General features: G+C 59.7%; 106 protein-coding genes, 7 tRNA genes and 1 riboswitch (2 of these 114 only partly in view). Of the genes, 28 read left to right on the top strand and 85 right to left on the bottom strand.

Features of this window, described 5'->3' with window-relative positions; translation table 11 throughout:
• The 7 genes from DW029_RS02130 to DW029_RS02160 form a co-directional block, all read left to right on the top strand.
• Nucleotides 1–779: the 3' portion of an ABC transporter substrate-binding protein gene (locus tag DW029_RS02130; RefSeq protein ID WP_118345149.1), read on the top strand. The gene continues 202 nt to the left of window position 1, outside the view; the window shows 779 of its 981 coding nt (coding positions 203–981); its start codon lies beyond the left edge, outside the window; its stop codon occupies nt 777–779.
• A gap of 204 nt (nt 780–983) precedes the next feature.
• Entirely contained in the window at nt 984–1,907 is a 924-nt protein-coding gene (locus tag DW029_RS02135; protein ID WP_118345150.1) for an ABC transporter permease, read from the top strand.
• On the top strand, nt 1,900–2,694 hold the full coding sequence (locus DW029_RS02140) for an ABC transporter ATP-binding protein (RefSeq protein ID WP_117743088.1): 795 nt from the start codon (nt 1,900–1,902) through the stop codon (nt 2,692–2,694). Before DW029_RS02135 ends, DW029_RS02140 begins: the two co-directional genes overlap by 8 nt.
• A 72-nt stretch (nt 2,695–2,766) precedes the next feature.
• A complete protein-coding gene (locus tag DW029_RS02145) occupies nt 2,767–4,797 on the top strand; it encodes a bifunctional UDP-sugar hydrolase/5'-nucleotidase (protein WP_118345151.1) in 2,031 nt (676 codons plus the stop codon).
• A gap of 128 nt (nt 4,798–4,925) precedes the next feature.
• Complete coding sequence (locus tag DW029_RS02150) at nt 4,926–5,693, top strand: mechanosensitive ion channel family protein (protein WP_117734305.1); 768 nt, start codon at nt 4,926–4,928, stop codon at nt 5,691–5,693.
• Nucleotides 5,694–5,786: 93 nt separating this feature from the next.
• A complete protein-coding gene (locus tag DW029_RS02155) occupies nt 5,787–7,703 on the top strand; it encodes a BMP family ABC transporter substrate-binding protein (RefSeq protein WP_118345152.1) in 1,917 nt (638 codons plus the stop codon).
• Complete coding sequence (locus DW029_RS02160) at nt 7,700–8,410, top strand: metallophosphoesterase family protein (RefSeq protein WP_118345153.1); 711 nt, start codon at nt 7,700–7,702, stop codon at nt 8,408–8,410. Before DW029_RS02155 ends, DW029_RS02160 begins: the two co-directional genes overlap by 4 nt.
• Nucleotides 8,411–8,459: 49 nt before the next feature.
• Here DW029_RS02160 and DW029_RS02165 read toward each other — a convergent pair whose 3' ends face one another.
• The 13 genes from DW029_RS02165 to DW029_RS02225 form a co-directional block, all read right to left on the bottom strand.
• Nucleotides 8,460–9,221 carry an isocitrate/isopropylmalate family dehydrogenase gene (locus tag DW029_RS02165; RefSeq protein ID WP_118345154.1) on the bottom strand — a complete coding sequence of 254 codons (762 nt, stop codon included), beginning with the start codon at nt 9,219–9,221 and terminating at the stop codon, nt 8,460–8,462.
• A gap of 106 nt (nt 9,222–9,327) precedes the next feature.
• Nucleotides 9,328–9,567, bottom strand: coding sequence for a hypothetical protein (locus DW029_RS02170; RefSeq protein ID WP_233543772.1), 240 nt, complete (start codon nt 9,565–9,567; stop codon nt 9,328–9,330).
• 435 nt (nt 9,568–10,002) lie between these two features.
• On the bottom strand, nt 10,003–10,710 hold the full coding sequence (rplA, locus tag DW029_RS02175) for a 50S ribosomal protein L1 (protein ID WP_022093892.1): 708 nt from the start codon (nt 10,708–10,710) through the stop codon (nt 10,003–10,005).
• Between the two features lie 117 nt (nt 10,711–10,827).
• Nucleotides 10,828–11,256 (bottom strand): 50S ribosomal protein L11, encoded by a 429-nt coding sequence (gene rplK, locus DW029_RS02180; protein ID WP_022093893.1) that lies wholly within the window; start codon nt 11,254–11,256, stop codon nt 10,828–10,830.
• Nucleotides 11,257–11,376: 120 nt separating this feature from the next.
• Entirely contained in the window at nt 11,377–11,913 is a 537-nt protein-coding gene (gene nusG, locus DW029_RS02185) for a transcription termination/antitermination protein NusG (protein ID WP_099432095.1), read from the bottom strand.
• A 3-nt stretch (nt 11,914–11,916) separates the two neighbouring features.
• Entirely contained in the window at nt 11,917–12,255 is a 339-nt protein-coding gene (gene secE, locus DW029_RS02190; protein ID WP_118345155.1) for a preprotein translocase subunit SecE, read from the bottom strand.
• A gap of 75 nt (nt 12,256–12,330) precedes the next feature.
• Nucleotides 12,331–12,406: transfer RNA gene (locus DW029_RS02195), tRNA-Trp, on the bottom strand.
• A 13-nt stretch (nt 12,407–12,419) separates the two neighbouring features.
• Nucleotides 12,420–12,569, bottom strand: coding sequence for a 50S ribosomal protein L33 (gene rpmG / locus DW029_RS02200; protein WP_102372646.1), 150 nt, complete (start codon nt 12,567–12,569; stop codon nt 12,420–12,422).
• A 279-nt stretch (nt 12,570–12,848) separates the two neighbouring features.
• Nucleotides 12,849–14,039, bottom strand: coding sequence for an elongation factor Tu (gene tuf / locus DW029_RS02205; RefSeq protein ID WP_117563790.1), 1,191 nt, complete (start codon nt 14,037–14,039; stop codon nt 12,849–12,851).
• A 96-nt stretch (nt 14,040–14,135) separates the two neighbouring features.
• A tRNA-Met gene (locus DW029_RS02210) sits at nt 14,136–14,212 on the bottom strand.
• Between the two features lie 3 nt (nt 14,213–14,215).
• Nucleotides 14,216–14,291: transfer RNA gene (locus DW029_RS02215), tRNA-Thr, on the bottom strand.
• Nucleotides 14,292–14,301: 10 nt separating this feature from the next.
• Nucleotides 14,302–14,383: transfer RNA gene (locus DW029_RS02220), tRNA-Tyr, on the bottom strand.
• A 568-nt stretch (nt 14,384–14,951) separates the two neighbouring features.
• A tRNA-Thr gene (locus tag DW029_RS02225) sits at nt 14,952–15,026 on the bottom strand.
• A 223-nt stretch (nt 15,027–15,249) separates the two neighbouring features.
• On the opposite strand from DW029_RS02225, the gene DW029_RS02230 reads away from it, so the two are divergent.
• Nucleotides 15,250–16,590 (top strand): DNA-binding protein, encoded by a 1,341-nt coding sequence (locus DW029_RS02230; RefSeq protein ID WP_117798539.1) that lies wholly within the window; start codon nt 15,250–15,252, stop codon nt 16,588–16,590.
• A 27-nt stretch (nt 16,591–16,617) separates the two neighbouring features.
• Here the strand turns inward: DW029_RS02230 and DW029_RS02235 are convergent, their stop codons facing one another.
• The 6 genes from DW029_RS02235 to disA all read right to left on the bottom strand — a co-directional run bounded on the left by DW029_RS02235 (nt 16,618) and on the right by disA (nt 22,085).
• Nucleotides 16,618–17,295: an NYN domain-containing protein gene (locus DW029_RS02235; RefSeq protein WP_055285223.1), complete on the bottom strand. Its 678-nt coding sequence runs from the start codon at nt 17,293–17,295 to the stop codon at nt 16,618–16,620.
• 3 nt (nt 17,296–17,298) lie between these two features.
• The gene (gene rlmB, locus DW029_RS02240) at nt 17,299–18,219 is read right to left on the bottom strand and encodes a 23S rRNA (guanosine(2251)-2'-O)-methyltransferase RlmB (RefSeq protein WP_118345156.1); all 921 of its coding nucleotides are present in this window, start codon (nt 18,217–18,219) and stop codon (nt 17,299–17,301) included.
• Between the two features lie 143 nt (nt 18,220–18,362).
• A complete protein-coding gene (gene cysS / locus DW029_RS02245) occupies nt 18,363–19,829 on the bottom strand; it encodes a cysteine--tRNA ligase (RefSeq protein WP_118345157.1) in 1,467 nt (488 codons plus the stop codon).
• 3 nt (nt 19,830–19,832) lie between these two features.
• Nucleotides 19,833–20,327 carry a 2-C-methyl-D-erythritol 2,4-cyclodiphosphate synthase gene (gene ispF, locus DW029_RS02250; RefSeq protein ID WP_006234975.1) on the bottom strand — a complete coding sequence of 165 codons (495 nt, stop codon included), beginning with the start codon at nt 20,325–20,327 and terminating at the stop codon, nt 19,833–19,835.
• The gene (ispD, locus tag DW029_RS02255; RefSeq protein WP_118345158.1) at nt 20,317–21,045 is read right to left on the bottom strand and encodes a 2-C-methyl-D-erythritol 4-phosphate cytidylyltransferase; all 729 of its coding nucleotides are present in this window, start codon (nt 21,043–21,045) and stop codon (nt 20,317–20,319) included. The genes ispF and ispD overlap by 11 nt, the downstream gene beginning before the upstream one ends.
• Nucleotides 21,045–22,085, bottom strand: coding sequence for a DNA integrity scanning diadenylate cyclase DisA (disA, locus tag DW029_RS02260; RefSeq protein WP_369796797.1), 1,041 nt, complete (start codon nt 22,083–22,085; stop codon nt 21,045–21,047). The genes ispD and disA overlap by 1 nt, the downstream gene beginning before the upstream one ends.
• A gap of 248 nt (nt 22,086–22,333) precedes the next feature.
• Between disA and DW029_RS02265 the strand changes: the two genes are divergently transcribed.
• From DW029_RS02265 to DW029_RS02275, 3 genes are all read left to right on the top strand, one after another.
• Nucleotides 22,334–22,912 (top strand): manganese efflux pump MntP family protein, encoded by a 579-nt coding sequence (locus DW029_RS02265; protein ID WP_118345159.1) that lies wholly within the window; start codon nt 22,334–22,336, stop codon nt 22,910–22,912.
• Between the two features lie 128 nt (nt 22,913–23,040).
• The gene (locus tag DW029_RS02270) at nt 23,041–23,472 is read left to right on the top strand and encodes a helix-turn-helix domain-containing protein (protein ID WP_158553132.1); all 432 of its coding nucleotides are present in this window, start codon (nt 23,041–23,043) and stop codon (nt 23,470–23,472) included.
• Nucleotides 23,473–24,777: a type II toxin-antitoxin system HipA family toxin gene (locus DW029_RS02275; protein WP_118345160.1), complete on the top strand. Its 1,305-nt coding sequence runs from the start codon at nt 23,473–23,475 to the stop codon at nt 24,775–24,777.
• A gap of 127 nt (nt 24,778–24,904) precedes the next feature.
• On the opposite strand, the gene DW029_RS02280 is transcribed toward DW029_RS02275, so the two are convergent.
• From DW029_RS02280 to asnB, 18 genes are all read right to left on the bottom strand, one after another.
• The gene (locus tag DW029_RS02280; protein ID WP_118345161.1) at nt 24,905–26,362 is read right to left on the bottom strand and encodes an aminoacyl-histidine dipeptidase; all 1,458 of its coding nucleotides are present in this window, start codon (nt 26,360–26,362) and stop codon (nt 24,905–24,907) included.
• A gap of 148 nt (nt 26,363–26,510) precedes the next feature.
• Nucleotides 26,511–27,032 carry a PIN domain-containing protein gene (locus DW029_RS02285; RefSeq protein ID WP_117794201.1) on the bottom strand — a complete coding sequence of 174 codons (522 nt, stop codon included), beginning with the start codon at nt 27,030–27,032 and terminating at the stop codon, nt 26,511–26,513.
• Entirely contained in the window at nt 27,029–27,388 is a 360-nt protein-coding gene (locus DW029_RS02290; protein ID WP_118345162.1) for a type II toxin-antitoxin system RelB/DinJ family antitoxin, read from the bottom strand. Before DW029_RS02290 ends, DW029_RS02285 begins: the two co-directional genes overlap by 4 nt.
• Nucleotides 27,389–27,494: 106 nt before the next feature.
• Nucleotides 27,495–30,137, bottom strand: a complete 2,643-nt coding sequence (locus tag DW029_RS02295; protein ID WP_117794203.1) for an ATP-dependent Clp protease ATP-binding subunit — start codon at nt 30,135–30,137, stop codon at nt 27,495–27,497.
• 185 nt (nt 30,138–30,322) lie between these two features.
• Complete coding sequence (locus tag DW029_RS02300; RefSeq protein WP_117743101.1) at nt 30,323–30,916, bottom strand: DUF2798 domain-containing protein; 594 nt, start codon at nt 30,914–30,916, stop codon at nt 30,323–30,325.
• 566 nt (nt 30,917–31,482) lie between these two features.
• Nucleotides 31,483–33,447, bottom strand: a complete 1,965-nt coding sequence (gene lysS, locus DW029_RS02305) for a lysine--tRNA ligase (protein ID WP_117743102.1) — start codon at nt 33,445–33,447, stop codon at nt 31,483–31,485.
• 79 nt (nt 33,448–33,526) lie between these two features.
• Complete coding sequence (gene greA / locus DW029_RS02310) at nt 33,527–33,997, bottom strand: transcription elongation factor GreA (RefSeq protein ID WP_006234960.1); 471 nt, start codon at nt 33,995–33,997, stop codon at nt 33,527–33,529.
• Between the two features lie 106 nt (nt 33,998–34,103).
• The gene (tatA, locus tag DW029_RS02315) at nt 34,104–34,379 is read right to left on the bottom strand and encodes a twin-arginine translocase TatA/TatE family subunit (RefSeq protein WP_022094895.1); all 276 of its coding nucleotides are present in this window, start codon (nt 34,377–34,379) and stop codon (nt 34,104–34,106) included.
• A 112-nt stretch (nt 34,380–34,491) separates the two neighbouring features.
• Nucleotides 34,492–34,568, bottom strand: a tRNA-Pro gene (locus tag DW029_RS02320).
• 49 nt (nt 34,569–34,617) lie between these two features.
• On the bottom strand, nt 34,618–35,514 hold the full coding sequence (gene ispE / locus DW029_RS02325) for a 4-(cytidine 5'-diphospho)-2-C-methyl-D-erythritol kinase (protein WP_233539367.1): 897 nt from the start codon (nt 35,512–35,514) through the stop codon (nt 34,618–34,620).
• A 2-nt stretch (nt 35,515–35,516) separates the two neighbouring features.
• Entirely contained in the window at nt 35,517–35,813 is a 297-nt protein-coding gene (locus tag DW029_RS02330; RefSeq protein WP_006234957.1) for a Veg family protein, read from the bottom strand.
• Between the two features lie 183 nt (nt 35,814–35,996).
• On the bottom strand, nt 35,997–36,443 hold the full coding sequence (gene dtd / locus DW029_RS02335) for a D-aminoacyl-tRNA deacylase (RefSeq protein ID WP_117734288.1): 447 nt from the start codon (nt 36,441–36,443) through the stop codon (nt 35,997–35,999).
• A 3-nt stretch (nt 36,444–36,446) separates the two neighbouring features.
• Nucleotides 36,447–37,088: an RdgB/HAM1 family non-canonical purine NTP pyrophosphatase gene (gene rdgB, locus DW029_RS02340; protein ID WP_117743103.1), complete on the bottom strand. Its 642-nt coding sequence runs from the start codon at nt 37,086–37,088 to the stop codon at nt 36,447–36,449.
• Nucleotides 37,089–37,231: 143 nt separating this feature from the next.
• Nucleotides 37,232–37,957, bottom strand: a complete 726-nt coding sequence (rph, locus tag DW029_RS02345) for a ribonuclease PH (protein WP_117743104.1) — start codon at nt 37,955–37,957, stop codon at nt 37,232–37,234.
• A 55-nt stretch (nt 37,958–38,012) separates the two neighbouring features.
• On the bottom strand, nt 38,013–38,897 hold the full coding sequence (gene murI / locus DW029_RS02350; protein WP_117743105.1) for a glutamate racemase: 885 nt from the start codon (nt 38,895–38,897) through the stop codon (nt 38,013–38,015).
• Nucleotides 38,898–38,948: 51 nt separating this feature from the next.
• Entirely contained in the window at nt 38,949–39,860 is a 912-nt protein-coding gene (locus tag DW029_RS02355) for an HAD family hydrolase (protein WP_117763501.1), read from the bottom strand.
• Nucleotides 39,861–39,967: 107 nt separating this feature from the next.
• Complete coding sequence (locus tag DW029_RS02360) at nt 39,968–41,530, bottom strand: Mur ligase family protein (RefSeq protein WP_118345163.1); 1,563 nt, start codon at nt 41,528–41,530, stop codon at nt 39,968–39,970.
• A gap of 112 nt (nt 41,531–41,642) precedes the next feature.
• On the bottom strand, nt 41,643–43,523 hold the full coding sequence (gene asnB / locus DW029_RS02365) for an asparagine synthase (glutamine-hydrolyzing) (protein ID WP_117563808.1): 1,881 nt from the start codon (nt 43,521–43,523) through the stop codon (nt 41,643–41,645).
• 189 nt (nt 43,524–43,712) lie between these two features.
• Between asnB and DW029_RS02370 the strand changes: the two genes are divergently transcribed.
• Nucleotides 43,713–43,788, top strand: a tRNA-Val gene (locus DW029_RS02370).
• Nucleotides 43,789–44,399: 611 nt separating this feature from the next.
• Here the strand turns inward: DW029_RS02370 and DW029_RS02375 are convergent.
• From DW029_RS02375 to DW029_RS02430, 12 genes are all read right to left on the bottom strand, one after another.
• Nucleotides 44,400–45,683, bottom strand: a complete 1,284-nt coding sequence (locus DW029_RS02375) for an aminotransferase class III-fold pyridoxal phosphate-dependent enzyme (RefSeq protein ID WP_118345164.1) — start codon at nt 45,681–45,683, stop codon at nt 44,400–44,402.
• Between the two features lie 69 nt (nt 45,684–45,752).
• Nucleotides 45,753–46,733: an acetylglutamate kinase gene (gene argB / locus DW029_RS02380; RefSeq protein ID WP_118345165.1), complete on the bottom strand. Its 981-nt coding sequence runs from the start codon at nt 46,731–46,733 to the stop codon at nt 45,753–45,755.
• Between the two features lie 81 nt (nt 46,734–46,814).
• Nucleotides 46,815–48,080, bottom strand: a complete 1,266-nt coding sequence (argJ, locus tag DW029_RS02385; RefSeq protein WP_199582454.1) for a bifunctional glutamate N-acetyltransferase/amino-acid acetyltransferase ArgJ — start codon at nt 48,078–48,080, stop codon at nt 46,815–46,817.
• 134 nt (nt 48,081–48,214) lie between these two features.
• Nucleotides 48,215–49,285, bottom strand: coding sequence for an N-acetyl-gamma-glutamyl-phosphate reductase (gene argC / locus DW029_RS02390; protein ID WP_118345167.1), 1,071 nt, complete (start codon nt 49,283–49,285; stop codon nt 48,215–48,217).
• A gap of 259 nt (nt 49,286–49,544) precedes the next feature.
• Nucleotides 49,545–49,955, bottom strand: a complete 411-nt coding sequence (locus tag DW029_RS02395; protein ID WP_117734277.1) for a pyridoxamine 5'-phosphate oxidase family protein — start codon at nt 49,953–49,955, stop codon at nt 49,545–49,547.
• A 176-nt stretch (nt 49,956–50,131) separates the two neighbouring features.
• Nucleotides 50,132–50,578, bottom strand: a complete 447-nt coding sequence (locus DW029_RS02400) for a pyridoxamine 5'-phosphate oxidase family protein (protein ID WP_117734276.1) — start codon at nt 50,576–50,578, stop codon at nt 50,132–50,134.
• A 30-nt stretch (nt 50,579–50,608) separates the two neighbouring features.
• Nucleotides 50,609–51,409: an energy-coupling factor transporter transmembrane protein EcfT gene (locus tag DW029_RS02405; RefSeq protein ID WP_118345168.1), complete on the bottom strand. Its 801-nt coding sequence runs from the start codon at nt 51,407–51,409 to the stop codon at nt 50,609–50,611.
• Nucleotides 51,409–53,313, bottom strand: coding sequence for an energy-coupling factor transporter ATPase (locus DW029_RS02410; protein ID WP_118345169.1), 1,905 nt, complete (start codon nt 53,311–53,313; stop codon nt 51,409–51,411). The genes DW029_RS02405 and DW029_RS02410 overlap by 1 nt, the downstream gene beginning before the upstream one ends.
• Complete coding sequence (locus tag DW029_RS02415) at nt 53,310–53,900, bottom strand: ECF transporter S component (RefSeq protein WP_117763492.1); 591 nt, start codon at nt 53,898–53,900, stop codon at nt 53,310–53,312. The genes DW029_RS02410 and DW029_RS02415 overlap by 4 nt, the downstream gene beginning before the upstream one ends.
• A gap of 5 nt (nt 53,901–53,905) precedes the next feature.
• Nucleotides 53,906–54,098: riboswitch (FMN riboswitch) on the bottom strand.
• 371 nt (nt 54,099–54,469) lie between these two features.
• A complete protein-coding gene (groL, locus tag DW029_RS02420) occupies nt 54,470–56,107 on the bottom strand; it encodes a chaperonin GroEL (RefSeq protein ID WP_117734272.1) in 1,638 nt (545 codons plus the stop codon).
• A 96-nt stretch (nt 56,108–56,203) separates the two neighbouring features.
• Complete coding sequence (gene groES / locus DW029_RS02425) at nt 56,204–56,497, bottom strand: co-chaperone GroES (protein WP_022094351.1); 294 nt, start codon at nt 56,495–56,497, stop codon at nt 56,204–56,206.
• Between the two features lie 368 nt (nt 56,498–56,865).
• Nucleotides 56,866–58,503 (bottom strand): amidohydrolase, encoded by a 1,638-nt coding sequence (locus DW029_RS02430; protein WP_233543773.1) that lies wholly within the window; start codon nt 58,501–58,503, stop codon nt 56,866–56,868.
• Between the two features lie 168 nt (nt 58,504–58,671).
• On the opposite strand from DW029_RS02430, the gene DW029_RS02435 reads away from it, so the two are divergent.
• Nucleotides 58,672–60,135, top strand: a complete 1,464-nt coding sequence (locus DW029_RS02435; protein ID WP_118345170.1) for a M20 family metallopeptidase — start codon at nt 58,672–58,674, stop codon at nt 60,133–60,135.
• Between the two features lie 140 nt (nt 60,136–60,275).
• Here DW029_RS02435 and DW029_RS02440 read toward each other — a convergent pair whose 3' ends face one another.
• From DW029_RS02440 to DW029_RS02490, 11 genes are all read right to left on the bottom strand, one after another.
• Nucleotides 60,276–61,526, bottom strand: coding sequence for a zinc-ribbon domain-containing protein (locus tag DW029_RS02440; RefSeq protein WP_158572594.1), 1,251 nt, complete (start codon nt 61,524–61,526; stop codon nt 60,276–60,278).
• 149 nt (nt 61,527–61,675) lie between these two features.
• Nucleotides 61,676–62,698, bottom strand: coding sequence for a YitT family protein (locus DW029_RS02445; RefSeq protein ID WP_118345172.1), 1,023 nt, complete (start codon nt 62,696–62,698; stop codon nt 61,676–61,678).
• A 207-nt stretch (nt 62,699–62,905) separates the two neighbouring features.
• Nucleotides 62,906–63,427: an Asp23/Gls24 family envelope stress response protein gene (locus DW029_RS02450; RefSeq protein WP_118345173.1), complete on the bottom strand. Its 522-nt coding sequence runs from the start codon at nt 63,425–63,427 to the stop codon at nt 62,906–62,908.
• Nucleotides 63,428–63,471: 44 nt separating this feature from the next.
• Nucleotides 63,472–63,849 carry a DUF2273 domain-containing protein gene (locus tag DW029_RS11650; protein WP_233505175.1) on the bottom strand — a complete coding sequence of 126 codons (378 nt, stop codon included), beginning with the start codon at nt 63,847–63,849 and terminating at the stop codon, nt 63,472–63,474.
• A complete protein-coding gene (locus DW029_RS02460; protein WP_147351859.1) occupies nt 63,842–64,387 on the bottom strand; it encodes a hypothetical protein in 546 nt (181 codons plus the stop codon). Before DW029_RS02460 ends, DW029_RS11650 begins: the two co-directional genes overlap by 8 nt.
• Nucleotides 64,388–64,553: 166 nt before the next feature.
• Nucleotides 64,554–65,360, bottom strand: a complete 807-nt coding sequence (locus tag DW029_RS02465) for a YebC/PmpR family DNA-binding transcriptional regulator (RefSeq protein WP_117734266.1) — start codon at nt 65,358–65,360, stop codon at nt 64,554–64,556.
• A gap of 165 nt (nt 65,361–65,525) precedes the next feature.
• Nucleotides 65,526–67,709 carry a DUF6020 family protein gene (locus DW029_RS02470; RefSeq protein ID WP_233543774.1) on the bottom strand — a complete coding sequence of 728 codons (2,184 nt, stop codon included), beginning with the start codon at nt 67,707–67,709 and terminating at the stop codon, nt 65,526–65,528.
• 85 nt (nt 67,710–67,794) lie between these two features.
• A complete protein-coding gene (gene lgt / locus DW029_RS02475) occupies nt 67,795–68,616 on the bottom strand; it encodes a prolipoprotein diacylglyceryl transferase (RefSeq protein WP_118272938.1) in 822 nt (273 codons plus the stop codon).
• Nucleotides 68,617–68,725: 109 nt separating this feature from the next.
• On the bottom strand, nt 68,726–69,004 hold the full coding sequence (locus DW029_RS02480) for a NifU family protein (protein ID WP_035137589.1): 279 nt from the start codon (nt 69,002–69,004) through the stop codon (nt 68,726–68,728).
• A 172-nt stretch (nt 69,005–69,176) separates the two neighbouring features.
• On the bottom strand, nt 69,177–69,701 hold the full coding sequence (locus tag DW029_RS02485) for a dCMP deaminase family protein (RefSeq protein WP_117798505.1): 525 nt from the start codon (nt 69,699–69,701) through the stop codon (nt 69,177–69,179).
• 84 nt (nt 69,702–69,785) lie between these two features.
• Nucleotides 69,786–70,640 (bottom strand): type III pantothenate kinase, encoded by an 855-nt coding sequence (locus DW029_RS02490; RefSeq protein WP_233543775.1) that lies wholly within the window; start codon nt 70,638–70,640, stop codon nt 69,786–69,788.
• A 303-nt stretch (nt 70,641–70,943) separates the two neighbouring features.
• Here DW029_RS02490 and DW029_RS02495 point away from each other — a divergent pair, with 303 nt between their 5' ends.
• Together DW029_RS02495 and DW029_RS02500 are read left to right on the top strand one after the other, a co-directional pair.
• Nucleotides 70,944–72,647 carry an OPT/YSL family transporter gene (locus DW029_RS02495; protein WP_118345175.1) on the top strand — a complete coding sequence of 568 codons (1,704 nt, stop codon included), beginning with the start codon at nt 70,944–70,946 and terminating at the stop codon, nt 72,645–72,647.
• A 214-nt stretch (nt 72,648–72,861) separates the two neighbouring features.
• Nucleotides 72,862–74,001 carry a DUF389 domain-containing protein gene (locus DW029_RS02500; RefSeq protein ID WP_118345176.1) on the top strand — a complete coding sequence of 380 codons (1,140 nt, stop codon included), beginning with the start codon at nt 72,862–72,864 and terminating at the stop codon, nt 73,999–74,001.
• A gap of 123 nt (nt 74,002–74,124) precedes the next feature.
• On the opposite strand, the gene DW029_RS02505 is transcribed toward DW029_RS02500, so the two are convergent.
• The 13 genes from DW029_RS02505 to DW029_RS02560 form a co-directional block, all read right to left on the bottom strand.
• The gene (locus DW029_RS02505) at nt 74,125–74,574 is read right to left on the bottom strand and encodes a hypothetical protein (protein WP_118345177.1); all 450 of its coding nucleotides are present in this window, start codon (nt 74,572–74,574) and stop codon (nt 74,125–74,127) included.
• A gap of 262 nt (nt 74,575–74,836) precedes the next feature.
• The gene (locus DW029_RS02510) at nt 74,837–75,634 is read right to left on the bottom strand and encodes an aminoglycoside N(3)-acetyltransferase (RefSeq protein ID WP_118345178.1); all 798 of its coding nucleotides are present in this window, start codon (nt 75,632–75,634) and stop codon (nt 74,837–74,839) included.
• 124 nt (nt 75,635–75,758) lie between these two features.
• Nucleotides 75,759–76,718: a 3-hydroxyacyl-CoA dehydrogenase gene (locus tag DW029_RS02515; RefSeq protein ID WP_118345179.1), complete on the bottom strand. Its 960-nt coding sequence runs from the start codon at nt 76,716–76,718 to the stop codon at nt 75,759–75,761.
• A gap of 415 nt (nt 76,719–77,133) precedes the next feature.
• Entirely contained in the window at nt 77,134–81,921 is a 4,788-nt protein-coding gene (locus DW029_RS02520) for a 2-hydroxyacyl-CoA dehydratase (RefSeq protein ID WP_118345180.1), read from the bottom strand.
• A gap of 12 nt (nt 81,922–81,933) precedes the next feature.
• Complete coding sequence (locus DW029_RS02525; protein WP_118345181.1) at nt 81,934–82,644, bottom strand: TetR/AcrR family transcriptional regulator; 711 nt, start codon at nt 82,642–82,644, stop codon at nt 81,934–81,936.
• A 238-nt stretch (nt 82,645–82,882) separates the two neighbouring features.
• A complete protein-coding gene (locus DW029_RS11795; protein ID WP_255413356.1) occupies nt 82,883–83,008 on the bottom strand; it encodes a hypothetical protein in 126 nt (41 codons plus the stop codon).
• A gap of 470 nt (nt 83,009–83,478) precedes the next feature.
• On the bottom strand, nt 83,479–84,336 hold the full coding sequence (locus tag DW029_RS02530; RefSeq protein WP_118345213.1) for an HAD-IIB family hydrolase: 858 nt from the start codon (nt 84,334–84,336) through the stop codon (nt 83,479–83,481).
• Nucleotides 84,337–84,450: 114 nt separating this feature from the next.
• On the bottom strand, nt 84,451–85,773 hold the full coding sequence (locus DW029_RS02535; RefSeq protein WP_118345182.1) for an MFS transporter: 1,323 nt from the start codon (nt 85,771–85,773) through the stop codon (nt 84,451–84,453).
• A 41-nt stretch (nt 85,774–85,814) separates the two neighbouring features.
• On the bottom strand, nt 85,815–86,477 hold the full coding sequence (locus tag DW029_RS02540) for a TetR/AcrR family transcriptional regulator (protein WP_158564843.1): 663 nt from the start codon (nt 86,475–86,477) through the stop codon (nt 85,815–85,817).
• A 74-nt stretch (nt 86,478–86,551) separates the two neighbouring features.
• Nucleotides 86,552–86,890 (bottom strand): P-II family nitrogen regulator, encoded by a 339-nt coding sequence (locus DW029_RS02545; protein ID WP_117734256.1) that lies wholly within the window; start codon nt 86,888–86,890, stop codon nt 86,552–86,554.
• Between the two features lie 191 nt (nt 86,891–87,081).
• On the bottom strand, nt 87,082–88,359 hold the full coding sequence (locus tag DW029_RS02550) for an ammonium transporter (RefSeq protein WP_118345214.1): 1,278 nt from the start codon (nt 88,357–88,359) through the stop codon (nt 87,082–87,084).
• A gap of 198 nt (nt 88,360–88,557) precedes the next feature.
• Complete coding sequence (locus DW029_RS02555) at nt 88,558–89,577, bottom strand: putative ABC transporter permease (protein WP_233539417.1); 1,020 nt, start codon at nt 89,575–89,577, stop codon at nt 88,558–88,560.
• Between the two features lie 3 nt (nt 89,578–89,580).
• Complete coding sequence (locus DW029_RS02560; protein WP_118345183.1) at nt 89,581–90,138, bottom strand: HD domain-containing protein; 558 nt, start codon at nt 90,136–90,138, stop codon at nt 89,581–89,583.
• Between the two features lie 228 nt (nt 90,139–90,366).
• Between DW029_RS02560 and DW029_RS02565 the strand changes: the two genes are divergently transcribed.
• The 6 genes from DW029_RS02565 (at nt 90,367) to DW029_RS02590 (ending at nt 97,020) form a co-directional block, all read left to right on the top strand.
• On the top strand, nt 90,367–92,148 hold the full coding sequence (locus tag DW029_RS02565; RefSeq protein ID WP_118345184.1) for a 1-deoxy-D-xylulose-5-phosphate synthase: 1,782 nt from the start codon (nt 90,367–90,369) through the stop codon (nt 92,146–92,148).
• Between the two features lie 549 nt (nt 92,149–92,697).
• Nucleotides 92,698–93,693 carry a glutamate ABC transporter substrate-binding protein gene (locus DW029_RS02570; protein ID WP_117734253.1) on the top strand — a complete coding sequence of 332 codons (996 nt, stop codon included), beginning with the start codon at nt 92,698–92,700 and terminating at the stop codon, nt 93,691–93,693.
• A 138-nt stretch (nt 93,694–93,831) separates the two neighbouring features.
• Nucleotides 93,832–94,491: an amino acid ABC transporter permease gene (locus DW029_RS02575; RefSeq protein WP_006234894.1), complete on the top strand. Its 660-nt coding sequence runs from the start codon at nt 93,832–93,834 to the stop codon at nt 94,489–94,491.
• Entirely contained in the window at nt 94,488–95,321 is an 834-nt protein-coding gene (locus DW029_RS02580) for an amino acid ABC transporter permease (RefSeq protein ID WP_117794073.1), read from the top strand. Before DW029_RS02575 ends, DW029_RS02580 begins: the two co-directional genes overlap by 4 nt.
• 36 nt (nt 95,322–95,357) lie before the next feature.
• On the top strand, nt 95,358–96,122 hold the full coding sequence (locus tag DW029_RS02585; RefSeq protein ID WP_118345185.1) for an amino acid ABC transporter ATP-binding protein: 765 nt from the start codon (nt 95,358–95,360) through the stop codon (nt 96,120–96,122).
• 88 nt (nt 96,123–96,210) lie between these two features.
• The gene (locus DW029_RS02590; protein WP_118345186.1) at nt 96,211–97,020 is read left to right on the top strand and encodes a gamma-glutamyl-gamma-aminobutyrate hydrolase family protein; all 810 of its coding nucleotides are present in this window, start codon (nt 96,211–96,213) and stop codon (nt 97,018–97,020) included.
• A gap of 98 nt (nt 97,021–97,118) precedes the next feature.
• On the opposite strand, the gene DW029_RS02595 is transcribed toward DW029_RS02590, so the two are convergent.
• The 11 genes from DW029_RS02595 to DW029_RS02645 all read right to left on the bottom strand — a co-directional run bounded on the left by DW029_RS02595 (nt 97,119) and on the right by DW029_RS02645 (nt 106,410).
• Nucleotides 97,119–98,738: an ABC transporter ATP-binding protein gene (locus tag DW029_RS02595; RefSeq protein WP_118345187.1), complete on the bottom strand. Its 1,620-nt coding sequence runs from the start codon at nt 98,736–98,738 to the stop codon at nt 97,119–97,121.
• Nucleotides 98,731–100,023: a radical SAM/SPASM domain-containing protein gene (locus tag DW029_RS02600; RefSeq protein ID WP_118345188.1), complete on the bottom strand. Its 1,293-nt coding sequence runs from the start codon at nt 100,021–100,023 to the stop codon at nt 98,731–98,733. The genes DW029_RS02595 and DW029_RS02600 overlap by 8 nt, the downstream gene beginning before the upstream one ends.
• A gap of 21 nt (nt 100,024–100,044) precedes the next feature.
• Nucleotides 100,045–100,863 (bottom strand): hypothetical protein, encoded by an 819-nt coding sequence (locus DW029_RS02605; RefSeq protein WP_117794077.1) that lies wholly within the window; start codon nt 100,861–100,863, stop codon nt 100,045–100,047.
• Entirely contained in the window at nt 100,847–101,671 is an 825-nt protein-coding gene (locus DW029_RS02610; protein ID WP_118345189.1) for a hypothetical protein, read from the bottom strand. The genes DW029_RS02605 and DW029_RS02610 overlap by 17 nt, the downstream gene beginning before the upstream one ends.
• Nucleotides 101,668–102,393 (bottom strand): ABC transporter ATP-binding protein, encoded by a 726-nt coding sequence (locus tag DW029_RS02615; RefSeq protein WP_118345190.1) that lies wholly within the window; start codon nt 102,391–102,393, stop codon nt 101,668–101,670. Before DW029_RS02615 ends, DW029_RS02610 begins: the two co-directional genes overlap by 4 nt.
• A 342-nt stretch (nt 102,394–102,735) precedes the next feature.
• The gene (locus DW029_RS02620) at nt 102,736–103,065 is read right to left on the bottom strand and encodes a helix-turn-helix transcriptional regulator (RefSeq protein ID WP_118345191.1); all 330 of its coding nucleotides are present in this window, start codon (nt 103,063–103,065) and stop codon (nt 102,736–102,738) included.
• An 8-nt stretch (nt 103,066–103,073) separates the two neighbouring features.
• Complete coding sequence (locus DW029_RS02625; RefSeq protein ID WP_117794081.1) at nt 103,074–103,634, bottom strand: hypothetical protein; 561 nt, start codon at nt 103,632–103,634, stop codon at nt 103,074–103,076.
• Nucleotides 103,635–103,864: 230 nt separating this feature from the next.
• Nucleotides 103,865–104,221 (bottom strand): Hpt domain-containing protein, encoded by a 357-nt coding sequence (locus tag DW029_RS02630; protein WP_118345192.1) that lies wholly within the window; start codon nt 104,219–104,221, stop codon nt 103,865–103,867.
• Between the two features lie 23 nt (nt 104,222–104,244).
• The gene (locus DW029_RS02635; RefSeq protein ID WP_199582457.1) at nt 104,245–105,168 is read right to left on the bottom strand and encodes an HD-GYP domain-containing protein; all 924 of its coding nucleotides are present in this window, start codon (nt 105,166–105,168) and stop codon (nt 104,245–104,247) included.
• Nucleotides 105,138–105,557: a hypothetical protein gene (locus DW029_RS02640; protein WP_233543776.1), complete on the bottom strand. Its 420-nt coding sequence runs from the start codon at nt 105,555–105,557 to the stop codon at nt 105,138–105,140. Before DW029_RS02640 ends, DW029_RS02635 begins: the two co-directional genes overlap by 31 nt.
• 55 nt (nt 105,558–105,612) lie before the next feature.
• Entirely contained in the window at nt 105,613–106,410 is a 798-nt protein-coding gene (locus DW029_RS02645; RefSeq protein ID WP_158572596.1) for an alpha/beta fold hydrolase, read from the bottom strand.
• 175 nt (nt 106,411–106,585) lie between these two features.
• Between DW029_RS02645 and DW029_RS02650 the strand changes: the two genes are divergently transcribed.
• The 3 genes from DW029_RS02650 to DW029_RS02660 all read left to right on the top strand — a co-directional run bounded on the left by DW029_RS02650 (nt 106,586) and on the right by DW029_RS02660 (nt 109,431).
• Entirely contained in the window at nt 106,586–107,362 is a 777-nt protein-coding gene (locus DW029_RS02650; protein ID WP_118345196.1) for a radical SAM protein, read from the top strand.
• Between the two features lie 115 nt (nt 107,363–107,477).
• Entirely contained in the window at nt 107,478–108,365 is an 888-nt protein-coding gene (gene map, locus DW029_RS02655) for a type I methionyl aminopeptidase (RefSeq protein WP_117798460.1), read from the top strand.
• Nucleotides 108,366–108,495: 130 nt separating this feature from the next.
• On the top strand, nt 108,496–109,431 hold the full coding sequence (locus DW029_RS02660) for a D-2-hydroxyacid dehydrogenase (RefSeq protein WP_118345197.1): 936 nt from the start codon (nt 108,496–108,498) through the stop codon (nt 109,429–109,431).
• Nucleotides 109,432–109,682: 251 nt separating this feature from the next.
• On the opposite strand, the gene DW029_RS02665 is transcribed toward DW029_RS02660, so the two are convergent.
• Complete coding sequence (locus tag DW029_RS02665) at nt 109,683–111,068, bottom strand: M18 family aminopeptidase (protein ID WP_233505130.1); 1,386 nt, start codon at nt 111,066–111,068, stop codon at nt 109,683–109,685.
• A 161-nt stretch (nt 111,069–111,229) separates the two neighbouring features.
• Between DW029_RS02665 and DW029_RS02670 the strand changes: the two genes are divergently transcribed.
• From DW029_RS02670 to DW029_RS02685, 4 genes are all read left to right on the top strand, one after another.
• The gene (locus DW029_RS02670) at nt 111,230–112,315 is read left to right on the top strand and encodes a carcinine hydrolase/isopenicillin-N N-acyltransferase family protein (RefSeq protein WP_118345198.1); all 1,086 of its coding nucleotides are present in this window, start codon (nt 111,230–111,232) and stop codon (nt 112,313–112,315) included.
• 140 nt (nt 112,316–112,455) lie between these two features.
• Nucleotides 112,456–113,535 carry a 6-phosphofructokinase gene (locus tag DW029_RS02675; RefSeq protein WP_117743718.1) on the top strand — a complete coding sequence of 360 codons (1,080 nt, stop codon included), beginning with the start codon at nt 112,456–112,458 and terminating at the stop codon, nt 113,533–113,535.
• A gap of 368 nt (nt 113,536–113,903) precedes the next feature.
• Nucleotides 113,904–114,842, top strand: coding sequence for a helix-turn-helix domain-containing protein (locus tag DW029_RS02680; protein WP_117734239.1), 939 nt, complete (start codon nt 113,904–113,906; stop codon nt 114,840–114,842).
• A 443-nt stretch (nt 114,843–115,285) separates the two neighbouring features.
• A protein-coding gene (locus DW029_RS02685) for a multidrug transporter (RefSeq protein WP_117734238.1) crosses the window boundary here: on the top strand, nt 115,286–115,343 show its start. The gene runs 263 nt beyond the window's last position; 58 of the gene's 321 nt are visible here — the first part of the coding sequence; its start codon is at nt 115,286–115,288; its stop codon lies beyond the right edge, outside the window.

Consider the following 115,343-nt stretch of genomic DNA (forward strand, 5'->3'; position numbering starts at 1 on the left):
GCGGCCTTAAGGTCAAGATCGACCAGAAGAACGCCCAGAACGACCAGTCCACGTGTAAGTCCATCGCCGACAAGTTCGTGGGCGATGGCGTCGACCTGATCTACGCCATCGCCACGCCCGCCGCACAGGCTGCTGCCGGTGCCACGGCGGATATCCCCATCGTGGGCTGCGCCATCACCGACTACGCCGCCTCCGGCCTGGTCCAGGACAACGACAGGCCCGGCACCAACGTCACCGGCGCCTCCGACCTTACCCCGGTCGCCGAGCAACTCGAGATGATGCAGAAGGTCCTGCCCGACGTAAAGAAGGTCGGCCTGCTCTACTGCACCGCCGAGTCCAACTCCGACGTCCAAATCAAGGCCGCCAAGAAGGAACTCGACAAGCTTGGCCTGGAGTACGCCGACTTCACCGTCTCGAGCTCCAACGAGATCCAGTCCGTCGTCGAGTCCGCCGTGGGCAAGGTCGACGCGCTCTACTCCCCCACCGACAACACCATCGCCGCGGGCGCTTCGCAGGTCGGTCAGATCTGCAAGGAGAACAAGCTCCCCTTCGTTACCGGCGAGGAGGGCATGTGCAAGGCCGGCGGTCTGTTCACCCTCTCCATCAACTATGAGGACCTGGGCTATGCCGCGGGCGAGATGGCCGTTAAGATCCTGAAGGGCGAGGCCAAGCCCGAGGATATGGCTGTCGAGCACCTCTCGAGCAAGGACTTGGTCGTCGTCAAGAACGACGAGATGGCCGAGGCGCTGGGCATCGACCTTTCCGCCCTGGACGAGTAGCACCATGCGCCGTAACACATCTAGGGTTCGTTCTCGCGCCATAGCTGCGTTATTCAATATCTGAGTCCTTGGGGCGAACGTCATAGACCGACGTTCGCCCTGCTTGTTTCAGATAAAACAAAACGTTTGCCTGCCGCTCTTATATTCATTGTTACCGCTATTATGGAACATCACGTGTCCACCCTATCCTAGGAGGTATGAAGCATGCTCATTGCATTGCAGGGCGCCGTTTCGCAGGGCGTCCTCTGGGGCATTATGGTGCTTGGCGTGTTTATCACGTTCCGCCTGCTCGACATCCCCGATATGACCTGCGACGGCAGCTTTGCCCTCGGCGGCTGCGTCTGCGCCGTACTCATCGTCAACAATAACGTCGACCCGCTGCTCGCCGTGCTGGCCGGCATGTGCGCCGGCGCCATCGCGGGCGCGGTCACGGGCATTCTGACCACCGTCTTCGAGATTCCCGCGATCCTCGCCGGAATCCTCACCCAGATCAGCCTGTGGTCCGTCAACCTGCGCATCATGGGCAAATCCAACACGCCCATCCTTGCCAAGGGCACCATCTTCTCGTCTGTTAGCAACATGACGGGCCTGCCGCAGTCCACCGTTGCCATCATCTTGGGCATCCTGCTCGCCGTGGCCATCGTTGCCATCCTGTACTGGTTCTTTGGTACCGAGATCGGCTCCGCGCTGCGCGCCACCGGCAACAACGAGTACATGATCCGCGCCTTGGGCGTTAACACCAACTCCACCAAGATGATCGCTCTCGTGCTCTCCAACGCCCTCATCGGCCTTTCGGGTGCGCTTATCTGCCAGAGCCAAAAGTATGCCGACATTGGCATGGGCACAGGCGCCATCGTTATCGGCCTTGCCGCCATCGTCATCGGCGAAGTGCTCGGTCGCCTGCTGCCCGGCGGACTCACGCAGTTTAGCGTCCGTCTTGCCTCCGCCGTCTTTGGCTCCGTGGTGTACTTCCTTATCCGCGCCATCGTGCTGCAGCTGGGCATGGACGCCAACGACATGAAGCTGCTCTCCGCCGTGATCGTGGCCGTGGCCCTGTGCGTGCCCGTGGTTTGGGAGCGCTATAAGCTCCGCAGCTCCTACACGAAGGGAGATGAGGCAGATGCTTAAGCTCTCACACGTCAAGAAGACCTTTAACAAGGGCACCGTCACCGAGAAGCGCGCGCTCACCGGTGTCGACCTCACCCTTAACGACGGCGACTTTGTAACCGTGATTGGCGGCAACGGCGCCGGCAAGTCCACGCTGCTCAACATGATCGCCGGCGTGTATCCGCTCGATTCGGGCGTTATCGAGCTCGACGGCACCGATATCTCGCGCCTGAGCGAGTCGCAGCGCGCCAAGTACCTGGGCCGCGTGTTCCAGGACCCCATGCGCGGCACCGCAGCCGACATGCAGATCGCCGAGAACCTGGCCCTCGCCAAGCGCCGCGGCCAGCATCGCGGTCTTTCGTGGGGCGTCACCAAGGCCGAGAAGGACGAGTACGTTGAGCTGCTCAAGCGTCTGGACCTTGGTCTGGATACGCGCCTCAACGCTAAGGTCGGCCTGCTCTCGGGTGGCCAGCGCCAGGCACTCACCCTGCTGATGGCCACGCTCACCAAGCCGCGCCTGCTGCTGCTCGACGAGCACACGGCGGCCCTCGACCCCAAGACGGCATCGAAGGTGCTCAACCTGACCGAGGAAATCGTCGACGAGAACCACCTGACCACGCTCATGGTCACACACAACATGAACGACGCCATCCGTCTGGGCAACCGTCTGATAATGATGCACGAGGGCCACGTGATCTACGATGTGGCAGGCAACGAGAAAAAGTCGCTCACCGTCGCCGACCTGCTGCAGAAGTTCGAGGAGGTCTCGGGCGGCGAGCTCGCCAACGACCGCATGCTGCTAAGCTAACGACTTAGAAAACCACCACAAAGGGGACAGGCACCTTTGTGGTGGTTTTTGTTAAGGACTAAGGAGACTGCCATGAAAAGATTCGTCCCCTGCCTTGCGTTAACCGCCGCGCTGCTTGCCGGCGTGTTCACTGGCGCACCCAGCCTCGCCCTTGCGAGCGATCTGCCCCAGGCGATCAACGACTCCGTGACCGTCATGCACACCAACGATATCCACGGCAGCTACAAGTACAGCTACAACGCAAGCAAGGGCACCGGCACTGTGGGCTTTGACGGACTGGCAGTCCTCTATAGCGCCCAGGGCAACGCCCCCGATCTTCTGCTCGATGCGGGTGACACCTTCCATGGACAGTCCTTCGCCACCATGAGCGAGGGCAAAAGCATCGCCGAGCTCATGGACACCTTCTATGCCGACGGCTACGACGCGACCACGCCGGGCAACCACGACTGGAGCTACGGCGCGGACAAGCTCCGCGCCATGACCGGCCACAGCACCACCGGCACGCCCTTCGCCATGCTTTGCGCGAATGCAACGTCCTCGAACGGCGTATGGAGCTCGAGCATCACCAAAACGCTCAACCGCACTTGGAAGGACGGCGAGGACAGTTCCACGTTTAACTACAAGATTAAGGTCGGCGTCGTCGGAGCCATGGATGAGTCGCTAGGTTCCTCGCTGCGCGCGGACCTGGTCGCGGGCACCAGCTTCTCGAGTGCCGCGAACGCCATCAATGCCGAGGCGGAGCAGCTGCGCAAGGAGGGCTGCGATGTTGTTGTGTGTATCGCGCACACGCTCGACGCCAAGACCTTTGCCACGCGGCTCCGTGGCGTCGATGCCCTTATCGCAGGCCACGAGCACATCAACCTTAACGAGAAGGTGACGGGAGCCGACGGCAAGACAATCCACGTTGTCGAGGCGGGCAGTGCCTTTGCCGAGGTGGGACTGCTTTCCGTCCCCTACGAGTACGACACCAAGGGCACCGAAAGCACCGACGATGACACGGTGGCGGTATACGCAGGCAAAAGCGACGAGAAGCTCTATACCGCCAAGGACGTAAACGTTCTTTTAACCGACCCCAACAAGGGCTCCACCTATCAGAGCATCCTTGATGAGGTCAGCAACAACAAGATCAAGCCGCTCGACGATGCCTTTAGCGCCGCATCGAGCGAGGTGCTCGGCACGAGCTCTACCAATTATTTCTACGGCGAGGACGCCGCAGGCACGCATGGTTGGGAAATGGTGCGCACCGCCGATTTCCGTCCCAGCAAGAAGGGCGACACCACCAAGGCCCAGACCATCGGACATGTGATCTGCGGCTCCTATCTTGACCTGACGGGCGCAGACCTTGCCATCGAGAACGCGGGCGGCATCCGCGGCGGCATCGCGGCGGGCGATGTGACCGCCGGCAACGTCATCGCTATCTCGCCCTACGGCAACACCGTGGAGACCTGGACCATGACCGGTGCGGACTTCCTGGCAGCGCTCGAGCACTCGCTGCAGATCAGTGACGAGTGCAATCACAGCTACGAGCTTCAGCAAGCCTACGTGGCGGCCGGCCACACCGAGCAGGAGGCGCAAGACATGTACAAGTGGCGCGACGACTCCGGCAGTGTCCTTTCCTTCGGCGGCATCAACGTGACAATCGATTGGACGCAGTCCGAAGGCAAGCGCATCGTGAGCGCCACACTCACCAAGGATGGCAGCATGCTCGACCCCGCCAAGACCTATACCGTCGCCACCAACAACTACATCATCACCAACACGACCGACTTCCCCACCTTCGCAAACGCCACCAAGCACACCGAGTGGGGTACCTGCGAGTCAGCACTAAGGGCGCTGATCGGGCAGAACAGCTGGGAGAGCAAGATGGCCTCGCTCGCGGGCACCATCAGCTTTGGCTCCGCCGCCGTGGACCCCACGCCCACACCGGCCCCGACGCCTCAGCCCTCGCCTCAGACGGATACGACGACCACGAAGGTCATCACCAAGAAGACGACCGGTAAGCTCGCCGCAACGGGAGACCGCACGCTGGCTATGGTCGGCGCATGCCTCATCGGCGGCATCGTCATCATCATTCTCGGCATTATCTGGAAGCGTCGACGCTAAGCTACACCGCCGGGCCTTGCAGCCCCGCCGTGCAAACCTTATATCGAGCACAGAAGCCCGTCAGAATTTGATCGGACGGGCTTCTTGGTGGGTATCATGGTTGGACGATCATGAGGAGGTTTCCCTACATGGAATTGTTTGAGCCAATTCTTCATTTCTTTGCACAACGATGGGTCCACAACATCATCTGGGCCGGCATCTTGGCCATCGGCACCGCCGTTGCCGCCAAAGTCGCGTCCAAGACCCTGCACCACCTGCTTAACCGCGACGATAACCCACTCCCTTCATCGAGCATCTTCATCAACATCGCGCGCGCCGTCATCTGGATGATCGGCGGCAGCTTTATCCTCGACAACTGTTTTGGCATCAACGCAAACGCACTCGTCGCCGCTCTTGGCGTCGGCGGCATCGCCATCTCGCTCGGCTTTCAGGACACTCTCTCAAACCTTATCGGCGGCATGCAAGTGACGTTTATGGGCATCATCAAGCCCGGCGACAATATCGAGGTCGGCGGCGTATCCGGCGTGGTCCAAGACATCACCTGGCGCCACACGACCATCGAAGATGCCTGTGGACAGACCATCATTGTGCCCAACTCCAACATCTCCAAGAACACACTCGTGCATCTGATGCCCTTTGGGCGCGTGGCCGTGCCCGTTGCCGTAAAGGACACGTCTAAATGGGCTTCCCTTGACGCGCTGGCAGACGAGCTCACGAGCGCAACCAAAACGGCTGTCTCGCCCATCTCGGGCTTTGACAAGGAGCCCTACGTGCTCTTTAGCGAGATCGGCGACTTTGGCATCAAAGGAAAGATTATCTTTATCGTCAGCGACGACAGCACCACTTTCACCGCTGCCGACGCCTGCATTCGTGCCATCGCTCCCCTCATTGCCTAAACCACCACAAAGGAGACAGGCACCTTTGTGGTGGTTTTCATTCGTGGTACCATGATATATATAGTTGTTTAAACGACTAAGGGAGTAGACACCATGGAAGAGGCCTATCGTCAAGCACGCAAGCGCGGCGAGCAGGGACGCCGTCGCGCCATCAGCCAAAGCGAGCACCCGTACCTTACGGACCTCGATAGCCTGGTTGCTCAGCTCCCCTTAGGTCAGCGAGAGAACGTCGGCCTGCGGGATATTCCGCTCGAAATGGTCGCCGGTACGGTTACCAAGGGCCGCCAGTCCGCCTTTTCGTGCAACTTTATGCCCCTGCTGCCGTTTAGCACCGAGTTCGCCCGCAAGTGGTCCAACCTCTACGACATCCAGGTGACCGAGGGCTATCGCGATCCCGTCATCGTAACCGAGTTCATGCATCGGTTTTACGTCCAAGAGGGCAACAAGCGCGTCAGTGTCCTCAAATTCCTGGACGCCCCAACGGTTTCCGCCAAGATCACCCGTCTCTACCCCGGCAAATGGGATTCCGTCGAAAGCCGCCTGTACGGTGAGTTCTGTGCGTTTTGGCACGTCTGTCCCCTATACGAGATCGAGTTCTCGCGCGAGGGAAGCTACGAGACGCTCGCCAAGATGCTCGGTCAGAACCTTATCGAAAAATGGCCGCAGAAAAAGGTCGACTACCTGCGCCACACCTTCCTGCTCTTTAAGCGCGCTTACCTTCGCGCAGGTGGCGACCATCTGGACATTGCGCCCGCCGACGCCATGCTCGTCTACCTCAATGTGTACAACCAGGACCGCCTGCTGGATACGCCGACGGATATCGTCGTTAACCGCCTGTGCAAGATTTGGCGCGAGCTGGTCATTGCCGGCAAAAGTGACGAGGACAAGGTCGATCTTGTCGAAGCCCCTCAACCCAACGAGGAAGAGTCGCCCGCCAAGTCCACCTCCGGCGTGCTCAACTTCTTTATGGGCAAGACCGTCTACTCGGCGACCAATCCCCTGCGCATCGCCTTTATCCACGAATTCCCCTGTGCGACATCGAGCTGGGACAGCCTGCACGATCAAGGGCGCCAATATCTTGACGAGCACTTTGGCGGCATCGTGCGCACCGAGGCGTTCGAAAACTGCCACGATCCGGACGTGTTCTACGCCGCCGTGGAAACGGCTGTCATACATGGAGCAAACGTCATTTTCTCGACCTCGCACCGCCTGATGGAATACACGCTCAGGGCTGCCGTCGAGTATCCTCAGGTGCGATTCCTCAACTGCTCTATCGGCCTTCCCCACCAAAGCGTCCGTTCGTACTTTGGCAAGATGTACGAGGCCAAATTTCTCTTGGGCGCCCTTGCCGCCAGCATGGCGGACAACCACCGCATCGGTTACCACGCGTCGGTCTTCGCCTCGGGCGCGCTCAGCGAGATCAACGCCTTTGCGATTGGCGCCTCGCTGCTCGACCCCCGTGCGCAAATTATCCTGACCTGGGGCGATGTGCCCGCCGGAGGCCTTGCCGAGGCCATGTGCCGCGAAGGTGTGAGCGTCATGACCGGCGCCGACATGTCAAAGTCACTCGAAGACCCCACGGCCTACGGACTCCACCGTCTGGTCGATGGCAAGGCTGTCGGCATTGCCATGCCGGTATGGAACTGGGGCCGATACTACGAGCTTATCGTGCGAAGCCTGCTGCATGGCACCTGGGATGAGACCAGTGACGACAGCCAGGTTCGCGCCGTCAACTACTGGTACGGCATGAGCTCAGGTGTTATCGACATCCGTTATGCTCCGGGCCTACCCTACCAGACGCGCAAGCTTGTTCAGCTACTCCGCAATGGCATCGTCGAGGGCTCCATCAATCCATTTGGCGGCGAGCTCCATAGCCAAGACGGCGTGGTGCAGATTGAGGGCTTTCCCCCACTGCCGAGCACGCAGATTGTCGAGATGAATTGGCTGGCGGACAACGTGGTGGGCACCATTCCGCAGCTCGACGATGAGCCGGGGGTTACCGCCCTATGAAGATCCTTGCCATAGCAGATACCGAAGAACGATGCCTTTGGGAGTGCTTTCGCAAGGAGCGCCTTGAGGGTGTCGACCTGATTCTGTCTGCCGGCGACCTGGACCCGGACTATCTTGAGTTTTTGGTCACGGTCATCAACAAACCGCTCATCTACGTCCGCGGCAACCACGATGACCGCTACGCACGTCATGCACCGGGCGGCTGCATCTGTGTCGAAGACACCGTGTACGTGTATCGCGGCGTTCGCATTGCGGGGCTTGGCGGCTCCATGCGCTACCGAGATGGCGCCAACATGTACACCGAGCGCGAGATGGCCAAGCGCGTGCGCAAGCTGTCCCACAAAGTGAGGATGGTCGGCGGCTGCGACATCTTGCTCACCCATGCGCCCGCCGCCGGCGTGGGCGATCTGGATGATCTGCCGCATCGAGGATTCGAATGCTTTAACACGGCACTCGAATCCTGGAATCCCGACTACATGGTGCACGGGCATGTGCACCAAAGCTACGGTTGCAATTTTCAGCGCGAGCGTCAGCACGCATGCGGGACAACGATCATCAACGCCTGCGGCTATACGCAGTTTGAACTCGACGAGACGCGCTACCCCATCCGTGGCTGGCAAGCAGCCTGGCTCAATTCGCAAACCATGCGCCGCGAGCTCAAGCGCCATGAGGCCATCGAGTCCTCGACCGCCAGAACCCCCTGGTAACCACCACAAAGGGGACAGGCACCTTTGTGGTGGTTCCGGACTCTCGACGCTACAGGGCAGCGATGACCTTATCGCCCATCTGAGCGGTGCGGAGGATCTTATCAGCAGGGGTGTTGGCGTCGGCGATGTCGCGGGTACGCCAACCTTCGTCGAGCACATGGGCCACAGCATTTTCGACTAAGACGGCCTGCTCGCCCATGTCGAGCGCGTACGTGAGCAGCATTGCCGCCGACAGGATCTGTGCGAGCGGATTAGCAATACTGAGCCCTGCGATATCGGGCGCGCTGCCAGCGCTCGGCTCGAACAGCGAAACGCCGTCGCCCAGCGAAGCAGAGGCGAGCATGCCGAGCGAGCCCGTAATCTGTGCAGCATCGTCGGAGAGAATGTCGCCGAATATGTTCTCCGTAACTACGACGTCAAAGTCGCCCGGTCGGTTGATGAGCTGCATAGCGGCGTTATCGACAAGCAGGTCTTCGAGCTGCACATCGGGGCACTCTTCATCATGCACGCGATGCACGACCTCGCGCCACATGCGGCTCGTCTCCAGCACGTTGCGCTTATCCACGCTCGTCACTTTACCGCGACACTTGCGGGCCGCTTCGAACGCTTGACGGGCAATGCGCTCCACCTCGAACTCGCGGTACTCCATCACATCGACCGCACGCTGGCCCGCAGCGCCATTAGCGCCCGCGCCGTCCTCGTCGTAGAAACGATCGTGCTTGCCAAAGTAAATGCCGCCGGTAAGCTCGCGGCGTGGGGCAGCCGGATCGGTCGAATCCCACTTAGGGCCACCGACTGATGCTAGCCTCATCCTCGGTCATATGGAGCTTATCGCGCAGATGGCTGGCTTACCCCAGGCCGGTATGGATACGGGGCCTCTGAGCCGTCTTGAGGGCTTCTGCGGCCACTTCGATATCCTAGTCGACCGCACGGGTGAGACTCCATACCGTGCACCGGTCGCCCGCGATCTTGCCAATCTCCTGCACCGAGCGAAAATCGCCGGGGCTCGAGATGGGAAAGCCCGCCTCGATCACATCCCCGTTCATGCGCACCAGCTGACGTGCGATGACGATATTTCCCTCAGTATTCATGCTGACGCCGGGAGGCTGCTCCCCGTCGCGCAGCGTAGTGTCAAAGATTGCGATTTTGCGACTCATGATTTCCACCTGATAGGCCTGAGATACAGATGGCTTTCAGGCGAGATGGAGTGCCCCAAGATAGAAAAATACCCGTGTCGCTCATCACGCCCAAAAGCAGCTGACGATAGCGCACCCGGGTACAACTCATCGTTATAGCGAGATTGCAACCCTAGCGCGCTATCCCATCTAGTAGCGCTAGGCCTAGGAGCTGCTGCGTGTTATAGAACATGTCTGGCTCCTTTCAGCCTCGGGCATTCACTACATCGCGCTAAAGTGCAACACAGTCGAAACGACGCGAAGTGGGGATTTTGAAGCAACCGAGGCAAAAGCACCACGAAGGTGCCTGTCCCCTTTGTGGTGGTTTTGTCCCGAGATAGCAAAGAACCCGGTCCTGCACGAGGCAGAACCGGGTTCCTTTAGCAATGCTTGCTTTGCTGAGGCAGTAACTAGCAGTTACTCAGCCAGGAAGTCACGCTGGACAGCGGGATCGACCTTGACGCCAGGGCCCATGGTGGAAGACACGGAGATGGACTTGACGTACTTGCCCTTAGCAGAAGAGGGCTTGACGCGCAGGATCTCGGTGTACAGGGCAGCGTAGTTCTCGACGAGCTGCTGCTCAGAGAAGGACTTCTTGCCCAGGGGCACGTGGCAGATGCCGTAGCGGTCGGCGCGGTACTCAACGCGGCCAGCCTTGAGCTCGGAGACCATCTTGGCGACGTCCATGGTCACGGTGCCGAGTTTGGGGTTCGGCATGAGGCCACGGGGACCAAGGATCTTACCGATGCGGCCAACCTTGGCCATCATGTTCGGCGTAGCAATAGCGGCGTCGAAGTTGATCTCGCCCTTCTGGATCTGGGCGACGAGCTCGTCGGAACCGATGATGTCGGCACCGGCGGCCTCGGCCTCGCGGGCCTTCTCGCCCTCGGCGAAGACGGCAACACGAACGGTCTTGCCGGTGCCGTGGGGCAGGGAGATGGAACCACGGATGTTCTGGTCAGCCTTACGAGTATCGATGCCCAGACGGAAGTGGGCCTCGACGGTCTCGTCGAACTTGGCGGTGTCGAGCTCCTTGATGAGCTTGGCAGCCTGAAGGGGGGTGTAGAGCGTGGCGCGGTCGATCTTCTCGGCAGCGGCGTTATAGCTCTTACCATGCTTAGCCATGTGCATTACCTCCTGTGGTTAAACGGGCGTGAGCCCTCCCACATCGTATCGTGTGCCCTATTGCACACATATAACGGGCGCCCCGGTCGGAACACCCGTCATTACCTAAAGAAATCGCTACTCAGCGATGGTGACGCCCATGGAGCGGGCGGTACCGGCGATGATCTTCTTGGCGGCGTCAATGTCGTTGGCATTGAGGTCCGGCATCTTGATCTCGGCGATCTTGGTGAGCTGCTCCTGGGAGAGCTGACCAACCTTGTCGGCCTGGGGCTTAGCGGAACCAGACTTGAGGTTCAGCTCCTTCTTGATGAGGTGAGCCGCCGGCGGGGTCTTGGTGATGAAGGAGAAGGACTTATCCTCGTAGACAGAGATCTCAACGGGGATGATGTCGCCCTTCTTGTCCTGCGTCTCGGCGTTAAAGGCCTGGCAGAACTGCATGATGTTCACGCCAGCAGCGCCCAGGGCGGGGCCGACGGGAGGAGCGGGGTTAGCGGCACCAGCAGGAATCTGGAGCTTAATGACGTTGGCAACTTTCTTCTCAGCCATGGTCATTCCTTTCGAATCACGAGTGTGAAGTACTTGCTATATCGTAAGCACGCACGTGTTAGAAGCACTCCTGAGATGAGCAGTCACAGAAGAAGCACGCTCGCGCGAACGGACGAAAACTTAAGCGATGACAGCGACCTGGTTAAAGTCGAGCTCGACCGGCGTCTCGCGGCCAAAGATCATCAGCGTGACCTTGAGCTTGCCAGCCTCGGTGTTAACCTCGGAGACTTTGCCATCAAAGTCGGTAAGCGGGCCATCGGTGACGCGGACGGACGTGCCGACCTCAATATCAACCGAGGTACGCTTGGGCGAATCACCCTTACCGGGACGACGAGTCATCTTATTGTACTCGTCGCGGGAAAGCGGAGCGGGCTTGCCGTTGCCGCCCAGGAAACCGGTGACGCCGGGCGTGTTGCGAACGCACGTCCATGCATCGTCATCCATCTCCATGCGGACCAGAACATAACCCGGGAAAATCTTGGAATCCTTGGTCTCGCGCTTGCCACCCTCTTTAATCTCAGTGACGCGCTCCATAGGAATCTCGATATCAAAGATACGGTCCTGCATGCCCATAGTCTCGATACGATGCTCGAGATCAGACTTAACGCGGTTCTCGTATCCAGAGTAAGTGTGAACGACGTACCAACGCTTAGACATGGTTTAGCCCCTCAATCCAGAGAACAGAGCAAGAGCCTCGCCAAAGCCAGCATCGAGCAGAGCGATGACGACGCCGACGACGATCAGAGACGCGCAAACGACGACCGAGTAGTTCACGAGCTCCTTCTTATCGGGCCACGTGACACGCTTCATCTCGGACTTGACCGAAGCGAAATACTTCTTGGTGCGGGCGAAGAAACCAGGCTTCTCGTTCTTCTTGGACTTCGCAGCCTTCTCGTTCTTCTTGGCAACGGCCTTCTTGGCCTCAACCTTGGAGTTGGCGGCAGCGTTTTTGGCGGGTGCCGGCTGCTGAGCCTTCTTCTTGTTCTTCTTGTTGGCCATTTGGGTTACCTCCGCGCAATGCGCTTATACATGAGTAAACCGTAAGCCCCCAATGGGAGCTTACGGAATAATGACTGGCACGCCAGGAAGGACTCGAACCCTCAACACTCGGTTTTGGAGACCGATGCTCTACCAATTGAACTACTGGCGTATGTGACTAGAGACTAGCGGGTCTCTTTGTGCAGCGTGTGGTGACGGCACCAGGGGCAATACTTCTTGATCTCCATACGATCAGGCATGTTCGCCTTGTTCTTGGTTGTCGTATAGTTGCGGCGCTTGCACTCAGTGCACGCAAGAGTAACTAGAGTACGCATGTATCCTGAACCTTTCATTTCCGCCCCGTACGGGCACGAGTTGGTACTTTATCAGCTCTACGTAAGTGCTGTCAACGAAAACCTCGAGTCAATTGGTTCTCGGTGGATCCATTCATATTTGGAACACATCAATGAAGCCAGCGAGAGCTAATCGACGGTGCACCCAGGACCATTATCGATCCTCTCGACACCAGCAACGGCTCAATGTCCATTGCAGAAAAGAACCCGGCACCCATATAAGTGCCGGGTTCTCTAAGTCAGCTATATCAGAGAGCTAATTTACTCAATGATCGTGGAGACGATGCCCGAACCGACGGTGTGGCCACCCTCGCGGATAGCGAAGCGCAGGCCCTCCTCCATGGCGATCGGGTGGATGAGGTCGCCCTCGATGGTGATGTGGTCACCAGGCATAGCCATCTCGGTGCCCTCGGGAAGCTTGACCGTACCGGTAACGTCGGTGGTACGGAAGTAGAACTGAGGACGATAACCATCGAAGAACGGGGTGTGACGGCCGCCCTCCTCCTTGGTCAGAACGTAGATCTCGCCGGTGAACTTGGTATGCGGGGTAACCGAACCGGGCTTGCAGAGAACCTGGCCGCGCTCGATGTCCTCGCGCTTGATGCCACGGAGCAGCAGACCGACGTTGTCGCCAGCCTCGCAGAAGTCCATGGACTTACGGAACATCTCGATACCGGTAACGACGGTGTTCTGGGTGTCCTTGATGCCGACGATCTCGACGGGCTCGTTGAGCTTGAGCTCACCGCGCTCGACACGGCCGGTAGCAACGGTACCACGGCCGGAGATGGTCATAACGTCCTCAACGGCCATCAGGAAGGGGAGGTCGTTGTTACGAGCAGGCGTCGGGATGTACTCGTCGACGGCGTTCATGAGCTCGCGGATAGCGTCCATCCACTTGGCGTCGCCCTCGAGAGCGCCCAGAGCGGAACCACGGATGACGGGGATGTCGTCGCCGGGGAAATCGTACTCGGAGAGGAGCTCACGGGTCTCCATCTCGACGAGGTCGATGAGCTCGTCATCGTCAACCATGTCGCACTTGTTCAGGAAGACGACGATGTAGGGAACGCCGACCTGACGGGCGAGCAGGATGTGCTCGCGGGTCTGAGCCATGGGGCCGTCGGTAGCGGCGATGACCAGGATAGCGCCGTCCATCTGAGCAGCACCGGAGATCATGTTCTTGACGTAGTCAGCGTGGCCCGGGCAGTCAACGTGAGCGTAGTGACGGGCAGCAGTCTCGTACTCGACGTGGGAGACGGAGATCGTAATGCCGCGCTCGCGCTCCTCGGGAGCCTTGTCGATGTTCTCGAACGCAGTGAAGTCAGCCTTGCAGCCCTCGGTCTCGGAGAGAACCTTGGTGATGGCAGCGGTCAGCGTGGTCTTGCCGTGGTCGACGTGACCAATGGTGCCGATGTTAACATGCGGCTTAGTGCGCTCAAACTTCTCTTTGGCCATAAAGCCCTCCTCTTAACAGGTCGTCCCCGGACGGGACTTTGCCTTTATACCATAGTGGCCTCTCAACATACTATTGAGAAGCCACCGTGTTACCTATGGTAGCGGTGACTGGATTCGAACCAGTGACGCCACGGGTATGAACCGTGTGCTCTAACCAACTGAGCTACACCGCCGGATGGAGCCTGCAACCAGACTTGAACTGGTGACCTCTTCGTTACCAACGAAGTGCTCTACCGACTGAGCTATACAGGCACTTGACGGGTGGGAGCTATAGGATTCGAACCTATGTAGGCAGAGCCAACGGGTTTACAGCCCGTCCCCATTAACCACTCGGGCAAACTCCCAATCGTTCAAGTATCCGCAGGTTCTTTGGTCTTTTGGACCGCCGCCCCCGCGAACGAAGAAGATAATACGATGCCACCTTGGGGGCTGTCAACGAAAACCTCTAGATACACGGTGCCGGGCGTATCTATATACCTGTGACCTGCGATTTTGTTGGGTTTAGATATGAAGGACGGTGAATTTCGCTACGCTGGTGACATTTCCCGAGGCAACACTTTGGTGTAGTGGAGTACACCTTCAGGATCGAACTCCGATACCGGCTTATTTACACCTATATATAGGTCGTGATCGGGCTTCTCTGGCTTGACCGAGCGTGGATGACTGGAGCCGGTCCGGCCTTTGTCTCGATCTGTAACATCTAGAGAACATTTTCTCCCCTATCTGTTACAGATTGAGATATTACGCAGAGACCCCAGCTCACGTCTCATTCTGTAACAGTTAGAAACGATTAAACCGTCTTGGTGTTACAGATTGAGACTAATTGGGGGACGAGACGGACGCTTTGCCCGATACTTATCAACAAAAAAGAAACGGGCCCTGTCCCACAAGGAACAGAGCCCGAAACTCTCATGGAGCCAGTGACAGGAATCGAACCTGCAACCCACTGATTACAAATCAGTTGCGCTACCGTTGCGCCACACTGGCACACTTGGCGCTTTCGCGCGAAGCCTGTTAAGAATAATGGAATTGCGGACGGGGCGCAACAGGCCGCACGGCGATATACAAATATGCAAAATCCAGCAACAGCGCATACCAGGCCCGTTCATTTCTGTCAGTGCGCCCTCAATCTTAAAACCATTCGCCAGAACGAATAGTTTTAATTACAATTGGCTATATAAAACTATTCGTTTTAGCGAAGGGTTTCGCGATGTTGACTACAAAGGAAGCAGCCGAGCTGCTCGGCATCACCCCGCGCAGGGTGCAGGAGCTCATTAAGAACGGCGCGCTGACCGCCCGCAAGGCTTCTGGCGTGTGGCTTATCGACAAAGACAGCGTAGACACGCGACTCCGCTCCGCAACCAAAAGAGGGGGACGGCCTCGTCGCGGGCATGGGAAAAGCGAAATCGCATTTACCCTCATGAACCGCACGCACGAAGTAGCCCAGCTGGTCTACAGCAGATCACGGAAAGACTTCACCCACATCGGCGCCGACGTCGATCGTGCCCACGCCCCTATTGGAGTTTTTGCTCCCAGCAAACCTGTATCGCTCGACTCCTTCCGCATCTGGTGGCGCGGCCGCGGTATCCCGCTCGCACGCATTGGGCTAACCTCCCTGCTTGCAGAAGCCGCAGTCGATGTTCCCGATGAACTCGTACAGCGAAATCTCGGCATCTCCCTATCCGACCAGTATTGGATTAGACCCCAAGATTCCGGTCTCGCCTGGGAGGATATCAACTTCTTCAATAACGCCTTTGATGACGTCTCGCTGTCCATTGCGCCCTTTGCCCCAGAGGGAAAAGCGGCTGCCGCAAAGCCCGATAACACCTCGGACGGCAATCTTCAAAAGTACTGGACGTGCGAGGGCGGGCGTCGAATTCTGCATAAGGCAGGAGCGCACCTGAACCAAGAACCTTATAACGAGCTGGTGGCGACCGCGCTCCACCGGCGCATCCTAAACGCCTGCGATTATGTGCCTTACTCGCTCGAGGGCACGGGCACTTCCGCCATGAGCATATGCGATGTCTTCTTAACTGATGAAGAAGAGTATGTCCCTGCGTTCTATGTAAACCAGCACGCAAACGCAGATGAACGGCTAACCGACTACGAGCGATATGTAGCAAACTGCGAGGAGCTCGGGGTGACAGGCGTTAAGGATGCCCTTGACCGCATGATCGTGTGCGACGACATCATCGCCAACTACGATCGTCATTGGCGCAACTTCGGCCTCGTGCGAAACGTCAACTCACTAGTCTGCAGGCCAGCCCCCATCTTCGATTCGGGCTCATCGCTCTGGTGCAACATTTCTCTTGAGGAGCTTAGGGCGGGAGAGCACAGTTTTACCAGCGCGCAGTTTCATTCAAGCCCCGCCAAACAAATGCTGCTCGTCGAGGACATGGGCTGGTTCGATGGAGACAAACTCAAAGGCTTTGTCGACGAGGCAATCGAGATTCTGTCTAAAAACGATGCCCTAGCAGCGAGACTGCCTTATCTAAAAGAGGCGCTAACGTGGCGCCTCGAAAGAATGATCGACATCGCTGAATGGAGTTAGCAAAGCAGCATTGCCCCGCCAGCTCCCCTACCGTCCGCGCAACGCCTTGAGCTTGGCCAGGGCCTCGGGGCTCAGGCGGCTACCCAGGGTCATCTTGATCTGCGGAGCTTCCTCTGCCTCGTGAACATCGTTATCGATCTGTTTGATCTCGTCCACCAGCATGCGGCTCGAGATGCGCGTAACGCCCTTGCCCATGACAACGGCCTGGATCGTGCCGTCGCTCGACACCACGGAGCACGCGCGGCCTTCCTCGCGCGCCTCGATGCAGAGCTTCTGCACCACGGTATCGGCAGAGACGCCCGTCGGCGAGAACTCGATACGCACGCCGCGGGCCGGCAGGTTGGGGCGCTCGCTGGAGATATTGCCCGCACCGTCGAACACGATCACGGCCTCGTAGCGGCCCTGGGCAAACGCGGCAACGTCGTTGATGAGCGCCGTGCGCGCCATATCGTGGACGTCGCTGGAATACGGATCATCGGAATGGTCGTAGACGAGCTTTTCGTAGCGCGGCGTGCAGTGAATCACGTTGTAGCCGTCGACCACCAGCAGCTCGGGCTTATTGGAGTGCACCGTCGAGACCGGATCGGCGATGGCCTGCGCAAACGCATTGCCGCCCACGCCATAGGTTGCGGCCGAAACAATCGGCTTGGCCGAGCCTTCGCCAAAGCGTTTGGCCTTGGACTTGGCGCGGTTCTTCTTGGACATGCGCTACTCCTCCCCCATGAGCTCACCGGCGTTGCGGCGCAGCCACTCAAAGCACAGCGCGGTGGTCGCCTGGGCCACATTGAGGCTCTCGGTCATACCGCGCTGGGGGAGCTTGGTCAAAAAGTCGCACTTCTCGAGCACCAGGCGCGAGATGCCGTCACCCTCCGAACCCATGACAAGTGCCACGCGGCCCTCGAAGGGAGCGTCCCAGCAGCTGCCCTCGGCGTGCTCGGAGGCACCGCCCACCCAAAAGCCGGCGGCCTTAAGATCGTCGAGCGCACGGGCGATGTTGGGCACTTGCGCGATAGACAGATGCATAACGGCGCCGGCTGAAGTCTTGTAGCTGCCCACGGTCACGCCGGCGGCGCGCTTGTTGGCGATGATGACGCCGGCAGCGCCCACAACCTCGGCGGAACGCACGATGGCACCAAAGTTGCCGTCGTCAGTCACATGGTCGAGCACGACGACGAGCGCCGGTCCGTCACCCGCGCGGTCGAGGATGTCGGCGACATCGGCGTAAGGGAAGTTGCCAACCTCGAGCGCGATGCCCTGGTGAGCGCCGTGGCTCGACAGTGCGTCGAGCTGCGCGCGCGGCACATACTTAATGCGGACGCCCGCAGCGTTGAGGTCGTCGACCAGGCGCGACAAGGCGGCATCGCGCTCCCCGCCCTCGGCAATGAGCGCGCACTTGATGGGAAAACCGGTGCGCAGCGCCTCAGCAGCAGCGCGGCGACCCTCGATGAACTCACCCTTGGGAGCCTGGACAGCATCGCGGCCACGCTCGCGCTGCGGACGCGCAGTCTGGGCTTGGGAGCGCTCGCGCTGACCCTTGGACGCGGCAGTGCGGTCATTGCGGCGAATCGGACGCGAGCCAGAAGCAGCCTGCTTGCCGCCACGAGACGCACGCTTGCGATTGTCGGCCATAAAACGGCCTCCTTAAATAGATAACGAACAAGAATCGACCGTCCGAGCCACGGCACCTTGCCTTTCAATCGTCGGGCATGACCACCAGGTCTATGCCCTCCTCTTTCAAGGCAATCTGCCGCACCTCGAGCGGTCGACAAATACTAGAGACTCTTAATACGAGTGCCCGCGGCCGTATCCTCGATCGTCAGCCCGAGGTCCTTGAGCTGGTCACGGATGGCGTCGGCCAGATCCCAGTTCTTGTCGGCGCGGGCCTCGGCGCGGGCCTCGAGAATCTTGGCAGCGGCCTCGTCCACGTCGTCGCCCGTGTAGGCGACCAAGCCGGCGGCAACGCCTAGCAGACCCAGCGGCAGCTCGACCTTGGGCTCGGGGAGCTCAACGCCAAACGTATCGAGCAGCTCGACCAGCGTATCGGCGGCGGCCAGGGCAGCGGTCTTGTCGGCAGCGTCGCCCGCTTGCTCCAGGTACTGGTTGCACTCGGTCACAAAGCCAAAGACGGCACCCATGGCGCCGGCGGTGTTAAAGTCGTCGTCCATGCACTCCTTAAAGGTGGCGCGGGTCTCGGCGGCCTTGGCGGCAAACGCCTCGGATGCTGCCTCATCGGCATCGGCCGTCGCATGGTTCGCGGCCCAGCGCAGGTTCTCGACCGTACCGGCGATACGCGTGAGCGAGTTTTCGGCACCCTCCAGGCGCTCCCAAGAAAAGTCGAGCGGCGAGCGATAGCTCGTCTGCAACATCAGCAGGCGCAGAGCGGCAGCGGAGTGCTGCTCGAGGACCTCGGCCAGCGTAAAGAAGTTGCCGAGCGACTTGGACATCTTCTCGCCGTCTACCAGCAGCATGCCTGTGTGCATCCAAGTGTTGGAGAAGCCCTGGTGCCAGGCGCAGGTGGCCTGGGCGCACTCGTTCTCGTGATGCGGGAAGGCAAGGTCGGAGCCGCCGCCGTGGATGTCGATCGGAGTGCCCAGGTAGCGATGCACCATGGCGGCGCACTCGGTGTGCCAACCAGGACGGCCCTCGCCCCAAGGGCTCGGCCAGCTGGGCTCGCCGGGCTTGGCGGCCTTCCACAGGGCAAAGTCGAGCGGGTCGTTCTTGTCCTCGTTCTCCTCGATGCGCGCGCCAACCATAAGGTCATCGATGTTGCGGCCCGAGACCTGACCGTAGCTGGGATCGCTGCGCACGGCAAAGTACACATCGCCGTTATCGGCTGCGTAGGCATGGCCCTGCTCGATGAGCGTCTTGATCATGGCGATCATGGGGCCGATCTCCTTGGTGGCGCGGGGGCGCACATCGGGATCGAGCACGTTGGCGGCACGCATGACGCCGATGAACTTGTCGGAGAACTCCGTCGCGACCTCGGCAGCCGTACGGCCCTGCTCGTTGGCGCGCTTGATGATTTTGTCGTCGACATCGGTGAGGTTCTGGGCGAACGTGACCTCGTAGCCGCTCGCGATGAGCCAGCGACGAATCACGTCAAAGCTGATGAACGTGCGGGCATTGCCGATGTGGATGTTGTCGTAGACCGTGGGGCCGCACACATACATGCGGACCCTGCCGGACTCGATGGGCTGGAACTCTTCCTTTTTATGGGTAGCGCTGTTGTAGATACGCATTCGTTACTCCTTAACGGTTTTCTGTAGCAGGCAGACGGCCCAGGCGCCGATTCCCTCGCCTTGGCCTTCCCAACCGAGCTTTTCGGTCGTAGTGGCGGCGACGCCCACGTTTTCGACGTCAACGCCCAGGGCATGGGCAAGGTTGGCGCGCATGGCATCGCGGTGCGGGGTGATCTTAGGTTGTTGACAGGCAATGGTGCAATCGGCATCGACAAACTCAAAGCCCAGCTCGCGCGCATAGTCCATCACGCGAGCGAGCAGCACCATCGAATCGGCACCCTCGTAGGCGGGATCGGTGTCGGGGAATAGCTTGCCGATGTCTCCCCCGCGGCAGGCTCCCAGAATGGCGTCTGCCAGCGCGTGTGCAAGCACATCGGCATCCGAGTGGCCCAGCAGGCCGCGCTCGTAGGGGATGTCGACCCCGCCGATGATACATCGACGCCCCTCCACCAAACGGTGGACGTCGTAGCCGTGGCCAATGCGCAGGTTACTGAACATGGGGAAGGTCCTCTCCCTCGGCCATGCGGCCAAGCAGAATCGCGGTTACGGGACGCAGGTCCTCGGGCACCGTCACCTTAAGGTTATCGCGCGGGCTCTGGACACAGCGGACGCGCCCGCCCATGCGCTCGACCAGCGAAGAATCGTCGGTCCCGATAAAGCCCTCGGCGATAGCTGCGGTGTGGGCGCGCTTCATGGCGTCGACGCTAAAGATCTGCGGTGTCTGCGCGGCCCAGTAGAGCTCACGCGGCGGCGTCTCGACGATATTGTCGCCGTCGACGATCTTGAGCGTGTCGATCGCGGGCTGACCGCATACGACACCGTCGAGCGAGCGGTCGCCCACAAGCACGTCGATCGCATGATCGATGGCCTCGGTCGTGATGAGCGGACGGGCGCCGTCGTGGATGGCGACATATTCGAAACCCGCCGGAACCGCATGCACGCCGGCACGGGTGGAATCCTGACGGGTATCGCCGGCATCGGCGAAGCTGATGGGCGTGTCATAGTCAAACGGATCGATGGCCAGGCGGCGCATCTCGGCGCGGCGCTCGGCAGGGCACACCACCACGATGTGGCGGACCTTGTCGCTACGATCGAACGCGCGGATGGACCAGCTCATGAGCGGACGGCCCGCCACGTTAACGAGCTGCTTGCCGCCGGGATTTCCAAAGCGCTGGCCGCTGCCGCCGGCAACGACCACGGCGCATACGGGCGCCATTATGCGTTCCCCTGTTTGGTGCCCTTCATGCGGTACAGCGAGTCCGCAAGAATGGCAGGGTTGTTGACACCAAAGTCGCCCAGGCGCTCCGGATCCTCGCTGATGTCGTCCATGAGCTCCTGCAACGAGCCGTACTCGTCGACGATCTTCTCGGCCACGCCGTCGCGCACGACGGACACGCGCGAAAGCGTGCGCAGGCCCAGCGGCGTCATGACGGAATCCTCGTCCAGGTCGTCATAGCCCAGAACTGCCGCCACGTGCTGCGGGTCGGACAGGTCCTTAGGCGTCATGCGGCTCAGCTCGGCGCGGATCTTCTCGGCGTTGGCCTCAGAGGAATCGCTTGCGTAGTCGCGGATCATCAAGTCGTATTCGGTATCCATGCTGGAGCCCGCGAGCTGCTCGAGCTGCATCTGCACGAGCTTGCCCTGATTACCCAGCTTGACGATGCAATCCTTAAGCTCGGTCTTTGCCTGCTGCATGATCTCGAAGCTCGAGAAGATGCCGGTGATGTCGGCGAGCGTGACGTAGTCGTCGAGCTCAAGGGCCGTCAGGCGCAGCAAGGAGCGGTCGAGCGACTGACGGGTGGTCTGAAGCGTGGCGACGAGCTGGTTGACCGAGCTCATGATGGTGGTGACGGGCTGGATCTCGTAACTCTTGCCGTGGACGTACACGTTGACGACGGCACGACGGGCCGAGACCGAGATCACGATGGCATCGGTGAGCACCGACATGCGAGCGGCAGTACGGTGACGCATGCCCGTCTCACTCGTGGCGAGCGAGGGATCGGGATTGAGATGGAAGTTGGCGCGCAGAATCTGGGTGAGGTCGCCGTCGATAACGATGGCGCCGTCCATCTTGGAGAGTTCGAACAGACGGTTCGAGGTGAACGAAATGTTGAGCGGGAAGCCGTCGTTACCAGCAGCGAGCACGTTTTCGGTGTCACCGACGCAAATGAGGGCACCAAGGTGACCGGCGATGATCATATCGAGGGCGGTGCGGATCGGCTGGCCAGGTGCCGTCAGGCGAATAGCCTGTTCCATACGCTTTTGCAGCTCGTTCTTATCCAAGGCATCGCTCCCATCGTATACGCTCCATAAACGCTAAATAGTTTCTCACGGTTTGTCCCCGCGGCGCTCGCGAAATCCGATGCTTACAGAATGAGCGAACACAGCTTAGGTAGCTCATTTGGGACGGGGCTCCTTTGACTGCTCATGTGGTAGCATTGGGTCTCATATAAATGAGGGAGTAGTCGCGTAATCGGGCTCGCCCGCAGAGATGGAGCCAGACTATGGGACTCGCAGAGCTCGTGTTGCTCGCCGTTGGCCTTTCGATGGACGCCTTTGCCGTATCCATCTGCAAGGGTCTCGGCATGAAAAAGATCAACCTTAAGGTCGCCGTGGTGCTCGGCCTTTTCTTTGGCGGTTTTCAGGCCGGCATGCCCGTAATCGGATGGGCGCTTGGCAGTCAATTCATGGGCATCATCGGCCCCATCGACCACTGGATCGCCTTTATCCTGCTCGCCTTCATTGGCGGCAAAATGCTGTGGGAGGCATTTACCGAGGACGAGGATGAAGGCGACGGCAAGGATGCCGAAAAGATTGACCTTGGCGAGTACCTGATCCTCGCCATCGCTACCTCAATCGACGCCCTAGCCGTGGGCATCTCATTTGCCGCGCTCTCGGTCGACATCGTGCCCGCCGTGTCGCTCATCGGCATCACGACCTTTATCTTCTCCATCGCCGGCGTGGCGATCGGCCACACCTTTGGCGCGCGTTACGAAAAGCCTGCCACCATCGTGGGTGGCGTCGTGCTCATCCTCATCGGGCTTAAGATCTTGCTTGAGCATCTGGGGATTTTGGCGCTGTAGCGCCAAACACAATCGCTCAAAACTCAACGCCAGCACAAAGCCTCATGCAGAGTTTTGCATGAGGCCTTTTCATGCAGACTTTTGCTTGTCATACTGATATGCAAAAGTCTGCACGTTAGGAGATCGCCGTGGATACCTTTCCCATCACCACACCGCGCCAAGCTGGCATCTACGTGCGCCAGGCACGCGAGGCTCAGGGTCTCACCCGTGCCGCCCTCGCCAAAAAGGCCGGTGTTTCGGAGCGCCTGCTCGCATCGCTCGAGCTGGGCGACGCCACTGGCATTCGACTCGACAAGCTGCTGACCGTCTTTAACGCACTCGGCATAAGTCTCTTTGTGCAAAGCGATAACGACCCAATCGCATCACCCTTTAAACATCCGACGACGATAGCGGACCTCCCTATCGCGAACTCGAATGCCCTGCCCAAGCCAAGTGTAGGCAGACGACCCGCCCGACAAGGAACGCCATCTTCCTATGGTGCCTTGCTGGCCCAAATCGCAGCCGAGCAAGGCCTTTCCGACACTTCAGACCTCTCCTTTGGCTGTAAGGTTGTGAAATAAATGGCAGAGATGGAGCTTGCGACCCTCATTTGTGGCGAAATCGCAGGCACTCTCCGGCAAGACGAGCATGGACTCTGCAGCTTTGTATACGCCCCAACCTATCGCGGAGCACCGCTATCGCTAACAATGCCGCTTTCCAATCGCACGTATGGCCATAACATCGTCCGCCCGTTCCTATTTGGCCTTTTGCCCGACAGTCAAGAGCAGCGTCGCGCTATTGCCGCCGAGCATGACGTTGCATCCAACAACCCCGTCGCCCTCTTGTGCCATATCGGTCTTGACTGCGCGGGGGCCGTTCAGTTTTGTCGAACCGATCAATTAGACGCCGTCCGTGGCAGGGTCTCCGCATACCGCCCGCTTACCAATTCTCAAATCGCTCATAAGCTCAAAGCAATTCGCGATGACGAAAGAGAGACATGGATGGGCTCCAACGAAAGCTGGTCCCTGGGCGGCAATCAAGGCAAATTTGCACTAGCTTGGCATGATGGCCAATGGTGCGAATGTCTAGGGTCATCCCCCACTACCCATATCTTCAAAAATGGTGTCGTTGGGTTCAAACATCAGGCCTTAAACGAATTCGTCTGCATGAAAACGGCTCGGCGTGTTGGCATTCCAACTGCCGACGTCTCCTATTGCACATTTGAAGACGAAGCCGCGCTCGTCGTTGAACGGTACGACAGAATGGTCAATAGCAGCGGAAATATCGAAAGGCTGCATCAGGAGGACTTTTGCCAGGCGCTCGGTGTATTGCCAAGCCAGAAATACACCGCCGACGGAGGACCAACCACACGAGACATCCAAGAACGACTGATTAAAACAGTCCCCCACCACATGAATCTTGTGCTTTTTACCTATATGTTGTTCTATAACGCCATTATCGGAGCGCCTGACGCACACGCTAAAAACTACTCGCTCGTCCTTGGCAAAGGCACAAACGCGGCGCTCGCACCCATGTACGATGTCGCATCGGGCTTGGCGTATGAGAGCATGCGACGTCGGGCACGCCTTGCTATGAGCGTTGGCGGCGAAAATCGTGTGGGGCGCATCGGTCCAGGTGCTATCCGCCGATACCACGGTATGGGCGACCCCGCGCTGGAGACGGCGCTCACCGATGCCGGGCTATCTGAGAAGTTTTGCTTTGCGACCATGATGGACCTCGCCTACGAGGTACCCATTTGCATGGAAGAGGTCATGGACGAATACGCCGACCTGCCCGGCATGGCGGACCTGCGCGAGCATATGCTCGGCCCCGTCCGCGAAAACTGCCAGCGAACCCTCGACCTCATCAGGGCGGATATGGGCTAGACGCCAATCAATTTCCCATTTCTTAAAAGAAGAGAGGGGACACCTGTCGCAAAAGACCGGGTACCCCCTCTCGTAATGTCATTTGCAATCCGCTAGCACGTGGCTCGGACTGCTGCTAGCGCAACCTTTACGCGGCGAGGCGCTTGAGCACGTCGATGAGCAGCTCGTAGAAGCGCTCGGCAGAAGCGAGCTCCATGCTCTCGTCCGGGGTGTGGACATCGGAGAGCGTCGGGCCCACGGCGATGGCGTCCAGGCCGTGCAGGGCCTCGGCAAACAGGCCGCACTCAAGGCCGGCATGAATGGACTCGATGCGCAGCTCGGAGCCAAAGAGCTCGCGATAGCTCTCGACAAAGACGTCGCGGACCGGCGAATGCTCGGCATAGCTCCAGCCGGGATACTCGAACTCGAACTTGGCGTCGAAGCCCAGGATATCGGCGAGCGTCTGCAGACGATCCTTAAACTCGTTTTGCAACGAGGTGATCGAGGAGCGCGGAGACAGCATGATCTTGACCTCGTCGTCAGAAGTGGCAACCACACCGATATTGGAGGAAACCTCGACGGAGCCGTCGGTGGCGACGTTGCGGCGAATCACGCCGTTAGGGGCAAGGCGCAGGGCGCGGATGAGGGCAAGCGCGGACTTCTCGTCCATGGCCTCGACCTCAGCGTCGTCGGCGATCTCGACAGTGCAGGTAAAGCCGGGGTCGAAGACCTCGAGCTCGGCGGTAACGTCGGCGATGATGCCACGGGCGATCTGGGCCGAGGTCTCGGCGGCAGCGTGGTCGGCATAGACCAGAACAGCCTTGCACTCACGGTTGATGGCGTTGTCCTTGGTGCCGCCGTTAAAGCTAACGATGGCAGGCTCGCCGGCAACCATCAGGCGGTCGATGATGCGGGCCATGATGAGGTTGCCGTTGCCGCGCTCCAGGTGGATATCGCTGCCGGAGTGGCCGCCCAGCAGGCCGGAGATGTCGAGCGTGAGGGTGCTACCGGTCTTGTGCTCGCGCACGATCGGGCAGGTGTAGGTAACGACGACACCGCCGGCGCAGCTGACGGTAGCAACGCCCTCTTCCTCGGAGTCAAGGTTAATCATGGTGCGGGCGCTAATCTGGGACTTGTCGAGCGTCTCGGCGCCGACCAGGCCAGTCTCCTCGTCGGTGGTGAATACGCACTCGAGGGCGGGGTGAACGATCGAATCGTCATTGAGAACAGTGAGCATCAGAGCGACGGCAATACCGTTGTCGGCGCCCAGAGTGGTGCCGTTAGCGGTGAGGACGCCGTCCTTGACGACCAGGTCGATACCATCAGTCGTAAAGTCGTGCTCAACGGAGCCCAGCTTGTCGCACACCATATCGATGTGGCCCTGCAGCATCACGGTCGGGGCATTCTCGGCGCCGGCAGATGCGGGCTTGCGAATGATGACGTTGTAGACCTCGTCCTGATACACATCGAGACCGCGCTCCTTGGCAAACGCGACCAGGAAATCGCTGATGCCCTTCTCGTTGCCAGACCCACGGGGGATCGCGCTGACCTCCTCAAAGAAATGGAACAGCTGGGCGGGCTCGTAGCCGGTAATCTTGTAGTCCATGGTGCCTCCTTGGCGCAACTGGTTAGACAGTAAGACATGCGACTTGTATATTCCCAGACTTTGCGTGCATAAACCAGTCGAAAACGCCGAGCGCCCTCGCATCATCGGCTAACGGCGAGGAAACGCCACTTTATCAAGATAAAGCAGGTTAGACGGGCCGTGCCGAAGGGACGTTGGACCCTTCAACCAGCCTCAACGCCTGTTGAACGTTAATGCATACACCATTGGTATGTTTAATAAGATTCTTGTCCTCCGTCACGACGTAATCGGCATCAATGCGATTGGCGACGCCCAGCATCAGGTCGTCCTCGAAGTCGTTGTGATGATACTTGAACACAAAGGAGTCGAAGACCTCGTCTGCACCGACCGGCGCGATGAGGGCGAGCTCGCGCATCTGCCGAACGCATGCCCAGGCCGTTTCGTCCGCCGCCGCAATGGCGTTATCGCTCAGCGAACCATTCTTCCTTCGGCACTCCCTCTTAATCGCCGCCGAGACAAGATACGAGACATCTTTGACCGAAAGAGACGAGGCAAACAGGGCAATCTGCTCCGAGACATCGGCAATCTCGAATAGACGGGCGACATCCGCTGTCCGGTCCGACCTTCCAGAAAAGTAATCCATCCATACGTTGGTGTCGATGAGCAACTTGAGAATGCCGTCTGCACTCATAGCTCCACCCACTCGGGATAGCGCTCCGCCATTGCTTCCTCATAGAGGTCATCGTAGTCACCCGAGAGGTCGGGAACAGGGATGCCGTATTTGAGGCACGCATCGCGCACGATGTGGCTGCCCTGCGTAACCCTTGATTCCACCGACGCAGTCGCTGGCACGTTAGAGCTCGGTGCCACAACCCCCGATCTCGAGGGCATGCATCCGTTGACGACCAGATATTCCCAAAGTGTCCGCACCGCTTGAGACGGCGTCATGCCGATATGCGCCAGCACGGCGTCCCCAGCCTCTTTGAGTTGGCGATCCATGCGCACATTCATCTGGACCGGCCGTGAGTCGAGTACCGATATAGGCATACTAGCTCCTTCTGCTATACATATTTATATTTCGAGTATAGCACCATTTACTCATAAAAAAGGGGCGCCCCGACAGGAGTGCCCCTTCGCAAAGCTATGTTAACCCCTACAGCGCGCCGGAACCGGCTTGCATCATGCCGCCGGGGCCCGAGCTCACGCCACTGCTCACAGGCGCGGCGTTGCCGATGTGCGGTGCCGCCGGGGCGGAATCGCCACCGAGCGTGCCCGCCGGACGCGGTGCCGGGATCTCGCCCGTGCCGTGGCTAAAGACAAACTTGCCATCGGCCACGTCGCACAGGACGGTATCGCCCTCGCCCCACTCGCCGGCCAGAAGCTCCTCGGACAGCGGGTCCTCGATGAGCTTTTGAATAGCACGGCGCAGCGGACGTGCGCCGTTGGTGAGGTCAGTGCCCTCGGCCACGATCTTGTCGTAGGCCGCATCGGTGAGCTTGATGTTCATGCCGTTTGCGATCAGACGCTGGCGCAGATCGTCCACCAGCAGGTGCGCGATCTTGGTGAGATTCTCGCCCGAGAGCTTCTGGAACACCACAATGTCGTCGATACGGTTGAGCAGCTCGGGGCGGAACAGGCGCTTGAGCTCGCCCATCGCGCGGCCCTTGATCTCACTCGACGTGAGACCCTGCTCGCCGGTGGTGCCAAAGCCAACGCTCGCATCCTGTGCGATCTCGCGGGCGCCCACGTTGGACGTCATGATGATCACCGTGTTGCGGAAGTCGACCGTCTTGCCCTGGCTATCGGTCAGACGACCCTCCTCCAGCACCTGCAACAGAATGTTGAAGATGTCGGGGTGCGCCTTCTCGATCTCGTCGAACAGCACAACCGAGTACGGGTGACGGCGCACGGCCTTGGTGAGCTGGCCGCCCTCGTCATGGCCCACGTAACCCGGAGGGCTACCGATGAGCTTGGAGACCTCGAACTCGCTACCGAACTCCGACATGTCAAAGCTGATGAGCGCGTCCTTGCTGCCAAAGAGGTACTCGGCGAGCGTCTTGGCGAGCTCGGTCTTGCCCGTGCCGGTGGGACCCAGGAAGATAAAGCTGCCGCCGGGGCGACGCGGGTCCTTGAGCGGCGAACGGCTGCGGCGCACTGCCTTGGCGACGGCCTCGACTGCCTCATCCTGGCCGATGATGCGAGTCTTGAGCACGCTTTCGGTCTGCAGCAGGCGACGGCTCTCGCTCTCGGTGAGCGAGGAAACCGGTACGCCCGAAGTCACGGACACAATGTCGGCAATCTGACTCACGTCGATGGTGAGCGGGCTGGCGTCGAGCTCGGCGGTCCAGGCAGCCTTGGCCTCGGCGAGTTCAATCTCGGCAGCCTTCTGCTGCTCGGTGATCTCGGCGGCCTTGTTCATGTCGTCGCTCTCCGTGGCCTCCTGTGCGGCAGCCTTGAGCTCCTCGATGCGATGCTCGGCCTCGCGCACCGGCTCGGGCGCGCGATTCGCGGCGATGCGAGCGCGGGCACCGGCCTCGTCGATGAGGTCGATGGCCTTATCGGGCAGGAAGCGATCCTGGATGTAGCGGTTGGAAAGGTTCGCGGCGGCCTCGATAGCACCCTGCGTATAGCGCACATGGTGGTGCTCCTCGTAGCGCGGCTTGAGCGCGGTCAGAATCTTAACCGTGTCCTCAACGCTCGGCTCCTCGACATCGATAGTCTGGAAGCGACGCTCGAAGGCCGGGTCCTTGGTGAGGTACTTGCGGAATTCCTCGGCCGTGGTGGCGCCGATAATCTGGAAGGCACCGCGCGCAAGCACGGGCTTGAGCATGGAGCTCGCGTCGATGGAGCCCTCGGCGGAGCCGGCACCGATGATGGTGTGCATCTCGTCGATAAACAGGATGACGTCGTCGGCTTCGGTCGCCTCCTGGATCACGTTCTTGAGGCGCTCCTCAAACTCACCGCGATATTTAGCACCCGCAACAAGGCCCGGCAGGTCGAGCGTCCAGATGTTCTGGTTCATAAGGTTCTCGGGCACGTTACCGGCGGCGATCTGCTGTGCCAGGCCCTCGACGATGGCCGTCTTGCCCACGCCGGGGTCGCCCAGGATAAGCGGGTTGTTCTTGGTGCGGCGCGAAAGGATCTCCATCATGCGCTGGACTTCTTTTTCGCGACCAATCACCGGATCGAGCTTGCCGTCGCGCGCCTTCTGTGTGAGGTTGGTGGCGAACTGCTTGAGCGTGTCGGTGCCGCTCCCCTTTTGCTGTGAGGCGTCCGAGCCGCTAAAGAACGGCAGACCCGCACCGGGACGCCCGGCACCGGCGCCAGCGAGCGGGCGCTTCTTGTCCTGGTCCTTGGCGGTAAGCTTCTCGATGGCCTTCTTGATGGAAGCAGACGACACGCCCAGGCGCATGAGGATGTCCATGGCCATGCCGTTGCCCTCTTCGACGATGCCGATCAGCAAGTGCTCGGTCGACACGTAGGTCTGGTTGTTCTCACGCGCCACGCGGAATGAACGCTCCATCACGCTGATGACGAGCGGCGTAAAGGCGAGCTTGGCAGCCTCGGTCTCCTCGCTGGGCTCGGGAACCGTGGTCTGGACCTCTTTGAGGGTATCCATGATGTCATCGTAGGAGATATCGAGCGAGCGCAGTGCCTCGGCGGCAATGCCCTCGTCCTCCTTGGCAAGCGCGAGCAGCAGATGCTCGGTACCCACCTTATTTGAATGAAGATCGAGCGCCTCCTGCTTGGCCATGGACATGACCTTGCGCGCGCGATCGGTAAAACGGTCTAACATGCTAGTTCCTCTTAGACGAGCTAGTTTTTCAAACGCAAAGCGCCACTCGTGGCGGCGCTTTGGTCTCTTTACCCATATGGAGTATATGTTAACCGTTGGGACCTTTCCCACCCGTAGCCGCGCGACAACGTCTACAAAAAAGGAATCGCTCTGGTCCGCTTGGCGGTTTGGTTTTGCGCTGCTGTCTAGCAGACGGGCTCAACGTCCATGCTCTCGGCAACGTCATTGACTGCATCGGCAGCGGGAGCGCCCGGCATACGCACGAGCTCCATATGCTGCTCCTCAAAAACCGTGCCCATGGGGAAGGCTCGACGGAAGACATAGCGAGCAACCGGGCCGGCCACCAGCAGATTCCAAGGCAGGGCCATGACAAAGTTGCGCGGGATGTTGATGAGCCACATCATCGGCAGCATCTGCAGGTTGGCGAGCGGGCCGCCGGGCATGTGGAACAGGCCCTCACACGCACCGTAGAGCGACATGATGATGACCATAGGAACGACCATGCAGGAGCTAACGGCGAGCGTCATGGCAAGCGGCGAGCTCTTGCCTGGCGTGACCAGGAATTTAAAGGCGAAACCCTTGGCAAGGGGGCTGGCAACAAACCAGTCGCAGCACATGGTAAAAATGTAGGCAACGGGGAAGCCGAGCCACGCGGCGGCAACAACCTCGCCGTTGATGGCCCCATTCTGCAGGGCAACGTTGTAGATGCTCATCCAGAGCGCCATGCAAAAGCACATGATAAAGGTGAACAGCAAGCTCTCTCGTTTGTTGATAGGCATAAAGGGCAGATTCCTCTCTGTGTTGCGTCGCGGCGCCGCCAACAAAAACGGGCGGGCGAGATGGAGCTGTTGGGACTTCATCTCGCCCGCCCGTGTTACGTGCGTCTGCGACTACTTATGTGGTGGAACCAGCCTAGCACGAAACGCATGCGCTTCGTAAGCGTTGGGTTTATGAAGATGCCGAGTCATTCGCGCAGGACGGCAGATGCGCCCGCATCGGCCCAACGAGCGTGGATTATCGGACACCCATTCCACGAGAGTGGATAATCTCCCGTTTTAAGTCCGCATACGCGCCAAAAGTGGGAGATTATCCACTCTCGTGCGTTGTAGTCGTTGGACGTTCTTAAATAACCAGTCGTTTAAGAACGTCCCCAACGACTACTCAACAACAATGGCAACGCCAATGTAATGGGACCAACAGCGAGCGACGTCCAGGACGAACAAGTTGGCATGAAAAAGGCAAGGCATAGACCTTCTGGTCATGCCTTGCCTTTTGAATGACAAATTGTCGCCCTGGGTGGCGCGTAGCGTCAACTGATTACGCGGTTCGTAGAACCGCGTAACTCTTAATACATCTTTGCGCCGGCGGGGATGGAGGCGTCGAGCTGGATCAGGTTGAGGCGCTCCTCGCCCTCCTCCTCGTGGATGGCACTGATGAGCATGCCGCAGCTGGGGATGCCCATCATCTTGCGCGGAGGCAGATTGGTGATGGCGAGCAGCGTCTTACCGACCAGGTCCTCGGGCTCATAGTAGCCATGAATGCCGGAGAGGATGGTACGGTCGGTGCCGGTGCCGTCGTCGAGCGTAAAGTTCAGCAGCTTCTTGGACTTCTTGACGGCCTCGCATGCCTTGACCTTCACGGCGCGGAAGTCGCTCTTGGAGAAGGTATCAAAGTCGACGAACTCCTCAAACAGCGGCTCAACGGCAATCTTGGAATAATCAACCGTGGGCTTGAGCGGCTTGACAAACGGGCTCGCGGCGTTGCCGGCCTCGGCAGCCTTGGCAGCAGCGGCACCGGACTGGAAACCCTTCTCGGGCTTCATGTGCGGGAACAGCAGCACGTCGCGGATGGAAGCCTGGTTGGTAAGCAGCATGACCACGCGGTCGATACCGATGCCGATGCCGCCCGCGGGAGGCATACCGTACTCGAGGGCGCGCACGTAGTCCTCGTCATACTCCATAGCCTCATCGTCGCCGCCGGCCTTCTCGGCCATCTGGGCAGCAAAGCGCTCAGCCTGGTCGACCGGGTCGTTGAGCTCGGAGAATGCGTTGGCGTACTCGTGGCCGGCGATGACCAGCTCAAAGCGGTGAGTCAAACGCGGGTCGTCCTCAAAACGCTTAGCGAGCGGGCTGACCTCGATGGGGTAATCGCACACGAAGGTCGGGTTGACGATGGTGTCCTCGCCCAGCTCATCGTAGATCTCGGCGATAATCTTGCCGGCAGTCCACTCGGGCTTGATCTCCAGGCCCTTCTCGCGCGCGGCGGCAGCAAGCTCCTCGACCGGCGTGTCGATGGTGACCTGCTTGCCGAGCACGTCGGAGACGATGTCGGTCATGGGACGGCTGGCCCACTCACCAGAAAGGTCGATGGTCTGGCCCTGGTACTCGATGACCTCGGGGTTGCCGATGGCCTTGTTAGCCGCCTTAATGACACCCTGGGCGAGCGCCTTCATGCCCTCGAGGTCTGAGAAGGCACGGTAGGCCTCCATCGTGGTGAACTCGGGGTTGTGGGTAAGGTCCATGCCCTCGTTACGGAAGATGCGGCCGATCTCGAACACGCGCTCAAAACCACCGACGATGCAGCGCTTGAGGTGGAGCTCGGTGGCAATACGCAGGTAGCACTCCTGATCGAGCGCGTTGAAGTGGGTAATGAACGGCTTAGCCGTGGCGCCGCCCTGGATGGTCTGCAGGATCGGGGTCTCGACCTCCATGTAGCCGTCGGCTTCCATAAAGCGGCGGAAGGTGGAGAGAATCTGTGAGCGCTTGCGGAAGGTCTCGCGAACGTCGTCGTTGGCGATCAGGTCAACATAGCGCTGACGATAGCGGGTCTCCTTGTCGGAAAGACCGTGGAACTTCTCGGGCAGCGGGCGAACGGCCTTGGAAAGCAGGGTCGCGCTCTTTGGGGCAACGGAAAGCTGGCCGCGCTGAGTGCGCACGACCACGCCGGTCACGCCCAGGATGTCACCTAGGTCGAGGGCCTTGAGCGTATTCCAGGTAGCCTCGTCCATGTCGTTGATGCGACAGAACAGCTGAATCTCGGCAGTCGCATCGCGCACGACGATGAACATGATCTTGCCCTGACCGCGCTTGGCGACCACGCGGCCGGCGATCTTCACGACGTCCTCGGTGTCCTCGCCATCGGCAAGCCCGGCGTACTTAGCCTCGATATCGGCGACGTAGTCCTCAAGCTCAGAGTGCTCGGGATAAGGGTTCTGGCCCGCCTCGAACAGGGCGGCGCGCTTGGCCAGGCGGGTGGCGCGCTCGTCGTTGAGCGTCGATGCCTGATCGGCGGCGTTCTGGTTCTCTGCCATAAGTTAGCTCCTCAAATTAAAACGCTCCCCAGGATTCGGTCCCAGGGAGCGAAAACATACCTTTACGCGGGACCGTGGTCTAGCGTGCGATCTTGGCGATGGTGTAGACGCGAGTCTTGCCGGAAGGCGTAACGACCTCGACGGAGTCGCCCTCGCCGTGACCGATGATGGCATGGCCAACCGGAGACTCGTTGGAAATCTTGTGCTCGAGCGAGTTGGTCTCGGTGGTACCGACGAGCGTGACTTCCATGACCTCACCGTTGGGATCAATCAGAGAAACGGTGGAACCGATGGAGACGGTCAGATCGCCCGTGGTGGCAGCAACCTGAGCGTTGGCGAGGATGGCCTGGATCTCGGCAATACGAGCGGCGTTCTGGGCCTGCTTGTCCTTGGCGGCATCGTACTCGGAGTTCTCCGAAAGGTCGCCGAACGCGCGGGCTTCTTTGATGTCCTCGACGATCTCCTTGGCGTAATCGCCCTCACGCCAAGCGAGCTCCTCGACGAGCTTCTGGCGACCCTCAGCGGTCAGTACGATCTGGCTTGCGTCCATACGGATATCTCCCCAACTCTGATCAAACAATCAACTGTCAACAAAACGAAAAAGACCGGCTAGCCTGCGGGCAAGCCGGTCAGGTGCTCACCCCAAAGGGATGGGACTACTCTGCGTCCGCGTCGCTGTCCTCTGCCTGCTTCTTCTTGGCAGCAGCGAGCTTGGCCTCGAGCTCAGCGATCTCCTTGTCCTCCTCGGACTGCTCGACCACGACCTCCTCGGCCTGCTTGGTCTCGGCCTTATCGTCGCCCTCCATACCCTCGCGGATATTCTTGACGGTAGAGCCGAGGGACTTGCCGAGCTTCGGCAGGTTCTTAGGCCCGAAGATGATCAGGACAACGACGAGAATAATGATGAGCTCAGGAGCCCTCAGTCCAAACATGTAGACCTCCACAATACAGCGAGACAAGCTCGAATGAGTATACCGCGGGTATCGCGGTATCACAACAATAGCTAAAAAAAGGGACCGCAAGAAGCGGTCCCTCCTCATGCTCTGGTCGGGTTGACTGGATTTGAACCAGCGACCCCTGCGTCCCGAACGCAGTGCTCTACCAAACTGAGCCACAACCCGTTAGCTCGACTATAGTAACAAAGATTTCCGCCACGTGCTAGATAATTTTTTATTTCTTTGGCGCGTCGATCTGAACCGTGTTGGAAATGAGCTCCGTTGCGCAGGCCCACCAGCCATTTTGCTGGGCAGCGCCGGCAAGCCTTTCGGCCGTGGCGGCGGTGTCGCACATGGCAAACGAGCAGGCGCCCGATCCGCACACATCTACAGCAACGGCGCCGTCCTGTTTATGCAGCCAATCGAGAACCGTTTGAATCTGCGGCTCCATCTGTGCGGAAATGACACCCAGGTTGTTATGGATGAGCGCATATGCCGTCTCGGCATCACCAGCACGCAAGGCAGAAGCCATCGCGCCGGGCTTGTCCGCAGGCACCGGGGCCTCGTCAAAACGTCGATAGGCTTCAATTGTCGAAACGCTCGCCTCCCGCGGCTTGACCAGCACGACGGGTGTCGCGGGCAGCACGGGGTACTCGGTTGCCAGCACGTCTCCCCCACCCACGTAGAACGCAGGGCTCGCGTGCAAAAAGAACGGGACGTCAGCACCAATGCCCCGCGCAATATCGTCGAGCGCGGAATCGGTGCGGTCAATTCCCCAGAGCTCCGCCAAGGCGACAATGACCGCGGCCGCATCCGTCGAGGGGCCGCCCAAGCCGGCGCACAATGGAATGTGCTTCTCAATCGTCACGTAGATGTTTGCCTCGCGACCATAATGCTCGGCCATAGCAACCGCAGCCCGATACGCCGTATTCTTTTGCATGGGAAAATCTGATGCCGGAACCGTCTGGACGGTCAGCGCCTGTGCCGGCGTGACCGTCACGGTATCGGAAAGACCGATAGCTGCCATCAGGGAATCGACCCTGTGGTAGCCGCGGTCATCGCGCTCGGTATGAACCCCTAGGTAGAGGTTAATCTTTGCCGGCGCGGAAAGAGTCAGGGACCGATCGGTCACCGTTAATGCTCCTCGAGCTGATTGCCGAGCGGGGTAAAGATATGCTCGCCGCTCTCGGGGTCGAACAGCTCAACCTGACCGGTGAGGACATCGATATACTGATAAGACTGACGCGACTTGCGGCCGCGACGCTCGTCAACCTCGACGATAAAGACGGCGGGGTGGACGCTCTTGATGGTGCCCATGCGCTCGACGACGCGGGTGCGGCCCATGTTGGCCTTAACCTTGACGCGATCGCCCACCATATCGGTCAGCTTCTCGTGGATGTCGTCGACGTGATTGACTTCCATCTCTTCCATGAACAGGGCCTCCAGAAGGTGCAATTCAAAAAGGGGATAATACCCCTAAGATAGACAAAACTCTAATACTATAGCACCCTGCTGCCACCACACGCAAGTAGCTAAATAAGCCCCGTCCCAAATACGTACCAGACGACAACCTCGCATGACCAGTTGTTACGCGGTTTGGTAAAACCGAGTAACCTAAAGGTTGTCCGTGTCCAGGACGATGGTGAACGGGCCATCGTTGACCAGGTCGACCTTCATGTCGGCGCCAAAGATGCCATGTGCCACGTGCTCGACATCTTGGGCAACGAGCGTCAAAAAGTACTCGTAAAGCTCGTTGGCGACATCGGGGGCGCCTGCATCGGTAAACGATGGGCGGCGGCCGTGACGGCAATCGGCGAACAGCGTGAACTGCGACACCACGAGCACCTCGCCGTCGACATCGGCAAGTGCCAGGTTGGTCTTGCCGTTCTCGTCCTCGTTAATGCGCAAGCCCCGGAGCTTGCCCCACAGCTTATCGGCCTCGGCGCGCGTGTCGCCGTGGCCCACGCCCAGCAGCACCAGATAGCCGCGCCCAATTTTGCCCACGCACTCGCCGTCGACCGTCACGCCGGCGTTGAGCACGCGCTGAACCACCGCACGCACAGCCTACTCCTCGCCCGTCAGTTTGGCGGACAGATGCTCAAGCGCGTGGAAACGATGACTGATGGCGTTCTTCTCGTCCGCCGTCAGCTCAGCCATGGTCTTGCCCGGCGTGTCGACCGGCAGGAACAGCGGGTCGTAGCCAAAGCCGTGATCGCCGCGGCCCTCGTGTGCGATAACGCCCTCGCAGGCGCCCTCACCATAGGTGACCAAACCGTCCGTGTCGATAAGCGCAACGACGCTCATAAAGCGCGCGGTGCGGTCCTCGTCAGCCACGCCTTCCAGGTTAACGAGCAGCTTGGCATTGTTGGCGGCATCGTCGCCGTGAACGCCCGCGTAGCGCGCGCTATACACACCGGGCTCACCGTCCAGCGCGTCAACGACCAGGCCCGAATCGTCGGCAATGGCCATGAGCCCCGTCTCTTCGACGGCAGCCTGCGCCTTGATGATGGCGTTCTCCAAAAACGTCATGCCGTTTTCCTCGGGGTCCTCAAAATCGCCCAGCTGGCCGAGCGCCACAAAGCGCACCTCGGGCATGACCTTGCCCAAAATGGCCTCGATCTCGGTGAGCTTATGAGCGTTTCCGGTTGCCACGACGATGGTCGCCGCCGGGTCGAGGGTGTCGATGTCGATCTTCTCAAGTGCCATGAGTGGTCTCCTTGTCTCTATAGCAATGCCGTGTTGAGGACGGCGAGGACCTTAGCCTCTCCCCTCTCAATCAACGGCAGTCTTGTGTCTAGACGTCTCCGCAGATAAAACCTACCAAAATAAACCTGTCCCTTTTTGGCAGGTTAGGCGAGGGCTTGGCGCTGGAGCTCGATGAGCTCGGCGATACCCTTGTCGCCCAGGTCGAGCAGGGCGTTGAGGCGTTTGCGGTCGAAGGGCGCCTGCTCGCCGGTGCCCTGGAGCTCGATCATCTCACCGGTGTCGGTGGCGACGAGGTTCATGTCGACCTCGGCATGGCTGTCCTCGGAATAATCGAGGTCAAGCAGCGTATTGCCGTCGACAACGCCCATGGAGATGGCAGCCACCTGGCCGGTAAGCGGGATGCGCTCGATCTTGCCTGCCTCGACCCACATGGCGAGGGCGTCGTGCAGCGCCACCCAGGCGCCGGTAATGCTTGCCGTACGTGTACCACCATCGGCCTGGATCACGTCGCAGTCGACGGTGACGGTGTACTCGCCGAGCGCCTTCATGTTGACGACGGTACGCAGGCTACGGCCAATGAGGCGCTCGATCTCCATGGAGCGGCCTTTGCGGTTGGCGTGCTCGCGCTTGCAGCGCTTGCCGGTCGATGCCGGTAGCATGGCGTACTCCGCCGTTACCCAACCGGCCTTGGCGCCCTTGCGCCAGCCCGGCACGCCCTCCTCGATAGTAGCGGCGCACAGCACGCGCGTGTCGCCGAACTCGGCCAAACACGAGCCGCGGGCGTGCTTCATGACGCCACGGGTGAGCTTAACGGGGCGCAGCTCATCGGCGGCGCGGCCGTTGGCGCGGTTGACCTGCATGTACTCCATAGAAATATCCTTTCGGCAAAAGGTGAAAGTGAGCCTTTGGTCGGTGGCCTTACATCTATTTCAGCTCATCGATATCGATATGTTCTATGCTCTTGAGCGGCTGTCCAAAGATAAAGCTGCCCGCCACCGCAAACTCAGCAATGTTATCGGCCGTCGTGGCAAAACGATGCTGCGGCTCGGCGGCGTCGCCCGCCAGCTGCTCGCGGCGCGTGAGGATATCGGTCAGCTCGCGGGTGGTTTCCTCGGCAGAACTCACCACGCGCACCCCGGACCCCAGTGCATGGCGAATGGGCCCCACCAGCAGCGGAAAATGCGTGCATCCAAGCACCACGGTATCGATGCCGCGATCGTGCAGCGGCTCGACCGTGGCGCCGACCAGCGCGCGCACGGCAGGCGTATCAAAGATATCCTCGTTCTCGAGCCACTGCTCCTGCAGGTGCGCACCCGACGCGAGCTCGTGCTCGACGACCTCGACAAAACTCGAGGCAGGGCAGCCGTACACGTCCACGCCGGCATCCAGGTCTTGGATGGCGCGCGTGTAGGCACCCGAACGGATGGTGAGGTTAGTGGCAAGCACGCCCACGCGGCGCGTGCGGGTGCTGTTGATGGCCGCACGCGCGCCCGGCGCGATCACGCCGATCACAGGAACGTCGAGCACCTGCTGGGCCAGACGCAACGCCGCGGCCGTTGCCGTGTTGCAGGCGATGACCATAATCTTGACGTCGTGCCTCGAAAGCCAGCGCCCCGCCTGCAGCGCAAACGAGCGCACCTCATCCTCGGTGCGAGTGCCGTAAGGGCAGCGCTTAGTATCGCCAAAGTAGTAAACAGACTCGTGCGGAAGCGCCGTGGCAATTGCCCGTGCGACCGTCAGGCCGCCCAGGCCCGAGTCGAACACGCCGATGGGGCGCGTGTCCCCGGCCAGATTCTCGATATCGGACATTACCTCACCAGATTCTCTCTCGAAAAATGCGGCCACGCGTGATGCGTCGCGCTATGAACGGGCCGCAACAAGCAGCTCAGCCGTTGCCACCCAGCCGTCGACAATCTTGCCGCGGGTGACAAAGGCGTTGTCGCAGGCGTCCAGGAACTCGGGCGCGCCGGCGCTGGTCAGACCGTTCTCGACCAGGCAGAACGTGCCCACGTGGTCGGCCATGTAGAAATCGGACTCGGAATCACCGAGCGCGAGCGTCTCCTCGCGCTCGATCCCTAGGTGCTCGCAGAAGCGCGCGACCGCCACGCCCTTGTCGAGACCCGCCGGGTTGATGTTAAAGGCGCGACCGTCCTCGACGCGATCGAGCTCAAGCGTCGTCGGCTTGGACAGATGCGTCAGGTGGCCATTGCAGGCCCAGACCAGACCGCAGCCGGCCTCGTCGAGAATGGCCTGGGCCTCATCATCGGGAATGTCGCCACGCATGCCGACGGTGACCTCACGGTATTTGTAGCCGGTCGACATGTCGTTGTGGTACTCGATCTTGTGCGGCCAGCGAGCAAGGATCTTCTCGCACACGCCGGTCTGCTCGATCACCTGGTGCGGAGTAAGGCCGCAGGCGGGGTCGTAAGGCATGTCGCCGGTCAGATACTCCCAATCGTTGGCTTTGAGGTCGTACATGACCAGGCCGCCCATCTCACCAATGTAGGAGTTGAGGCCGAGCACGCGCGCGTCCTCGTGGATCATGGTACGGTTGCGGCCCGAGGTGGGAACCACCTGAATACCAGCGCGAGCGAGCGCCACGACGGCCTCGACGAGTTTGGTCGAGGGGTTGCCGTCGTTGTCGCGCAGCACGCACGAGCCGGGCGCGAGCATGGTGGCGTCCAGGTCGGTAAAGACGTACTTAACCTTGGCGAGACGCTCGCGCATCTCGCCCGAAAGCTCAGCGACGGTCGGCAGGGTATTGTGGGACATGGTCACTCCGTTTACGTAGAAGGGTTTGGACTTGGACGGCATGTTTTGATTGAGGGAACACGCTTATGGCGACAGCGTACTCAGGGCGCCGCCGCCATCATGGTTCATTAGTCAAACTGGGTAACATCGATCAGGCGATTGGCCAGCGAAAGGTCGCTCTCGATGGGCACGAATTCGTCGCCCACGTGCATGAGCTCCTCGTCACCCTTTGCCAGCAGCAAGACAATGGTGGGAGCATCGGGGTTGACGTACTCCTCGCGCGCCGCCTTGAACGCCGCATGCACAGCGGCTTCGCGATCGAGGATGATCTTGTTCGGCGTATCGTCGGGAACATGTTCGGCAAGCTCGCGACAGACCTTCATCGGGTCCTCGTGAGCTGGATCCTCGTTCGTAAAGATCATCAGGTCGGAATATGGTGCGGCCTCGCGTGGCAATTGCTCGCGGCGCTCCTGAGCCTTGCCGCCGGCGGCGCCAAACAGCGCAATGACGGGGCTGGCGGGAAACGCGCGCTTGACCGACGAGAAAAGCGAACGGAACGAAAGCTGGTTGTGCGCATAGTCAACGACGCAGATCACGCGGCCGTCCTTCGACTCCACGACCTCCATACGGCCCGGCACACGCAGTTTGGAGAGGCCCTTCTTGATGGCATCGATACCGATGCCGATCTCGCGCGCAGCGGCGATAGCGACCAGCGCGTTCTCCACGTTAAAGTCTCCCGCGATACCCAGCAGGACCTTCTCCCCCGCCTCGGACTCGTCGGCACACAGGCCATGCAGGTTAAACTCGATGTTAAAGCCGAGCATGCGGACATCGCTCGCCCACAGGCTTGCCTCGGGATGCTCAACGCCAACGGTCACCAAGCGCTCGGCCGTCGACGCTGCCCCCAGCACACGGTCAACCTCTTCGGTGCCCAGATTCACCACGGCGGTCTTTGCCTGGTCAAAGATCCTGAGTTTGCTCTCAAAATAATCCTCAAACGTGGGGTGTTCGATCGGCGAGATGTGGTCGCGGCCGATGTTGAGAAAGCACGCCACGTCAAACGGCAGATTCTCGACGCGTTGGTACTTGAGCGCCTGGCTCGAGACCTCCATGACCATGGACTGGCGACCGGACGTGCGGCAGTTGGCGATATGGCGCCAGACCTCGGGGGCCTCGGGCGTAGTATTGGTGCTCTCGTAGCACTCGATACCATCGTCGGTACTCACCGAGCCGATCATGCCGCAGGACTCGCCCGCCGCCTTGATGATGGACTGGAGCATAAAAGCGGCCGTGGTCTTTCCCTTGGTGCCGGTGATGCCCACGATCTTGACGTCGTGGTCGGGACGGTCGTAGACCTCCGGCGGCAGCAGGGCCATGGCCGTGCGGACGCTATCAACAACCAGCATCGCAGCACCGCTCTCCTTCGCCAGCGGCTCCAGAGACTCGACCAGCGACTCCTCGCACACAAATGCGACGGCGCCAGCATCGAGCGCCATGCTCAAAAACGCGGGCTTAAAGGCAGCGCCTTTGCAAAAGAACACGTCACCTGCCGAGACCGCGCGCGAATCAAACGAGCAGCCGGTCACGGCACGCTCGTCAACCTGCTCTGATGCGCGCAGCTCGCCGCACACATCGAGAAGCTTGGCAAGCGTATCGACCGTGGTCACGGTCGCGGAATCCGAATGGTGCATCTTTCACCTTTCTCAGCCATTTGGCAGGGACGGTTTTTATAGTAACTGAAACGCACCCACGCAAAAACGGCTCCCGGAGGAGCCGTTACGCGCAGGCGTTCGTAAGCCGAGGCTAGGCAGCCTGAACAGCGGGCTGGTCCTCGTCGATAAAGAAGCGCTTGTACCACACCAGGAACACGAGCGGCGTATAGATCTTGCGCTGGAAATCGCCCTTGCCCGCAAAGTGCAGATCGAGCAGGTGCATGAGCTCGTCGGTATCGAAGAACTCGCTTGCCCACGGCGCGGTGAAGTACTCCTTGACATAGTCGTACCACTTTTGCTCACGCAGCCAGTAGACAATCGGCACCGGGAAGCCCACCTTGGGACGGGTGGCCCACTCATCGGGCAACGACTTGTTGGCAGCGTGGCGGAGTACCTGTTTGTTGCCGTTCTCGTTGATGCGGTAGCGGTCGGGAATGTGCTCGGCGAACTCCATGACTTTGCGGTCCAAGAAGGGCACGCGCAGCTCCAGCGAGTGCGCCATGCACATCTTGTCGGCCTTGAGCAGAATGTCGCCCGGGAGCCACATGTTCATGTCCAGGTACTGCTTCTTGACCAGCTCGGGCTGACCCTTCACGCGCGCATAGATGGGAGCGGCAAGCTCGAAGGCGCCATCGCCGGTGTTGTACTCGGGCTTGAGCACGCCGTCGACCTCGCGCTCCGGCCATACCAGAGCCTGTCCCAGGAACGACTTCTCGGGGATCTCGGCACCCTTGACCAGGAAGTTATGTCCCTTGAAGTACGGCATATGCAGCGCCAGGTTACCGAGCGCGCGACGGATGGGCAGCGGCACCATCTTTTTGTACTTGCGCACCGGGACCGTGTCCTCGTAGTAGGCGTAGCCGCCAAAGAGTTCGTCGGCGCCTTCGCCCGAAAGCACAACGGTGACGTCCTTGCGGGCCATCTCGGCCAAGAACCACAGCGGCACGGAAGACAGGTTGGACTGCGGCTCGTCCATGTGATACTGGATGTCCTCGAGCGCACCGAAGAACTCGTCGGCGGTAATCATCTTGCGAACGTTTTCGACACCAAGCTTATCGGAAAGTTCCTTGGCGTAGTTGGTCTCGTTGAAGTTCTTGTAGTCAAAGCCCACCGAGAAGGTCTTGTCGGGCATGAGGCAAGCGGCGATGTAGCTGGAGTCGACGCCACCGGAGAGGAACGACGCGACCTTGACGTCGGCGATGCGATGGGCCTCGACGCTCTCGTGCACGACCTCGTCCAGCTCATCGACGTACTCCTCGAACGGCTTCTCGACGGCAGAGTAATCGCAATCCCAGTAGCGCTCGATGTTCATCTTGCCGGTCGGGATATCGACGGTAAAGTAGTGCGCCGGCGGCAGCTTGTAGACACCCTCGAAGAAGGTCTCCTCGGTTGCCGAATACTGCAGCGTCATGTACGGACGCAGGGCCTTTTTGTTGACCGCCTTGTGGAAGTGCGGGTAATCCAGGAAGCTCTTGATCTCGGAACCAAAGAGCACGCCCGGAGCGCCGTCGCCCGCATCGGCCATGGGATAGTAGTAAAGCGGCTTGATGCCAAAGATGTCGCGGGCGCCAAAAAGCTTGTTCTTCTTTTTGTCCCAGATGACGAAGGCGTACATACCGCGCAGGCGATCGAGAACGGCCTCGCCCCACTCCTCGTAGCCGTGCAGGAGGCTCTCGGTGTCGGCGCCGCAGTGGAACTTGTAGCCCTTGGCCTCGAGCTCGGAACGGAGTTCTTGGAAGTTGTAGATCTCGCCGTTGAAGACGATAACGACGCTACCGTCCTCGTTGGCCATGGGTTGGGCGCCAGCCTCGGTCAGGTCGAGGATCGACAGGCGGCGGAAGCCGAGGGCAACGCGGCCGTCGATAAACTGACCGCCCATGTCGGGACCGCGATGGACGATGCGGTCCATCATCTTGGTGAGCACCTCGGATTGGTTATCCGTCCCACCGACAAAACCGACAAAACCGCACATATACTATCCCCTCTGCTGTTGCTGGGCATCAAATCGAATCAGTAGCTTTTGAGTATACCCGAGGGCGTAAAGAGGGGCGGAATGTTCAGGCAATCTCAACTGAATCAGCTCCGCTGTGACACGCGCCAGTTACCTTTAATGGATATGAGGTGAATGAGGCGATTGTTTTGCTATACTCTCTCTCCGCACGGGCGATTGGCGCAACGGTTAGCGCAGGTGCTTTACACGCACAAGGCTGGGGGTTCGAATCCCTCATCGCCCACCACCGATTTGATAGGCTCCCAGCTATGGGGGCCTTTCCTTTTTCAGGCCCATCGCAGAGGGATTCGAACCCGCAAGGGTGCGGAGCTGAGGAAACGCGTAAGCGTTTTCCAGCGCAGCACGCGAGGGCCGCAGGCCCGAAGCGGAAGCGGGCGGCGAAGCCGCACGCGACATCCCTCATCGCCCACCACTGATTTGATAGGCTCCCAGCAATGGGAGCCTTTCTTTTTTGGGCCCAGCGCATGGGATTCGAACCCGCCAGCACGTCTGTCACAAAGGCCGTGGTCAAAAAATGGCAAAAATGAGTACTGCTACTTTGTTTGCAACATATAAAAAGACAGTATTTGCTTAAATTACGCAACATATGTCCATTATAAGGACTAACAGTTAGATCAAAATCGTGCATTCATCGCCATTTCGACTTGATATCTGGCCTTATTAGTCCAAAATTGCTGCTACCAAATCGGTAACAGTACTCATATTTGATGTTTTTTGACCAGCAGGTCTCCCTGCCTTAGCAAATCTAAGGCAAAACGGGCTCCAGACCGCTGAATCATGCCGCATAGGACACGTCCGCAGTCCGGAACCCGGTCAAAATTGAGTTATTGCACCGCGTTAGCCCAAGACACCCGACAGGATCTCAATCAGACTGTCCACGTCGGCTTCCTCGCAGACGAGCGGCGGCAGGAAACGCAGCGTATGGGCACCCGTAGCGTTAATCACGGCACCGGCGGCCAGCGCGCGGGCAACAACATCATGCGCGTCGCCCGCGGCATCATCCAAATCACAGCCGAGCATCAAGCCGCGGCCACGCACCTCGGTCACGTGCGGCAGCTTGGCGAGCTTTGCCTCCATATAGGCGCCTACCTTGGCAGCATGGTCGGCATAATCGCCGCGCACGAGCGCGGAGAGCGTCGCGGCGCACGCCGCGACGGCCAAGCAGCTACCGCCAAAGGTCGAGCCGTGGTCGCCCGGCTTAAACACGTCGGCAATCTCCTTCTTTGCCACGACGGCACCCATGGGCACGCCATCAGCAATGCCCTTGGCAAGGCTCATAATGTCAGGCTCCACGCCATAAGTCTGGAACGCAAACGGCTTACCCGTGCGGAAGATACCGCACTGGACCTCGTCGGCGATAAGCACGGCGCCCACTTCGTGTGCCAGGTCGCGCGCTGCCGCCATAAACTCCTCGGTCATAGGGTGCACGCCACTCTCACCTTGGATCGGCTCGAGCATCACGGCGCAAATTTCACTGCCCAGCTGCTTAAAGATCGCACGCAGTTCATCGACATCGTTGGGCGTGCAGGCCACAAAGCCACCCGGCAGCGGGCGGAAGCTGTCCTGCAGCCAATCCTGCATGGTGGCGGCAATGGTCTCGAGCGTACGGCCGTGGAACCCGCCGCGCATGCACACGATGGTGTTGCCGCCATTACCGGCACGCTTGGCGTACAGGCGCGCGAGCTTCATCGAGCCCTCGTTGGCCTCGGCGCCAGAGTTGGCAAAGAAGGCCTCCCAAACCTGCTCATCCGCAGCCGGGGCACCAAGAGCAGCTGCCGTGGTCTCATCGCCGGCGGCAATGGCATCGGCAAGCACGCGCGCACCATCTACGTCGTCGTTAGCAAGCTTAGACAGCAGCGCCGCGACCTGTCCACGCTGCTCGATGTAGAAGTAATTGGAGACATGCAGAAGCTTTTTGGTCTGAGCCTCGAGCGCCGAGAGCACAGCCGGGTTGCCATGACCTAGGCTGCACACGCCGATGCCAGCGAGAAAGTCAAGATACTCACGACCATCGTCACCGGTGAGCTTCATACCGTGACCTTCGATAAACTCGACCGGCGAGCGACCAAAGGTATGCATAACGTAATGGGATTCGAGCGATTGTTGAGTTGCAAGTGACATGGGATGCCTTTCGTTGGGCGCCGTACGGCGCAGGGCTATGGATGCAGGGACGCGACAACTGCGGGTCAGCTAGACCATCTGAAGCTTCTCGACCTCGTCGAGGTTCTCGGTCAGACGCGCAGCAAACGTCGAAAGCGGATGCGGATGCGTATCGAACTCGTAAGCCGTCTCGGTGGAATGAATCACGGTGCCGACGCCGGCATCGGTCAGCAACTCCAAGAGCAGCGAATGCGGCGTCGTGCCGTTGATGATGTGGGCTCGGAACACGCCAGCGGTAAGCGCGTCGACAGCCGCACGAAGCTTGGGGATCATGCCCTTATCGACCTCGCCGCCGTAGAGCATCTCATTGACCTCGTCGAGCGTCAGGTTGGAGATAAGTGAATCCTTGTCGCTAAAGTCCTTGTACAGGCCGTCGACGTCGGTCAAGAAAATCGCCTTGTGCGCGTGGAGCGCTGCCGCAACGGCACCGGCGGCGGTATCGGCGTTGATGTTGAAGAAGCCACCGTCCTCCCCCGCCGCGACCGTGGCGATAACGGGAATGTACTCGCTGTCGAGCAAACGCTCGATATAGTCGGTGTTGACGTGCGTGACCTTGCCTACGCGGCCGAGCTCTGGGTCGAGTGGCTCGGCGATAAGGGTACCGGCGTCGCTGCCCGACACGCCCACGGCCAGGTTGCCATGGTGGTTGAGCGCCGCGACCAGCTCCTGGTTGACCTTACCGCCCAGCACCTCGCGCACGATATCCATGGTGGCAGGCGTGGTCACACGCTGGCCGTTCTTAAACTCGACGGGGATGTCATAGTGGCTGAGCGCCTCGTTGATGGCCTTGCCGCCACCGTGCACGATAACAGGGCGCATGCCGATGATCTTGAGCAGGACGATGTCGCTCATCACGTCACGGCGCAGCTGCTCGTCGACCATGGCGGCGCCGCCGTACTTGATAACGACCGTCTTACCGGTCAGGTTCTTAATCCACGGCAGCGCCTCGAACAGCAGCTGCGCGGTAACTTCGTTGGATTCGCTCGAGCGACAATCGCGTGCGAACTTCATAGTCTGCCTCGTCTTTCGTGTAGCAATCGCGCCGCACCTCGTTGCCCGCGATTGCAGCGGGACGCGCGGCACATCGGGAGTCTAGGAACGGTAGTCGCCGTTGATGGAGATGTACTCATGCGTGAGGTCGCAGGTCCACACGGTCGTTGCCGCGTCGCCTGCGCCCAGGTCGGCCGAGATTACGATCTCGGGCGCCTCGAAACGTCGCAAGGCCTCGTCCTCGTCAAAGGGAACAGTCAGGCCATCGCGGCAAACGGGCATACCCATCATGTCGATTGAAACGTCTTCCTGGTTAAACCGCACGCCGCACTTGCCGAGCGCCATGGCAACGCGGCCCCAGTTGCAGTCGTGGCCGGCGATGCAGGTTTTAACGAGCGGCGAGTTGGCAACGGCACGAGCGGCGATATCGGCCTCCTCGTCGTTCACGGCGCCGGTAACGTTGACCGTAACAAGCTTGGATGCGCCCTCGCCGTCGGCGGCGATATTGCGCGCCAGGCTCTCGCACACCTCGTGCACGGCAAATGCCAACTCGTCAAAGGCATCGGAGCCCTCGACGATAGGCTCGGCATCTGCGGCGGCGCCGGAGGCAAGCATGATGCAGGTGTCGTTGGTCGAGGTGTCGGAATCGACCGTTACCTTGTTGAAGGTCTGTTTGACGGTCGAGAGCAGCAGGGCATGAAGTGCCGCCGGCTCAACGGGAGCATCGGTAGTGATGACCGCGATCATGGTGGCCATGTTGGGCATGATCATGCCCGAGCCCTTGCACATTCCTCCTACCGTATAGACATTGTCCTCATGACCCGCAGCCTCACTGACGTAGGACACGGCGTACTCCTTAGAGTGCGTGTCGGTCGTCATGATGGCGCGAGCGGCATCGGCGCCACCGTGGGCGGAGAGCGCCTCGTAGGCAGCAGGAATGGCGGCCTCAAACGTGTCGATCGGCAGAATCTGGCCAATCACACCCGTTGAGGCAACTAGAATCTGCTGGGGCTCGCAGCCGATGACCTGCGATGCGATGCTGCACGTCTCGCGCGCGCATGCAAGGCCGGTCTCACCCGTGGCGGCGTTGGCATTGCCAGAGTTGACCGAAACGCCGGCGATGATGCCGTAGCCCTTGTCGGCACCGCCCAGGTTGGCACGGCTCACCTGCACGGGCGCCGCGCAAAAGCGATTGGTGGTAAACACGCCGGCACCGGGACAGGGTTTATCGGGCACGACGAGGGCGTAATCCAGGCGCTCGGGATTATTGCGGAACCCAGCGTGGATGCCTGCGGCTTTAAAACCAGCCGCAGCCGTAACGCCACCCTCGATAGCGCGAATCTTGATATCAAACAGCTCGGTATTCATCGTCTTTATGACTCCTTATGTCAAACAAAAAACGGACATCGGTTGGTGCGCCATGCCAGTCGTGATCATGAAACCAGCTTAAGAGTGGCGCCCCACTCGATGCCCGACTACCAAATCGTTAACAATCGAATGTGCTACACCGGGCACGCCACTGTGGGCAAGCCTCGTCGCTCGTCAAAACCAAAGACGATATTGGCGCACTGGACCGCCTGGCCTGCTGCACCCTTACACAGATTGTCGATGGCGCCCGTCGCCACCAGCACGCCCGCGCGCTTGTTGAGCGCGAGGCCGATCTGGGCGGCGTTGGTGCCGACGACCGAAGCCGTCTTGGGCTGCTGACCGGCATCGAATACACGCACGAAGGTGCGACCGGCGTAGAACTGCTTGTAATGGTCGACAACGTCCTCACGGGTCAAGGTATCGATAGCCTGTGGCGTAAGCGGCATCGTTACCGTAGAGAGTAGACCGCGCTTGAGCGGTGCCAGGTGCGGGGTAAAGACGACGCGATCGGTTAGGCCCAAGATCTGCTCAATTTCGGGCGTGTGACGGTGCTTGCCCACGCCATAGGCCTCCAGGTTTTCGTCCGCGCTGCAAAAATGCGTACGGGCGTTACAGGACTTACCGGCACCCGTCACACCGCTGATAGCGTCAACGATCACGGGGCCACTCTGGGCAACCCAGCCGGCGCGCACGGCGGGCGCGGCGGCAAGGCTCGTTGCGGTGGGATAGCAACCGGCACAGGCGACCAGCACGGGTTTGCCGTCGGCATGGTCGGATGCGGCGGTCTCCAAGTCCTGGCAGAACAGCTCGGGCAGACCAAAGGCACGGGTCTTGAGCAGCTCGGGGCTCGTGTGCTCGGCGGCATACCAGACCTCAAAGGTGACCGGATCGTTCAGGCGGTAGTCGGCCGAGAGGTCAATGCAGGAGACTCCCGCGGCGAGCAGGGCGGGCACCTGTGCCATGGCAGCCGTGTGCGGCACGGCAAGAAAGACCGCATCGCAGCTCTTGAGCTCGGGGGCGTCATGCGTGGTAAAAACCAGATCGCTTATGCCAGCAAAGCTCGGGTACACCGCGGACAGCGGCTGGCCAGCATCGGCGTTGGACGTAATGGCAACAAGCTCAAACTCGGGATGGCCGAGAATGAGGCGAATAAGCTCGGCTCCGGCGTATCCCGCCGCACCGACGATTCCAACCTTCAAAGACATTTCAGACTCCTTGTCTGCGATGTAGGCACCGATGCGCATTCCGCAGTCGTCGTTATGAGGTAGGTTGAAACTTTAGCACCAGAGAATACATATTTACGTAAATAGTTTGCGTCTTCATGCATTGAAACACGCCCGACATATTTGCTTGAAGGAATTGACAAATTGGAGCGGGCCCCGTATTGACCGGCACTCCTTACGGCGCCGGGCAATACGGGGCCCGCCCATGCGGATACTAAGTTGTTAAGATGAGCTAGCCTGACTACAGCTCGACCGGCACCCATTCATCGTGGTTGCAGATATACGCCTCGGGATCCTCGACGCTAAAGAAGACGAGCGTGGGGTCGTTAGGCCCCTCATAGTGCTCGCTCAAGCGCTCAAGATGTTTCCATCCTGCCTCGCGCATATCGGGAGCGGCCTGGTCATCCAGACCCGCACGCCCGCGCAAGATCAACCAACCATGGCCCGGCCACCAACTCGTGGCCTCAAAACGCTGATTATGCAGCAGCTCTTGCCACACATCTTTAGTACGCGCCGTTACAAACCACAGCTTGCCGTCCTGAATCTGCGCAAACGAGAACGGACGCACATGCGGCTGCCCGTCCACACTCGTCGCCAGATACCACGCCGGCACCGACGTCAGATACTCCAGTACCGTATTCAATCCGTCCACGGTTCCTCCTGCCACTAGCTAATTTGAGATGGGTAGTTAATTTGGGACGGGGCTATTTTAGCTACCCCTTAACTGCCAATGAATTATTTGGCCAGGATAATTGTCAACTGGCATATGGGGGTAGCTAAAATAGCCCCGTCCCAAATTAACTACCCCGGAAGACTGGTCTGTGTGAGCTAGAGCTCCAGGCGCTCCTCGCTGCCGTCGATATCGCAGAAGCGCGCGGCAATGTTGCGGACCGAAAAGAAAGCAAGGCGGCCGTCGTTGGCACTCTCGTGTTCCTCGCCGATGCCCACCATGTGCTTAAAACCCGCTTGACGCACCTTGTCGCTCGCAACTGCGTCGTCCTCAAGTGCGGCCTCGCCGGTCAATACGATCCAACATTCCCCCGGCTTCCAGCCCGAGAGCTCGAACTTGGGATTCGCACTCAGCTCCGCCCACACATCCTTGTCGCGCGACGTGCAAAACCACAGTTTGCCGTCATCGACCATGGCAAACGAAAACGGCCTCACGCGGGGCTGATGTCCGTCGGCCACATCGGTCGTGGCCAGATACCACGCCGGAATGCGCCTGAGATACAAACAGGCGCGCTCAAGCTGAGCCGTGCGGTCGTTGTCGGTCATAGGGACCCCTTTCTTGCGCTCAAATCGCGCCTAAACAAGTTGAAGATTGATGACGATGACGCAGATGAGCAGCAACGCCGTCACCACCGCCGCCAACGCATCGCCGCGGCCAAATGCAAGCGCATGCAGACGTGTGCGGCCCTGCTCGCCATGATAGCAACGGGCATCCATGGCGGCAGACAACGTCTCGGCATGACGGAACACGCCGGTGAACAGCGGAATCGCCACACTGCCGAGCATGCGCACACCGCCGAGCGGACCGCCCGTCACGCGCGCGCCGCGGCTGGCCTGCGCATCGGCCGTCTGTTTCATTTCGGTGGCAAATTGCGGCATAAACCGCAGCGCGATGCCCATAATCATGCCAAGCTCGTGTGCCGGAAGCCCCACACGCGCGAACGGTGCGAGCAGACGCTCAAAGCCCGCGGTGAGGTCGAGCGTGGGCGTGGTGAGCGTAATGGCGCTCATGCCGGCCATCATCAGAGTCAGGCGGCACGCCATAAAGGCGGCAGAACGCAGCGAGCCCTCGCTTATCTGCAGAAAGCCGAGCTGCCACAGGATGCGCCCACTCTGATCGGTAAACAAGTTGAGCACCGCGACCACGACGACGATCGCCAGCAGCGGCGCCATCGATGATAGGACCCGGCGCAACGGCACCCGGGGCACGGCATAGATCAGCACGACGAAAATTGCGACAGGGGCCAGTCCGCGGAAGCCACTGACTGTGAGCGTCGTGATCAGAAACACAAAGCCCAAGAGCAACTTGGTTCGCGGGTCCAGGCGGTGGATTGCACTATCGCCGGGATAGTAGCTGCCAAACGAAAACGCCTCCATCAGCAACCCTCCTCTCGCGTGACCGTTTCGGATTTGGCCTTGTCCGAGACGTTAGAAGAACCGTCCGAGCGACCGATCAGCAAATCTGCCAACTCGTCGGCCAACGACTCAACCGTATAGAGCCCGCCGCGACGCAGCGGCACGCCCGCTTCCGCGAGCGCCAACGCCATGCGCTGAGCAGCAGGTACGCCCAAGCCGATCGACTTGAGCTCATCGGCATGCGCAAACACCTGCTCGGGGGTTCCCTCGGCAAACACCGCGCCTTCGTTCATTACGACGATACGGTCGCAGCAATTGGCCAGGTCATCCATGCTGTGCGAAACCATGACAACGGTCAGGCCATCACGGTGAAGTCGATCGATAAGCTCAAGGAAATCCCTGCGCGCAGCCGGATCGAGCCCCGCCATGGGTTCATCGAGCACCAGGACCTCGGGTTCCATGGCAAGCACGCCGGCAAACGCCACGCGGCGCTGCTGGCCGCCCGAAAGCTCAAAGGGACTCTTGTCGCCGACCGTGGAAAGGTCGAGGCCCACGCGCGAGAGCGATGTCTCAACGCGGCGGGCAACCTCGGCCTGCGACAAGCCAAGGTTGTGCGGACCAAACGCCACGTCCTGCGCCACGGTTTCGGCAAACAGCTGACGCTCGGGATATTGAAACACCACGCCGACCTTGGCCTTAACCGCGGCGGCGTCTTTCTTGTTTGACAGATCGAGCCCCAGCGCGCGAACGGATCCCTCCTGAGGGCGAATCAAACCGTTGAGATGCTGGACCAGCGTCGACTTACCCGAACCGGTATGACCTGCCAAGCCCAGGAACTCGCCGCGACGCACCGTCAGCGATACATCGCGCAGCGCCCACGGGCTGCTGGGGTCGTTTCCCCAGAGAGCCTGTTTGCTCGATTTGCCCGCAGTGGCCGAGCGCTTATGCCAGCGGCGGCGCTCGCGCGGACTGAGCGAATAACTGTACGAAACATGGGATAGCTCGATGACGGGCTCCGACGTGTTGCCCTCGTTGTCTACCGGAACAGTGCCGTCAGCGATTTCCAACTGGGATGCGGAAGACTGCCCCGCGATGTCTGCCCCACTTCGCTCGGCATAAGCCTGCGCAATCTCGGCGACCATATCCGCCTCATGCACCTGTGCGCAAACGGGCACGCCCTTCGCACGAAGCGACCTGCCCAGACAGCACGACGCCGGCATATCCAGGTTGAGCTGCGCAAGTTCGTCTGCCCGCGTCAAGATTTCCTCGGGCTTACCGAGCATGGCAACGCGCCCCGCCCGAAACACCGCGACACGATCGGCCTCGGCGGCCTCTTCCATAAAGTGCGTAATCATCACGATGGTCATGCCGCGAGCGTGCAACGCGCGGCAAGCCTTCATGAGGCCCTTGCGTCCACGCGGATCGAGCATCGAAGAAGCCTCGTCCAATATGAGCACGCGCGGTTCCATGGCGAGCACGCCGGCAAGCGCCACGCGCTGCTTTTGGCCACCCGAAAGTGCATGGGTCTCGTGGCGCTCAAAGCCCACCAGGCCCACGGCCTTCAGCGCCTCGCGCACGCGCTGTGCGATCTGGGCGGATTCCACCCCTAAGTTCTCGGGACCAAAGGCAACATCGTCCTCGACAAGCGTCGCCACGAGCTGGTCGTCGGGATTCTGAAACACCATGCCCGCGGTCGAGCGAATGTCGTAGACCAGCTCGGGATCGGACGCGTCCATGCCGTTGACGCACACCGTTCCCGCATCGGGCTGCAGTAGCGCGTTCAAATGCTTGGCAAACGTCGACTTGCCCGATCCGTTTCCGCCGAGGATGCAGAAAAACTCGCCGTCCTCTATGTTCAGATCGACGCCGTCAAGCGCCGGCACGGCACCGTCATAGCTAAAGGAAACGCCCCGACACTCAATCATGCGCGGCCTTTGACCTGGTCCTTTTTAGGCGTGATGAGATTGGAGACCGCCTTGTACACTGCAAGCGTGAGCACCGAGTTAAGCACGGTCTTGATAAGGTTAAACGGCAGTACGGCAGGAAGCATGAGCGGGGCAATCACATCGACCGAGCCATACCAGAACCAAACGCCAATGGTAAGGTTTGCGACCATAGACAGCGCTGTAGCGGCAACAACACCGAGCACCAGGCCAATCACGGCACCCTTATAGGTGTGCATCTTCTGGTAGACGATAGCCGCAGGGAGAATATAGCCCAGCGTAGCAACCAAGTTCATAAGCGCACCGACCCAATCGCCCGTGGTAAGCGCATGGATTACGATCGCCATGGCGGCAACAGCTGTGCCGGCACCAGGGCCATACGCAAACCCACACACCATCGCCGGCACCAGCGACGGGTCATACGTCAAAAACGGCGCCGAGGGAAGGATGGGCAGCTGCACATACATAAACAGGGCGCCCAGGGCGCACATCAGCGCCATGGTAACGAGCTGTTTGGTGCTCCACCTATTCGTGTTCTCAAAATGGATATGCTGCGACTGTTCAGACATAAGATCACCTGCCTCTTTCATCCGGACTCTAACCGTTGGTACTGGGATCTCACCAGTTCAGCCGGCATGCGAACCAACGCACACACGGGTCGCGGACTCATCGGCTCGGTCGCAGGCACTTTACCTGCGCCACGGCGCCCCTTTGACACCGCCCGATTTACCGCCAGTGGGGAATTCCACCCCGCCCTGAAACAGCAATTGCAAGTGTAGCACCAGCAGGCTTTCGCGCAAGTATGCCGAGGGTAATTTGTGGCGGAGATCAGTTGCCGAAACAACCACGTTCCCCACCCACCCCAAAGTGGCGCGCCTTTCGCGCAAAGCGCGAAACAGCGACCGGGACACGCATCCCTATCAACCACGTCCTTCTCCGCGAGCCGACCTCAAGGCCGTAAACGCAGGGAATCCGGGGGCGTGACGGGGGCTTCTCTCCGGAACATTCCGCAGGACGCAAAGAGGCTCCGCAGCGCGAAGCGCGATGCGGAGCCTCTTTGCATGTCCGAGGACGTTCCGGAGAGAAGCCCCCGTCACGCCCTGCGGATTCCCGGTGGGAGTTCTAGACCTTGTCGGCCTTAGTACATACCGCCGCCCTGCTGACCAGCGGTAGCAGCAGCGATAGCGTCCTCAAGCTGAGTGTTCTTGGGCACATCGGAGACGGTGGCCTCGGTGATGAGGATCAGGCTGGCGACAGAAGCAGCGTTCTGCAGGGTGACGCGGCTGACCTTGACGGGGTCGAGGACGCCCATCTCGATCATGTCGCCCCACTCGCCGTTGGCAGAATTTAGACCCTGGCCAGCGGGCAGCTCGGCAACCTTGTCGACCACGACAGCGCCCTCAAAGCCAGCGTTCTTGGCGATGGTGGCGACCGGAGCGGTCAGAGCCTTCTTGACGATGTCGACGCCGATCTTCTCCTCGGGGTCGTCAATCTCGACAGCATCGAGCGCGGGCACAGCGTCCATGAAGGCGACGCCGCCGCCGGCGACGATGCCCTCCTCGACAGCAGCGCGGGTAGCCTGAAGGGCGTCCTCGACGCGATGCTTGATCTCCTTGAGCTCGGACTCGGTAGCAGCGCCGACCTTGATGACGGCAACGCCACCGGAGAGCTTGGCCAGGCGCTCCTGGAGCTTCTCGCGGTCGAAGTCAGAGGTAGTGTTCTCCATCTCACCCTTGATCTGAGCGATACGGGCGTCGATGGCCTCCTTGGAGCCAGCGCCGCCGACGATGACGGTGTTGTCCTTGGAGATGGTGACGGACTTAGCGGTACCGAGCATATCGGCGGTGATATCAGCGACCTTCACGCCCAGCTCGTCCAGAGCGGCCTGGCCACCGGTGAGGACGGCGATGTCCTCGAGGATGCGCTTGCGGCGATCGCCGTAGCCCGGGGCCTTGACGGCGCAGACGTTGAGGGCGCCACGGATCTTGTTGAGGACCAGGGTAGGCAGAGCCTCGCCGTCGATGTCCTCAGCGATGATGAGCAGGCCGCGGCCAGCGCGCTGGACAGCCTCGAGAACGGGCATGATGTCCTGAACGCTGGAGATCTTCTGGTCGGTGATGAGGATGAACGGATCCTTCATCACGGCCTCCATGCGGTCGTTGTCCGTGACGAAGTAAGCGGAGACGTAGCCCTTGTCGAACTGCATGCCCTCGACGGTGTCGATGGTGATGTCGAACGTCTGGGAATCCTCGACGGTGATGACGCCGTCCTTGCCCACGACCTCCATGGCCTCGGCGATCTTCTCGCCGACCTCGGGGTCACCGGCAGAGATGGTACCGACGGAAGCAATCTGCTCCTTGGTCTCGACCGGCTTGGCCTGCTTCTTCATCTCGGCAACGGCGGCGTTGACGGCCTTGTCGATGCCGCGACGGATGGCCAGCGGGTTGGCGCCGGCGGCGACGTTGCGCAGACCGTCGTTGACGATGGCCTGGGCGAGCAGGGTTGCGGTGGTGGTACCGTCACCCACGGTGTCGTTGGTCTTGGTGGCGACCTCCTTCACCAGCTGAGCACCCATGTTCTCGATGTTGTCCTCGAGCTCGATCTCCTTGGCGACGGAAACGCCGTCGTTGGTGATGGTCGGGGCACCGAACGTGCGCTGCAGCGCAACATAGCGACCCTTGGGGCCCATGGTGACGGTAACGGCGTCGGCCAGAGTGTTGACGCCCTTGGCAAGCTTAGCGCGGGCATCGGTGTTAAACGTAATGTTCTTTGCCATGGTAGGTAATCCTCCAAAAGAAATGCGACTCGCGTCGCCGCTTCCGAGTCCTATGCGGCGGGCGCGTTCAAAGACGAATCAGAGATTCTGACGAGACTAGGCCTCGACGACGGCGTAGATGTCGTCGGCGCGCATCAGCAGATACTTCTCGCCGTCGACCTTGACCTCGTTGCCACCGAACTTGCCGTAGATGACAACGTCACCGACCTTGACGTCCATGGGGATGCGCTCACCCTTGTCGTTGACCTTGCCGGCGCCAACGGCAACGATGGTGCCGCGCTGCGGCTTCTCCTGAGCGTTGCTGGCGATATACAGACCAGAAGCGGTCTTCTGCTCGGCCTCGTCGGGCTTGACCAGAACACGATCTGCAAGCGGCTTCAAAGACGACATGCTTGTCTCCTCCTTTTTGGGCCGCGCGGTTATACCACGCGAATTAACCCTTTTTGTTTGCGTACGCGTTGAATGGTACCCACGAATGGCGGGTTATACAACACGGAGTCAAAAAATCTTATTTTTTGGCACTTAGATTTTCTGAATGCCGGGGGATAACTTAACAGTGGCTCCCGGGGCGGACCGGAGGGCATGAAGTTTGCTGCTCTACAGTCCTGCGCAAGACGGAAAGCACATTAAGTGCTTTCCTTTGCGTGCGGAACTCGCGACAAACTTCATGCCCTCCGGTCCGCCCCGGGAGCTGGGGTAACTTATCCGGGCCCGGTGTTCAGAAAAGTCAGTGCAGCAAAATGGCGATGCAGATGGGGTTAGCGCTCGTAAATCAAGTTGCCTGCCAGGTAGGTGGCCTGAACCTTGGTGGCTTGCAGTTCTTGGGGGTCGATGGTGAGCGGATTTTGGTCCAGGACTACCAGGTCGGCATACTTGCCGGGCTCCAAGCTGCCGAGGTTTTGCTCGTCGCCCGCTGCATAGGCGCTGCCCAGGGTGTAGTTGCGCAGGGCTGTTGCTGCATCGATGCGCTCGCTCGGCAGCCAGCCACCCTCGGGCCAGTGGCTTTTGGGGTCCTGGCGTGTGATAGCCGTGTAGAGCACGTTCATGCTGGTAACGGGCGTGATAGGGCTGTCGGTACCGAAGGCTTGGCGAATGCCGCGCTGCTTATAGGTCGCGAACGGCCACATGATGCGGCTGCGTTCCAGGCCCAGGTCGCGCTCCGGACCACCTGGGTCGAGCGTGATGTGGCAGGGTTGGCTCGAGGCAAGGATGTTGAGCTTGCGCAGGCGATCGATGTCCTGAGGCAGCAAATTCTCCAGGTGCTCGAGCGTGTTATGGCCGTGCTGGGGCAGGCCGTACAGTTCGGCCGCTTCCTCGAAGATATCGAGCGCGGCATGGATGGCACCGTCGCCAATGACGTGGATGCGCACGGTGTGGCCGCGCTCCGCGGCAGCCAGAACTAGCTTGCGCATGCGCTCGGCGGGAACCGTCAGACGGCCCTGGTCGCCCGGGAAGCGCGGATTGGTATAGGGCTCGGTGAGATATGCCGTGTGTTCGCTCGACACGCCGTCGAAGAACTGCTTAAAGCCCGGCGCCGAGAGCAGCACATTGTTCGCGTAACGTGCCTGCAGCTCTTCCAAACGCGATTGGTCATCCAGCAGTGTGGGGAACAGATGGGCTCGGATGCCCAACTTGCCGGCTGCCTGTAGTTTGTCGTAGACGTCGTCGCGGATAAAGTCGCAGCCCGGCATGGGCATGAGCGACATATCGCAGATTGAGGTGATGCCTTGCTCTGCCATACGCTTCATCTGGTCGGCGTAAGCGCTCGCGATGCGATCCTCGCCCAGCCACTCAAGGCAGCGCGGCAGCAGCTGCATGGCAGCCGCCTCGTGCGCAATGCCCGTGAGTTCGTCGTTTGCGTCCTTGTCGTAGCTGCCGCCCGCTGGTGGCTCGCTGTCGCGCGTGACGCCGAGCGCCTCGAGTGCGCGGCTGTTGAGCCAAAGCGTGTGCCCGTCGCCCGAATACATAACGCAAGGACGATCGGGGAATGCCGCATCGAGCGACGCCTTGGTTGGATGCTCGGGCGGGTCCCAACGGTAATCGCGCCAGCCCTGCGTCACAACCCAAGCGTCATCGGGCAGGTCCTGGGAAAACTCGAGCGCATGCTGTACCAGTGCTGCCTCGGACGTGCCCATATCCATGAGCATGTACGGCGAGGAGCCGACCGAGGTATGGAAGAAGTGCAAGTGCGCGTCGTGGAAACCGGGGCAAACAAACTGCTCGCCGTAATCGATAACCGGCGTGACGGCGGGAGCCGCGGCGATCACATCGTCAGGCTTGCCGACCGCGACGATACGGTCGCCCGCGATGGCAATCGCCAGCTCACGGGCATCATCGATGCCGTCTTGTGCGGTAAAGACGTTCTTGGAGCGGATTATCCGATCGATATGTTGCATGGGCATCCCCATCTCTGGCAGGAAATTCAACACCCCCGAGTGTACTCCCCCACTCTTGTTACTAAACCCCAAGCGGCAAACGGCTGCTTTGCCACGCCAAGTGGCAGGTGGCATACTGGAGGCAGCCTGTACGATTTTGCGATCAACCCAGCAAGGAGCAAATCGATCATGACGAAGACCAAGGCACAGCAGATTATGGCAGCGACCGGGGTGCGAGCGGCTGACGACATCACCGCAGCCATCCAAGATATCGCTGCCGAGTTTGAGCCCTACATCATCAAGCAGCGCCGCCACTTCCATAAGCACCCGGAGCTGAGCCTCGCCGAGGAGCGCACGACTTCTGACATCGCCAACCAGCTCGACGCCATGAATATCCCCTACGAGCGTCCGCTCAATACGGGCCTTGTGGCGACCCTTCGCGGCACCGCGCCCGACGCCTACCGCGAGGACGGCACGCCACGCCGCCGCATCCTGCTGCGCGCCGACATCGACGCCCTGCCCGTCACCGAGCAGACCGGCGAGGAGTTCGCCAGCGTCAACGAGGGCTGCATGCACGCCTGCGGCCACGACTGCCACATCGCCATGATGCTCGGCACGCTGCAGATTCTGCGCCATATGACCGACGACATCCACGGCGAGGTCCGCATCGTCTTCCAGCCCAGCGAGGAAAACGGCCAGGGCGCCAAGCTCATGATCGGCACAGGTGTGCTCGACGGCGTCGATGGCGCCTACGCCGCGCATATCTGGAGCGAGGTCGATGCCGGCACCGTAAGCTGCGAGCCCGGTCCACGCATGGCCAACACCGACTGGTTCCGCATCGACGTACGCGGCACCTCATGCCACGGCGCCATGCCCCAGCGCGGCCACGACGCCGTTATGGTTGCCGCCGAGATCGTCAACGCCTTGCAGACTATCGTTTCGCGCGAGATTAGCCCCTACGAGCCGGCGGTCATCACCGTCGGCGAGCTGCACGGCGGCACCGCGCGCAACGTTATTGCCGGCACGGCCTACCTCGCCGGCACGGTGCGCACCTACGGCGATTCGACCCACGAGGAAATGCCGGAGCTTATGCGCCGCATCGTGGAGCATACTGCGGCAGCCTTGGGCGCCGAGGCAGAGCTCGCCGACTACACCATCGCCAACTACAAGGTCGAAAATGACGCGGCCTCGAGCGAACGCTGCCGTCAGGCCGTAATTAAGTGTCTGGGCCCCGCCGGCCAAGGCCATTATCGCGGCACGCTCTCGGGCGAGGATTTTTCGGAGTACCTGCGCCGCGTACCGGGTGTGCTCGCCTTTGTAGGTACGCGCAACCCCAAGATTGGCGCCACGTACGCCCAACATTCCTGCTTTTACAAGATTGACGAGACCGTACTGGCCAAGGGTTCCATGGTGGCCGCCCAGTATGCCATCGACTTTTTGGCCGAGCCCACGCAAGAGGAGCTCGACGGCCCCACGATCGCCGCGGTTGCCGAGACCAACCCCGACTTGGCCGCCAAGTTGCGCTCTGCCAAGGCGACGACTGCCGAGGCCCGTGACGCCATCCACGATGCCCGCACGGCTCGTCATGCCGCGATCAAGGGCATCCACGAAGCTCGCGCCGCCGCTCGCCGCGAGGAGAAGCACGACGAGTAGTCGATTCGCGACTATCTCGCAGTCATAGCCGCATCGCGATGTCAAAGCGGGGGCGAACGCTATCTCAACGTTCGCCCCCGCTCATTTGTCAGGCTCTATTTCTACCATTTCTCCCCGTCCCCAAATGGCAGGCGGCAGGGCTACTCGTCCTGCAGGTCCTCGTCGGAACTCGACTCGGGTTCGGGTTCGGGCTCAGGCTCAGGCGTCGGCTCGGGCTCGGGCTCGGGCACCGGCGCAGGCTCAGGCTCGGGTGCAGGCGCCGGCTCGGGCGCGGGCGCAGCATCCGGAGCGCTATAGCCCGAAGGAGCGGCCTTCTTCTCAAACGGCAGCACAAACGTCAGGACGTCGTCCTTGTCTTCGTCGGCCCACTCGCTTGCGTAGCGCGCCACCCAGTAGCCAACGGCACGATGCTTGAGCATGCTGCCAAAGACCGTAAGAAATACGGTGACGAATGCGATCAGCACCAGAAACAGCACGAGCGTGACGCCGCCGCCGGAAACGATTGCCTCAATACCCGTAGGACGATAGTAGTAGCTATACATACCAACAGAGGCAATGGCGCCAAAGACGGCCGTCAAGATCCATGTGATGACGTTGGCGATCAGGCCCGTCAAAAACTCGGGAATAAACGAAGCGCAGAACAGCTTAGTCTTATTGTTCTTAAAGGCCGCCCAGACCTTATCGAGCGAAAACGCGCTCTCAACGCGACCGGTCACCGCAAAGTGCATCACGGCGATGTCGGCGAACATCTTAAAGAAGACGCCCAGGACCGCCGAAGCGATCAGAGCCAGGACAAGCAGGCCCAGCGAGCCAAACAGCGCGGCCTCGAGCGCATAGGAGCCGTAGTAAGAGTACGAACCTGCGGCGCCGAGCGCAACGCCTTCAATTACCGAGAGCACTACACCAATAACGGGAATGGCAGCAATGACCTTGAGCACGCTCGAGATGACGCCCGAAAAGACTCCGAGACCAAACGACGTGGAGCGCATCAACGGACGGTCGATGCCGTCATCGACCTTGAGCGACAGGTCGCGGCCCCATTCGATGCCAAAGCCAGAACCGCACGCGCTTGCCACACAGGCTGCCAAAAAGCCGATAGCAGCCGCGATACCGCCGATAACGGGAATGAACAGCACGAGCACCGACACGACGCAGATAAGCGCCGGCAAAAAGGCGATCTGGCACACGCGCTGTAGTACGCCCGGCATCTTGGTCATATCCTCAAACGCTTGAGCCACACAGCCCTTGGGCACGTTGACCACGGGCGGCTGCGTCATGACCTGCTGAGGCTGCCCCTGAGGAGCCGCACCGGCCGCTGCATTAGGAGCACCACACGCGCCACAGAACTTGTCGTTATCGCCCATGGGAGCGCCACACTGCGAACAGAACATCGAAATCATCCCTTCGTATCTTGAGCGAATCACCTGGATCGCAAACGATGTCTTGTCATCATTATCACCCAGTGTGAGGACAAATTCTCCTAGATGACGTTTTTGCAACGCGCAGGGCGTTATTTGATTGTTAGACGAGCGCGCTCGCGTTAGTTCGTTCCGCGGAAGCCCTTGCCGACGATCTCGGAGCTGTCAACGATCGTGATAAAGGCACCAGGATCGACCTCGCGCGCGTAGCGACGCAGCTGCACGGCCTCGCGGCGGCTTAGCACGCTCATGATCACCGTCACGCACTTGCCCGAGAAGGCTCCGTAGCCACGGCTGATCGTTGCCGTGCGGTTGAGATGCTTGACGATAAACTCCTCGACTTTGCGCGGTTCGGCGCAAATAATCGTACAGACCTTACGAAGGTGAATGCTCTCGATGGCCTTGTCGACCACAAGCGTCTTGGCAAACAGGCCGAGCACGCAATACAGGCCGACGCGCGGGCCATACAAAAAGGCCGCGATAGTTACGATGCCGATATCGACCAGCAGCAACGCGCGGCCAATCTCGAGCGTGGTGCGGCGTTTGAGGATCATGGCCAGAATGTCCGTGCCACCCGTCGAGGCGCCAATATCGAAGACGATGGCGCTGCCGAGGGCCGGCAGAATCACGGCAAAGCACAGGTCGAGCCACATATCGCCCGTCATCGAGACATCAGTCGGGATAAAGAGCTCAAACAGCGAGACGTAGGCCGAAAGCGCAAAGGAGGCAAAGACACTCCAAAGGATTGCCTTACGCTCCAAAAAGATAAAACCCAGGATGACCAGGACCGCGTTGATAATCCACATAAAGACGCCGACGGGCAGAGTCGGGAACAGCGTAGAAAGAATGACCGACACACCCGAGGTGCCGCCGAAGGCAAAGTGATTGGGCGTTTTGAAAGCCACGATGGCAAAGGCCGTGAGGATCAGGCCCAGGTTGAGCTCGGCAAAAAAGCGCGGAAAGCCTGGTTCCTGGCTGCGCTTGCGGCCGGCGCGTTCGCCTTGCTCAATAACATCGCGATCGACAACGCGCTCCATCGGCACCACCGGAGGACGATGCACCTCCTCGGCAGCACGCGATGCCGCCTCTGCCGCAGCGGTCTCAATCGCCCATGCTTTGCTTTCTGTTTCGTGCTCGTCAGCCATTACGGCAACCCCTCGTTAACAATTTGGAAACAATGCGCCCATTAGGGTAACGCGGAACGCAGCAATTGCAACCCTTAGTTAGACGAGCGGTATGCCCGCATCGGGGGCATACAAAGAACGGCCAGCCGCGCATGTGCCTGCGTGACTGGCCGTTTAACGTTTTGGCAGATAAAACCTGCCAAAATAAACCTGTCCCTTTTTGGCAGGTTACTCGTGCTGGTTGGTGCGGCGTTCGTACTCCTCGGGGGTGATGACATCCTCGATGCGTAGGTTGACGCCCGCCACCTCAAGGCCGGTCATCGCGGCGAGGCGCTCGGTCACACGCGCCTTAACGTCGTCGAAAATCGCGGGCGCGTAGGCGCCATACTCGATCATGACGGAAATGTTGACGACCACGCGGTTGTCATCGGTGACCTCGACCGTCACGCCCTTGGTCAGGTTCTCGGCACCAAACTGCTCCTGTACAAAGTGCATGAGGTTGCCCTTCATGCCCAAGACGTGCGGCACCTCGCGGGTGGCCATGGCGACGATTTTCTCGATCACGCCGTTGGAATAGGTCAGCGAGTCCTCGGACTCGTCAGCCTCCTCGTCGTCCTCGTCAACCTCGTCTTCGGATTCGGCCTCGACAAACGCCTCGTCCTCGAGCGTCACGCCTTCGGCCTCGGCGACGACGGTCTCATCCGCATCGAGCTCGGTATCGGTCACATCGACCTTCGTGTTAAAAGCCATGGTTCCTCCTTATGCCCACCGCATACGCGGCGGTCGAATACATGCTAGCGACCGCTAAACAGGCGGCCGAAGAAGTTGACGATCCCGTTTTCGCCATCGCGAATCTGGCCGATCACAGCCCCGATCAGCACGAAGAATGCGATGACCAGCGTGTCCCACAGGCCGAGCGTGAGCACCAGCACCGCGAGCACAAAACCCGCGACGGCGCCGAGCGTGGTGTTGGGATGGCGAACGGCATAGCTCCAGATAGCCGCCCCCGTGCCCTTAATGAGACCCATGGCCTCGTCAAAGTCGTCGACGACCGCGTCACGCGACTCGGTGCCCTCTACCTTGGGATCGACGACCTCGCTTGCCGGCGCGGCGCTCTGATCGATGGTCAGGCGCGGGGTGCGGACGGTCTTATCTTGATTGGTATCACTCACCGGAAACCTCCACGGTCTGGACGGTAGTCTTGGACGGCAAAAAACGGACGCGCGTAGTCGTACCCGGCGTACCGAGCATGGTGTCGCAAGCTTCCTCGATGCGCTGCTGCATCGCGGTAGCCAGAGATGCCACGTCCTTATCGTCAAGCGCGATAGCCTCGACCTTAAAACGGACGTGCGAATCGTCGGAGCCTTGGACGCGGGCCTCGACATGCTCGACCATCACGCGGTCGTCGCGCTCGGCAGCAGCCCTGGCGCACGAAGAAAGCGCCGCGAGGGTAACCTCGATATTGCGCTCCCCCGCCGGATGCACGCAGGACGGTTCGCGACGGGCGAACATCAGGCGGAAGAAGCTTACCAGCACGCCGATCGCCACGACGCCGGCGCACGCCGTGACGACGATGCGCGGCATGGAGTCGCGCATCAGCAACATAAAGCGATACGTATACGGCCCCCAAAACTGGCAGACAAGCGTACCCAGCGCCACGATGGTAGCGGCAAGGTACACGATCGCTAGGGCTCGTTTGAGTACGCGCACGCGGCGCTCCCTTCAAATCTCGGCTCTCGAAATGCAAAACGGTTCGCATCATTATAAAAGAGCCGGGTCCGGTGCTCTACGCACGCGGATCCGGCTCATCTATTCCACGAGGCTTGCATGCTCGCTTCATTATGCCCAGATATGCACGGCTTAACCCGTGCAGGCGCTACTCCTCCTCGAGGGCAGCGATGACCTCGTCGGTCATGTCCATGGTGCTGTAGACGTCCTGGACGTCGTCGAGCTCCTCAAGACGGTCGATGAGGCGCTGAACCTTCTTGGCGTCGGCGCCGGAGACCTCGGTCGGGGTGGTCGGGACCATGGTGGTCTCGGAGCCCTTGACCTGGACGCCCTGCTCCTCGAGCGCCTTGGAGACAGCCATAACGTCGTTGGCAGCAGTCCAGACGATCCACTCCTCGCCGGCGTCCTCGTAGTCCTCGCCACCGGCCTCGGCGATGGCCATCATGAACTCATCCTCGTCACCGGCAGCACCGTTGGCGATCATGGTCTCCTTCTTGGCGTTCTCGTCCAGGATCTCCTTGGCGACGACGATCTGGCCCTTGCGCTCAAACTGGAAGGCGACGGAGCCGGAGGTGCCCAGGTTGCCACCAGCGTGGGAGAAGGCGGAACGGACATCAGCGGCAGTACGGTTGCGGTTGTCGGTCAGGCAGTCGACGTAGACGGCGACACCGGCGGGACCGTAGCCCTCGTACACGATGTTCTCGTAGACGGCAGCATCGGCGCCCGAACCAAAAGCCTTGTCGATAGCGGACTTGATCTTGTCCTTAGGCATGGACTGAGCCTTGGCCTTGGCAACGGCAGCGGCGAGGCTGGCGTTGTTCTCGGGCAGCGGGTCACCGCCGAGACGGGCAGCAACGGTGATGTTGCGGCTGAGCTTGGAGAAAAGGGCGGAACGCTTGGCGTCCTGCGCGCCCTTACGATGCTTGGTTGTGGCCCACTTAGAGTGTCCGGACATACGTGTCTCCTATCGGTTTCGACCTAAAGCCCAGCGCAGATGCTCGGGCAATATAAACAAACGTCGTTATGATATACCTACTGGCCTGCGAGATAAACCCCAAAATGAAGGCGTCGTGATGATGCCACCCTTTGGTGCAAAGTAACCTGACCCCAATGCACCAAGTTAGGACCAGAGGAAGTCGCTGCGGGTGACGGTGGCGCCGATGGCGAAGGGCATGCAGGCGATGACCGGATACAGGTAGCGCATGTAGGTCGAGCCGTTGCACGGGCCAATCAGGCACACAGCGAGCACGCCCAACAGCGGCACCCAGATTGCCAGCGCACGCCATGAATGACGACGCAGCAGGTAGACCACCGCGGCGATCATGATCCACACATAGGTGGCCGAGCTCATGGTGAGCGAGATAAACGGGATGCGCTGCACCGCCACGCGATACAGGTTGATCAGGTGGTCGCACCAGCGCACAACCTTGCTATCGACCGGATGGAAGTCGAAGTACTTGAGATTATCGGGGCGCGCCATAATCTCGGCACTGCGCGCCGTGCTGTAGACCCACGCATCGCGGGCACTCGGATAAAAGTAGCCGTAATAGTTATTGATGAGCGCCGAGATATAGCACTCGGGATCCTTTTTGAACATCTGAGCCCACACCTCAAAATAGGCCTTGATGTCCTCCTGCGAGGCGTATTCGTTAAAGCAATTTTTGACGGCATCCGACTTATCCGGGTTATAGCGGCGGCCCAGATTCTCGTACTTGAGCACACGGTCGATCACGGCACGCTCTTCGTCGGCCACCAAGCCGTCGCAAGGAGCCTCCACGATGGTGCCGTCCTCCTTAACCGTGGGGTTGACGCCCGAGTTGAGGCCGTCGTGCTTTTGGACGAAACGAGCGGTCTGCTGAAACGGAATCGAGAGGATTTCGCGCTTGGAACCAGGAGTGATGTCGTGCGCCGGCATAAAGACCTTGGTGAAGTACATATTAAAGGCAAGGCAGAGTGCAAGCACCGCAAGAACTCCCACCCAGCGGAAGCGCGAGATGGCGCCCGAAGGCGCAGCACCAGCCTGCTTGGCTGCACGACGAGCCACATGCGCGTCCCATGCGCAAAACGCCGACGCGATTACGCATGCCGCCAGGGGAAACACCAGGCCGCCGTTGCGCAAAAACGTGGAACCCATGGCGCCCAGAGCGAGCAGCAGCCAGTCGTGGCGCGCAAAGAGCACGGTGGCTTTCTCGCCCGCTCGCTCGACATTGGCATCACGACGGGGCAAGCCACATGCCACGAGCTTGACGGTCTGTACCAGCAGCACCAAAAACGTGTCGGCAAACAGCACATCTTTGGTAAGCAGGGCCGCGTAGTTAGAGAACATCGGCATAAACGCAAAGAACAGCAAGATCACGCCGCGGACCGGCAGGCTCACGCCCAGTTTGCGCAGCGACGAGATGGAATAGGCCATGCAGGCAGCCGTGATGACAAATTGAGTGCAGGTATAGATGGTGAGGCCCGCGTTAGCGCTGTTGAACAGCGAAAGCCCCAGCTGAACGCACGAGCCGATAATGGCCGTGTGCACCACGGGGTGATGTCCGTTGAGCAGCACGTTGGGGTTGAGTAGGCGCAGGTAGTCGCTCGTGCCGTTGGGATAGTTGAACCACTGGCGAATCTGCGCACCCGTATCTCCCATAAAAAGGCCGGGCAGCGAAGCGATGAGCGTGGGCGCCCAGGCGATCATAAGCACCAGGAAGGGCCCGGCAAAGGGATGGACCGAGAGTACGGCGTGAGCCACACGCCATATGCGGCCAAAGTGCGCTTCGGAAAACGGAATGCGCCGAGAGCTCAGCCAATCTAGACACTCAAAGGCAAGGTAGAAGGCAACGATCGCCAGGAGCATCCAGCCCGCGCCGCCAATCCAGGCGCAGATGATGCGAGCTTTGTCGCCAAGGACGATCTCGGCCGAGTCGGTGAGGTCGTAGCTGCGGCCGAACACCATGCAGATGGCGAAAAACAGCGACGGCAGAATGATTGATGGGCGCCAGGTGTCGCCGCGGCCAAAGAACACGTAGCGAAACGGCAGCGTGAGCAGGCAGGCAAGTGCAAGCAGCATGACCGCGTCGGTATGGCCGGCAAACGAGAGGAGTACCTCGTAGCACACGTACAGCATGCCCGAGGCTTTGGGGTCAATCGCCAAGACTGCGTTGCTCGACACCGGGGCGGGATCGATGGAAAACGCCGTGGTCGCCAACAGCGCGAGCAAAAATGCGATGAGCGTCTGCTTGGCGGGGTAGCGCTTAAACCAGACGATGCGAGCGGCATCGCGCGCAGCCGTTGTGGAGAGGTCGGAATCCTTCACAGTCCAAAGAGCCTTTCTAGAAACCTATCAAACTCGGCAAAACCACCACAAAGGTGCCTGTCCCCTTTGTGGTGGTATGTGGTGGTTAGGCGTCGAGGTAGATGCGCTGGGGGCGATTGCGGTGTCGGGCGAAGATAATGAGCGCCAGGCCGGCGATCACGAGCGGCAAACTCAGCAGCTGACCCATGGTGATAACGCCACCCAGCAGATAGCCCAACTGCGCATCGGGCACGCGCACGAACTCGACGAGGAAGCGGACGATGCCGTAACCCATCACGAACACGCCCATAAACGTGCCTTGGGGCAGTAGCGGCTTTTTGCGGCTGAGCACCTGCAGAATGCAAAAGAGCACGATGCCCTCCAGAAATGCCTCGTAGAGCTGGGAGGGGTGACGAGGCATCTCGCCCGCAGTCCCGCCAAAGACCACGCCCCACGGCAGATCGGTCGGCTTGCCCCACAGCTCTCCGTTGACAAAGTTGGCACAACGGCCCAGGCACAGCGCCAGCGGAGCACCGATAACTGCAAGGTCGGCAATGGTCCAGGCGTCGAGCTTATACATGCGGCACACGATGATGCCGCCGATAATGCCGCCGACCAGGCCACCGTGGAAACTCATGCCGCCCTCGTTGGTGGCAAAGATCTCGAGCGGGTGCGCCCAGTAGTAGCCATCACCGTAAAAGACGACGTAGAACAGGCGCGCACCGATAATGAGGCCAAAGACCGCGCCGACCACGACGCTCGTCAGGTCATCAATCGTAATGTCGAAGCCCCAACGACGCTGCGTGCGGTACATAACGACCGCCGTGAGCAGAGCACCGACCACGTAGGCCAGGCCGTACCAGTAGATGGTGATGGGGCCCGCCGAGATCGCGACGGGATCAAGCATATGGTAGAGGTCGTTGAGCATATCGATCCCCCTGCTCCCTACATACAAATGCGGCCGCGGGCCTTACGCTCGCAGCCGCATATTATGGCGTAACGTCTATGCGAAGCGTACCGTCCGCAGCTTTCGCATCTTAGAACGGCGCGTACTCGTCGTACAGGTCCTCGGCCTCGCCGGAAGCATTGACCTGTTCAACGCGGGTAACGCCGGGCACATGCTCCTTCAGGATACGCTCGATGCCCATAGACAGGGTTAGCGAGCTCATGGGGCAGCCGGCGCAGGCGCCCTGCAGCTCCAGCTTGACAACGCCCTCGTCGTCGACGCCCACATACTCCATATCGCCGCCATCGGCCTGCAGGTTGGGGCGAATCTCTTCAAGAACTTTCTTAAGCAGCTCTTCGTTAACAGCCACAGGGGCTCCTTTCTCACAATAACGCGGGCACGCCCGCGGACAGGGGCTATGTTACTACAGCCATGTACCCGCTTAGGCGCCAGCCATGCGTGCGGACACGACTTTCACGAGCAGTCAATTTGGGACGGGGCCATTTTAGCTGCTTTTTGTTGCCAGCTGGCGTTGCCACGCGCTACTGCCGAGCCTGCCCCTCGGTGCCGATGTGAACATCGACGATAACCTGGCGGTAGCTGATGCCGCAGGAGTCGAGGATGCGGCGGCTGATGCGTCCGTCATCGGTGTCGGCGTACTTGTTGTCCAGGTAGACAACCTCGCCCACGCCCACCTGCGCCAAAATCTTGGCGCAGTCGTGGCACGGGAACAGCGTGACGTAGACCGTGGAACCCTCAAGATCTTTGAGCGAGCCACGGTAGTTGAGCACGGCGTTGGCCTCGGCATGGACCACGTAGTTGTGCTTGTCCTGCAGCGGGTCGTCGCTCGTACCCCACGGGAAAAAGTCATCGTTGAGCGCCGAGGGCGTGCCGTTGTAGCCCACCGAAAGGATGCGGTGGTTGGTGTTGGCGATGCACGCACCCACCTGCGTGTTGGGGTCCTTGCTGCGGCGCTGCGCGGCGATGGCCACGCTCATAAAGAACTCGTCCCAGCTAATGACGTCCAGGCGCTTGCCTGACGAAGTTTGATGAAGATCGTCCGACATGGCAGACACCTCCGTAATCGCAATAGTTTGACCCATTGTAGCAGGTGAAAGGTGGGGGCGTTTGTCCCACCGGCGCCCTCACCTTTACACGCGGCGGGGCTTTTGGTTGATGCGGTACAGCTCGGCCAGTCCTCGCAACGTCAGCGCATCGTCGACTGTCAGACTGTGACCGACCAGCGACGCAAGTGCCTCGGCATCGTCGCCGGTAATGACGATGGGTACATTGCCCTCCCCCGCGGCCTTGGTCGCGCGCATCTCGGCGAGCACCATGTCGAGCATGCCGTCGATGCGGGCCACCTCGCCCAGAACCACGCCCGAACGCATGGCCTCGCGCGTGTTGCGACCGATCACATGCGTCGGCGCCGAGGGCTCAACCTGCGGCAGGCGCGCCGCAGCTGCCGAGAGCGAACGGGCGCCGAGCGCCAGCCCCGGCGCGATAACGCCGCCGACAAAGGTGCCGTGCGCGTCGATGACCTCGATATTGGTCGTGGTGCCCAGGTCGATCACGATGCACGGAGAGCCGTAGACGGCACGGGCCGCCACGGCGTCGGCGATGCGGTCGGGACCGATCTCGGCCGGGTCATCGTAGTGCACAGGCATGCCGGTCTTGAGGCCCGGTCCCACAGTGAGCACGCGCCCCGTACAGGTGCGAGAAAGCGCCGTCTTCCACGGGCGCTCGAGCGCCGGCACCACGCAGCTCAGCACGGCAGCCGTGGGCACAAGTGTGCCCGGCATGCCCGCATCGGCCGCCAGCGCGGCCATGACTTGAGCGAGACGCATACGCGCTTCATCGGCCGTAATACGGGTCGGCGTCGTGATCTCGCACGTCGCAAGCGGGCATTCCTGCGCCGCAGCCGAATCCTCGGCAAACAGACCAAAGCGAATGAACGTGTTGCCCACGTCGACCGTCAATATGTATGCGCACCCATTAAGCATCATCGGCGCTCCTTTCGTCTGCCCAGCAGTATATCGCCTACCCGAACCAGCCATCCCAGGTAGTCATTTTGGGACGGGGCCATTTTAGCTACCCCAATATGTCGGTTGATATTTGCCCCAATCCCAGATAATTCGTCGACTGTCAAAGGGTAGCTAAAATAGCCCCGTCCCAAAATGACTACCTTGCGGCTATACTGATGCGCGGTCGCGCGCGGGCTCACGCGGCGGCCCTTGGTAACCCGACTTCCCGCGCCGTATCCGTAGCGGCGCTCCCGGGGGAAGCGGATATACGCAAAGGAGTTCTATATGAGCAATCCCTCGAACCGCACCTCGATGCGCGGGCAACTCACGCTGCGCGGCGTCGTCATCGGCGTCCTTGGCTGCGTGATCATCACGGCAAGCTCGGCCTATACCGCCCTCAAGATGGGCGCGCTCCCCTGGCCGATCATCTTCGCTGCCGTCATCTCGCTGTTCTTCCTCAAACTCATGGGCAACGCCAGCCTCAACGAGGCCAACGTCACCCACACCATCATGTCCGCGGGCGCCATGGTCGCCGGCGGCCTGGCGTTTACCATCCCGGGCGCTTGGATGCTGGGCTATGCCGACCAGATCAGCTGGCTCGACATGTTTATCGTGGCGCTCGCCGGCACCATCTTGGGCCTTCTGGCAACGGCGCTCATCCATCGCCACTTTATCGTGGACGCCGCGCTGGAGTTTCCCACCGGTAACGCCGCAGCTCAGACACTGCGCGCCACCGAGGCCGGCGGCAAGACCGGCAAGCAGCTCTTTGGCTCCATGGCCATCGCAGGCATCTACAGCGTGCTTCGCGACGCTCTGGGCGTGGTGCCCAGTATGCTGTGCACGCTCAATATCCCCGGCGTGACCTTTGCCATCTATAACTCGCCCATGCTGCTCTCCATCGGCTTTTTGGTGGGCTTCGCCCCCGTCGCGTTCTGGTTTGCCGGTGCGCTGCTAGGTAACTTTGGCATCATCGTGGGCGGCACCGCTGCCGGTCTATTCGACGTTGTGACTGCGCAGGGCATCGTCAAGTCGCTCGGCATGGGCCTCATGATGGGCTTTGGCGTCGCCGTCGTCCTTAAGGACATCCTGCCGCAGGTCACCGGCATCGTCCGCGGTCTTGCCGCCGACAGCTCCACCGACACCGACGAGCAATCGCTCATCTCGGGCTCCCTTAAGCTCGACGCCGGCATCATCGGCCTGGGCGCTGCCGCCATCGCCGTGATCATCGCCATCGTGCTTGACCTTGGTCCCGTTCCGGCCGTCATCGTGACGCTGTTCACCTTTGTCACCACCATCATGAGCGCACAGAGCTGCGGCCAGACGGGCATCGACCCCATGGAGATCTTTGGCCTCATCGTCATGCTCATCGTGGCAGCCTTCGCGCAGCTCGCACAGGTCAAGCTGTTTTTTATCGCCGGCATCGTAGCCGTGGCGTGCGGCCTTGCGGGCGACGTCATGAACGACTTTAAGGCTGGCGCCGTGCTGGGCACCAACCCGCGCGCACAGTGGGTCGGCCAGGCCATCGGCGGCATCGTGGGTGCCCTGGTCGCTGCCGCCGTCATGGTCGCGCTCGTCACCGCTTATGGTCCGGACGCCTTCGGCCCCGACAAGAGCTTTGTGGCCGCGCAGGCAAGCGTGGTCGCCACCATGGTCTCGGGCATCCCAAGCGTGCCGTGGTTTGCGGGCGGCTTTATCGCCGGCATCATCATGTACTGGCTCGGCATTCCGGCCATGATGATCGGTCTGGGCGTGTACCTGCCGTTCTACATGTCGCTCACGGCCTTCTTGGGCTCCTGCGTCAAGCTTGCCTACGACAAGTGGACCGCACACCGCGATGCCACTGCCGGTCTTTCGGACGAGGAGAAGGCCGCCAAGGACGCCGCCTTCCAGGAGCAGGGCTTGGTCGTTGCCAGCGGCCTGCTCGGCGGCGAGTCCATCGTCGGCGTTATCCTGGCGTTTGTCTCCGTGGGCTTAAGCCTGCTGGGCTAAGCCCAACAACAACGCGCCAACACAAAGCGCGGGGTCGGAGCCAATCCGATCCCGCGCTTTTTGTATCTGCCAAAACCCTCGGCCGTATCCGCAGATGATGCGTCCTCATTTGTCTGCTCGCCTAAACTCCATGGCAGGATAACCGACCTGCCCGCCACGGTGTAGAGTAAGGACGAGGGGCAAGGTGTACGGCCCGTGCCAGAACGAGGTGGACATGGAACTCGATAAACAACAGATCAAGCGACTACGCGAACGCCATCACCGGCGCCACGGCATCCGCCCCGCCCATAGCGAGGCCATGGAGAACGCCGCCCGCTTCCTAAAGCGCGCATTCAACATTCGCGAGGGCCGCGCACCCTACCACGTGATCCGCAAGCGTTTTGTAAACGGGGCGCGCCTGACCGGCTCGCACTTGTGCATCCTCATCATCGCCATGCTCATCGCAAGCATCGGCCTCGATATCGACTCGGGCATCGCCATCGTGGGCGCCATGCTCATCTGCCCGCTCATGGGATCGGTCCTTGCCATGGCATACGGTGTTGCCACGCTCGACCGCGAGATTACTGTCGAGGCCATTGCCGGCCTCGCACTGCAGATGGCCTTATGCCTGATCACATCCACGCTGTACTTTAAGCTCTCGCCGCTCGGCACCACCACGGCCGCCATCATCGACAATTCGACACCGACTGTGTGGGACCTTGCCGTCGCGCTCGCGGGCGGCTTTGCGGGTGGCCTGGGCAACTCGCGCGACCAGGAACCCGCCACGCTCATCGCCGGCGTGGCCGTAGCGACCGCGCTGATGCCGCCCCTGTGCGCGGCGGGCTACGGCATCGCCATCGCAAGCGGATCGCTGTTTCTCTCGGCGCTTTACGAGTTTGGCATCAACGTGGTCTTTATCGCACTGGCTGCCGAAACCGTGCTACTTCTATTGCGCGTGCCGCTCAAGCGCGACCTGAACGGCGACGGCGTCGTGACCGCCGAGGAAAACGCCGAGGTCGACGAGCTGTCACACAAAGTGCGCCGCCGCATCGTTGTGGGCACGATGATCTTTGCCATCCCCTGCATCGTCATGACGGCGGGTTCCATTGGCTCGGCGCAGGCCGGCGTGCAAGACGGCTACGGCGTCACCGAGACCACACGCGAGCTTGCCGCGGTGCTGCCAAGCTTTAAGGATTACACCGTCGCCGTCGAGACCTCGGCGACCGAAGGCGACAAGGAGGGCCTTGTCGAGCGTGAGATTGTCGCCCACGTGACGACAAGCGAGGCGCTCGGGGCACACGACCGCCACGTCGCCCGCAAACTCATCGACCTCAACGTGCCCGAACTCGACCGCGTAGAGTTTGACGTGAAGTAATCCGAGCGCAGGATGAATGCGCACGGGTGCAAGTCACGATGAGGCGCAGACGCGACAAGAACACGCGCAAAAAGCGGGGCGCAGTTCACACCCGCGCCCCGCTCGCTGTTTTATTGCCGTGAATCAACTGTCCATATCGACATCGCCAGACTCCACCATAAACGCCGGTTTGGTGCTCACCAGATAAAAACGGGTCACCTTGGTATCTCTAAATAGGTAGAGCCAACCCTGATTGCGTCGGCGCGATATATACGCCACGTGGACCGTACCGATTTTTTCGCCGTATTCCCTCGTTAATACCAAAATATTGGGGTCGTCCGTACACTTAAACTGCCCGTCAACGCAGCTGCCGTCTTTGTCGACCAGTTGCCAACGATGGTTATCCTCTTCATGAAAGGCCAGAGTTTCCAGACTTGTTTTGTCATCCCGATAGTAACCATCAATGGCAAAGCCTTCGGAAACGCATTCCTGCATATAGGATGTTTCTCGATTTATAGCAAACTGCCCTGCAGCGCCCAGGAGCACAGCCAGGCAGACCACTGCAAGGGTTATCGAAATAGCACGGCGGCTCATGTTAACCAGCCCGATACTTGTTTAACGGAGTGCAAAACATACTTGGTACCTCCGATATCAAAGCAAACGTCATCCGCGGCCCGCCGGAAACTATGTGTTTCTAACATCAAACCATATGGCAACCACTCGCGAGAGGAGTATCGGCGAACGGTGCATTTTTTGCGTTCTATTGGGCAAACGTCAACGCGCGCCACAGCTCTTGCTCGACCTATTCAGATCTTGTCGCATACTACCGTAAACCCCCAATGCTTCCGCCCCCGAACTATTCAAGGCAGCCGCGATGTCGCTCAATCCAGTCCACGGCAAAATCGACAAGCTCGCGCTGGCGCATAAAACGGATCGTCCCGTTACCAAGGGCCGCCGTGTGAACCGGGCATTCACGCTCAAAAGCAGCGCCGATCTCGTCGAAGTCCTCGCCGTCGACAAAAAGTGTGCGGTACTCCTTCCACACGCGCTGGCCGTTTTCCATGATCGCGCTGTGTTCCACGCAGTCGTGCTTGCCGGGGTACTGCGCACGGGCGTCTGCCAAATGCAGTGACGTATTCTTGTCATAGCCAACGCCCACCAGCAGAACATAGCCGTCCAAATCGTACAGACGCGCGATGGGCGATCCATCGCCAAAGATGTTGCTCAGGTCGTGGGTCTCCGTCAGGAATTGCGCATGCTGGCCGTTTGCCGCCACTGAACGCGCTGGGTGATCGCTGCGAAACGTGCCCGGCCACGTCCGGAACATCTCAGCCACGGCACCCATCGTGTTGGTGGGCGTAATGCGCTTGTCATAGACAGGCCAGTTATCGCGAATCAGCTGCCACCATTCTTGCGGCTCTTGCCAATGGACACCACTCTCGGGGTCCAAGTTTTTCCATGATTGCGTCGGCATCATGATGGTACCGGCCTCGCCCACCATCTGGAGCAGCGCCTCGATCACCGGCTGCGCGCCGCCGCACACATATCCAAGCGCGCTGAGCGAGCAATGGACCATAACCGTCTGCCCTGCGCACATACCGACGGCGGAAAGCGCGTCGAGGATATCCTGCTTAAGCACGATTTGCCGATTCATTACCGTTTCCCCTCTATCCCCACACATCAGTTTCTTTTGCGTCATGCGCCGAAATAGCACACGGGCCATGCGGCGCATGACGCTGCAAATGATACGTTTCCCAATGTTGCCGAGGGATCATTTTTTAGTACTTGAAGAAGCCCTCGCCCGAGCTTTCGCCCAGCTTGCCTTCGTCGAGCATCTTCTTGAGGACGGACGCCATAGCCTTAAAGTTGTAGGGCATCATCATCTTCTTGAGCAGCGGGCTCACCAGGCTCGGGACCTTCTGATACTGCATAACGATGTTGTACGCCGTCTGGATGCCCACGGTGTCGAATACGCGGAACGGGCCCTTGGGAGCGCCGGTGCCGCGCGTCCATGCGAGGTCGATGCTCTTGGGATCGCTCACGCCCGAGACATACAGGTCGAGGCCCGAAAGCAGCCATGGCACCAGCATGGAATTGAGCAGATAGCCGTTCTTTTCCTTGTTGACGGGCAGGGCAAGCATGCGAATATCGTTGGCAAAGTCGACGAGTTCATCGAAATAGCGCTTGTCGGTTTGGCTTTGGGCCATGACCTCGGTCATGTTGTTCTTCCAGATAGAGTTGGCAAAGTGTAGCGATAGGTACTTCTCGGGGCGGCCGGTGTACTTGGCAAAGGTGCTCGGCAGCAGCGTGGAGGAGTTGGTGACGATGACGGTCTTTTGCGGGAGAACCGGGGCGAGCTTCTTGTAGAAGTCGATCTTTGCCTGGGTGTCCTCGGCCATAGACTCGATGACCAGGTCGGCGTCGGCCACTGCCTTGGCAAGATCGAGCTCCAGCTTGAGTGTGGAGTAGGCGCGCTCAACGGCGGCGAGTGCCACCTCCCTGTCGAAGGTCTGGTCGCTATCGGCGATACCGGCGCACCACTCACCCGTGCCGTCCGCCATGCCCTCGATAGCAGCGATGTACTCCTCGCGCACATGATCGATCTTGGGCTGGGTGCGGCCGATGCTGCCCTCGCTGCGCAGCCAAATCGTTACATCAAAGCCGCAGTAGGCAGCCTGAAAGGCAATCTGGCTTCCCAGCACGCCGCCGCCGGCAACGCAAACGGTCTTGTAGCTCATGAAACGGTCCTCTCTTACGTAATTCCATAGATGTGTTTTTATTCAACCGTATGGAGGCTACGAGCCGGGGGCTGGTTCTACAAACGGACGCTTTTACGCGGTGAACGGCTACACCTGTTCATTAACTCAGGGCTCCGAGGGCGATTTTTTGTGCCACCGAGACGTCGTTTTCGGAAGTGCGGTGAAAAAATGAGTTTCGTCGACCAGACCGACTATTCTAGCAACAAAACCGCAGGTAACGAGAGCCCAAAAGAGGAGTGTGCTCGGGAGGTTCGCGTTTTTCCCCGCACTTCCGAAATCCGAGTCCGCTGAAGGCGTTAACAAGCCCATTTACGCAACATATGTCCAGCAAAAACGGGTGGTGGCCGGTACGGCTACCACCCGTTTGTCTCATATCTAGCCCATAGCAGGCCAGTTACTTCTTAATGCCACGCCCCAGACGCTCGGCGACCGACGCCACGGCCTCCTCGCTGGCCGGTCCGCAGCTCACGCAGCCATCGTGGGCACGCATCTGGCCGGTGACCTCGTCCATCGCGAGCGGCGCCACCTTCTCGAGCTTAAAGCCCTTGCCGGCGCGCATGTTTTCCTTGGCCACGCTGATCATGAGCTTAATGCGGTTGAGCTGGTTGACCTCGGACGCGCCGGGGTCGTAGTCCACCGCGACGATGTTGCTCTCGGGATGCTGGCGGCGCAGCTCCTTAATCACAGACTTGCCCACCACGTGATTGGGCAGGCACGCGAAGGGCTGCGTGCAGATGATATTGGGTGCGCCGTGATCGATCAGGTCGAGCATCTCGGCCGTGAGCAGCCAGCCCTCGCCCATGTTGTTGCACACCGAAAGAACCGTACGGGCCTTGTCCGCCATGGTGCCGATGCGCTCGGGCGCCTCAAAGCGGCGGGACTTTTCGAGCATCTCCTCCACCGGCGTGCGCATCCAGTCCACGAGCTTAATAAGCGCCTGCATACCAGCGCGCGTGGTAGCAGAGCTACCCAGCTCGTCCTTCTGCAGCTCGGCGTTGCTCATGGAGTACAGGAAGAAGTCGAGCAGGCCCGGCACCACGGCCTCGCAACCCTCGCGCTCGATGACATCGACCACGTGGTTGTTGGCCGTGGGGTGGAACTTGACCAGGATCTCGCCGACCACGCCTACGCGCGGCTTGGTGCCCTCGCCCACAAGCGGCATGGTGTCGAACGCGCGGATGGCCTCGCGAGCAAGCTTGGTGTAGTTATGCCTGTTGAACTTGGGCGCGAGCTTGCGGGCGCGCGCCATGTACTCCTCGTAGAGCGCGTTGGCGGCACCGGGCGTGGCCTCGTACGGGCGGCAGCGGTAGAGCATCTGCATCATCACGTCGCCAAAGAGCACCGCGTACACAGCCTGCTTAAGCAGCGCCGGCGTAATCTTGAAGCCGGGGTTGTCCTCGCCGAGCGCCACGGCCGAAAGCGAGATCACGGGGATCTCGGGATGACCACTCTCGCGCAGGGCCTTGCGGATGAGCGCGATGTAGTTGGTGGCACGGCAGCCGCCGCCGGTCTGGCTGATGACTACGGCGGTCTTGGACAGGTCGTATCGGCCGCTCTCGATGGCCTCCATAATCTGACCGGTCACCAAAATGGACGGGTAGCAGATGTCGTTGTTCACGTAGCGCAGGCCGGCCTCGACGGCGTCGTGATCGGTCGAGGGCAGCAGCTCCAGGTTGTAGCCGGCACCACGGAACACCTCTTTGACCAGGTCAAAGTGGATTGGCGCCATCTGCGGGCACAGAATGGTGTAGCCCTCGTCGCGCATCTGCTCGGTAAAGGGCACCTTGGGCCATGCAGTCGAGGCGCTCTCACGCTGCGCTTCGAACGTGTACTTACGGCTCGCGAACGCAGGGGCATCCGTGGAGGGCGCCACCGGCGCGGCATCGCCCTGCTCGTAGGCCTCACCCGCAGCGGTTGCCTCGGCCAGACGCTCGGCCTCCTGGTCCTTGAGCGCCGCCATGAGCGAGCGGATGCGGATGCGCGCGGCGCCCAGGTTGGACACCTCGTCGATCTTGAGCACGGTGTAAATCTTGCCGCTGGCCTCCAGAATCTCCTGCACCTGATCGGTGGTCAGGGCATCGAGGCCGCAGCCAAAGGAATTGAGCTGGATCAGGTCCAGATCGTTGCGCATCGTCACAAAACGGGCCACGGCGTAGAGGCGCGAGTGGTACATCCACTGGTCGACAACGCGGATTGGGCGCTCGGGCTTCACCAGATGCGCGAGCGAATCCTCGGTAAAGACCGCAAAGCCAAAGCTCGAGATAAGCTCGGGCAGGGCGTGGTTGATCTCGGGGTCGTTGTGGTAGGGACGGCCGGCGAGCACAATGCCGTGGCCGCCGTGGTCCTCGACCCACTTAAGAGCCTCCTCGCCCATGGTCTGGATATCCTCGTGGAAACGGGCGTCGGCCTCATAGGCGGCATTGACGGCGGCATCGATCTCGGAGCGGGTGATCTTGGGTCCGCGCACGCGACCGCGACCGGCCTCGGCGTCGGCCACGCGGTCGACGGCGAGCACCTGGTACAAGCGGCGCTTGAGCTCGGTCTTATCGTGATAGGGCACAAACGGGTACAGGAACTCGATGTTCTGCTCGCGGATCTCGTCAATGTTGAGCGCCAGCGCCGTGGGGTAACTCATGACGATGGGGCAGTTGTAGCAGTTGCCAGCCGTCTGATCTTCCTTGCGCTCCCAGCGCACGCACGGCATCCAGATAAAGTCGACATCGCGGTCGATAAGGTTCATCACATGGCCGTGGCTCATCTTGGCCGGATAGCACACGCTCTCGGACGGCATGGACTCGATGCCCGCCTGGTAGGTCTTCTTGCTCGACTGGTCGGACAGCTGCACGCTAAAGCCCAGGCGCGTAAAGAACGCGTGCCAGAAGGGGTAGTTCTCGTACATGTTGAGCGCGCGCGGGATACCGACGGTGCCGCGCGGGGCCTCGTCGGGACTCAGGACCTCGCGGCCAAAGAGCAGCTCGTTTTTCTTTTTGAAGAGGTTGGGAGCCTCGGTCTTCTGCTTTTTGTGGCCGGCGCCCTTTTCGCAGCGGTTGCCGGTGATAAAGCGCCTACCGCCGCCAAAGTCGTTGACGGTAAGCTGGCAGTTGTTGGAGCAGCGGCCGCAGCGGACGTGCTTTTGCGTCACAGTGAGGTGCGCGATGTCCTCGGCCGAAAGGATGGTCGAGGTGCCGTCGGCGCCGGCGCGATCGCGGGCGAGCAGGGCCGCACCATAGGCGCCCATGCAGCCGGCAATGTCGGGACGCACGGCGTGAACACCGGTGAGCTGCTCGAACGCACGCAGCGTGGCATCGGACATGAAGGTGCCGCCCTGGACGATCACCTGACTGCCGATCTCCTTGGGGTCGCGCAGCTTGATGACCTTGAACAGGGCGTTCTTGATGACGGAGTAGGACAGGCCGGCGGCGATGTCGCCCACCGTGGCGCCCTCCTTTTGCGCCTGCTTCACGCGAGAGTTCATGAAGACGGTGCAACGGCTGCCCAGGTCAACCGGGTTTTTGGCCAACATGGCCTCGGCGGCAAAGGCACGCACGTCCATGTCCATGGACACGGCGAAGCTCTCGATGAAGCTGCCGCAACCCGAGGAACACGCCTCGTTGAGCATGATGTGCTCGATAACGCCGTCCTTGACGCGCAGGCACTTCATGTCCTGACCGCCGATGTCCAGAATGAACTCGACGCCGGGCAGGAACGCCTTGGCGCCGCGCAGGTGAGCGACGGTCTCGATCTCGCCGGAGTCGGCCTTGAGGGCCTCGATGAGCAGCGCCTCGCCGTAGCCCGTGGTAGTCACGTGGCCGATGGTGCAGCCGGCGGGGATGTGGTTGTAGAAATCGGCCATGATGACCTTGGCCGTACCCAGGATGTCACCGTTGTTGTTGCCGTACCAGGTGTGCAACAGCTGGCCGTCCTCGCCCACGAGCGCGGCCTTCATGGTGGTTGAGCCGGCGTCGATGCCGATGAACACGCGGCCGATGTAGCCGTCGAGCTTGCCCTTGGGGACGACCTCAGTGTCGTGGCGACCCTTGAACTCGGCAAAATCATCCTCGCTGGCAAAGAGCGGATCCAGGCGCTCGACCTCGGCACCCTGCGTGTCGCCGAGGCTATCGATGGCCTCGATGAGCTGCAGGAACGTGCTGAGCTTGCTGGACTCGTGCGCCATGGCGGCGCCGCTCGCCACAAACAGGTGGGCGTTTTGGGGCACGATACGGTGCTCCTCGTCCAGGTTGAGCGTGAGGTAGAAGCGGTGGCGCAGCTCGGAGAGGTACTGCAGCGGGCCGCCCAGGAAGGCGACGTTGCCGCGGATGGGACGGCCGCACGCCAGACCCGAGATGGTCTGAGTCACGACGGCCTGGAAGATGGAAGCGGCGACGTCCTCGGGACGGGCGCCTTCGTTGAGCAGCGGCTGCACGTCGGTCTTGGCAAAGACGCCGCAGCGGCTGGCGATGGGATAGATGGTGGTGGCGTTGGCCGCGAGCTCGTTGAGGCCGCTCGCGTCGGTGTGCAGCAGGGTTGCCATCTGGTCGATGAAGGCGCCCGTACCGCCGGCGCAGGTGCCGTTCATGCGCTGCTCGATGCCGTTATCGAAGTAGATGATCTTGGCGTCCTCGCCGCCAAGCTCGATGGCGACGTCGGTAGCGGGGATGAGGGTCTCGACGGCACGCTTGCTGGCGATGACCTCTTGGACAAACTCCAGGTCGAGCCATTGGGAGAGCAGCAGACCACCCGAACCGGTAATGGCGCAGGTCATCTGGGCCGTCGGCAGCACGGTCGCAGCGCCCTCGAACAGGTCGCGGGCGCAGGCGCGGACGTCGGTGTGATGGCGCTGGTACTTGGCGTACACGATCTGGTTGTCGTCGTTGAGCACGGCGAGCTTGACGGTGGTAGAGCCTACATCGATGCCCAGGTGCAGGTTGCCGCGGGCGGCCTCGGGGTTGAAGATCGCGCCTTCGGGGGCCTGGGCGGCGGTGGCAGCTGCGGGCTCGGCGGCGATGGCGGGCTCACTAGCGATGGACGTCTCCCCTGCCGTGTTCTTGGCATCGGCAACTGCCTCGGCGACCTTCTCGGCAGCGGCGGTCGCGGCCTTCTGCGCAGCGTCCACCACGGCGGGAGCGGCCTCGCGTGCGGCAGCGACCACACGGTCTTTAATGCCCTCGACGAGTTTGCTCATCTGTTTCTCCTCTTAGTTGTTGGACTCGACGGTTGCGGCGGTGTCGGCCGCGTCCTCGAGCTGCAGATTCAATAGCTTCATGCCGTATTCCGGCACGTTGATATCGATGGGTTGGCCATACAGGTCGCCGGGGCGCACAAAGGCGATAACCGTCATGATGCGCGCCATGGTCTCGGGCGATTCGGAAAGGTCACGCTCAAACCAGCGCTGAATCATGCCGACCTCGGCACTCACGACGTAGGTGACGTAGTAGTCAAAGAACGTGCCCAGCGCTAGGCCCAAAATGCCCGTCTGCGCACGCGGCGCCACGGCCTCACGTGCGGTGTCGATAATCCTTTTAATGAAGGCCTGGTCGCCGCCCGGACCCAGCAGCGCACCGATTAAGTCGCGGTTGGCCGCAAGATAACGCAGCAGCTCAACCGAACCGGGAGCCGGCTCGAGCTCATCGATGTTGTGATAGAGATCGGGCAGCTGAGCTGCAGTGATGAGCTCAATGCGCTCACGAATCTCGGCCAGCAAGCCGTCCTCGATTTGATTGATAAAGTCGGGAATATCGCGGTAGTGCGAATAGAACGTGCGACGCGTAAGGCCAGCGCGCTCGGTGAGCGACGCAACATTAATGCGCGAAAGGTCGCCGCTTTCGGCAAGCTCGCTAGCAAGTGCCTGGCGAAGGGCACGCTGCGAGCGAAGGGACCGGCGATCACATTTCTCGAGCTGGGACAAGCGTCCTCCTTGTTACTCATCCTGTGCGCTATTGCACAGTGCGAGTATTATTGCACACCGTGTGCATCAACACGTAAAGGCAATATTTGGAATGTGGCAGAGGGACTGTCCCTTTATCACATCCCGGGGCGGCATTACCGTTTGTCCAAAATGGCATTCGTGAGTAGAATAGTGTCGACGGCAGCCCAAGTTGTAGCTAGCTGGGCAGCGCCGTTGTTTGCATTAGGGGGTCAACGCCTTAGCGGCGGCGACCCCTTCCGTTGCGCTTCGAACGCTGCTTGAGTGCCTCGGAAAGGCCGACAAGCGCCGTGAAGAACGAGACCAAAGCGGTCAGAAGTCTCACGAAATCAATCAAATCGGTCATGGGCATCACCTCCCATCAGATGGAGGGCGCTGCCCGGCACATGGAACTGCCGCCAACAGCAACAATTCTATCAAAGCGCAGTTAGATATGCGAATGTTTGTTCGCATATCTAAAGATCGGAGCTCGGGTATGGCGAAGGAACAGTTCCTTTGCCATACCCGAGCTTGTCGCCGAACTGCTACCTACATTTTTCAAGTTATTCGGCCACGCTGCTGGTTCTGTATAAATGCACCGCCGGGATTATCTGAGAGTTTTTGTCCTTATTTGAGCGCATACATGCCCATTTGCTCACTTACGTCACCGAATCAAACACCATTAGAGGTGTGAATGTTCCTGAGAGGGCATCTTTAGCCATTTAACGACCTCCGACAGGCCGAATAACTCGAAATTTGTTGGTGGCGAAAGCGTAACAGCCCTATACGCCAAAAGCCGGCATCTCCCATGTAACAGAGGGGCTGTCCCTTTGTCCCTTATTCAATGATAGTGTGGGAGTTTTGTTTGCGCATGGTGGCGAGCATGTGTTTGGGGACGGCGTGGACCATGCAGCCGCCGATGGTCGCGCTAGCGGCGGCCTTAGCTGCATCGCTAGCGTTTTTGGTCGCGTAGCTGTGGCGGAAACGCTTGAGCATAGCGATATCATTGCCGCCGTCGCCGTAAACCGCAACCTCGTCCTCGGCAATACCGTAGTAGTCCGCCAGCCAGGCCACGCTCTCGCCCTTGTTGCACGCCACGTCCGTAATCTCGAACATCACTGGATCGAACGGTGCGTTGACCACGCGGTCCGAGCGCTCGGCAAGATAGGCCTTAAGGTCGCGCTCCAGCTCGGGCGAGGTCACGCGGCAGTTGATCTTGCACACATCGTGGCGCAGGATGTCACCGATCGACTGGTCAAAATACTGTTCCTCGTGATACCCGCCACGCGCACGCATACCGCGCATCACGATGCGCTTGATAGGACTGTCCTTTTTAAAGCCCGCCTGGTGCATCTCGAACGAGCCGCTCGAGAACATGCCATCGGGCGTGGAGCAATCAAAGCAAATGTCCGGAAACTCCTTGAGCAGCTCCTCGGTAATCTGCGGATCGATAGTCCAGGTCTTGAGCACCCCTCCATGGCTGTCGCGCACGATGGAGCCGTTAGAGCAGCAGGCGTCAAGCGCCAGCCCCGTAAAGCCATGCTCGCCGATTGGCAACGTCGAGCGTCCGGTCGCGGGAACCACGTGCAAGCCAGCCTCGATCAGCTCGCGAATGGCACGGCGGATGGTCCCGTCTGCCTCGTGCAGGGCGTTCAGCAGCGTTCCGTCTAAGTCACTCGCAAACATCTTGATCATGGGCATGCCTCTCCTTCGTCTGCAAGATATTGTAGACGAGAACGGGCGTACCCAAACAATGCCGTCCCGGCGCAGCGTACCACCGCCTCCACAAATTCACGGTGCCCCAGCATGTTAAGACAATCGCCACAAGCGACTTTTCAGCCGATAAAACAGCGCCGTCGTCAACGTCAGCACCGCCAACATTCCTGCGAATACAATCGCCGGAGTCCATCGATCATATGCGAGCCCGTAAACCAATTGGCCAATAGGCGTTGCGCAGGAAAGGACCGTGTAAACGACCGAAAGCACTTTTCCGCAGAGCTCAGTCGGCGCTGCCCGCTGAACAAACGCGATGATTTCAACCGACGCAATGGCTGCCCACACCATGACCCATGCCGAACCAACCGTAAACACGGTGAACACGCATACATCTGCGCCGAACAGTAGCGTAACAAAAATCGGTTCGACTCCTAAACAGATCATCGCAACATATCGACATATGCCATTGAAAGAAAACCGATACGGCCAGATGCCGACCAAGCCACTGCCGGCAAGACCACCCAAGCCCATAGCAACCTCAACTATCCCAACGCAGGACGATTGCATGCCGAGATGCTTTGTAACAATAATGGGAGCGCCAATCGTTAGCCCAACCAACGCAAGGTTCAAAACGGCCGCAAGCAAAATCACAGCGACCAATGATGCATTTTGCAACAGATACCGAATCGACTCCCGAAAACCGTTTCGGCATGTCGTACGAGTCGCGCAGTCTCCCATCGTTTCAGATGAGGCATTTTGCTTGAGTGCGCCCCCAAACAGCAGGGCTGAAATCGCAAACGTCACCGACGCGGTCGCGCAAAGAGCATCGATACCAAAACACCCATAGACTGCCGTCCCGACCACAGGGCCCAAGATATTGCTCGCCATGGTCATCTGCGAAACCAATGCAGTGGCCCACTCAACCTTCTCTTCACCCGCCATGCGCACCGTCTCAATTTGGAGCATTGGCTTTAGCAGCGATTGAACGCCATATTGAACACAAAGTATCGCTACTACGACGACCGCAAGAGGCAACGAGCGCTTCATGGGGATAGACAGCAGCGATGCAGTCATCAGAGCAATGCCGAGGGCCACGAGGACCTCGCGATGTCTTCCCCTATCCGCCAAGATTCCGCCAGCCGGAGCTGCGAGTACGCCGGGTATGAACGCTATCGCCACAACGGCGCCATATAACGTTGACGATCCACTGTAATCGAACAAGTAAAGCGGATACGCAAAGCACAGCGCCGACAGCATCGAATACGTGCACAGCTGCGCAACAAGAAGCTCCGTGAGCCTAATTGACCGCACTATTTTTGGTTCCAACAAGACGCTGACGTCTCTCAGTCCAGCCATAAGCCTACCCCCTATACATACCGCTAGTATGTATTTATCGACTTGAAAAAGGGCAGCCATGGCTACCCTCACAAATCAATTACATACCGTTGGTATCTATATTACCACCCGGCGCGGTCCCATACGTCCCAAATCTGCGCCGTTGTCTGAAGCACTTCATTACCCAAATCGAGCCCCACCGCGGCAGCCATCTGCGCCAAACATTGTGCGCGAGCGAGCATTCGCTCCTTGGGCTCGAGCGGACGGAACAATGGCAGCAGCCAAAGATTCGCCAACAACGATACGGCCTCTGCCGCTTCGCGCGGGCATTCGCACGCAATGGAGCCGTCGGCGATGCCCTCCTCGATCACTGGCAAGAAACAGCCATCGGCCGCATCGTCAAATGAGCCCTGGTACTGCATCGCCAGTAGACGCGAGCTTTTTACCGGATCTGCCGCAGGATGTATGCGTGCCCATAGTTCAATTTGCGGAACGACGGACTCGGGAGCGTAAAGCCTTTTTAGCTTTTGGGCGCCGGTCATATTACCGACGCCAAGCATCGAGCGGCGGTGCTCAACAATCGGAGTCATCGCCCGATCAAACGCGGCGTTGAAAATCTCCTCTTTGCTCTTGAAGTGATGATAGACAGCGCCCTTGGTCATGCCGTCGAGACGGTCAACGATATCTTGAATACTCGTTCCCTCATAACCCTGTGCGCAGAATAGCTCCAGCGCCGCGTCGAGAATCTTCGCGACCGTCTCCTCGGGATATTTATTACGACCCATAATCCGCCCATCCGCAACGCAAGCCTTATGCCTCATTGCAGTATTTTAACGTTGCGGATAGCAGACGGTCGGCTCTACACCGCGGCGGGGCCGTGTTCGCCGGTGCGGATGCGGATAACTTCTTCGACCGGCTCGACCCAAATCTTGCCGTCGCCGACGGCACCGGTGCGAGCGGCGTTGCAGATGATTTCAACGATACCGTCGACATGCTCATCAGCGCAGATGAGGGTGAACTGCACCTTAGGAATCGTGTTGACGAGCAACTCGTTGCCGCGCACGTATTCCTTCCAGCCATGTTGCGCGCCGCAGCCCTGCACCTGGTTGATGGTCATGCCGCGAACATCGGCAGCAAACAGTGCGTCTTTGAGAACCTCAAGCTTCTCAGCACGAACAATCGCCGTAATCTTCTTCATAGTGAATTCCTCTCTTCAATAAAAGAAATGAATTGCCATTCAATGAGGCGGGTTTCCCAGGTGCCGCAGATTGGGTTGAAAGAGGAGCGCCGCGTACTTTTGTACGCAAGCGACGGTTTGAAACCCAAGGTGCGGTGCCTGGGGAAGCCGCGCGACGATTGAACGGCAAGGTGCGGAGCCTGGGGAAGCTGCTAATCGAGTCCGGAGAAAGAAGGATATGCGCTCTCGCCGTGCTGGCTCGCATCCAGGCCCAGCGCCTCGTCGGCCTCGTCCACACGCAGGCTGCCGTGGAACAGTGCCTTGACCACTGCGGCGATCACCACGTCGAGCACCAGCACGATAACGACCGTCACTACAATGCCCAGGACCTGCGAGACAAGCAGCGACGCGTCGCCCGTATAGAACAGGCCGCCTTTACCGGTCCACGAGAGTTCCGGCACGCAAAACAGACCCGTGAGCACGCCGCCCAAAATGCCGCCGATGCCATGGCAGCCAAACGCATCAAGCGCGTCGTCGTAGCCGAACCTCGTCTTAAGATGGCTGATAGCCAGATAGCAGACAGGAGACACGATCAAGCCCATGACCAGCGCCGCCCATGGCTCGACAAAGCCCGCACCCGGCGTGACCACCACAAGGCCCGCGACCAGACCGGTGCTGGCACCCACCAGCGTGGGACGACCGGTATGCACGCGCTCGACGGCGAGCCACGAGACCATACCCGCCGCGCTGGCCGTCACGGTGTTGAGGATAGCAAGCGCCGCAACGGCATCGGCCTTAAACTCGCTGCCGCCGTTAAAGCCAAACCAACCAAACCAAAGCAGGCCGGCGCCGAGCGCCACAAACGGCACGTTATGCGGGCGATAGCTCACCATGCCAAAACCGCGACGACGGCCGAGCATTAAGCAGAGGATCAGGCCGGTAAGACCAGACGAAATGTGCACCACGTCGCCGCCGGCAAAGTCGAGCGCGCCGATGATGTCGCCGATAAAAGAGCCATCGCCGCCCCAGACCATGTGGGCGAGGGGCGCATAGACCACGAGCAGCCAAATGCCCAGGAAAGCCGTCATGGCGCCAAACTTAACGCGGCCGGCCAGGCTGCCCGTAACGATAGCGGCCGTGATCATGGCAAACGCCATCTGAAAGGTGATGTTGATGATCTGGGGGTAGACGGCGCCGTCCGCGACGTTGCCCTCGGCCGCCTGCAGCACCTGGTTGAGCACCGGCAGGCACAGCAGCTGGTCAAGGCCCCCCATAAACGGACTCGAGCCGTCGCCGCCGTAGGCCAGCGACCAGCCGGCAACAATCCACAGCACACCGACCAGGCCAATGGCGCCAAAGCACATAAGCATGGTGTTAATGACATTTTTGCGCCTGGACAGGCCGCCATAGAAAAACGCCAGACCCGGTGTCATTAAAAACACGAGCATGGTGCAGATGAGCATAAACGTTGTCGATCCCGTATCGTACATTCGCTCCCCCTTGGTCGCATGAACGTTGTCGGCGCCCATAATGCGGCCGAGGGACAACTGGTGTAGACCAGATACGGCGTTGTTAAACGCGGCGTTGTCGAATGGAAACGGCGCCGCAATCTTGGAAACGGCGCGGCAACGGACGCGAAACGAACGGGAAATACGCAAGCAAGGGAGCCGTGAGCGCATCCGTCCCGGCTAGCGCCGGAACAGCTCGCGGGCTCGGTCGCGAAGGTCGGTGGCTCGGATGACGCCCTCGTAGCGGTTGATGCGCAAGCGCGGGAAGGCATTGAAGAAGCGCAGGTCGCGTCGGCTGAGCGACACGCTTGGCACCGGACGGCTCATGCGCTTGCCGGCAAGGCGACGACTGAGCGACGGACGCGGCATGCTCGGCGCGGCACCGGCCACGCGGCGGGCGGCAAGCGCCAGGCCGCGAGCACCATCCGCGATAAACGTCGGCATCGAAGCCTTCTCGCGCAGGGCATCGAGCGCGGCGTCACCCAGCTCGGCCAGCCACGCGTTAACGGCACGGCTACGAATGTGCGTCTGTGCCACCGAGTCAATCGTAGAATCGGGAATACGTTCGAGCATTGAATCCGAGGCATCAGCAAGCGACTCATTGATGCGGTCGGCAAGGTCGGCCCGGACGCGCTCCAGCTGATCAGACAGGCGCCGCCAGCTCGCCAACGAGCACACCGCGTCGACCATCATCGCGACCGCGACGATAAAGGCGGACAGCCGCACAATCAGCACCGGCAGATGGCCGAGCAGCCCCAGCAATGCCGGCTCCACTAAGCGGCAAATACACAACGCACCCAAGCCAAACGCGCAGGCCCAGTACAGACAGATGCGTCCGTGCAAGTTAAACGGCAGGTGCGAGTAATCCCAAAAGCGCGCGCCTGTTGTTTTTTCCAACAGCACACCCACGCTGTACTCAATCACGCTGCATACGAGCGCTGCAGCGACAAACTGGCTCGACGCGTCAGGAATTCCGCGCAACAGCAGCCAGCAGGCAATGCCGCCCGCGCCATAGATGGGGCAGCACGGCCCCAGCAAAAAGCCACTGTTGGCAAATCGTCCGTGGTTGAGCATGGCGCAGACTGTCGACTCCCACACCCAGCCGCAAAAACCGTAGAAGGCAAACGAGAGCACCAGCGCCGAGAGCGGACAGGCGGCAAGCGTCGCGCCGTCAAATGCCATGTCGATCGCGGTCCCCACCGTCTACCCTCTCCTCTTTTCGCTCGAATCTTTGCTCGAGCCGTCACTCGAGCCCTCGTTCAAATCGTTCGCGCCGCCTTTGCGCGGCAGACGGCCGGCGACCGTCTCGCACAGAGCGCACCATTTATCGGCCAGGCACACAATCCATGCCTCGCGACACGTCGGTGGAACCGGTACCAGCGGAAACATATGGCGCACGATGATATTCCGCTCGCGCGGCGTCAGCTCAAAATCCTCTTCGGCACGCGCCAGGGCAAAAAATGGATGCCGAAATCCGTGCAGTCGATGGCTCGGGTCGGGGTCATGCCAATCGTAGAGAAAGTAGTCGTGTAACAGGGCTCCGCGCAGCAGCGAGGCACGGTCGACCGAAATGCCAGCACGGCCAAGGCGCTCGGCAAAAGACAGGCTCGCCCGCGCCACCGAGGTCACATGTGCATAAACCGTCACGTCACCATGCTGAATAAACTCGTGCGTCAGGCCCAAGCGGCCCGCCTGGGCCAGCTGACGGGCGGCATCGTCGACCTCGCGCGCGATGCTCTTGGCACGAACGGTATCGGACATGCGGCCTCCTTCCAGCGAATCACGGCGACAAGCCACAGCCTGTGCACAATCGATAGAAACATCATGGAACACATCAGTATGGCATCGGACAAAACGTTTTGCCCCGCCAGTTGGCGAATTACCGCGCCGCCGTCACATATCAAACGCCAAAATGTGCGAGACTGTCTTGTGCAGTTGTGCCGGCCGAGGGAGCGCCGGCGCTCGATTCGCATGGAGTAACCCACAACGATGCTGCTTACGCAAACGACAACGCCCGAGGACGTCAAGGCTCTTAATCGCGCCGAGCTCCCGCAGCTCTGCGGCGAGATTCGCCACGCCATCCTCGAAAGCTCCGCCGCCGTCGGCGGGCACGTTGCCCCCAACCTGGGCGTCGTTGAGCTCACGGTTGCGCTTCATCGCGTGTTTAACTCCCCCATCGACAAGATTGTCTTTGATGTTTCGCACCAGACCTACGCCCACAAGGCGCTGACTGGGCGCGCGTACACTTATATCGATCCGGAGCGTTATGGTGAGGCTTCTGGCTTTGCCAATCCCGACGAGTCCGAGCACGACCTGTTCGCCATGGGCCACACCTCCACGTCGGTGAGCCTGGGCTGCGGCCTGGCGCACGCTCGTGACCTAGCGGGCGATGCGTACAACGTCATCACCATCATTGGCGACGGCTCGCTTTCGGGCGGCCTGGCGTTTGAGGGCTTTAACAATGCCGCCGAACTCGATAGCAACCTGATCATCATCGTCAACGATAACGACCAGTCCATTGCCGAAAACCACGGCGGCCTGTATCGCAATCTGGCCGAGCTGCGCGCCAGCAACGGCACCTGTGAGCGCAACGTTTTCCGCGCGATGGGACTCGACTACCGCTATCTGGATGCCGGTAACGATGTGTTGGCCCTGGTCGACACGCTGCAGGAGCTGCGCGATATCGATCATCCCATCGTGCTGCACGTCTCCACCGCCAAGGGCAAGGGCTTTGAGCCAGCCCAGAACGACCCCGAGCGCTGGCACCACGTGGGTCCGTTTGACATGGCAACTGGACGCAAGCTCTGCCCGGGCCATCCGAGCGAGCCTGCGCCGCGCACCTATGCCGACATTACGGGCGAGGCGCTCAGCGCCGCCATCGAGCACGATCCGCAGGTCGTGGGCATCACGGCCGCCACGCCCTACATCATGGGCTTTACACCCGAGCTTCGCGCTACCGCCGGCAAGCAGTTCGTCGATGTGGGCATTGCCGAGGAGCATGCCGTAACCTTTGCCACCGCGCTTGCGCGCTCGGGCGCCAAGCCAGTCTTTGGTGTGTACGGCACGTTTTTGCAGCGCGCCTACGACGAGCTGTGGCACGACCTGTGCCTCAACGACGCCCCGGCAACCATCCTGGTGTTTGGCGCCTCGATCTTTGGCACCACGTCCGAGACGCATCTTTCGTTCTTCGATATTTCCATGCTGGGCGGTCTTCCCAATATGCGTTACCTGGCGCCTTCCTGCATGGAGGAATACCTGTCCATGCTGAGTTGGTCGCTCGATCACCGCGAGCATCCCGTGGCGATTCGCGTGCCGGGCATTGGCCTGGTAAGCCGTCCCGATCTGGCGCCCGCCGAAGACGCCGACTACAGCGCCGTTCGCTACAACATGGTGCGCCAGGGCCGCGATGTGGCCGTGCTCGCGCTTGGCGATTTCTTTGAGCTGGGCGAGCGCGTGGCAAACCGCCTGGCCGCCGAGTATGGCATCGAGGCGACGCTCGTCAACCCGCGCTTCGCAACCGAACTCGACCGCGAGTTCCTCGACAGCCTTGCCGCCAAGCATCGCGTTGTCGTCACCCTCGAGGACGGAATCTTGGACGGCGGCTGGGGCGAACGCGTGGCATGTTATTTGGCCTGTACGCCGCTGCGCACGCGCACCTTTGGCATCGCCAAGGGCTTCCCCGACCGCTACGATCCCAACGAGCTACTCGCGCAGAACGGCATGACGGTCGAGAACATGGCAGCCGAGGCCGTAAGGCTGCTCAACGAGTAAGAAAACCTCCGCAAGGGAAGCACCCCTGCGGAGGTTTTTATTTCCCCCAACTCAATTATCTCGATCTGTAACATCTAGGACCCGAATTCCTGTCTAACTGTTACAGGTCGAGACAAACCGTCTTTGCCCCTGACCTTTGTCTCAATCTGTAACAGATAGAGACCTTTTGGCCGTCTAACTGTTACAGGCCGAGACAAAACAGCGGGGCAGGCCGCCACATCTGCAAGAACCACCACAAAGGTGCCTGTCCCCTTTGTGGTGGTTTTAGGTCATGGTCGATGCGAAGAATGAATAACCGTTCATACGCGATCTCCTTACTTATATAACGACCACCATGAGCGACCGCGCCGCCCACAAGGCGGCGTCTCAGCTGCAATAACCGACGTTTTCCCAGATAAAACCTGCCAAAATAAACCTGTCCCTATTTGGTAGGTAGAATAACCTATAAGGTAAGTATGTTTCTGAGTTATTTCGTGTTGACCCATTTGAGCGCAATAGGGTATAACTCTACTCAACCGCTAGGGATTTTATTGAGAAAGGTGTTCTACCATGAGCAAGAACCTCTCCCAGCAGGTCGTTCTCGACCGCCGCGGCTTTGTTGCCGCCACCTTCGCAACCGTCGCCGGCCTTGGTCTTGCCGGCTGCTCCGACACCAGCGCCGAGGCCGACAAGGGTTCCGCCGCCGGCTCTTCCAAGAGCTCCGAAAATACCGAGGCTTCCACCACGCTCGACGCCAAGGCATTCGACAAGCTCGTCAACGACGGCCCCAAGGCCGATGACGACGCCATCGCCGCCAGCACCTGGGCCACGGCCGTCAAGGATGCCGGTGTCTTTAAGATCGGTGGCGTTCAGACCTCCACGCTCTTCTCCCTCCTCAACGAGAAGGACGGTCAGACCCGCGGCTTCGACGCCGGTATCGCACAGCTTCTGTCCAACTACATTCTGGGCGAGAACAAGGTCGAGATCACCCAGGTGACCTCGGACACGCGTGAGTCCGTCCTGCAGAACGGCCAGGTCGACGCCGTCTTTGCCACCTACACCATCACCGACGAGCGCAAGAAGCTCATCTCCTTTGCCGGTCCCTACTACTACACCCAGCAGGCCATCCTGGTGCTCGCCGACAACGACGACATCAAGAGCGTCGATGACCTGGCCGACAAGAACGTCGCCGTCCAGTCCGGCTCCAACGGCCCTGCCATCCTAGAGGAGTTCGCTCCCAAGGCCAGCCAGCAGGAGTTCAAGACCGACGAGGAGGCCCGCCAGGCACTCCAGCAAGGTCGCGTTGACGCCTACGTCATCGACAACAACATGCAGCAAAGCGCCCTGGTCCGCGAGCCCGGTAAGTACAAGATCGCCGGCAAGCCCTTCGGCAGCAAGGAGCCCTATGGCATCGGTCTGCCGCTCGATTCCGACGGCGTCGCCTTTGTCAACGACTTCCTTAAGAAAATCGAGGACGACGGCACCTGGACCGAGCTGTGGCAGATCTGCATCGGAGACCGCACGGGCGACACCAATGTTCCCGAGCTGCCCGAGATCGGCGCCTAGGCAACGCGCCTAGTAACGGCCGCAACGAAACCATACGGAAACGCACGGTGCGCTTTATTGCGCTAAACTGTTTCTTCACTGAGTTGTCGGGGCTTCCGTACACACGGGAGCCCCTTTCCTTATCGGCAGGAGGTCCGCATGAGTCTCTCCGAGCTCTGGTCGCTCTATGGCCAGAACTACATTGACGCGCTGCTAGCAACCTGGGGCATGACGCTTGAGTCGTTTGCCATCGCCATGGTGCTGGCCGTCGCCGTCACTGTGATGCGCGTGTCGCCGCTCAAGCCGCTGCGCGTCTTTGGCGACCTGTATGTCCAGGTCTTCCGTAACATACCCGGCATCGCGCTGCTCATCATCGTCGTCTATGCGCTGCCGCCGCTCAAGGTCGTCCTGCCCTACCGCACCTGCGTTATCGTCGCCACGGTGTTGCTGGGCTCGGCCTTTGGCTCCGAGAACTTTATGAGTGGCATCAACACCGTCGGCGTCGGTCAGGTAGAAGCCGCCCGCTCGCTGGGCATGAGCTTCAACCGCATCCTCGCCAAGATCGTGATCCCGCAGGCACTGCGCTCGAGCGTGCTGCCCATGACGAACCTCTTTATCGCCGTCATGCTCACCACGGCGCTCGGCAGTCAGGTGCCGCTTAAACCCCAGGAACTCACCGGCGTGGTGAGCTATATCAACACGCGCTCGCTCGGCGGCGTCGCCGCTTTCTTTATCTCGGCACTCGGCTACCTGGGCACGGCCTTTGTGGTGAGCCACATTGGCAACTACATCGATAAGAAGGTGAGGATCCTCCGATGAGCAAGCACTCCTCCCCCGCGCTCACCATGCGCGATGCGCTCTACGAGGCTCCCGGCCCCAAGATGCGCGCCAAGATTCGCATCGGCACCGCCATCTCGCTTGTTGCTGTCACCGCGCTCGCCGTCCTGGTACTGCAGCGCTTTTATGTGACCGGTCAGCTTTCGGTCCACTATTGGTATTTCTTTACGCACCTCACCACCTGGAAGTTCCTGCTTGCCGGCTTTGAGGGCACCGTTAAGGTCGCACTCACCGCCGGCGCCATCGCGCTGGTGCTGGGTCTTGCCCTTATGCTCGGTCGCACCAGCGACATTAAGCCGCTGCAGCTGGTCTGCCGCGTGCTCACCGATTTCTTCCGCGGCGTGCCGAGCCTGCTGTTCATCTACTTCTTCTTTTTGGTGCTGCCCCAGTACAAGATTGCGCTGCCGTCGTTTTGGATGCTCACACTTCCCGTCGCGCTCGCCGCAGCCGGCGTACTGGCCGAGATCTTCCGTGCCGGCGTTAACGCCGTGCCGCGCGGCCAGGTCGAGGCTGCCCAGGCGCTCGGTCTCTCCAAAGCTAAAATCACCTTTAAAATCGTGCTGCCGCAGGCTATTCGATTTATCATCCCGTCGTTGATTTCACAGCTTGTGGTCGTCGTCAAAGACACCACCGTCGCCTATGTGGTGAGCTACCCCGACCTCATGCAAAATGCCCGCGTGCTCATTACCAACTACGATGCACTCGTATCGGTTTACCTGGTGATCGCGGTCATCTATATCCTCATCAACGTCGCGATCAACAAGGCCGCTGTCTACGTTTCGCACAAGACCGGCGCGACCATCATCCGCTAACGATTTACCATTTCGAGTCATAAGGAGCCGAGCATCATGGCACAGAGCACTTCTACTACCGACAACCGGCCGTTGATTGAGCTCAGGCACGTCGATAAGCACTATGGCGATCTGCACGTCCTCGACGACATCAACCTCTCGGTCGACCGCGGCGAGGTCGTCGTGGTGATCGGTCCCTCGGGCTCGGGCAAGTCGACCATGTGCCGAACCATCAACCGCCTGGAAACCATCGACTCGGGCGAGATCCTCATCGAGGGCGAGCCCCTGCCGCAGGAAGGCAAGGACCTTGCCCGCATGCGCGCCGAGCTGGGCATGGTGTTTCAGCAGTTCAACCTGTTCGCACATATGACGGTGCTGCAAAACGTCATGCTGGGACCGGTCGACGTGCTGGGCATCTCCAAGGACGAGGCCCGCGAGCGCGCCATGGACCTGCTGAGCCGCGTAGGCGTGGCCGAGCAGGCCGATAAGGTGCCCGCACAGCTCTCGGGCGGTCAGCAGCAGCGCGTCGCCATCGCCCGTTCGCTTGCCATGCAGCCCAAGGCCATGCTCTTCGACGAGCCCACGAGCGCCCTTGACCCCGAGATGATCAACGAGGTGCTCGAGGTCATGGTTCGCCTGGCCCAACAGGGCATGACGATGATCGTGATTACGCATGAGATGAACTTTGCCCGCCGCGTTGCCGACCGCGTCGTGTTTATGGCCGACGGTCAGATCGTGGAAACCGGCACGCCCGACGAGTTCTTCGACCACCCCCAGACCAAGCGCGCCCAGGACTTCCTCAACTCCATCAAGGGCCACTAACCCCATTGCCACGCGGGACTAATTCATCACCAGCGTTTGTCCCGCGTCACCCCTGTGCTATGTCCACCCGGATTTGAAAGCCACACCCATGATCGGAACTCGCACCTCATCGTCCTATACCCCGCACGTCGACGTTGCCCCCGCCGACCGTCCTCTCATCCTCGTCGCGCCGCGTTGGGAAGAGGCAAAGCCGTTTTTAAGCGAGATGCTCTCCCCCAACGAGGAAATCGCAAGCGTCTTTGTCGATGCCATCCTTGCCGCCGGTGGCCTGCCGCTGCAGATGTCTATTACCGAAGACATCGATGTTATCCGTCATTACGTGGAAATCGCCGACGGCATTGCCATTCCTGGCGGCCCGGACGTCAACCCCAAACGCTGGGGCGACGAGCGTCCTTACGACCCCACGCTGTGCTGCGAGATTCGCGACCGTTTTGAGTTTAAGCTGGTTAACGAGGTGCTTCGCGCCAAGAAGCCGCTCTTTACCACCTGCCGCGGCACGCAGTTGCTCAATGTCGCCACCGGCGGCACCCTGTGCATGGACGTGCCGAGCCTGGGCGCGCGCGAGGGCCGCACGCAGTGGCGCCATACCCATGTGCTCAACGACCCCGTGCACCCTGTCGAAGTCGTTCCGGGCTCGCTGCTGGAGCGCGCGCTTGGCGGACGCAGGCTCATCCAGACCAACTCCGCACACCATTGCTGCGTCGACCGTCTGGGTAAAAGCACGCGCTTGGTCGCCAAGGCAACCGACGGCGTGCCCGAGTGCATCGAGGTCGAGGGCCAGCCGTTCTGCCTGGGCGTGCAATGGCATCCCGAGTACACCTGGCAGACGCTCGAGACCGACTTTAACCTGTGGAAGTCGTTTGTCGAGGCAGCGGCCAAGGTTAAGCAGGCCCGCTAGCTCGCGAACCACACAGGCTAAAGCCTTTCATGCCAGGGGGGCGGGCACCAGCTACAGTGCCCGCCCCCTGAATTTGATATGCTAGGCCCACTAACCCGTCAGGCAATTTCAATCACCTCATCGCATGCCGAAATAAGCACAGGGTCGTGCGTAGCGATGACCGTGATATGTCGCCCCTTTCTTTCCTTAAGGATTTCGATAAACGCCTGCTTGCTTTGACTGTCAAGTGCAGATGTCGGCTCATCAAACATCATCACGTCCGGGTTTTTCAGCAGCTGGCGAATTATCGCTATTTTTTGCTTCTCCCCTCCTGAAATGTTGTTCTGCTTATCGTCCAGCTCGACATCAAGTCCACCACTTGAATCGACCATCTTTTTAAGCCCCATTCTCTCAATGAGGCTCTCAAGGTCACACTCTTCAGTGCTTCTGCAGCAAAGAGTTAAATTGTCCCGTATCGACCCCTCGGTCAGGGGCGGCTCCTGCTCAGTAATCCCGATATTGCGCTTCCGCAGCGCATAGCGGTCCAGAGAGCTCAGAGGCTTGTCATTAATCCAAATATCACCCTTGCAGTTTTCTGGATCGCAACCGCTTATCACATCCAGCAGCGTACTCTTACCGGAACCGTTCGGCCCAACGATTCCGTATACCTTTCCTTTTTCCAAAGAAGCTCGAATGTCTCTGAACGCGGTTTTTTCAGACTCAGGATAGCTATACGCCAGCTCGGAACAGCTCACCTCGAAAACATCGGCGAGGATAATGGCCCCGTTTGAGTCCTCTGGCATGTCCAGCAAGCGCCGTAAACGCTCGTAGGATACTTTTGACGTTTGATAGTCCTTGCCCAGCGCAAGGAAGAATTCAATAGCCGAAGAATAATAGGAGTAATAGCTAAGCGCCGTCATAAGATAGCCGGGCAGCAAATTGCCGTCGAGAACTTCCTTTGCGCCCAGGATCAAGATTCCACCCTGTGCCAAAGATGTGACGACAGTGTTGGCAAATGTAAAGGTCGCATTAATTTGCTGGTTCTGATAAACGCAACGATATAGCTCTGCAAAAGAGTGCTCAAGCCTTTGCTTGAAAACCTCGAATAGAACATGTCTGCGGATAAATTGTGCGTTGCTAAGCTGCTTCTCCAGATCGGAAAAGAATCGAGCCTCCTGCTCTTGAGCCTCGAAACTTCTTGCGAACAAACACTTTTTGAAAAGCGAATAGACCGCGCCACCTATTATGCCAAGAGCCATACACAGCATTGCCAGGTGACCGTTTATGGTCGCCAGGACAACAAACACCACAAGCAACGTCACTATATTGCTCACGCTTTGGACACTTGCGTTTATAACAAATATCACCAAATCGTTAGCGTCATGATTAATCTGTTGGTTGTAATATGAGGCATCAAAATTAGAAAAGAAGACCCGTGGTAGCCTTTGAACGTGACTTATCACCTCTTCATTCAATGCAAATCCCACATGTGTTTGCAGATCGACATAGACCAGCTCACTGACGCAATTCAAACCAGCTCGCACAATACCCAGCGCTGCTATCTCAGCGCCGATGGCGATTGCGCTTTCCCCATCTCGCGCGACACCGACAAAGTTGTTGACCAGTTGTCCCGTCAGAAAAGGAATTGCGAGACCAACCACAAGAGAGAGCAGGCACATTAGAAGATAGGTTATATACTTTGGATTCTTAATTATTGTTCTTGCGCAGAGATTAAACATGAGCTGAATCCAGTTCCGAAAGCAATCGCTGAGCCTTCTCGGTCAAAATCATTCGTTGGCGCACCTGATACCTTTGAGATACGCACTGTTTTGACCCTCCATGAAGAGCGTGATTAGGGCAACCTCCCATGCATGAGGGATAGGCAAAACACTCTTCACACTCATGATCGCTCGGCTCATAGTTTAGCCATTGGACCAGCTGAGCATTCATCCTCGGCCCTTCGGCAAGCGTGCCGACGCGGCGTTCACGCATCCCGATTTCGTCCCAACATTTATAAAGATAGCCCTCCGGATCCACTACAAACGACCCTGCACAAACGGCGCCACATATAGCCGGATTAAAGCGCACCGTCAGGTCAACGTAGAACCCCCTATCAACTGCATGACTATAAAAGTCCAGCTCTTCCTGAGAAAACGCCTCCATCGAAAAACAACTACTGTCACTTGGGCACGTATCGTTAATATTGTCGACAGGCGCCAGATAGAATCCAACCTTGTTTTTAAGGCCCTTTTCCTCGAGTGCATCCAGCAAATCGCCAGCACCGACAATGTTATGGGCATCGACATTGCACCTGATGGAAATATCCAACAGATGCGTGACTTTAGAAACGTTGTCTAGAATCGCATCGTACGTCGGCTGTCCGTTCCGCAAGAACCGCCGAGAATCGTGGTCCTTTCGAGACCCGTCCAAGGTTATTTGAGCCATCTTGACGTCACAAGCCGCGAGAGTCTCGGCCACTTCTGGCGTCAGAAGATATCCATTTGTAACGATGGATGCCGAATAGGAGCACTCTGGATTAAGGATCGCCTTTATACGCTCTGTAAGCCGCTGAATTCTATCGACTTGCAGCAACGGCTCTCCACCATACCAACCGATCTCAAGCTCGCTCAGCCCCCGTGAACGCTCCTTTACGAATGAGACAAGCCGGTCTTCAACCTCCGGAGTCATTGTCGTTTTGCGTTGTCCTTTTTCATAACAGTATGGGCAACAGAAGTTGCACTCCAATGTCGGGGCTATCGTCATGCCTAGAGAGCGATTGGAAAATCGAGCAAGATGGCCCATCGCCTTCATTTCCTCTTTTTCGTCACGATCATCTTCTAACAGCATTCCTCCTTGAAGCAACGCTTCGCGCAATTCATCTGGCTCACATTCGGTTCCCGATACCATGCGGCACATACTTTCTGCATGTTGTTTATCCAACGAAAGGATTGCGCCAGTCTTTGAATTCATCACCAGCGTTCTTTCGCTGTGGTTTTCAATCAAGTTGTATTGAGACGGCTTCATATGATTATCCCTCACAAACAATCAAAGAAATTTCGACCGTAATCGGTCGACGGTAAAGCAAATGGCAAAAACGCTTGCTACGTTTATTAGGCAGTCAATTAAAATCGAGATGCATTGACCATTCCCCAACGGGGTCACGCCGCAAATCCACATGAGCATCGAGGCTGGAAGCGGAAGCATGGAATTGGCCCCGAGCTGTATGTAGATCGCTACGACGTTGACAAGTAACAGCATGCCAATCGGACCGAAGCCGGACCCAAAATAGGAAACAACGATTACGCAAGAAACCACGCATGCAAGGCAGGCAGCGGCAGCAAGAACAAGTCGATAGCAAAATACATACAGGTTGAAATACTGCTGAGCATCCAAAACGATCGCGCAGTTAAGACAGTACAAAACGACACTCGACAGGATAAACGCGCCCAAAAGGGCAAAAGAAGACAGCACCACTCGCGCAACGATAGCGCACGCCCGCTTCCCTCCTCGTGCCTCCGAGAGCCCCCATGGTTCCTCGACAAAGCCCGAGCTGACAAAGCGCGGCACAATGCAAGCCGCGATGAACGGAAAGAACAATGCATGAGCCAACGGGGCTACGTTGAACAGCAGACCGCGAAAAACCTCTGCATTACCAAATAGAACGACATCCTCTGCCGATAGCCGAAGCGTCGGGTCTGGGAAAAAGCCCAAGAAACTGTTCTCACGGAGGCTACAGAACCACATCGGGAAAGAATTAAGCTGCAATACCACCATGTACGCATAAATTATCAGAATTAAGGCGTATGCCCATTTGCTCACATGCTTCAATTCTGACTGGAGAAGTCTTTTAATCTGACGAGCCATTGAGCACACCCCCAGCGCGAAAGCTCAAGAGAGCGTAAATCAATACCGATAGACAGCTGGCTGCCACGCCATATCCCAGAAGCGTCAGCTGCCCCATATCGCTATACCCAAGGGCACATCCGACTCCAAGGTACGGCCCCGGAAGAAAGAAGATCCATCGCAAGGACGGTATGGGCGTCTGAAGGTAAGTTCCGTAGAGCGTCAAGCTCATGACAAATCCGATTATTACCACAGCCCCGCTCAATACGGCGCTGCTTGTAATCCGATAGATGGTCACCGTCTCCAACGCAATCGATATCACCAACACGGCGTTAATCATCATTGCGGGCAAAAATGCAGCCAGCATGCTATGCGCATAGTTTTGCCCTCCACGTGTTATCGCTATTGCAAACAGAAGAAGGCAAAGCGCACTATATGCTGCGCCGATTATTAAAGCAGACGAAAGTGCATGTGCCAGAGCCCCATAAAAGCGGTTGAGACCTCTTGCCAAAGAAATTCGGCAGCCCTCTTCATAGCCACGCTCCTGTAGAATTACCAGGCAAACGATGAGCGGCACAAACAGAGATGTGCCGGCAAAAGCGCTGCGCACAAGGGACTCATCGGGTGCAGAAGGATCGATTACATTCCAGCAGAAGCCAATATCCTCCCCAAAAACGCTATTGCCAGAGGCGAGCAACGTTGTTCCGTTTTTTAGAAAGATGCCGAAGAGAAGGCCGAACGCCAGCATAAGCGCAAGGCCAAACTTCGCCGGAAATATCCTGTACAAACGCATTATATCTGCTTTTATGGGATGGATCGCCCGCTTCATAGCGAGACCGCCTTCATCAAGCGCCTATAATACTCTTTTAGGGACGACGCCTCATCCCTTATGACGTCCATCGATTCCTTTTTTAGCAGTTCGCCGTCATGAATAAACAGGCAGCTTGTTGCAACCGATGCCAACTCATCCAAATCATGACTAGAGATGAGCATGGTCTTACCCTGTTCTCGATTCAATCGACCGATAAGGGCCCATATACTCTCGATGCCCAACGGATCCAATCCATTTGCCGGCTCATCGAAAATTAGTACGTCGGTGTCGCCCAATAAAGCCGTAGCTATATCCAGTCGCCGTTTCATTCCCAGAGAAAAACTGCTCACGCTCTTTTTCTCATCGACGTCCAGCCCGACTAGGCCCAAGACGCGAGGAACCTCACGTTTCTCATCGAGCCCCCATTCCGTACATCGGATCCGAAGATTCTCAGCCGCACTGAGGGATTGGTATGCTCCGCTGGAATCTGGCACATAGCCGACACGCGTCCGCATCAGGCTCAGCTCTTTTTTCGACTTGCCTCCAAAGAGCTCCACGCTCCCCGACGATTGCTCACAGAGGCCCAGCACTATTTTAATAAGCGTGCTTTTGCCCGACCCGTTTGCACCAACAAGGGCGCAAAGCTCAGACTGATCCACCTCGAAGGAAACGTCATGCAACACACGCCGTTTTCCATAGCGCTTTGACACCTTTGATAGCTTTATCGCTGATGCGCTCATTGACCTCCCGTTCTGCTTGATAATAAAACCGCTGCTGCCAGACTGTCGCCTGGCAGCAGCCGCAACTGCTAGAGATTAACAAAACAGAAGTTTTTGCTGCAGTTATTGACGCAAGTGCGTGCTCCACAGAATGTCTTGCAGTAACCGTTACACCCACCACCGGGGTCCACATAACTCGGTTTAACAATCCAGCTCATATCGTTCCTCCCTTCTTTTATCGTTCGTTCTTGTTGTTATTGTTTGCCGATAACTTATATTTGTCAAGATAATTAATAAACAAAGAACCCATGTTAGACACGGGTTCCGTTACACTGATATTTCGTTATAGTTGTTCGCTTTATGCTACTCGTCGCTCAAATCTACAGCGAAGACTGATGTCGGAAGCGACGCCTCACAGCCTCCACCGCCCCGCATCTGCCTCACGACATTTTTTGCGCGCTCGACGATAAGCTCCTCAAGCTCCTTCTCGCTCACGCGCCGAATAATATCTCCCGGTTGACAATCAAGTTCATCGCAGATATCGAGAAGCGTCTTAAGACGAATAGCTTTAATTTTTCCGTTTCTTAGCTTTGAAATATTGGCCGGGGTATGCCCCGTGGCGCGAATCAGATCAGCGCTGGTCTTTCCGGTCTTAAGCAGCTGCGTCTCAAGCTCAATGATGAGATAGCTCATGTTTCCTCCTACACAAGCTCGTCAGACTGCTCTTGGAGCAGCGAGGCATAGCTCCAGATCACCGAGACAAACAAACAGACAGCCGCGCCGATAAGCGACCCCGCGTCAAAGGCAACTCCCTGGCAAATCGCGATAACGAAGGAATGGGGCACGACGCAAAGCTCCAGGCCGCCAATGGTGAGATTGACCGATCCATAGGCACCAACAAGCGAAACCGCGGCGTTAACAGCAAAGGCAAGCGCGAGAACACGGATAAGCCGCACATGCGCCCTGGTAAAGGGCGATACGCCCCGCGAAATGTCACGGCTGATTCCGCACAAAACGACAAGCGAAATACCCATGACAAGCGCCATGCACAGTCCGCTTGGGATAACGATGCACCCGCCATTGAGAAGCGTCACAACACCGAAAGAATCGACAGAAGCAACGTTTGCAACCGCATACCAGATCACGTAAACAACCAACGCGGCAAAAGCGACGAGCATTCCCGCAGAAACGACCGTCATGCAAAAACCGAGCTTCCTGATATTTTCGCGCGCCTTGGCCATACGCTGAACGCTATTGGACATACACTCACCCTCGTCGACTCTATCGTTATCGGAATAGTTTATCGAACAACGATATGGATTGCATGTGGGAAGCTCAGCCGGTGCGTATAGGCCATTTACTAATCCGAAGGAGTGAGCGTGGATTTTAGGACACTTACCGAACGAGAGTGGATAATCTCCCACTTTGAGGCCACCACGGGGCCAAAAACGGGAGATTATCCACTCTCATAGTCATCAAAGCTCGGAAGCTCTTATTCTGCTGCCTCGCGTAAGGCCGACATCGTAGCCGCATATTGCTGCTGCAACGCATGCATCCCCTCGCGAGCACCGTCAACGGCATCGGCGCCGCGCAGCGCCTCGGTCACCACGACCGCCGGCTCGTACAGATTATCGAATCCCAGGTTCTGGCTCACGCCCTTGAGCGTGTGCGCTGCCATAAACGCACCTTCGGCGTCTCCTGCCGCCATGGCGGCCTCCAGCTTGTCCATGCTCTCGTCATCCAAAAACTTGAGGGCAAAGCGGGCAAGCATTTCCTCGCCCATCAGCCGAGCGCACGCGTCATCATAATTAGCGCCGATCTTCTTATACGCCTCACGCATGGAAATCATGGATTGAAACTCCTTTGGTCAAACTAAATCGTGGGAAACGCGACAACGTCGGCGGGGCGTGCCAACGTCTCGGCAATACGGTCTTGCACCTCGAGCAGACAGTCCAGCAGCAGCGGGTTAAAGGTGCCGCACTTACCGTCCAGGATCATCTGGATCGCCTCCTCGTGCGGGATGGCATCCTTGTACACGCGAACGCTCGCCAGCGCATCGTACACGTCGGCCACCGAGACCACCTGCGCGGCAATGGGAATCTCGTCGCCCTTAAGGCCGTCGGGATAACCCTTGCCGTCCCAGCGCTCGTGGTGCCAACGCGCAATCTGGTACGCATATTCCATAAGCGCATTGCCGGCGTGATGGCGGCCCAGCTCATGCAGCATGTCGGCGCCGATCGTGGTATGCGTCTTCATAATCTCGAACTCCTCGGGCGTGAGGCGCCCGGGCTTGTTGAGAATCGCATCGTCAATCGACATCTTGCCGATATCGTGCAGCGCTGAAGCCAGGGCAATCATGGAGCGCTCCTCGTTGTCGAGGGAGATGTTGTCGCTACGGTGGGCCAGGCAGCCGAGCAGTAGCTCGGTCAGCTTCTCGATGTTCGTAACGTGCCCGCCGCTCTCGCCATTGCGAAGCTCCATGACGCCGGCCATGATGTCGATGAGCATGCGGCTGTTCTTGACGCGCTCGTTGTACTGTTGGGACAGCAGGCTCGTCAGACGACGCTGTTTGGCGTACAGGCGGATGGTGTTGCTTACACGGCGGCGCACGACACGGGAGTCAAACGGGCGGTTGACATAGTCCGAAGCACCCAGCTCGTACGCGCGCAGCACCACATCGTCGGAATCTTCGCTCGAGATCATGATGACAGGCAGATTGTCAATAATCGACCGTCGCGACAGATCGCCCAACACCTCAAAGCCATTCATGCCCGGCATGACAATGTCCAGCAGCACGAGCGACAGCTCATCGCCACACCGGCCTGCATGCGGGCGCTGCGAAGCTTTTCCTCATAATATCGGCGATTGCGCACGCTCGTCAGCACGTCGGTGTAGACAAGGTCCTCCTCTGCGGCCTCCTGTTCATCAATCGGGCGCACCATCAGCAGGACGTGAAGCTCGCCCTCGACCTTCAGAGGGCGCAGGCGAGCGCGGTACTCGGTACCATCATTGAGCAGCCGTTCCGACACCTCATCGGAGCCTGCCAAGACCTCCAGACCTGACTGGCGCAGACAGGGACACCGATCGCCGGCGAGCAGGCAGTTGGGATCGCCCTTAATCTGGTCGGCCGACAGCAAACGCACCACGGGGTAGGGCCGAAGCCGCAGACGTTGGGTTTTGAGCACCCTTGTTAACACAGCCGAAACGTCTACGAAAGAAGCCCGTTTGATGATTCGGCCGCTAGAGCCCCAAGATGCCGCGGACAGCCTGGGCGGCCGCTGTCGGGCGATCGCGCAGCCCGTTGTGCGCGCCGGGAACTACTACGAGCGGACAATTCAAAAGCTCAGCCGCCGTTCTCGTGCCCGCCTCGCGGGGCGTGCCAATCGAGAGCTCGCCCAGAAACACGGCGGCCACCGTTTTCGAGGCGCGGACGCCATCCCAATCGGGAACGCAGGTCATAGTGATCTCGTATTCGTTTGCCATGAAACTGCGGCCGTTGCGCAGGGCATGCTTGGCTTCTGCCTCGGTTAACTTGGGGGCTTGAGGGTCCGAATCGCCGATGGCGCCCAGGAAGGCCCTTAGCGCCCTCGAGACCTTTCCCGCAGCAATCATCTCGAGTAAAACCGGGGCCGCACCCAGGCCGGCGCCTTCGTTTGTCACGGCGGGTTCATGCAGAATCGCACGCGAGACAATGGTCGGGTTTGTACGGAGAAGCTCCAGGGTCACCAGCGTACCGGCACTGTGCGCGAGCACGTTTGCCGGAGCGCCGATATGCCCGATGACGGCCTGCAGGTCGTCGGCCTGGGCGGCGAGGTCGTAGCGCCCGTCCGCGGCGTCGCCGCTCTCGCCGCAGCCGCGGCGGTCGTAGGCAACTACGCGGCACACTTGGCTGAGCTCGCGGGCGATGCCCTCAAAAAATGTGCCATCGACGCAGGCACCGTGCACGCATATCAAGGCAGGTGCATCCGACGGTACGCCCGACTCGGCAAACTCGCGACAGGCAATCGTGGTGCCCGCATTCTCGACCGTAAAATCCATGTTATGCCCCATCGTCTTGTGCCTTGTTAACACATGAACTGTACCCGACCAGAAACCTTTCATATCGCAGGCATCGAGGGCAGAATGAAAAAACGAAACCTAAGAGCACAAGCCCAAACCAGACTTTGGCGCCGATGCTATGCTTAGGCACAACTGTCCCAAGGAGCATATGCCTATGTCTACGTTTTTAAATGCCAGCCCCATCTTTGGACCGGTGCGCAGCCGCCGTCTGGGCCTTTCTCTCGGTGTCAACATGATGCCGGCATCGGGCAAGATCTGTACGTTTGACTGCATCTACTGCGAGAACGGCCTCAACGCCGAGCGCCCCTGCCATGAGCCGTACAACACAGCTGCCGTGGTACTCGACGCGCTCGAGGCAAAGCTGCGCGAGATGGCAGCCGAGGGCGAGCTCCCCGATGTGATCACCTTCGCAGGCAACGGCGAGCCCACCGCCGCACCGGAGTTTCCGCAGGCCATCGCCGGCGCTGTCGCGCTTCGCAACCAGCTGGCACCGAACACCAAGATTGCCGTGCTTTCCAACGGCACGCGTGCCAATCGTCCCCAGGTGCACGATGCGCTCATGATGGTCGACGACAACATCCTCAAGCTCGATACCGTCGACCCGACATTTATCCAGCTGCTCGACCAGCCTGTTGGCCCCTACGACGTCGAGCACCAGATCGAGACGTTCGCGAGCTTTGACGGTCACGTTATTATCCAGACGATCTTTTTGACCGGCGAGTATCAGGGCAAGTCCCTCGATAACACCGGCGAAGCGTATGTCGGCCCTTGGCTCGCGGCGCTCGAGCGCATTCGCCCACAGGAGGCGACCATCTACACGGTAGCGCGCGAAACACCGATCGCCGGCCTTGCCAAAGCAGCGCCCGAGGCGCTCGATGCGATCGCCGCACGTGTGCGCGCCCTCGGCATTCCCTGCCAGGTGAGCTACTAGCGCGGCCGCCCGCCAGCAAATCATCCTCAACTGACAGGGTAGCTAAAAAAGCCCCGTCCCAAATGAGCTGGTCTGCGGGTGAGCTATACTAGCTGCAAATGAAAGGAAGTTAGCCATGTATGACAAAGGACCCGTGCCTGGCCGCAACGACGCTTGCTGGTGCGGCAGCGGCAAGAAATACAAGAAATGCCATAGCGCCTTTGATGAGCGCCTCGAGCGCTTGTGGGAAGAGGGCTGGGAGGTTCTGCCCCGCACGCTCTACAAGACGCCCGCCGATATCGAGGGCATTAAGCGCTCGGCCGCCATCAACGTGGGCGTGCTCGACTACGTGGGCGAACACATCGCCGCGGGCATGACCACCAACCAGATCGACCAGATAATCTACGACTACACCGTCGAGCACGGCGGCACGCCGGCCGACCTCAACTACGAGGGCTATCCCAAGAGCGTGTGTACCTCAATCAACGACGTCGTCTGCCACGGTATCCCCTGCGATGCGGATGTGCTGCACGAGGGCGACATCATCAACGTGGACTGTTCCACAATCTTGGACGGCTACTTTAGTGATTCGAGCCGTATGTTCTGCATCGGCGAGGTCTCGGCCGAGCGCCAGCGCCTGGTCGACGTCACCCGCGCCAGCGTGGAGGCTGGCCTTGCCGCCGTCAAGCCGTGGCTGCCGCTGTCCGTGATGGCCGAGGCTGTGCAAAAGACCGTCGAGGACGCCGGCTTTAGCGTGGTGCGCGAGTACGGCGGACACGGAATCGGTAAGGAGTTCCACGAGGACCCGTTTGTGGGCTTTACCACCGAGGCGCCCGATGTGGACACCATCATGGCTCCGGGCATGGTCTTTACCATCGAGCCCATGGTCAATGCCGGAGCGCCCGACATCAAGATTAGCAAGGGCGACGGCTGGTGCGTGCGCACCAAAGACGGTAGCGATTCGGCTCAATGCGAGGTACAGCTCGTGGTGACCGAGGACGGTTACGAGCTGCTGAGCTGGTAACCGTGGATGCGCCGGATGCTGACGGGCACGCTCGTCTTGCATCCGGCGTTTTTATTTGAACGTTTTGCCTGATAAAACCTGACAAAATAAACCTGTCCCTTTTTGGTAGGTCAAGCGGAGAGGACTGCTTGTGAACATCCTAGTTTTGCTGCCCGTCAACGACCGTCATCGAGCGATCCTCGAGTCGAGCGCTCCAGGCGAGGACTTTATCTACACGAGCGCCGACGCCATCACGTGCGAGCAGGTCGCCAACGCCGACGTAATCTTGGGCAACATAGACCCTGCCCTGCTTACCGCATGCGAGCACCTCCAGCTACTGCAACTGCAGACCGCGGGCTATGACGATTACTTGGCCGCCGGCACCGTGCCGGCTGACGCCAAGCTGTCTTGCTCGATCGGCGCCTACGGTCAGGCCGTAAGCGAGCACATGTTTGCCATGGTGCTGTCAATGATGAAGCGCCTGCCCGGCTACCAGGACCTGCAGCGCGAGCATCGCTGGGAGGACTTGGGCCCGGTCACCTCGCTCAAAAATGCCAATGTGCTGGTGCTGGGCGCGGGCGACATTGGCGGTCACTTCGCCACGCTCTGCCGCAACATGGGCGCGCACGTCCGCGGCATCAAGCGTCATCCGCTCGTCTACCCCATTGTGTTTGAGGACATGGACGGCATGGATGCCCTGTCTGAGCGCCTGGCGGAGGCCGACATCGTCGCATCCTTTATGCCCAGCACGCCCGAGACCCGCGGTCTGGCGAACGCCAAGTTCTTTGCCGCGATGAAGCCGGGCGCCTTCTTTGCCAACGGCGGCCGCGGCGATCTTGTGGTCGCCGACGACTTGGTTGCCGCCTTGGAGTCGGGACATCTTGCCGGCGCCGCGGTCGACGTCACCGACCCCGAGCCCCTGCCCGCGACAAGCCCGCTGTGGGACGCTCCCAACATGCTCATCACGCCGCATATCTCGGGCTGGTTCCACCTAGAGGCCACGCTCAACAACGTGGTCGACATCGCCGCCGAGAATCTACGCCATCTTCTGGCTGGCGAGACGCTACGCTGCTGGATTGAGCACTAAGTATTACGCCGTTCTAACGAACGGCGTAATGAGCCGACGCTACGAGCCCGTCTGGACGGCAATCTGCCTTTCAATCGTCGGGCATGGCCAGAAGGCCAATGCCCTCCTCTTTCAAGGCACCTTGCTCGCCCAGACGGGCTCTCGCTGACTTTTTCTCTACCCGCAAAGCTTTAGGGACTCAGCGGCTTGTAATGCCGCTGGCATATGCCCAAATAAAACCTGCCAAAATTAACATCCCTTTTTGGCAGGTTTTAGAGCTCCACGCTTTCGGCGCCGTTGATATGGAGGTCACGCTCGTAGAAGGCGGTGAGGGCGCGGATGGCGCACATCACGTCGCGCACGCCGCCGGTCTCGTAGCTCGAGTGCATGGCCAGCTGCGGCAGGCCCACGTCCACAGCGTGCATACTCGCCTGCATGTTCGACAGGTTGCCCAGGGTGGAGCCGCCGGCCATATCGCTCTTGTTGGCGAAGGCCTGCGTGGGTACGTCGGCGTCATCGCAAATAGCCTGGAACACCGCGCGGCTAAAGGCATCGGTGCAGTAGTGCTGGTTGGCGGCCTCCTTGATGACGATGCCGCCGTTGAGCACAACCTGGTTGCGGGCGTCGCACTTCTCGGCGTGGTTGGGGTGCACGGCATGCGCGTTGTCGCAGCTCACGAGCATCGAAGCGGCAAGCGCACGGTGGTACGACTCGTCGTCGAAGCCCAGCGATCCGTTAATGCGGCGCAGCGCGTCGGCCAAGAACGTCGACATGGCGCCTTGCTTGGTCTCGGAGCCAACCTCCTCGTTATCAAAGCAGCAGAAGACCGAAACGTCGTGCGCGTTCTCAGCTCCCAAAAATGCCTGCAGCGAGGTGTAGGCGCAGGCCAGGTCGTCGAGTTTGGGCGTCGAGATAAACTCGTCGGCCCAGCCCCAAATGCGCGCATCCTGGCGGTTGACCAGGAACAAATCGCGGCCCAAAATCTGCTCGGGCTCAACATCCAGCTCGTCGGCGATCAGGGCGTCAAAGTCGCCCTGCTTAAGGTCGCCAGCGCTAATGAGAGGGTACAGGTCAACGGCTCGGTTGGGCGCAAAGCCCTCGTTAACGCCGCGGTTCATATGGATGGCAAGGCTCGGGATGATGGCGACTTCGCGCTCGGTAGCGAACAAACGACTCTCGATACGGTCGCCCTCGCGTACCAACACGCGGCCCGCGAGTGCCAGCGGACGGTCGAACCAGGTGTAGTCGATCATGCCGCCGTAGGCCTCGGTGTTCAGGCGCAGCGTCTCGCCCGCGCCGTCGAGCTCGGGCACGGCCTTGACCTTAAACGTCGGCGAGTCGCTGTGCGACGCCGTCAGCTGAAAATGATAGTCACCGGCAACGCCGTCCTCGCCCCACGTAGCGGCCAGGTCCTCGCCCACTTTAAAGGCAACAACGCTCGAGGTATTGCGCTGCGTGTAATAACGCCCGCCCGGCTCGATGTCCCACGCCGCATTCTCGGGCAGGTAGGTAAAGCCCGCCTCGTCGAGCTCGGCCATAATGGTCGCCGCCGTATGGAACATGCTGGGGCATGCCTCGATAAAGTCGATAAGGTCGTTGGCGGCCTCGATATCGTCGGCCGTCACATGCGCGCGCTCGGGCGTTTCCTGATCCGTCATGCTCTCCCCTTTCACTGGGCTGATGGTCCCCTCCAGCATACCCCGCCGCGCCAGTGCCGTGCCTTTCATTCCATGTTTAATCCCGCGCCGCTCGCCAAGTTGAGCCATCATGCCCGCACTCCTTTTGCGACAATTACGCTAACAGGACGAAAGGAGCCGTCATGAAGCCACGTAACATTGCCATCGCCTGCGGTGTCGCAGGAGTCGCCGTCGGCCTTGCCGCTGCCACCGGCATCGTTTATCACAAACAAATCAAGTCTGCCGCGTCACTCAAACGCTTGACCGGCTACGCGGATGGCTATGACCTGTACGCAATCGACATTGCCTACGACTACGATCTTGATCGCATCATCGCCACTGGCGTGCGCGACGACCAGGCCTACATCGATGCCGTGGTGGCACAGGTGCTGCCCGGTGTGCCGGCACATGTCCAGGCGCCCCAGTTTGCCTGCAGCGCTTTTGTCGCCGTAGATGCCGAAGGCCGCGTGCGCACCGGTCGCAATTACGACTTTAAGGACGACACCTCGGCGCTGCTGGTGCGTAATCACCCGTGCGACGGCTATGCCTCCATCGGGTTTGCCGCCCTTAACAACCTGGGCGATAACACTCCGCTTGACTCCGTCGGCGGACGCGCTGCGGCGTTGATGGGCCCGTTTGCCCAGCTCGACGGCGTCAACGAATGTGGCGTGTCCATTGCCGTGCTCACCCTGGATTCCAAACCCTGTGACCAGGACACGCAACGCCCCGTCATCAATACCTCGCTCGCCATCCGTCTGGTGCTCGACCGTGCCGCCACCACGCAAGAGGCCGTCAACCTGCTTTCTGCCTACGACATGCACGCCATGGCCGGACGCGACTACCACTTCTTTATCAACGACGCCGCCGGTGACGCGCGGGTGGTGGAGTGGGATCCGCGCGATCCCGACCGTGCATGCAAGGCGACGCCCGTACGCCAGGTCACGAACTTCTACGCCTGCTATGGTGACGAGGTGCTCCCCAACCAAAAGAACGGCGAGCTGGGCCATGGTAAAGAGCGCGCCGTCGCAATCGCCGATGTCCTCGACGCCCGTGCCGGCGCCCAAGACGAGGCAATCGCTTGGAAGGCCCTACGCGCTGCGGCGCAAGAGCCCAATCCGGAAGACATCACCAGCAACACGCAGTGGTCGGTCGTCTTTGACAACACCGAGCCCGCTGCCGCCATCACGCTGCGCCGCCACTGGGGCGACGTCGACGCCTTCGCGCTGTAAGGAGCCAGGCCCGTCGACCTTACGCTCGCCTGACGTTGCTTACATTTCTATACGCTTGAGCTAACACGTTTTACCCCTGTATCAACAGTGTGCGGGGGTAAACTTATGCGCATGTTATAACTTGCCCGGAAGGATTCATCATGCTTAGGATCGGTCTTCTTACCAGTGGCGGCGACTGCCAGGCGCTCAACGCCACCATGCGCGGCATTGTCAAAACGCTCATGACCAATAGCGAAGAGCCTATCGAGATCTATGGTTTTGAGGACGGCTACCAGGGCCTTATCTACAGCAGGTTCCGCGTTATGACTCCCGCCGATTTTAGCGGCATCCTCACCCGCGGCGGCACCATTCTAGGCACGAGCCGCACGCCGTTCAAGCGCCTGGACATTCCCGAGGCTGACGGCGTCGAAAAGGTGCCCGCGATGGTCCACACCTATCACAAGCTGCAGCTCGACTGCCTGTTTATGCTGGGCGGCAACGGCTCCACCAAGACCGCCAACCGTCTGCGCCAAGAAGGCCTCAACGTTATCGCTCTGCCCAAGACCATCGATAATGACACCTGGGGCACCGAGATGACGTTTGGCTTTACGAGCGCCATCGACGTTGCCACCAAGTGCATCGACGACATCCACACCACCGCCTCGAGCCACGGCCGCGTGTTCGTCATCGAGATCATGGGCCACAAGGTTGGCTGGATCCCGCTGTACGCTGGCGTCGCGGGCGGCGCGGATGTCATCTTGATTCCCGAGATCCCCTACGACATGGATAACGTCATCAAGACCATTGAGCATCGCATGGAGACCGGCAGCCGCTTTACCATCGTGGCCGTCGCCGAGGGCGCTATCTCCAAGGAGGACGCGGCGCTGTCCAAGAAGGAGTACAAGAAGAAGCTCGCCGAGCGTACGAGCCCGTCGATTGTCTACGACATCGCCAAGGAGATCGAGGCCAAGACCGGTCGCGAGACCCGCGTCGCCATCCCCGGTCACACACAGCGCGGCGGTCAGCCCGACGCCCAGGACCGCATCTTTGCGACCCAGTGCGGCGTCGAGGCGGCACTGGGCTGCCTACGCGGCGAGTTTGGCTACATGATTGCCCTGCGTGACGGCAAGATGTGCCACATGCCGCTCGAGGATGTCGCCGGCAAGCTCAAGTTTGTCGACCCCCAGAGCGACCTGGTGCGCGAGGCCAAGGCATTGGGCATCAGCTTCGGCGACGAATAGCCTCGGCCGAAACCCATCCCATCGGGCCCTCCGACCCCGCCCGACGTATTTCGATTTGGCTCCTCCCTTGACTCCGTCAAAGGTCGCCAATCGAAATCGTCGGGCGGGGTCGGAGGGCCCTGCGTTTACATACTCGCCGAGGCTATTCGTCTTCTTGCTGCAAGTGCGTGGGCTGAGATTTTGGGATGTTGCAGGCTCTTAGCTGAGAGTAGCACTGACATTTGTCCTGAAATGGCTGGTCGTTAGGAGTTGCTACCGGTAGTTGCGGTAGGGTTGGAGCAGATTCTAACTAGAAATGGTGGTCGCTACTGGTTGTTCTCGGCATACTCGGCTCATTCGATTACGGTCACCACATGAAAGGAACTGTTATGGATCTTGCGATGGCGCAGCAGCTCGTTGATCGCCGCAAGGCTGCCGGGCTTTCTCAGGAGGCGCTTGCCGCCCAGCTGGGTGTGAGTCGTCAGGCTGTCAGTAAATGGGAGCGCAGCGAATCCTCACCCGATACCGATAACCTTATTGCGCTCGCCGCGCTGTATGGCGTGTCGCTGGATGAACTGCTGTATGGAGAGGCGGTGGATAGCACTGATGACTCGCAGACTGATGATGAGGCACAGAACAGCAACGCCGGCACCAAAGCTCCAGATGGGGCTGAAGAGGCTGAGGCTTCTACTGAGCACGCTGATTGCAGCGATAAGCCACTTGTCGATATTTCCCTCGCGCGCGGCATCCACGTTATTGATCCCAACAAAGGCGAAGAGGTCCATGTTGGCTGGAGTGGCATCCATGTGGCTAACGAGCGCAAGGGTGAAGAGGTCCATGTGGGGCCAGGCGGATTGCATATCGATACGCTAGAGGACGATGGACATAACGTGCATACCAATGACGATGGCACCGTCACCATCGACGGCGAGACGTTTTCCAGCTGGAAGGAAGCACACGACAAGCTCGACCATCATGGCAAGCATTTCCACACCAAGGTCGGTCGTGCGTGGAACAAGTTTCCCTTCCCCGCACTTGTCGCTCTCGCCTATCTGGTGCTCGGCATTGTCTACGGCACATGGGGCATGGGGCTTTTCCTCGTCTTTCTGGTTCCCGTCTACTACGCGATTGGTGACTTCATCGATCGGCGCCACCTGTCTAAGCTGATCGAGGCCATCTACCCGGCAGCCGCCATCGCTTGGTTCCTCTACATGTGGCTCTGTTTGGGACAGCCCCATCCTGCATGGATCATCCTCATCACGATTCCCGTCATAAAGGCGCTCATGCGCTGGTGCCGCAAACAATGGAAGCACCGCAAACAGGCCTAACACGCTCCGACCCACCAGCACCCAACCACCCCCGCCCTTCTCCTAAGTTGCGGTGAGATAGGGACTGTTTCGAAGCTCCAAAGCGCCAAACAGTCCGTATATCACCACAACTTACAAACAACTGGGTCAGTTCCGGCACGGAGATTAGCATTGAGCTGACCGCGCGCCAAGAAAAGGGCCTATTTACTACGTTTAACTCGAGAGGGCCGACCATACCCGCCTTTTCCGAAAAATGGCAAGCCCTCTACCTGCGGTTTTAATTTCATAATCTTTGTCATGGTCGAGGGTGTGGTAGCAAACGTAGTAGATAGGCCCGTTTTGTGGCATACGACCCATTCAAGCCCAATCTCGAAGGCTAAAGAGAGCCTCTCATCCACGCCTGGGAGCGAAAACCAAATAGAATGAAAGGCAAATGGAAAGCCCGTTTGACGAGCGGAGGACATATGCGCGACGTAGCCGAAAGCGACTGGAAGCTGTTTAAGAAAATGCTTCCTCAATGGC

Origin of the sequence: Collinsella sp. AF38-3AC, assembly GCF_003474365.1 — a bacterium.
GTDB lineage: Bacteria > Actinomycetota > Coriobacteriia > Coriobacteriales > Coriobacteriaceae > Collinsella.

What these genes read in the sequence shown, in the direction of transcription:
- DW029_RS02400 (WP_117734276.1), bottom strand. Translation starts at nt 50,578, where the DNA reads ATGACCGACAACGACCGCACGGCTCAGCTTGAGCGCGCCTGTTTGTAT.
- argB (WP_118345165.1), bottom strand. Translation starts at nt 46,733, where the DNA reads ATGAAGTTCGCACGCGATTGTCGCTCGAGCGAATCCAACGAAGTTACC.
- DW029_RS02670 (WP_118345198.1), top strand. Translation starts at nt 111,230, where the DNA reads ATGAAGCCACGTAACATTGCCATCGCCTGCGGTGTCGCAGGAGTCGCC.
- DW029_RS02465 (WP_117734266.1), bottom strand. Translation starts at nt 65,360, where the DNA reads ATGTCCGGACACTCTAAGTGGGCCACAACCAAGCATCGTAAGGGCGCG.
- groL (WP_117734272.1), bottom strand. Translation starts at nt 56,107, where the DNA reads ATGGCAAAGAACATTACGTTTAACACCGATGCCCGCGCTAAGCTTGCC.
- argC (WP_118345167.1), bottom strand. Translation starts at nt 49,285, where the DNA reads ATGTCTTTGAAGGTTGGAATCGTCGGTGCGGCGGGATACGCCGGAGCC.
- DW029_RS02490 (WP_233543775.1), bottom strand. Translation starts at nt 70,640, where the DNA reads ATGATGCTTAATGGGTGCGCATACATATTGACGGTCGACGTGGGCAAC.
- tatA (WP_022094895.1), bottom strand. Translation starts at nt 34,379, where the DNA reads ATGTTTGGACTGAGGGCTCCTGAGCTCATCATTATTCTCGTCGTTGTC.
- map (WP_117798460.1), top strand. Translation starts at nt 107,478, where the DNA reads ATGTATGACAAAGGACCCGTGCCTGGCCGCAACGACGCTTGCTGGTGC.
- DW029_RS02575 (WP_006234894.1), top strand. Translation starts at nt 93,832, where the DNA reads ATGAGTCTCTCCGAGCTCTGGTCGCTCTATGGCCAGAACTACATTGAC.
- DW029_RS02280 (WP_118345161.1), bottom strand. Translation starts at nt 26,362, where the DNA reads ATGGACTACAAGATTACCGGCTACGAGCCCGCCCAGCTGTTCCATTTC.
- DW029_RS02170 (WP_233543772.1), bottom strand. Translation starts at nt 9,567, where the DNA reads ATGAGTCGCAAAATCGCAATCTTTGACACTACGCTGCGCGACGGGGAG.
- rplA (WP_022093892.1), bottom strand. Translation starts at nt 10,710, where the DNA reads ATGGCTAAGCATGGTAAGAGCTATAACGCCGCTGCCGAGAAGATCGAC.
- rph (WP_117743104.1), bottom strand. Translation starts at nt 37,957, where the DNA reads ATGGAGTACATGCAGGTCAACCGCGCCAACGGCCGCGCCGCCGATGAG.
- DW029_RS02150 (WP_117734305.1), top strand. Translation starts at nt 4,926, where the DNA reads ATGGAATTGTTTGAGCCAATTCTTCATTTCTTTGCACAACGATGGGTC.
- DW029_RS02165 (WP_118345154.1), bottom strand. Translation starts at nt 9,221, where the DNA reads ATGAGGCTAGCATCAGTCGGTGGCCCTAAGTGGGATTCGACCGATCCG.
- DW029_RS02355 (WP_117763501.1), bottom strand. Translation starts at nt 39,860, where the DNA reads ATGTCCCACAATACCCTGCCGACCGTCGCTGAGCTTTCGGGCGAGATG.
- DW029_RS02560 (WP_118345183.1), bottom strand. Translation starts at nt 90,138, where the DNA reads ATGTCCGATACCGTTCGTGCCAAGAGCATCGCGCGCGAGGTCGACGAT.
- DW029_RS02405 (WP_118345168.1), bottom strand. Translation starts at nt 51,409, where the DNA reads ATGGAGGCGTTTTCGTTTGGCAGCTACTATCCCGGCGATAGTGCAATC.
- DW029_RS02615 (WP_118345190.1), bottom strand. Translation starts at nt 102,393, where the DNA reads ATGAGCGCATCAGCGATAAAGCTATCAAAGGTGTCAAAGCGCTATGGA.
- greA (WP_006234960.1), bottom strand. Translation starts at nt 33,997, where the DNA reads ATGGACGCAAGCCAGATCGTACTGACCGCTGAGGGTCGCCAGAAGCTC.
- disA (WP_369796797.1), bottom strand. Translation starts at nt 22,085, where the DNA reads ATGGAACAGGCTATTCGCCTGACGGCACCTGGCCAGCCGATCCGCACC.
- DW029_RS02515 (WP_118345179.1), bottom strand. Translation starts at nt 76,718, where the DNA reads ATGAGCTACAAGACCGTTTGCGTTGCCGGCGGCGGCGTGCTGGGAAGC.
- secE (WP_118345155.1), bottom strand. Translation starts at nt 12,255, where the DNA reads ATGGCCAACAAGAAGAACAAGAAGAAGGCTCAGCAGCCGGCACCCGCC.
- DW029_RS02140 (WP_117743088.1), top strand. Translation starts at nt 1,900, where the DNA reads ATGCTTAAGCTCTCACACGTCAAGAAGACCTTTAACAAGGGCACCGTC.
- DW029_RS02275 (WP_118345160.1), top strand. Translation starts at nt 23,473, where the DNA reads ATGGCAGAGATGGAGCTTGCGACCCTCATTTGTGGCGAAATCGCAGGC.
- DW029_RS02665 (WP_233505130.1), bottom strand. Translation starts at nt 111,068, where the DNA reads ATGACGGATCAGGAAACGCCCGAGCGCGCGCATGTGACGGCCGACGAT.
- DW029_RS02550 (WP_118345214.1), bottom strand. Translation starts at nt 88,359, where the DNA reads ATGTACGATACGGGATCGACAACGTTTATGCTCATCTGCACCATGCTC.
- ispD (WP_118345158.1), bottom strand. Translation starts at nt 21,045, where the DNA reads ATGGCGCCCGTATGCGCCGTGGTCGTTGCCGGCGGCAGCGGCCAGCGC.
- DW029_RS02545 (WP_117734256.1), bottom strand. Translation starts at nt 86,890, where the DNA reads ATGAAGAAGATTACGGCGATTGTTCGTGCTGAGAAGCTTGAGGTTCTC.
- DW029_RS02600 (WP_118345188.1), bottom strand. Translation starts at nt 100,023, where the DNA reads ATGAAGCCGTCTCAATACAACTTGATTGAAAACCACAGCGAAAGAACG.
- DW029_RS02485 (WP_117798505.1), bottom strand. Translation starts at nt 69,701, where the DNA reads ATGTCGGACGATCTTCATCAAACTTCGTCAGGCAAGCGCCTGGACGTC.
- DW029_RS02440 (WP_158572594.1), bottom strand. Translation starts at nt 61,526, where the DNA reads ATGTTCTGTTCGCAGTGTGGCGCTCCCATGGGCGATAACGACAAGTTC.
- DW029_RS02265 (WP_118345159.1), top strand. Translation starts at nt 22,334, where the DNA reads ATGGGACTCGCAGAGCTCGTGTTGCTCGCCGTTGGCCTTTCGATGGAC.
- DW029_RS02630 (WP_118345192.1), bottom strand. Translation starts at nt 104,221, where the DNA reads ATGATTTCCATGCGTGAGGCGTATAAGAAGATCGGCGCTAATTATGAT.
- DW029_RS02410 (WP_118345169.1), bottom strand. Translation starts at nt 53,313, where the DNA reads ATGATTGAGTGTCGGGGCGTTTCCTTTAGCTATGACGGTGCCGTGCCG.
- rdgB (WP_117743103.1), bottom strand. Translation starts at nt 37,088, where the DNA reads ATGGCACTTGAGAAGATCGACATCGACACCCTCGACCCGGCGGCGACC.
- DW029_RS02540 (WP_158564843.1), bottom strand. Translation starts at nt 86,477, where the DNA reads ATGGGTCGTAATAAATATCCCGAGGAGACGGTCGCGAAGATTCTCGAC.
- DW029_RS02650 (WP_118345196.1), top strand. Translation starts at nt 106,586, where the DNA reads ATGTCTACGTTTTTAAATGCCAGCCCCATCTTTGGACCGGTGCGCAGC.
- DW029_RS02450 (WP_118345173.1), bottom strand. Translation starts at nt 63,427, where the DNA reads ATGGCTTTTAACACGAAGGTCGATGTGACCGATACCGAGCTCGATGCG.
- DW029_RS02645 (WP_158572596.1), bottom strand. Translation starts at nt 106,410, where the DNA reads ATGGATTTTACGGTCGAGAATGCGGGCACCACGATTGCCTGTCGCGAG.
- DW029_RS02565 (WP_118345184.1), top strand. Translation starts at nt 90,367, where the DNA reads ATGCTGCTTACGCAAACGACAACGCCCGAGGACGTCAAGGCTCTTAAT.
- DW029_RS02535 (WP_118345182.1), bottom strand. Translation starts at nt 85,773, where the DNA reads ATGGCTGCCCTTTTTCAAGTCGATAAATACATACTAGCGGTATGTATA.
- DW029_RS02585 (WP_118345185.1), top strand. Translation starts at nt 95,358, where the DNA reads ATGGCACAGAGCACTTCTACTACCGACAACCGGCCGTTGATTGAGCTC.
- murI (WP_117743105.1), bottom strand. Translation starts at nt 38,897, where the DNA reads ATGTCCGATATCGAGAATCTGGCCGGGGACACGCGCCCCATCGGCGTG.
- DW029_RS02295 (WP_117794203.1), bottom strand. Translation starts at nt 30,137, where the DNA reads ATGTTAGACCGTTTTACCGATCGCGCGCGCAAGGTCATGTCCATGGCC.
- DW029_RS02610 (WP_118345189.1), bottom strand. Translation starts at nt 101,671, where the DNA reads ATGAAGCGGGCGATCCATCCCATAAAAGCAGATATAATGCGTTTGTAC.
- DW029_RS02160 (WP_118345153.1), top strand. Translation starts at nt 7,700, where the DNA reads ATGAAGATCCTTGCCATAGCAGATACCGAAGAACGATGCCTTTGGGAG.
- DW029_RS02360 (WP_118345163.1), bottom strand. Translation starts at nt 41,530, where the DNA reads ATGCACCATTCGGATTCCGCGACCGTGACCACGGTCGATACGCTTGCC.
- DW029_RS02505 (WP_118345177.1), bottom strand. Translation starts at nt 74,574, where the DNA reads ATGAGCCGCCGTGCTATTTCGATAACCCTTGCAGTGGTCTGCCTGGCT.
- DW029_RS02595 (WP_118345187.1), bottom strand. Translation starts at nt 98,738, where the DNA reads ATGTTTAATCTCTGCGCAAGAACAATAATTAAGAATCCAAAGTATATA.
- DW029_RS02605 (WP_117794077.1), bottom strand. Translation starts at nt 100,863, where the DNA reads ATGGCTCGTCAGATTAAAAGACTTCTCCAGTCAGAATTGAAGCATGTG.
- DW029_RS02430 (WP_233543773.1), bottom strand. Translation starts at nt 58,503, where the DNA reads ATGCAACATATCGATCGGATAATCCGCTCCAAGAACGTCTTTACCGCA.
- DW029_RS02510 (WP_118345178.1), bottom strand. Translation starts at nt 75,634, where the DNA reads ATGAATCGGCAAATCGTGCTTAAGCAGGATATCCTCGACGCGCTTTCC.
- DW029_RS02520 (WP_118345180.1), bottom strand. Translation starts at nt 81,921, where the DNA reads ATGAGCAAACTCGTCGAGGGCATTAAAGACCGTGTGGTCGCTGCCGCA.
- DW029_RS02285 (WP_117794201.1), bottom strand. Translation starts at nt 27,032, where the DNA reads ATGAGTGCAGACGGCATTCTCAAGTTGCTCATCGACACCAACGTATGG.
- DW029_RS02135 (WP_118345150.1), top strand. Translation starts at nt 984, where the DNA reads ATGCTCATTGCATTGCAGGGCGCCGTTTCGCAGGGCGTCCTCTGGGGC.
- DW029_RS02435 (WP_118345170.1), top strand. Translation starts at nt 58,672, where the DNA reads ATGACGAAGACCAAGGCACAGCAGATTATGGCAGCGACCGGGGTGCGA.
- DW029_RS02155 (WP_118345152.1), top strand. Translation starts at nt 5,787, where the DNA reads ATGGAAGAGGCCTATCGTCAAGCACGCAAGCGCGGCGAGCAGGGACGC.
- DW029_RS02300 (WP_117743101.1), bottom strand. Translation starts at nt 30,916, where the DNA reads ATGCCTATCAACAAACGAGAGAGCTTGCTGTTCACCTTTATCATGTGC.
- DW029_RS02290 (WP_118345162.1), bottom strand. Translation starts at nt 27,388, where the DNA reads ATGCCTATATCGGTACTCGACTCACGGCCGGTCCAGATGAATGTGCGC.
- rlmB (WP_118345156.1), bottom strand. Translation starts at nt 18,219, where the DNA reads ATGGCCGACAATCGCAAGCGTGCGTCTCGTGGCGGCAAGCAGGCTGCT.
- cysS (WP_118345157.1), bottom strand. Translation starts at nt 19,829, where the DNA reads ATGCGTATCTACAACAGCGCTACCCATAAAAAGGAAGAGTTCCAGCCC.
- nusG (WP_099432095.1), bottom strand. Translation starts at nt 11,913, where the DNA reads ATGTCTAAGCGTTGGTACGTCGTTCACACTTACTCTGGATACGAGAAC.
- DW029_RS02235 (WP_055285223.1), bottom strand. Translation starts at nt 17,295, where the DNA reads ATGTCCAAGAAGAACCGCGCCAAGTCCAAGGCCAAACGCTTTGGCGAA.
- rpmG (WP_102372646.1), bottom strand. Translation starts at nt 12,569, where the DNA reads ATGCGTACTCTAGTTACTCTTGCGTGCACTGAGTGCAAGCGCCGCAAC.
- DW029_RS02625 (WP_117794081.1), bottom strand. Translation starts at nt 103,634, where the DNA reads ATGTCCAATAGCGTTCAGCGTATGGCCAAGGCGCGCGAAAATATCAGG.
- argJ (WP_199582454.1), bottom strand. Translation starts at nt 48,080, where the DNA reads ATGAATACCGAGCTGTTTGATATCAAGATTCGCGCTATCGAGGGTGGC.
- groES (WP_022094351.1), bottom strand. Translation starts at nt 56,497, where the DNA reads ATGTCGTCTTTGAAGCCGCTTGCAGATCGTGTTCTGGTCAAGCCCGAC.
- DW029_RS02530 (WP_118345213.1), bottom strand. Translation starts at nt 84,336, where the DNA reads ATGATCAAGATGTTTGCGAGTGACTTAGACGGAACGCTGCTGAACGCC.
- DW029_RS02230 (WP_117798539.1), top strand. Translation starts at nt 15,250, where the DNA reads ATGTTGACTACAAAGGAAGCAGCCGAGCTGCTCGGCATCACCCCGCGC.
- DW029_RS02675 (WP_117743718.1), top strand. Translation starts at nt 112,456, where the DNA reads ATGCTTAGGATCGGTCTTCTTACCAGTGGCGGCGACTGCCAGGCGCTC.
- asnB (WP_117563808.1), bottom strand. Translation starts at nt 43,523, where the DNA reads ATGTGCGGTTTTGTCGGTTTTGTCGGTGGGACGGATAACCAATCCGAG.
- lgt (WP_118272938.1), bottom strand. Translation starts at nt 68,616, where the DNA reads ATGCTCAACGACCTCTACCATATGCTTGATCCCGTCGCGATCTCGGCG.
- DW029_RS02415 (WP_117763492.1), bottom strand. Translation starts at nt 53,900, where the DNA reads ATGTCTGAACAGTCGCAGCATATCCATTTTGAGAACACGAATAGGTGG.
- rplK (WP_022093893.1), bottom strand. Translation starts at nt 11,256, where the DNA reads ATGGCTGAGAAGAAAGTTGCCAACGTCATTAAGCTCCAGATTCCTGCT.
- ispF (WP_006234975.1), bottom strand. Translation starts at nt 20,327, where the DNA reads ATGTTCAGTAACCTGCGCATTGGCCACGGCTACGACGTCCACCGTTTG.
- tuf (WP_117563790.1), bottom strand. Translation starts at nt 14,039, where the DNA reads ATGGCCAAAGAGAAGTTTGAGCGCACTAAGCCGCATGTTAACATCGGC.
- DW029_RS02445 (WP_118345172.1), bottom strand. Translation starts at nt 62,698, where the DNA reads ATGGCTGACGAGCACGAAACAGAAAGCAAAGCATGGGCGATTGAGACC.
- DW029_RS11795 (WP_255413356.1), bottom strand. Translation starts at nt 83,008, where the DNA reads ATGACCGATTTGATTGATTTCGTGAGACTTCTGACCGCTTTGGTCTCG.
- DW029_RS02570 (WP_117734253.1), top strand. Translation starts at nt 92,698, where the DNA reads ATGAGCAAGAACCTCTCCCAGCAGGTCGTTCTCGACCGCCGCGGCTTT.
- DW029_RS02495 (WP_118345175.1), top strand. Translation starts at nt 70,944, where the DNA reads ATGAGCAATCCCTCGAACCGCACCTCGATGCGCGGGCAACTCACGCTG.
- lysS (WP_117743102.1), bottom strand. Translation starts at nt 33,447, where the DNA reads ATGGCAGAGAACCAGAACGCCGCCGATCAGGCATCGACGCTCAACGAC.
- DW029_RS02680 (WP_117734239.1), top strand. Translation starts at nt 113,904, where the DNA reads ATGGATCTTGCGATGGCGCAGCAGCTCGTTGATCGCCGCAAGGCTGCC.
- DW029_RS02620 (WP_118345191.1), bottom strand. Translation starts at nt 103,065, where the DNA reads ATGAGCTATCTCATCATTGAGCTTGAGACGCAGCTGCTTAAGACCGGA.
- DW029_RS02590 (WP_118345186.1), top strand. Translation starts at nt 96,211, where the DNA reads ATGATCGGAACTCGCACCTCATCGTCCTATACCCCGCACGTCGACGTT.
- DW029_RS02580 (WP_117794073.1), top strand. Translation starts at nt 94,488, where the DNA reads ATGAGCAAGCACTCCTCCCCCGCGCTCACCATGCGCGATGCGCTCTAC.
- DW029_RS02375 (WP_118345164.1), bottom strand. Translation starts at nt 45,683, where the DNA reads ATGTCACTTGCAACTCAACAATCGCTCGAATCCCATTACGTTATGCAT.
- DW029_RS02500 (WP_118345176.1), top strand. Translation starts at nt 72,862, where the DNA reads ATGGAACTCGATAAACAACAGATCAAGCGACTACGCGAACGCCATCAC.
- DW029_RS02145 (WP_118345151.1), top strand. Translation starts at nt 2,767, where the DNA reads ATGAAAAGATTCGTCCCCTGCCTTGCGTTAACCGCCGCGCTGCTTGCC.
- DW029_RS02330 (WP_006234957.1), bottom strand. Translation starts at nt 35,813, where the DNA reads ATGGAAGAGATGGAAGTCAATCACGTCGACGACATCCACGAGAAGCTG.